At 66.8% G+C, this 94,290-nt stretch carries 87 protein-coding genes (1 of these 87 cut by a window edge); 26 read left to right on the top strand and 61 right to left on the bottom strand.

Translation table 11 applies throughout. The features are described from left to right. The 3 genes from DBZ45_RS19365 to leuS all read right to left on the bottom strand — a co-directional run. On the bottom strand, nt 1-465 hold a 465-nt coding region (locus DBZ45_RS19365), incomplete at its 3' end, for a DUF222 domain-containing protein (RefSeq protein WP_146617541.1). A 95-nt stretch (nt 466-560) separates the two neighbouring features. Next, entirely contained in the window at nt 561-1,604 is a 1,044-nt protein-coding gene (locus DBZ45_RS19360) for a DegV family protein (protein WP_111905451.1), read from the bottom strand. Nucleotides 1,605-1,687: 83 nt separating this feature from the next. Continuing rightward, complete coding sequence (gene leuS, locus DBZ45_RS19355) at nt 1,688-4,213, bottom strand: leucine--tRNA ligase (RefSeq protein WP_111905468.1); 2,526 nt, start codon at nt 4,211-4,213, stop codon at nt 1,688-1,690. A 554-nt stretch (nt 4,214-4,767) separates the two neighbouring features. Here leuS and DBZ45_RS19350 point away from each other — a divergent pair. Continuing rightward, nucleotides 4,768-5,682: a hypothetical protein gene (locus tag DBZ45_RS19350; RefSeq protein WP_111905450.1), complete on the top strand. Its 915-nt coding sequence runs from the start codon at nt 4,768-4,770 to the stop codon at nt 5,680-5,682. 136 nt (nt 5,683-5,818) lie between these two features. Here DBZ45_RS19350 and glpK read toward each other — a convergent pair whose 3' ends face one another. From glpK to DBZ45_RS19335, 3 genes are all read right to left on the bottom strand, one after another. Further along, nucleotides 5,819-7,333, bottom strand: coding sequence for a glycerol kinase GlpK (glpK, locus tag DBZ45_RS19345; protein ID WP_111905449.1), 1,515 nt, complete (start codon nt 7,331-7,333; stop codon nt 5,819-5,821). A 91-nt stretch (nt 7,334-7,424) separates the two neighbouring features. Next, complete coding sequence (locus DBZ45_RS19340; RefSeq protein WP_111905448.1) at nt 7,425-8,171, bottom strand: MIP/aquaporin family protein; 747 nt, start codon at nt 8,169-8,171, stop codon at nt 7,425-7,427. Between the two features lie 58 nt (nt 8,172-8,229). Further along, on the bottom strand, nt 8,230-10,002 hold the full coding sequence (locus DBZ45_RS19335) for a glycerol-3-phosphate dehydrogenase/oxidase (protein WP_111905447.1): 1,773 nt from the start codon (nt 10,000-10,002) through the stop codon (nt 8,230-8,232). Between the two features lie 139 nt (nt 10,003-10,141). Here DBZ45_RS19335 and DBZ45_RS19330 point away from each other — a divergent pair, with 139 nt between their 5' ends. From DBZ45_RS19330 to DBZ45_RS19310, 5 genes are all read left to right on the top strand, one after another. Further along, nucleotides 10,142-11,104, top strand: a complete 963-nt coding sequence (locus DBZ45_RS19330) for a sugar-binding transcriptional regulator (protein ID WP_111905446.1) — start codon at nt 10,142-10,144, stop codon at nt 11,102-11,104. Nucleotides 11,105-11,188: 84 nt separating this feature from the next. Then, nucleotides 11,189-11,551, top strand: coding sequence for a VOC family protein (locus DBZ45_RS19325; protein ID WP_111905445.1), 363 nt, complete (start codon nt 11,189-11,191; stop codon nt 11,549-11,551). A gap of 88 nt (nt 11,552-11,639) precedes the next feature. Further along, nucleotides 11,640-12,506, top strand: a complete 867-nt coding sequence (locus DBZ45_RS19320) for an aldo/keto reductase (RefSeq protein WP_111905444.1) — start codon at nt 11,640-11,642, stop codon at nt 12,504-12,506. Nucleotides 12,507-12,519: 13 nt separating this feature from the next. After that, on the top strand, nt 12,520-13,449 hold the full coding sequence (locus tag DBZ45_RS19315; protein WP_111905443.1) for an alpha/beta fold hydrolase: 930 nt from the start codon (nt 12,520-12,522) through the stop codon (nt 13,447-13,449). Then, the gene (locus DBZ45_RS19310; RefSeq protein WP_111905442.1) at nt 13,446-14,522 is read left to right on the top strand and encodes a glycosyltransferase family 4 protein; all 1,077 of its coding nucleotides are present in this window, start codon (nt 13,446-13,448) and stop codon (nt 14,520-14,522) included. Before DBZ45_RS19315 ends, DBZ45_RS19310 begins: the two co-directional genes overlap by 4 nt. A gap of 63 nt (nt 14,523-14,585) precedes the next feature. Here the strand turns inward: DBZ45_RS19310 and DBZ45_RS19305 are convergent, their stop codons facing one another. From DBZ45_RS19305 to pyrR, 13 genes are all read right to left on the bottom strand, one after another. Continuing rightward, nucleotides 14,586-16,721: a primosomal protein N' gene (locus DBZ45_RS19305; protein WP_111905441.1), complete on the bottom strand. Its 2,136-nt coding sequence runs from the start codon at nt 16,719-16,721 to the stop codon at nt 14,586-14,588. An 83-nt stretch (nt 16,722-16,804) separates the two neighbouring features. Further along, nucleotides 16,805-18,040: a methionine adenosyltransferase gene (metK, locus tag DBZ45_RS19300; RefSeq protein ID WP_111905440.1), complete on the bottom strand. Its 1,236-nt coding sequence runs from the start codon at nt 18,038-18,040 to the stop codon at nt 16,805-16,807. Nucleotides 18,041-18,116: 76 nt separating this feature from the next. Beyond that, nucleotides 18,117-19,415, bottom strand: coding sequence for a bifunctional phosphopantothenoylcysteine decarboxylase/phosphopantothenate synthase (locus tag DBZ45_RS19295; RefSeq protein WP_111905439.1), 1,299 nt, complete (start codon nt 19,413-19,415; stop codon nt 18,117-18,119). Between the two features lie 40 nt (nt 19,416-19,455). Next, nucleotides 19,456-19,716: a DNA-directed RNA polymerase subunit omega gene (rpoZ, locus tag DBZ45_RS19290; protein WP_003800778.1), complete on the bottom strand. Its 261-nt coding sequence runs from the start codon at nt 19,714-19,716 to the stop codon at nt 19,456-19,458. 15 nt (nt 19,717-19,731) lie between these two features. Beyond that, complete coding sequence (gene gmk / locus DBZ45_RS19285; RefSeq protein ID WP_111905438.1) at nt 19,732-20,328, bottom strand: guanylate kinase; 597 nt, start codon at nt 20,326-20,328, stop codon at nt 19,732-19,734. Nucleotides 20,329-20,371: 43 nt separating this feature from the next. Further along, nucleotides 20,372-20,683 carry an integration host factor, actinobacterial type gene (mihF, locus tag DBZ45_RS19280; protein WP_003800769.1) on the bottom strand — a complete coding sequence of 104 codons (312 nt, stop codon included), beginning with the start codon at nt 20,681-20,683 and terminating at the stop codon, nt 20,372-20,374. A gap of 110 nt (nt 20,684-20,793) precedes the next feature. Continuing rightward, nucleotides 20,794-21,654, bottom strand: coding sequence for an orotidine-5'-phosphate decarboxylase (gene pyrF, locus DBZ45_RS19275; RefSeq protein WP_111905437.1), 861 nt, complete (start codon nt 21,652-21,654; stop codon nt 20,794-20,796). Then, nucleotides 21,647-24,991: a carbamoyl-phosphate synthase large subunit gene (gene carB, locus DBZ45_RS19270; RefSeq protein ID WP_111905436.1), complete on the bottom strand. Its 3,345-nt coding sequence runs from the start codon at nt 24,989-24,991 to the stop codon at nt 21,647-21,649. The genes pyrF and carB overlap by 8 nt, the downstream gene beginning before the upstream one ends. Beyond that, nucleotides 24,991-26,283 carry a glutamine-hydrolyzing carbamoyl-phosphate synthase small subunit gene (gene carA, locus DBZ45_RS19265; RefSeq protein WP_111905435.1) on the bottom strand — a complete coding sequence of 431 codons (1,293 nt, stop codon included), beginning with the start codon at nt 26,281-26,283 and terminating at the stop codon, nt 24,991-24,993. Before carA ends, carB begins: the two co-directional genes overlap by 1 nt. Nucleotides 26,284-26,297: 14 nt before the next feature. After that, on the bottom strand, nt 26,298-26,807 hold the full coding sequence (locus DBZ45_RS19260) for a PH-like domain-containing protein (protein WP_111905434.1): 510 nt from the start codon (nt 26,805-26,807) through the stop codon (nt 26,298-26,300). Then, entirely contained in the window at nt 26,807-28,180 is a 1,374-nt protein-coding gene (locus tag DBZ45_RS19255; RefSeq protein ID WP_111905433.1) for a dihydroorotase, read from the bottom strand. Before DBZ45_RS19255 ends, DBZ45_RS19260 begins: the two co-directional genes overlap by 1 nt. Further along, complete coding sequence (locus DBZ45_RS19250) at nt 28,180-29,175, bottom strand: aspartate carbamoyltransferase catalytic subunit (RefSeq protein WP_111905432.1); 996 nt, start codon at nt 29,173-29,175, stop codon at nt 28,180-28,182. The genes DBZ45_RS19255 and DBZ45_RS19250 overlap by 1 nt, the downstream gene beginning before the upstream one ends. Further along, nucleotides 29,172-29,756: a bifunctional pyr operon transcriptional regulator/uracil phosphoribosyltransferase PyrR gene (gene pyrR / locus DBZ45_RS19245; RefSeq protein ID WP_111905431.1), complete on the bottom strand. Its 585-nt coding sequence runs from the start codon at nt 29,754-29,756 to the stop codon at nt 29,172-29,174. The genes DBZ45_RS19250 and pyrR overlap by 4 nt, the downstream gene beginning before the upstream one ends. Nucleotides 29,757-29,891: 135 nt before the next feature. Here pyrR and DBZ45_RS19240 point away from each other — a divergent pair, with 135 nt between their 5' ends. Continuing rightward, nucleotides 29,892-31,136 (top strand): PrsW family intramembrane metalloprotease, encoded by a 1,245-nt coding sequence (locus DBZ45_RS19240; RefSeq protein ID WP_223257172.1) that lies wholly within the window; start codon nt 29,892-29,894, stop codon nt 31,134-31,136. A 116-nt stretch (nt 31,137-31,252) separates the two neighbouring features. Here DBZ45_RS19240 and nusB read toward each other — a convergent pair whose 3' ends face one another. From nusB to DBZ45_RS19170, 14 genes are all read right to left on the bottom strand, one after another. Beyond that, the gene (gene nusB / locus DBZ45_RS19235) at nt 31,253-31,663 is read right to left on the bottom strand and encodes a transcription antitermination factor NusB (protein ID WP_003800750.1); all 411 of its coding nucleotides are present in this window, start codon (nt 31,661-31,663) and stop codon (nt 31,253-31,255) included. Next, nucleotides 31,663-32,226, bottom strand: coding sequence for an elongation factor P (gene efp / locus DBZ45_RS19230; protein WP_102972375.1), 564 nt, complete (start codon nt 32,224-32,226; stop codon nt 31,663-31,665). Before efp ends, nusB begins: the two co-directional genes overlap by 1 nt. A 188-nt stretch (nt 32,227-32,414) precedes the next feature. After that, complete coding sequence (locus DBZ45_RS19225; protein WP_111905430.1) at nt 32,415-32,933, bottom strand: tetratricopeptide repeat protein; 519 nt, start codon at nt 32,931-32,933, stop codon at nt 32,415-32,417. Further along, entirely contained in the window at nt 32,933-34,021 is a 1,089-nt protein-coding gene (aroB, locus tag DBZ45_RS19220; protein ID WP_111905429.1) for a 3-dehydroquinate synthase, read from the bottom strand. The genes DBZ45_RS19225 and aroB overlap by 1 nt, the downstream gene beginning before the upstream one ends. Beyond that, nucleotides 34,018-34,659, bottom strand: coding sequence for a shikimate kinase (locus tag DBZ45_RS19215; RefSeq protein WP_111905428.1), 642 nt, complete (start codon nt 34,657-34,659; stop codon nt 34,018-34,020). Before DBZ45_RS19215 ends, aroB begins: the two co-directional genes overlap by 4 nt. Further along, nucleotides 34,659-35,858, bottom strand: coding sequence for a chorismate synthase (gene aroC, locus DBZ45_RS19210; protein WP_111905427.1), 1,200 nt, complete (start codon nt 35,856-35,858; stop codon nt 34,659-34,661). Before aroC ends, DBZ45_RS19215 begins: the two co-directional genes overlap by 1 nt. A 26-nt stretch (nt 35,859-35,884) precedes the next feature. Continuing rightward, on the bottom strand, nt 35,885-36,745 hold the full coding sequence (locus tag DBZ45_RS19205) for a shikimate dehydrogenase (RefSeq protein ID WP_111905426.1): 861 nt from the start codon (nt 36,743-36,745) through the stop codon (nt 35,885-35,887). Next, nucleotides 36,742-38,364, bottom strand: a complete 1,623-nt coding sequence (gene mltG / locus DBZ45_RS19200) for an endolytic transglycosylase MltG (RefSeq protein ID WP_111905425.1) — start codon at nt 38,362-38,364, stop codon at nt 36,742-36,744. Before mltG ends, DBZ45_RS19205 begins: the two co-directional genes overlap by 4 nt. Then, nucleotides 38,361-38,960 (bottom strand): Holliday junction resolvase RuvX, encoded by a 600-nt coding sequence (gene ruvX / locus DBZ45_RS19195; protein WP_111905424.1) that lies wholly within the window; start codon nt 38,958-38,960, stop codon nt 38,361-38,363. The genes mltG and ruvX overlap by 4 nt, the downstream gene beginning before the upstream one ends. A gap of 6 nt (nt 38,961-38,966) precedes the next feature. Continuing rightward, the gene (alaS, locus tag DBZ45_RS19190) at nt 38,967-41,645 is read right to left on the bottom strand and encodes an alanine--tRNA ligase (protein ID WP_111905423.1); all 2,679 of its coding nucleotides are present in this window, start codon (nt 41,643-41,645) and stop codon (nt 38,967-38,969) included. 106 nt (nt 41,646-41,751) lie between these two features. Continuing rightward, nucleotides 41,752-41,982, bottom strand: a complete 231-nt coding sequence (locus DBZ45_RS19185; protein ID WP_190243200.1) for a DUF6167 family protein — start codon at nt 41,980-41,982, stop codon at nt 41,752-41,754. A gap of 19 nt (nt 41,983-42,001) precedes the next feature. Then, entirely contained in the window at nt 42,002-42,376 is a 375-nt protein-coding gene (locus DBZ45_RS19180; RefSeq protein ID WP_111905421.1) for a DUF948 domain-containing protein, read from the bottom strand. Nucleotides 42,377-42,521: 145 nt separating this feature from the next. Beyond that, nucleotides 42,522-43,148 (bottom strand): 30S ribosomal protein S4, encoded by a 627-nt coding sequence (rpsD, locus tag DBZ45_RS19175; protein WP_111905420.1) that lies wholly within the window; start codon nt 43,146-43,148, stop codon nt 42,522-42,524. 170 nt (nt 43,149-43,318) lie between these two features. Continuing rightward, nucleotides 43,319-44,812, bottom strand: a complete 1,494-nt coding sequence (locus tag DBZ45_RS19170; protein WP_111905419.1) for a replication-associated recombination protein A — start codon at nt 44,810-44,812, stop codon at nt 43,319-43,321. 61 nt (nt 44,813-44,873) lie between these two features. Between DBZ45_RS19170 and DBZ45_RS19165 the strand changes: the two genes are divergently transcribed. Then, nucleotides 44,874-45,563, top strand: a complete 690-nt coding sequence (locus tag DBZ45_RS19165) for an acVLRF1 family peptidyl-tRNA hydrolase (protein ID WP_111905418.1) — start codon at nt 44,874-44,876, stop codon at nt 45,561-45,563. 99 nt (nt 45,564-45,662) lie between these two features. Here DBZ45_RS19165 and DBZ45_RS19160 read toward each other — a convergent pair whose 3' ends face one another. The 5 genes from DBZ45_RS19160 to DBZ45_RS19140 all read right to left on the bottom strand — a co-directional run bounded on the left by DBZ45_RS19160 (nt 45,663) and on the right by DBZ45_RS19140 (nt 51,263). After that, entirely contained in the window at nt 45,663-46,001 is a 339-nt protein-coding gene (locus DBZ45_RS19160) for a 2Fe-2S iron-sulfur cluster-binding protein (protein ID WP_223257168.1), read from the bottom strand. 10 nt (nt 46,002-46,011) lie between these two features. Then, a complete protein-coding gene (locus DBZ45_RS19155) occupies nt 46,012-47,316 on the bottom strand; it encodes an NAD(P)/FAD-dependent oxidoreductase (protein ID WP_190243199.1) in 1,305 nt (434 codons plus the stop codon). Continuing rightward, a complete protein-coding gene (locus DBZ45_RS19150; protein WP_223257167.1) occupies nt 47,309-48,565 on the bottom strand; it encodes a cytochrome P450 in 1,257 nt (418 codons plus the stop codon). The genes DBZ45_RS19155 and DBZ45_RS19150 overlap by 8 nt, the downstream gene beginning before the upstream one ends. 164 nt (nt 48,566-48,729) lie before the next feature. Further along, the gene (locus DBZ45_RS19145) at nt 48,730-49,482 is read right to left on the bottom strand and encodes an IclR family transcriptional regulator (protein WP_111905415.1); all 753 of its coding nucleotides are present in this window, start codon (nt 49,480-49,482) and stop codon (nt 48,730-48,732) included. A 20-nt stretch (nt 49,483-49,502) separates the two neighbouring features. Beyond that, nucleotides 49,503-51,263 carry an FAD-dependent oxidoreductase gene (locus DBZ45_RS19140; RefSeq protein WP_111905414.1) on the bottom strand — a complete coding sequence of 587 codons (1,761 nt, stop codon included), beginning with the start codon at nt 51,261-51,263 and terminating at the stop codon, nt 49,503-49,505. A 133-nt stretch (nt 51,264-51,396) separates the two neighbouring features. Here DBZ45_RS19140 and DBZ45_RS19135 point away from each other — a divergent pair, with 133 nt between their 5' ends. The 6 genes from DBZ45_RS19135 (at nt 51,397) to DBZ45_RS23035 (ending at nt 56,744) form a co-directional block, all read left to right on the top strand. Next, nucleotides 51,397-52,182, top strand: coding sequence for an IclR family transcriptional regulator (locus tag DBZ45_RS19135; RefSeq protein WP_111905413.1), 786 nt, complete (start codon nt 51,397-51,399; stop codon nt 52,180-52,182). 119 nt (nt 52,183-52,301) lie between these two features. Continuing rightward, nucleotides 52,302-53,063, top strand: coding sequence for an SDR family NAD(P)-dependent oxidoreductase (locus DBZ45_RS19130; protein ID WP_223257166.1), 762 nt, complete (start codon nt 52,302-52,304; stop codon nt 53,061-53,063). Between the two features lie 69 nt (nt 53,064-53,132). Beyond that, a complete protein-coding gene (locus tag DBZ45_RS19125) occupies nt 53,133-54,839 on the top strand; it encodes an FAD-dependent oxidoreductase (protein ID WP_111905412.1) in 1,707 nt (568 codons plus the stop codon). Nucleotide 54,840: 1 nt separating this feature from the next. Then, a complete protein-coding gene (locus DBZ45_RS19120; RefSeq protein WP_111905411.1) occupies nt 54,841-55,170 on the top strand; it encodes a Dabb family protein in 330 nt (109 codons plus the stop codon). A gap of 10 nt (nt 55,171-55,180) precedes the next feature. Continuing rightward, complete coding sequence (locus DBZ45_RS19115; protein WP_223257165.1) at nt 55,181-56,596, top strand: MFS transporter; 1,416 nt, start codon at nt 55,181-55,183, stop codon at nt 56,594-56,596. 10 nt (nt 56,597-56,606) lie between these two features. After that, nucleotides 56,607-56,744 carry a hypothetical protein gene (locus DBZ45_RS23035; RefSeq protein WP_190243198.1) on the top strand — a complete coding sequence of 46 codons (138 nt, stop codon included), beginning with the start codon at nt 56,607-56,609 and terminating at the stop codon, nt 56,742-56,744. Between the two features lie 35 nt (nt 56,745-56,779). Here DBZ45_RS23035 and DBZ45_RS19110 read toward each other — a convergent pair whose 3' ends face one another. Both DBZ45_RS19110 and aspS read right to left on the bottom strand, forming a co-directional pair. After that, nucleotides 56,780-57,544 (bottom strand): GNAT family N-acetyltransferase, encoded by a 765-nt coding sequence (locus DBZ45_RS19110; protein WP_440130538.1) that lies wholly within the window; start codon nt 57,542-57,544, stop codon nt 56,780-56,782. 146 nt (nt 57,545-57,690) lie between these two features. Continuing rightward, entirely contained in the window at nt 57,691-59,478 is a 1,788-nt protein-coding gene (gene aspS, locus DBZ45_RS19105; RefSeq protein ID WP_111905410.1) for an aspartate--tRNA ligase, read from the bottom strand. A gap of 99 nt (nt 59,479-59,577) precedes the next feature. Between aspS and DBZ45_RS19100 the strand changes: the two genes are divergently transcribed. Then, a complete protein-coding gene (locus DBZ45_RS19100) occupies nt 59,578-60,846 on the top strand; it encodes an APC family permease (RefSeq protein ID WP_111905409.1) in 1,269 nt (422 codons plus the stop codon). Here the strand turns inward: DBZ45_RS19100 and hisS are convergent, their stop codons facing one another. Beyond that, nucleotides 60,847-62,202, bottom strand: a complete 1,356-nt coding sequence (gene hisS / locus DBZ45_RS19095; RefSeq protein WP_111905408.1) for a histidine--tRNA ligase — start codon at nt 62,200-62,202, stop codon at nt 60,847-60,849. It lies immediately after the preceding gene. 261 nt (nt 62,203-62,463) lie between these two features. On the opposite strand from hisS, the gene DBZ45_RS19090 reads away from it, so the two are divergent. The 3 genes from DBZ45_RS19090 (at nt 62,464) to DBZ45_RS23430 (ending at nt 65,856) form a co-directional block, all read left to right on the top strand. Continuing rightward, a complete protein-coding gene (locus DBZ45_RS19090; protein ID WP_111905407.1) occupies nt 62,464-63,282 on the top strand; it encodes a peptidylprolyl isomerase in 819 nt (272 codons plus the stop codon). Between the two features lie 72 nt (nt 63,283-63,354). After that, entirely contained in the window at nt 63,355-65,019 is a 1,665-nt protein-coding gene (locus DBZ45_RS19085; protein WP_111905406.1) for a DUF349 domain-containing protein, read from the top strand. Nucleotides 65,020-65,118: 99 nt separating this feature from the next. Beyond that, nucleotides 65,119-65,856, top strand: a complete 738-nt coding sequence (locus tag DBZ45_RS23430) for a type IV toxin-antitoxin system AbiEi family antitoxin (RefSeq protein ID WP_262982875.1) — start codon at nt 65,119-65,121, stop codon at nt 65,854-65,856. On the opposite strand, the gene DBZ45_RS19075 is transcribed toward DBZ45_RS23430, so the two are convergent. The 9 genes from DBZ45_RS19075 to pdxT form a co-directional block, all read right to left on the bottom strand. Next, a complete protein-coding gene (locus DBZ45_RS19075) occupies nt 65,737-68,130 on the bottom strand; it encodes a RelA/SpoT family protein (RefSeq protein ID WP_111905405.1) in 2,394 nt (797 codons plus the stop codon). The genes DBZ45_RS23430 and DBZ45_RS19075 overlap by 120 nt on opposite strands. 222 nt (nt 68,131-68,352) lie before the next feature. Beyond that, entirely contained in the window at nt 68,353-69,369 is a 1,017-nt protein-coding gene (secF, locus tag DBZ45_RS19070; RefSeq protein ID WP_111905404.1) for a protein translocase subunit SecF, read from the bottom strand. Next, entirely contained in the window at nt 69,369-71,126 is a 1,758-nt protein-coding gene (secD, locus tag DBZ45_RS19065) for a protein translocase subunit SecD (protein ID WP_111905403.1), read from the bottom strand. The genes secF and secD overlap by 1 nt, the downstream gene beginning before the upstream one ends. A 100-nt stretch (nt 71,127-71,226) precedes the next feature. Next, nucleotides 71,227-71,622 carry a preprotein translocase subunit YajC gene (gene yajC, locus DBZ45_RS19060; protein ID WP_111905461.1) on the bottom strand — a complete coding sequence of 132 codons (396 nt, stop codon included), beginning with the start codon at nt 71,620-71,622 and terminating at the stop codon, nt 71,227-71,229. A 233-nt stretch (nt 71,623-71,855) separates the two neighbouring features. Continuing rightward, on the bottom strand, nt 71,856-72,944 hold the full coding sequence (gene ruvB, locus DBZ45_RS19055) for a Holliday junction branch migration DNA helicase RuvB (protein WP_111905402.1): 1,089 nt from the start codon (nt 72,942-72,944) through the stop codon (nt 71,856-71,858). Beyond that, nucleotides 72,937-73,584 carry a Holliday junction branch migration protein RuvA gene (ruvA, locus tag DBZ45_RS19050; RefSeq protein WP_111905401.1) on the bottom strand — a complete coding sequence of 216 codons (648 nt, stop codon included), beginning with the start codon at nt 73,582-73,584 and terminating at the stop codon, nt 72,937-72,939. Before ruvA ends, ruvB begins: the two co-directional genes overlap by 8 nt. An 82-nt stretch (nt 73,585-73,666) precedes the next feature. After that, the gene (gene ruvC / locus DBZ45_RS19045) at nt 73,667-74,245 is read right to left on the bottom strand and encodes a crossover junction endodeoxyribonuclease RuvC (RefSeq protein ID WP_003800677.1); all 579 of its coding nucleotides are present in this window, start codon (nt 74,243-74,245) and stop codon (nt 73,667-73,669) included. A 31-nt stretch (nt 74,246-74,276) separates the two neighbouring features. Further along, nucleotides 74,277-75,032: a YebC/PmpR family DNA-binding transcriptional regulator gene (locus tag DBZ45_RS19040; protein WP_111905400.1), complete on the bottom strand. Its 756-nt coding sequence runs from the start codon at nt 75,030-75,032 to the stop codon at nt 74,277-74,279. Nucleotides 75,033-75,035: 3 nt separating this feature from the next. Next, on the bottom strand, nt 75,036-75,767 hold the full coding sequence (gene pdxT / locus DBZ45_RS19035) for a pyridoxal 5'-phosphate synthase glutaminase subunit PdxT (protein ID WP_111905399.1): 732 nt from the start codon (nt 75,765-75,767) through the stop codon (nt 75,036-75,038). A 91-nt stretch (nt 75,768-75,858) separates the two neighbouring features. Here pdxT and DBZ45_RS19030 point away from each other — a divergent pair, with 91 nt between their 5' ends. Both DBZ45_RS19030 and DBZ45_RS19025 read left to right on the top strand, forming a co-directional pair. Continuing rightward, on the top strand, nt 75,859-77,148 hold the full coding sequence (locus DBZ45_RS19030) for a Mur ligase family protein (protein WP_111905398.1): 1,290 nt from the start codon (nt 75,859-75,861) through the stop codon (nt 77,146-77,148). Then, nucleotides 77,145-77,897 (top strand): type 1 glutamine amidotransferase, encoded by a 753-nt coding sequence (locus DBZ45_RS19025; RefSeq protein WP_111905397.1) that lies wholly within the window; start codon nt 77,145-77,147, stop codon nt 77,895-77,897. Before DBZ45_RS19030 ends, DBZ45_RS19025 begins: the two co-directional genes overlap by 4 nt. 42 nt (nt 77,898-77,939) lie before the next feature. Here the strand turns inward: DBZ45_RS19025 and DBZ45_RS19020 are convergent, their stop codons facing one another. Continuing rightward, a complete protein-coding gene (locus DBZ45_RS19020; RefSeq protein ID WP_111905396.1) occupies nt 77,940-79,256 on the bottom strand; it encodes a CapA family protein in 1,317 nt (438 codons plus the stop codon). Between the two features lie 100 nt (nt 79,257-79,356). On the opposite strand from DBZ45_RS19020, the gene DBZ45_RS19015 reads away from it, so the two are divergent. Beyond that, nucleotides 79,357-81,369, top strand: coding sequence for a M3 family metallopeptidase (locus tag DBZ45_RS19015; RefSeq protein ID WP_111905395.1), 2,013 nt, complete (start codon nt 79,357-79,359; stop codon nt 81,367-81,369). Nucleotides 81,370-81,430: 61 nt separating this feature from the next. Here DBZ45_RS19015 and pdxS read toward each other — a convergent pair whose 3' ends face one another. The 6 genes from pdxS to DBZ45_RS18985 all read right to left on the bottom strand — a co-directional run bounded on the left by pdxS (nt 81,431) and on the right by DBZ45_RS18985 (nt 89,859). Next, nucleotides 81,431-82,357 (bottom strand): pyridoxal 5'-phosphate synthase lyase subunit PdxS, encoded by a 927-nt coding sequence (gene pdxS, locus DBZ45_RS19010; RefSeq protein WP_111905394.1) that lies wholly within the window; start codon nt 82,355-82,357, stop codon nt 81,431-81,433. 141 nt (nt 82,358-82,498) lie between these two features. Beyond that, the gene (gene pgsA / locus DBZ45_RS19005) at nt 82,499-83,119 is read right to left on the bottom strand and encodes a phosphatidylinositol phosphate synthase (RefSeq protein WP_111905393.1); all 621 of its coding nucleotides are present in this window, start codon (nt 83,117-83,119) and stop codon (nt 82,499-82,501) included. Further along, nucleotides 83,109-83,696: an HIT family protein gene (locus DBZ45_RS19000; protein WP_111905392.1), complete on the bottom strand. Its 588-nt coding sequence runs from the start codon at nt 83,694-83,696 to the stop codon at nt 83,109-83,111. The genes pgsA and DBZ45_RS19000 overlap by 11 nt, the downstream gene beginning before the upstream one ends. Nucleotides 83,697-83,716: 20 nt before the next feature. Beyond that, complete coding sequence (thrS, locus tag DBZ45_RS18995; protein WP_440130537.1) at nt 83,717-85,681, bottom strand: threonine--tRNA ligase; 1,965 nt, start codon at nt 85,679-85,681, stop codon at nt 83,717-83,719. A 204-nt stretch (nt 85,682-85,885) separates the two neighbouring features. Then, nucleotides 85,886-89,497: a DNA polymerase III subunit alpha gene (locus tag DBZ45_RS18990; protein WP_111905390.1), complete on the bottom strand. Its 3,612-nt coding sequence runs from the start codon at nt 89,495-89,497 to the stop codon at nt 85,886-85,888. Then, on the bottom strand, nt 89,494-89,859 hold the full coding sequence (locus DBZ45_RS18985) for a DUF6504 family protein (RefSeq protein ID WP_111905389.1): 366 nt from the start codon (nt 89,857-89,859) through the stop codon (nt 89,494-89,496). The genes DBZ45_RS18990 and DBZ45_RS18985 overlap by 4 nt, the downstream gene beginning before the upstream one ends. A gap of 167 nt (nt 89,860-90,026) precedes the next feature. On the opposite strand from DBZ45_RS18985, the gene DBZ45_RS18980 reads away from it, so the two are divergent. Continuing rightward, nucleotides 90,027-90,413, top strand: a complete 387-nt coding sequence (locus tag DBZ45_RS18980) for a hypothetical protein (RefSeq protein WP_111905388.1) — start codon at nt 90,027-90,029, stop codon at nt 90,411-90,413. A 110-nt stretch (nt 90,414-90,523) separates the two neighbouring features. Here DBZ45_RS18980 and DBZ45_RS18975 read toward each other — a convergent pair whose 3' ends face one another. Continuing rightward, the gene (locus DBZ45_RS18975) at nt 90,524-90,850 is read right to left on the bottom strand and encodes a chorismate mutase (RefSeq protein WP_111905387.1); all 327 of its coding nucleotides are present in this window, start codon (nt 90,848-90,850) and stop codon (nt 90,524-90,526) included. Between the two features lie 14 nt (nt 90,851-90,864). Between DBZ45_RS18975 and DBZ45_RS18970 the strand changes: the two genes are divergently transcribed. Next, nucleotides 90,865-91,287: a VOC family protein gene (locus DBZ45_RS18970; RefSeq protein ID WP_111905386.1), complete on the top strand. Its 423-nt coding sequence runs from the start codon at nt 90,865-90,867 to the stop codon at nt 91,285-91,287. A 60-nt stretch (nt 91,288-91,347) separates the two neighbouring features. Here DBZ45_RS18970 and DBZ45_RS18965 read toward each other — a convergent pair whose 3' ends face one another. Next, complete coding sequence (locus DBZ45_RS18965; protein ID WP_111905385.1) at nt 91,348-92,097, bottom strand: SOS response-associated peptidase; 750 nt, start codon at nt 92,095-92,097, stop codon at nt 91,348-91,350. A 102-nt stretch (nt 92,098-92,199) separates the two neighbouring features. On the opposite strand from DBZ45_RS18965, the gene DBZ45_RS18960 reads away from it, so the two are divergent. Next, the gene (locus tag DBZ45_RS18960; protein ID WP_078028863.1) at nt 92,200-92,457 is read left to right on the top strand and encodes a mycoredoxin; all 258 of its coding nucleotides are present in this window, start codon (nt 92,200-92,202) and stop codon (nt 92,455-92,457) included. Between the two features lie 64 nt (nt 92,458-92,521). Here DBZ45_RS18960 and DBZ45_RS18955 read toward each other — a convergent pair whose 3' ends face one another. Further along, a complete protein-coding gene (locus DBZ45_RS18955) occupies nt 92,522-92,770 on the bottom strand; it encodes a hypothetical protein (protein WP_146617540.1) in 249 nt (82 codons plus the stop codon). Nucleotides 92,771-92,928: 158 nt separating this feature from the next. Here DBZ45_RS18955 and DBZ45_RS18950 point away from each other — a divergent pair, with 158 nt between their 5' ends. Next, nucleotides 92,929-93,291, top strand: coding sequence for a VOC family protein (locus DBZ45_RS18950; protein WP_111905383.1), 363 nt, complete (start codon nt 92,929-92,931; stop codon nt 93,289-93,291). Nucleotides 93,292-93,315: 24 nt separating this feature from the next. On the opposite strand, the gene DBZ45_RS18945 is transcribed toward DBZ45_RS18950, so the two are convergent. Further along, nucleotides 93,316-94,065: a lipoate--protein ligase family protein gene (locus tag DBZ45_RS18945; RefSeq protein ID WP_111905382.1), complete on the bottom strand. Its 750-nt coding sequence runs from the start codon at nt 94,063-94,065 to the stop codon at nt 93,316-93,318. A 16-nt stretch (nt 94,066-94,081) separates the two neighbouring features. On the opposite strand from DBZ45_RS18945, the gene DBZ45_RS18940 reads away from it, so the two are divergent. Continuing rightward, nucleotides 94,082-94,290, top strand: the 5' portion of a protein-coding gene (locus DBZ45_RS18940; protein WP_111905381.1) for a DUF2177 family protein. The gene runs 175 nt beyond the window's last position; only the first 209 of its 384 coding nucleotides appear in the window; it begins with the start codon at nt 94,082-94,084; its stop codon lies off the right edge, out of view.

Here is a 94,290-nt window from a genome sequence, read left to right as displayed (position 1 = left end):
GCGCACGTGCTGCCACGAGATTGTTCCCGCCCCGAGCGCGGCCAGCGTCAACGGCAGATCCCCGCTCAGCCTCGCCGATTCCTCCAGAAACCGTGCCGCCGACCCCTCACTCACAGTCAGCGCACCAGCAACCTCCGCCGTCACCGACATCTGCAACACGTCCCGCTCCGACCGGGACGCATCAGGAGCAGCCAAAGCCGCCTCAGCAGCAGCGAAACCGGCGGCCAGGTTCACCTTCACCGCCGCCAGCCGCGCCTCCATCCTGGCCACCCCAGCCAGACCGTCCAGGCACGCATCCGCCAGATCCCCCAGCGGATCGGCCTCATCCTGCAGCGATTCCAAGTTATAAGGCAGCACGTCCGCGCCGGCCCGGCCCGGATCAGCCACCCGGCGGAGCTCAGCAGCCAGCGAAAGAGCGGAGGCACCGATGGCCTCCAACGTCTCCGCAACTACTGCGCTATCCATACCCACAGCATGACAGGGGGCTCCGACAAAAACGCCGTGGCAAGGAAACACGGCATAGAGCCGAGCAGGCTCGCATCAAGTGCCGCCTGCGAGGCCTAGGTGGCGGGCTCACCACCGCTGGTGCCGGCTGCCTTGGATGGGGCGGCGAGGCAGCCGGCCACGGACGAGCTGCTCTCCCCCACGATCACGGCGAGGACGCCCAGCCCGGCGTGGGCCGCCAGGACTGCGGGCAGTGAGCTGATCTGCGCCGGCGGGCAGGCGGGGAGCTTCGCTGCCAGCCGGGCCGCAAGCAACTCGGCCTCGGGCCGGTTGCCGAAGTGGTGGATGGCCAGCCGGGCCTCCCCCGATGGCCGCCCCGCAGCGTCCGCCACCACGATCTCCTCAAGCCGGGCTACGGCTCTCACCGCTGAGCGGACCTTTTCCAGCGGAACGATCTTGCCGCCGTCGACCGCGAGAATCGGCTTGATGGACAGCATGGCTCCGACCAGCGAAGCTGCGGCGCCGATGCGTCCGCCGCGCCGCAACTGCTCCAGGCTGGGCACGTAAAAATACACCTTGGTCCTTTCCGCGCGTTCCTCGGCGAGCCGGCGCACGTCGCCGGCACCACGGCCGTCCGCCGCCGCCACCACGGCACTCTGCACGGCCAGTCCCTGCGCCATTCCGACGGTGCGGGTGTCCAGCACCTCCACAGGGATCCTGACCCGGCCGGCCGCGAGGCGGGCGGCGTCAGCGGTGCCGGAAAGGCCACCGGAGATATGGATGGATACGACGGACTCGAAGCCCTGCCGTTCGGCGGCGAGATAAGCCTGCTCAAACTGTCCCGGCGACGGGCGGGAGGTCTTAACCGGCGTCGCGGCGGCCATGGCCACGGCGATGGTCCCGGTGATGTCGTCCTCGCCCTCGCCGTAGATCTCCTCGCCCACCATGACGGGCATTGGAATGACGGCCAGCCGGCCGTTGATGGAGAAGGCCCGCACCCAGTCGGCCGGCAGAGCGGCAGCGGAATCCGTCACCACTGCGGTACGGACGACGACGGCGGGCTCGCCCGTGGGCGGGACCTGGCCCGGCCTGGTGGCCTGGCGGAGACGGACCAGATGCTCTTTTAACCACAGCCAGGCTGCCGGCTCGCGGTCTATCACGGCACACCTCCTGCAGTTGTTTCCGGCCGCCGGCAATGCCGGCGGCCGGAGCCCGGTCAGTCGCCCCCGCTATTCAAAATGCGCTAGGCCGGGACGATGTTCACCAGTTTAGGTGCGCGCACGATCACGGTCCGGATGCCCCGGCCATCGAGCGCACGCTGGACATTCTCGGAGGCCAACGCAAGCTCGCGCAGTTCGTCCTCGGAGATGGCCGGTGAAACCTCGAGCCGGTCCCTGACCTTGCCCTGGACCTGGACCACCGCCGTGATGGTCTCCTGCACCAGAAGGGACTCGTCGTGCGAAGGCCAACCCGCGTTGGCCACCGACGCCGGGTGTCCCAGGACGTTCCACAGGTCTTCCGCCGTGTAGGGCGCAAAGAGGCTCAGGATGACGGCCACTGCCTCGGCGGCTTCACGCACTGCCGGATCCGCGCCGCCGGCACCGGAGTCGATGGTTTTGCGGGTAGCGTTGACCAGCTCCATCAGCTTGGCCACCACCACGTTGAACTTGTTGTTGTCCAGCAGCTCCGCAGCGTCCGCGATGGTCCGGTGCGTGACCGAGCGCAGCGCCCGGTCACCGCTGCTGAAGTCAACCCCCGGGGCGCTCGAGACGTCCTGGCCGAGGCGCCAGGCGCGCGCCAGGAACTTCGCGGAGCCCGACGGCGAAACGTCCGCCCAGTCGACGTCGTCCTCGGGCGGGGAAGCGAAGATCATGGTGAGCCGGACGGCGTCGACGCCATACTTATCCAACTGCTCGCCCAGGTCCACGCCGTTACCCAGCGACTTGCTCATGGCCTTGCCGCCGTTCAGGACCTGGCCCTGGTTGAGCAGGGCGCTGAAGGGCTCATCCGCAGCCAACAGACCCATGTCGTGAATGACTTTGGTAAAGAAGCGGGCGTACAGCAGGTGCAGGATGGCGTGCTCCACGCCGCCCACGTACTGTCCCACCGGCATCCATTCGTTGATCTTCGCCGGATCGAACGGACCCTCTGTGTACTGCGGGGAGACGAAACGCAGGAAGTACCAGGACGAGTCCACGAAGGTATCCATGGTGTCCGTGTCCCGCTGGGCGGCACGTCCGCAGTTCGGGCACTCGACATTGACCCACTCGGCGGCTGCGGCCAGGGGAGACGTGCCCCTCGGGGACAGCGCCTCACCACGCAGGTTCTCGGGCAGCGTCACCGGCAGCTGCTCGTCGGGTACCGGTACTTCACCGCACTCGGCACAGTGAATGATGGGAATCGGGGTGCCCCAGAAGCGCTGGCGGCTCAGGAGCCAGTCACGCAGCCGGAAGTTCACGAACTTCTCCCCGGTGCCCTGCTTGCCGAGGATTTCGATGGCCGCCGGAATGGCCTCTGCCTTGGGTAGGCCGTTGAGCGCACCGGAGTTGATCAGTGTGCCCTCGCCCGCTGTTGCCTTACCCGAGACGGCGGGATCCTCCTCACCGGTGTCCAGCACCGCGCGCACAGGCAAGCCGAACTCCTTGGCGAAGTCGAGGTCACGCTGGTCGTGCGCCGGGACGGCCATGATGGCGCCCGTACCGTAGTCGGCCAGGACGTAGTCCGCTGCCCAGACGGGCAGCTTTTCACCGTTGAGGGGATTGATGGCGTAGCGGCCGGTGAACACACCGGTCTTTTCCCGCTCGGTGGACTGGCGTTCGATGTCCGAAAGGGCCTTGACCTTTTCACGGTAGGCCATGAGAGCGTCGTGGTGTTCAGGCGTGACCAGGTCCAGGGCCAGGTGCGCGTCCGCGGCCACCACGAAGAACGTGGCCCCGTACAGGGTGTCCGGACGGGTGGTGAAGACTGTGACTTCGCGCTCGGCACGTCCGTCAGATGCCTCGATCACGAACCGGACATGCGCCCCTTCCGAGCGGCCAATCCAGTTTCGCTGCATCGCCAGTACCCGCTCGGGCCAATGCCCCTGCAGCTCGGTCATGTCGTCCAGCAACCGGTCGGCATAGTCGGTGATCTTGAAGTACCACTGGTTCAGCGACTTCTTGGTCACGGCCGTGCCGCAGCGTTCGCAGGCGCCGTTGACAACCTGCTCGTTGGCCAGCACGGTCAGGTCCTTGGGACACCAGTTGACCGGTGAGTCCTTGCGGTAAGCGAGGCCGCGTTCGTAGAAGCGCTTGAACAGCCACTGAGTCCAGCGGTAGTACTCCGGGTCGGAAGTGTGCAGCCGGCGCGACCAGTCGGCGGAGATGGCGTAACGCTTGAAGGAGGCGGCCTGGGTATCGATGTTGGCGTAAGTCCACTCGCTCGGGTGGGCGTTGCGCTTGATGGCCGCGTTTTCCGCGGGAAGCCCGAAGGAGTCCCAGCCGATCGGGTGCAGCACGTCGTATCCCTGCTGGCGCAGGTACCGCGCCACCACGTCGCCCATGGCGAACGCTTCGGCGTGGCCCATGTGAAGGTCGCCGGACGGGTAGGGGAACATGTCCAGGACGTAGCGGCGCTCCCGGGAACCGTCGTCGGCGGGGGTAAAGACCTTCAGGTCTTCCCACACCTGCGGCCACCGGGCCTCCATCGCCGCGAAGCTGTACGCGCCCTCTTCGGGCGTCTCGGCTCCACCTGCTGCTGTTCCGGTTTCGGTTTCCGGCTGAACGCTCACTGCTGCCCTCTTCTGTTCTGTCATGACCTCTGTCCTGTCATAACGGTCTGATCCCCGCCGCCCGCCGGGAAGGTCTCCCCGGACACACAAAAGCCCCTCGACATGGAGGGGCGGCCGCTCGGTAATCCGTATTTGTTCAGGATACCAAGCGGCTAGCTAAGCAGAAGGACCGCACGCATACACCTACTTTAGCGTCTCTGCTGGTCCATGCTGAAACAGGCATCGCTCCGGCCCACCGAGAAGGGCGGAGAACGGAGGTAGAAGGCGCGGCGGCTTCGCAGGAATTCACCATTGCCAAACCCTGGGAGCAGGTCCACCATTTACCCAAGCGCATGGGATCGAGCCCAGGCGCTTGGGGGCAGGGCGGCGGTCTCGGCTTGAGGAGCCTGCAGTGGACCAGCTACCTGCCCAGGACGCCATGTCCCCGGGCAAGTCAGGCCCAACGCCAGGTCCCACATCAAAAGCGTGTGCAGCGCATCAAGCCTGCATCGCCTGGCCACGCGCTGCTCTGAGTGCGGCATCAGCCGAACACACGTCAGAGAAAGGCAACAAAAATGCTCATTTACAAGAAACACCTGACGGCGCTGGGTTCGGTGCTCATGCTGTGCCTGGCTACGTTCACATCGACGTCCGGGGCAGCCGCGGCGTCCAGGGCGCCCCAGGACCTGTGCGGGCCAGGCTCTGCCACGACGTTCCACAGGGCCGACTTCCCAAAGAAGCCGAAGGTCACCAACATGTGGTTCCCCCTGAAGCCGGGCATGCAATATACGACCACCGGCACTGCCAAGACAGCCTCGGAAACCACCAAGCGGACCGTGGTCCACACCATAACGGGACTGACCAAAGTAATCGACGGCGTGAGAACCCTGGTGATGTGGGACAGGGACTACAACGACGGCGAGCTGGTTGAGTCCGAGCTTGCCTTCTTCGCCCAAACCAGAACGGGTGACGTCTGGCTGCTTGGGGAGTACCCGGAAGAGTTTGAGAACGGAAAGTTCGCGGGCGCCCCCAGCACCTTCATCAGCGGGCTGGACAAGGCGAAGGCGGGCATAGCCATGAAGGCCAAGCCCCGGATCAGCGGCCCTCACTACATCCAGGCTCATGCCCCGAAAGTCGATTTCCTGGATTGCGGGGACGTCATCAAAAGGGACCAGCAGGTGCGGGTGCCCACCGGCAATTACAAGGACGTGCTGGTTGTCGATGAATACAATCCACTGGAACCGGCCAGCGCGGGCCATCAGCGGAAGTTCTATTCACCGGGCACGGGGCTGGTGAAAGTGACGGCCGTGGGCGGGGCTGAACAGGAAACCATGGACCTCGTCAAGATCAAGAAACTCAGCACAGACCAGCTTCGGGCAATCAACCGGCAGGCCCTCATGATCGACAAACATGCGTACTCGGTCAGCAAGTCCGTCTACGCCAAGACTCCGCGCGCCGAAGTTGCCACACCGGGCGGCGACGACGACTAAGGTCGCCCGCACAGGCAACGGCCCGGAACCCGTGGCGTTCACGGTGTCCGGGCCGTCCTGTTTTCCGAACTGTCCGGAAGTTCAGGTGCCGGCAGAGAGTTCCCGGGACAGCAGGCAAGGATCGCTGAACACGCCGTTACCGCACGTCCTCGTCGACCCAGTCCATGGACTTGGTGACGGCCTTCTTCCAGAGCCGCAGTTGCCTCTCCCGCTCCTCGGTATCCAGGTTCGGCTCCCAGCGCTTGTCCTCAGACCAGTTGGCGGACAGCTCGCCAAGGTCCTTCCAGAAACCGACGGCAAGGCCCGCCGCGTACGCTGCGCCCAGAGCGGTGGTTTCCACGACCTTGGGGCGGATAACCGGGACGCCGAGGATGTCCGCCTGGAACTGCATGAGGGCATCGTTGGCCACCATGCCGCCGTCGACCTTCAGTTCCGTGAGCGGAACGCCTGAGTCGGCGTTAACCGCATCCAGAACCTCGCGGGTCTGGAAGGCAGTGGCCTCAAGCGCGGCCCTGGCAATGTGGCTCTTGTTGACGAACCGGGTCAGGCCCACGATGGCACCGCGTGCGTCCGAGCGCCAGTAGGGCGCGAAGAGTCCCGAGAACGCGGGCACGATGTACACGCCACCGTTGTCCTTCACGGAAGCGGCGAGGGACTCGACCTCGGGGGCGCTGCCGATCATGTTGAGGTTGTCGCGCAGCCATTGGATAAGCGAACCGGTGACGGCGATCGACCCTTCCAGCGCATAGTGCGGGGCCGCGTCGCCCAGCTTATAACCGACAGTGGTCAGCAGCCCGTTCTTCGAGTGGACGATTTCCTCGCCCGTGTTGAAGATCAGGAAGCACCCGGTGCCGTAGGTGTTCTTGGCTTCGCCTGTCTCGAAGGCCGCCTGGCCGAAGGTGGCCGCCTGCTGGTCTCCGAGGATTCCCGCCACCGGAACCTCCCGCAGCAGCTGCGAGGTGTGGACCGTGCCGTAGACCTCCGAGGAGGACTTGATGGCCGGCATCATGGACGCCGGAACACCGAAAACGCCCAGGATCTCCTCGTCCCACTGCAGCGTGTCGAGGTCCATGAACATGGTCCGCGAGGCGTTGGTGACATCGGTGACGTGGACTCCGCCGTCCACGCCGCCGGTGAGGTTCCACAGCACCCAGCAGTCGGTGTTGCCGAACACCAGGTCCCCAGCCTCGGCCTTCTCCCTTGCGCCGTCGACGTTGTCCAGGATCCACTTGATCTTGGTCCCGGAGAAGTACGTGGCCAGCGGCAGCCCCACCTTCTGCTTGAACCGGTCCGCTCCCCCGTCCCGCGCCAGTTCATCCACGATGGGCTGGGTCCGGGTGTCCTGCCACACGATCGCGTTGTAGATCGGCTTGCCGGTGGTCTTGTCCCAGACCACCGCTGTTTCGCGCTGGTTGGTGATGCCGACGGCGGCAATGTCGTGCCGGGTCAGGTTCGCCTTGGACAGCGCGGAACCGATGACCTCGCGGGTGTTGTCCCAGATTTCCGTGGGATTGTGCTCCACCCAGCCGGCCTGCGGGAAGATCTGCGCGTGTTCCATCTGGCCGGAGGACACGATGTTGCCGCTCTGGTCGAAGACGATGGCGCGGGTGCTGGTGGTGCCCTGGTCGACGGCGATTACGTATTGGCTCATGATGACGTCCTTGTCGTTGTGCTTGTGCGTTAACAGATGTGGTTATGGATTTGGTTTTGAAAGGTGCTCTTCGAACGCAGACGCCGGGGGCTCAGGTGGCTGCTGTGAACACGATGGGAAGCAGCCCCACAAGGCCGGCCAGCGTGCCGCCGATGAGCGGGCCGACCACCGGAATCCAGGAGTAGCTCCAGTCGCTGGATCCCTTGCCCTTGATGGGCAGGACGGCGTGCGCGATGCGGGGTCCGAGATCCCGCGCGGGGTTGATGGCGTAGCCGGTGGGACCGCCCAGAGACACGCCGATGCCGACGACCAGAAGCGCCACTGCCAGCGGGCCAAGCCCCGACGGCGTCCCGCCGAAGGTGAGGATGACGAAGACAAGAACAAACGTGCCGATGATTTCCGTGATCAGGTTCCAGGGCGTGGAGCGGATCGCCGGGCCGGTGGAGAAGACGCCGAGTTTGTTCGCGGGCTCGGGTTCGGCGTCGAAATGCTGCTTGTGCGCCAGCCAGGCGACCACGGCTCCAAGGAATGCGCCGGTAAGCTCTCCGCCGAAGTAAGTGAGCGTGGAGGCAAAGTCCACTGGAACGCCCGCCGCGTACTCCGGTTTGCCGTTCACGAGAAGGCCCAGCGTGACGGCCGGGTTCAGGTGCGATCCCGACCGGGCAGCGACATAGACGCCGGCGAAGACGGCGATCCCCCACCCCCACGTAACCATCAGGAATCCTCCGTTGTTGCCCTTCGTGCCTTTGAGCGCAACGTTGGCCACCACACCACAACCCAGCAGGGTCAGCATGGCGGTTCCGAAAACTTCGGAAAGAAAAACCAATCCAAGAGACATCTTTGACTCCTCTATTTTCTGTTGTAAGTCCTTCGCTTGTTTGAAGGACGGTTTCCCGCTAAGCGACGAGGCTGTGGACCTCGACGCCGTGGTATCGCTTCAGCACCTCCTGTGCGTGGTGGATCTCGGCGGCAACCGTTGCCGCATCCCAGCCGAGCGGGTCGGCCAAGGCCTCGGCCACCTCGTTCAGGAGCTCTCCAGTAACCAGGCCGCGGAACGCCAGCGACGTGCGGCGGATCAGCACGTCCACGAGGTGCCCGACCTGTTCGTGCGCGGCCATGAACTGCAGTTCCCTGACGCTCAACTCCCGGGTGGAGCGCAGCAGGCGGTCGTGGGCGGCGTCGAGATAGCTGATGACTTCCCCGGCGCGGGTGCCGTACCTGGTGAGGAGACCCGCTGTCCGGCCGGCGTCGCGCGTGGAGGTCATGTGCGCCTTGATCCACTTCTGGATCCCGGCGTCGCTGTCCGGGAACCCGGCGCCGCCGCCGATGGCGAGCTTCGCCGTCGAAATCTTCCGTTCCATTCCCAGTTCGGCGAGGACGTCGTCGGTGAGGTGTTCGGCCAAGGCACGGAAGGTGGTCCACTTGCCGCCCACCAGGCTAAGCACGACGGCGCCGCCTTCCCGCGTGCCGGCGTCCGGGCCGCGCCGTTCGATGCGGTAGTCCCGCGACACGAACCCGGGCTGGGTGGCGTCGTGCCGCGGCAGCGGACGCACGCCCGAGAATGTGTAGACGATCTGGCCGCGGTCCACCGCGATGTCAGGAAAGACGTGGCCAATGAGGTCGAAGAAGTAGTCGATCTCACCGTCGGTGCAGACGGCGTCTTCCGACATGTCGGCGTCGACGTCGGTGGTTCCCACCAGCACGCGGTCGCCCATGGGATAGATCAGCACTATCCGGCCGTCGGTGTGTTCGAAGAAGATCTCGCGCCCCTTGCAAGCAGCCAGCAGGCCGGGGTGGTCAAGGACGATGTGTGAGCCCTTCGTCCCGCCCATGAACGTGGTGGGCGCACCCATGGCCTGGTTGGTGAGGTCCACCCACGCGCCGGTGGTGTTGACGATGACGTCCGCAGTGAAGCTGAACTCCTCACCGGTCACCTCGTCACGGAGACCTGCGGTGCTGGATCCGTCTGCGTTGGAGCTGACGGACACCAGGGACAGGTAGTTGCTGGCCCGGCCGCCCGCCTTCTCGCCGTCCTGCAGGACGTCCAGGGTGAGCCGCTCCGGGTTGTGCACCGACGCGTCGAAGTACGTGGCGGTGTATCTGACCCCAGGGTGCAGCATCGGGAGTTCGGCCAGCGCCTTTTGCCGGGTGCGGAATTGGTGGCGCGGGACGCTGCCGCCATCGCGGGAGAAGGAGTCGTAGAGGCTCAGTCCCAGCTTGATCAGGAACGCACCGCGCTCCTTGGGCTTGCCCTGCTGCTTATGGGTCAGGAACCTCAGGGGCGCGGCCAGCACACCAGAGAATGTGCTGAAGATCGGAATGGTGGTCTGCAGCGGCTTGACGTAGTGGGGTGCGATCCGCAGGAGCCTGTTGCGCTCAACAACGGATTCCCGGACCAGGCGGAACTCGCCGTTTTCCAGGTAACGGATGCCGCCGTGAATCATGTGCGACGAGGCGCCGCTGGCGCCTTGGCAGTAATCGCCGCGCTCCACGAGTGCCACGTCGACGCCCTGCAGGGCGAGGTCCCGGAATGTTCCGACGCCGTTGATGCCGCCGCCGATGACCAGGACCCGCGCGTTGGGCCGCCGGTGCAACCGGGAGACGGACTCGCGCTCCGCACCGGGTGCAGCAGCGCTGTTGGTATGGCCGGATGGATCCTTGAGTCCCAAATCTGCTCCTTTGGGTTTGGTTCGAAATGGCTTGTTGCAGGCCGCGCACCGGATGGTGCGGGACCGTTCACCACTATTGTTTGAATTATTGGAAAATAACGTCAAGCACTATGCACAAACGTGCAGAACGGAACGATGCATGCCCGGTCCCCGACATTCCGAAGCACTGCGCGCCGCCCAGCTGTACTACATGCAGGACCTCACCATGGACGCCATCGCCCGCGAATTACGGACCTCCCGGTCCACGGTTTCCCGGCTGCTCTCCGCGGCGAGGGAGACCGGCCTGGTCCAGATCCAGATCCGCAGCCCCCTGGACACAGGGCCGGAACTGGAGCGGCTGATCCGCGCTCAATACAAGGTGGATGTGCACGTAGTACCGGTCCTGGACACCCTGAATGAGGCGGAGACGCTGGACCGCGTGGCCATGCAGGCCGCGCGCACCATCGGACCGCTCGTGGACTCCAACGCCATCATCGGCGTGGCGTGGGGCTCCACCCTCAGCGCGGTGAGCCGGCATCTGACGCGGAAGATCACCCACGACAGCGTGGTGGTGCAGCTCAACGGCGCGGGCAACATGCAGACCACCGGCATCACCTACGCCAGCGACATCATGAGGCGCTTCGGCAGTGCCTACGGGGCCCGGGTTGAACAGTTTCCCGTGCCGGCCTTCTTCGACCACGCCGCCACGAAGACCGCGATGTGGAATGAGCGGAGCGTTCAGCGCATCCTCGATCTGCAGTCCCGCATGAGTATTGCGATCTTTGGCGTGGGTTCGGTGGATGCCGACTACCCCAGCCACGTGTACGCCGGCGGCTACCTCGACGAGGACGACCTGGTCACTCTGGCGAAGTCCGACGTCGTCGGCGACGTGGCCACGGTCTTCTTCCGCGGCGACGGCTCCTCTGACGGCATCACGCTGAATGAACGCTCCACGGGACCTTCGCTGGACCAGCTCCGCCAGGTGCGCCGGCGGATCTGTGTGGTGTCCGGCGCGTCCAAGATCAATGGGCTCCGGGGGGCGCTGGTGGCCGGACTGGCTACGGATCTGATCCTTGATGAGGCCTCCGCCCGGCGGCTGGTCAGCTTGAAAAATGGGAACTGAGCGACGCCTTGCCAGCCGGGACCACCCGCAAAAAACTGGTGTGAAACTCTCGGAATGTCAGTACGGCCGTGCAAGGATGACCGCATGAAAATCACCAGAGAGATCGTTGTGTTCGACGCCGCCGACCTTCCTGCCGAGAGCGCCTTCTGGGCCGGCCTCCTGGGCGGCACCGTGGACGCAGAGGACGACTGGCACACCGTCAGTGTCGACGGGAAACCGCGCCTCGGCTTTCAGCTCGCACCCAACCACGTGTCGCCGGAATGGCCCGATGGGAACCCACAGCAGATCCACCTCGACCTGTATGTTGAGGACGTCGCATCTGCCCACGACGAGGCCCTGTCCCTCGGTGCACGCCTGCTGAAGCCCGCCGAGGACATCACTTCCGCCGAGGGCTTCCAGGTCTACGCGGACCCCGCCGGCCACCCCTTCTGCCTCTGCTGGGGCTGACGAACCTCTTCGGGCCGGGCCCGCGCCGGACTGAAACTGCGCCTGCCGGTCACACGCGGCGCGCCGCAGTGTCGGTAGAGTCGTAGCCATGATGACCTCACCCCGGCTCAGCCTGAACAACGGCGTGCTGATTGACCAGTTGGGTTTCGGGCTTTACAAGGTTCCGGCGAAAGACACCGCCAATCTGGTGGCCACAGCCCTGGAAGCCGGGTACCGCCATTTCGATACAGCGGCCATGTACGGGAATGAATCCGGGGTGGCGCGCGGCCTGGTCGGGGTGTTCGCCGCGGAAGCCACCACCGGCGGTTCCGGCGAGGCCGCCGGCACCTCGCGCGAGGACCTCTTCATTACCACCAAGGTGTGGAACGACGACCACGGCTATGACGCGACGCTCCGGGCCTTCGACAGGTCCATGATCAACCTCGGGCTGGAATATGTGGACATGTACCTGATCCACTGGCCGTGCGCGAAGCGGGGACTTTTCCAGGAAACGTACCGGGCCATGGAGACGCTGTACCGCGAGGGCAAAGTCCGGGCCATCGGCGTGTCCAACTTCCAGCCCCAGCACCTGGACCAGCTGCTGGAAACAGCCGAGGTGGTGCCCGCCGTGAACCAGATCGAGCTGCATCCGTGGCTGCAGCAGGCCGAGCTCCGGGAGAAGCACCGCGGGCTGGGGATCCTCACCGAGGCGTGGAGCCCGCTGGGCCGCGGCCAGGTACTGGAGGATCCCGTCATCGGCGCCCTCGCGGCCGAGCACAAGGTGAGCGCCGCGCAGATTATCCTGCGCTGGCAACTGCAGTTGGGCAACGTCACCATCCCGAAGGCAAGCACCGCCGCCAGGATCCGCGAGAACCTCGACGTCTTCGGCTTCGAGCTCTCAGCCCTGGACATGGCCGACATCGAAGCCCTGGAGCGCGGCCACCGCACAGGCTCCCACCCCGACAACGTCAACTAGGACTCCCCAGCACATGAGAACAGCCGACTCCGAGCCCGCCACAGCACCATCCTTCGTCAGCAGCGGACTTGCCGCCCGCACCCGTGCATCCACCTTGCAGCTGGCGGGCAGCAACGTCGCCTACTGGGTCTACGAACCGGAAAAGACCACGGCTGAAACCCGGACCATCCTGGTCATCCACGGCTTCCGCGGCGACCATCACGGTCTGCTGCGGGTGGCCGACCTGCTGCCCGAGATGCGCCTGATCATGCCGGACCTCCCCGGGTTTGGCAGCTCCGGCGCCTTCACCGACGGCGCCCACAGTGTGGAGCGCTACGGAAGGTTCATCAGCGACTTCATGGAGTCGCTCGGACTCGGGCCGGACACCGTCCTGCTGGGACACTCCTTCGGCTCCATCGTGGCCGCCCATTTCGCCGCGGCCCATCCGGACGCGGTCCGCCCGCTGATCCTGGTCAACCCCATCGCGGCGCCCGCGCTCGAAGGCCCGAAAGGCCTCATGACCCGGCTGGCCGTGCTGTACTACCGCCTCTCCGCGCGCCTCCCCCGCGCCCTTGGCCTGGCACTGCTACGCAGCCCGCTCATTGTGCGGGTGATGAGCATGGCCATGGCCAAAACGAAGGACAAGGACCTGCTGCGGTTCATCCACGGGCAGCACCACGCGTACTTCAGTGCGTTCGCCAGCCGGGACAGCCTGCTGGAATCGTTCACGGCGTCCGTCAGCAGCAACGTGGCCGAAGTCGCGCCCAGGCTCACCCTGCCCGTGCTGCTCATCGCCGGCGAAAAGGATGAAATCGCCCTGCTGCGGGACCAGCACCGCCTGGCCGGGCTGCTCCCGAACGCAAGGCTCGACGTCATCCCGGGCGTCGGCCACCTGATCCACTACGAAACGCCCGAGCCTGCCGCAGGATTCATCCGCCGCTTCCTTAAGGACCACCCCGCGTGAAGATAGTCATCGATGCCCGCTTCACCCGGACGGACCACCATGACGGAATCAGCCGCTACGGCTCCAGCCTTATTGCCGCCGTCTCAAAGATCGCGGATGTGTCCATGCTGATCAGTGATCTCCGGCAGCTGGCCCTGCTTCCCGACGTTCCGTACACGCTGATCAGCAGCCCGCTCTCCCCCGCCGAGCTTTTCGTGGCCCGGAAGGTCAACCGGCTCGGCGCGGACGTGGTGGTCTGCCCGATGCAGACGATGGGCACGTGGGGACGCAAGTACGGCCTGGTGCTCACCCTGCACGACCTCATCTACTACGAACACCCGGCACCTCCGGGCTTCCTGCCGGCCCCGGTCCGGATCCTGTGGCGCCTGTACCACAAGGCGTTCTGGCCCCAGCGCCTGCTGCTGAACCGGGCCGACGTCGTCGCCACCATCAGCAGGACCACGGAGGCGCTGATGGCCAAGTACCGCCTGACCAGCCGTCCGGTGCGCATCGTCAGCAATGCTCCGCAGCCGGCCCAGCAGCCCCGCGACCCGGCGGCGGCGCCGGAGAAGACGCTGCTCTACATGGGTTCGTTCATGCCCTACAAGAACGTCGAAACCATGCTCGCCGGGATGGCCGAACTCCCTGGCTACACGCTGCACCTGCTCAGCCGGGTCACCCCGCACCGCCGCGCCGAGCTTGAAGCGCAGATCCCCTCCGGAGCCAGCGTGGTGTTCCATAACGGCGTCACCGACGACGAATACACCGCGCTCCTGAACCGCACCACCGCACTCGTCACCCTGTCCAAGGCCGAGGGCTACGGCCTGCCCCTGGTGGAGGCGATGGCGCTGGGCACACCGGTGATCGCCAGCGACATTCCGATCTTCCGCGAGGTGGGGGCGGACACCGCCACCTACGTCAATCCGGAGTCGGCGACGGAGTTCGCCGCCGCCGTCCGCAGCCTGGGCGACGGGCGGCACTGGCAGGACGTCTCGCGGCGGTCCGTGAGGCGGGCAGAGCAGTTCAGCTGGGACGAATCCGCCCGCCAGCTGGTGGACGTGGCGGCAGAGGTCATGGCACTCCGCCGGCGGTAACCCGGGCAGCCCCGGACCGGGCAGCCCCAAACCGGCCGGCGCTGACCTGGTGGCCCCCAACTGTCAGAGCACGTCCACGCCGTCGAGCCGCAGCTGCACCGGATCCTCGGTTCGCTTTGCCGCGCCTGCGGCTTTCGCAGCCCGAAGCACCCTGGTCACGGTGGCGGCCTGCGCGTACGGGATGAACAGCAGCGTGCGAACGTCCACACTGTCCGGGCCCGGTGCCTGAACGCCCGGAGTCTGGGTGCCCGGGGTCTGGATGCTTGCGGTCTGGAGCACCGGCGCCGGGCCCGCAATGCGCAGCTCCACGCCCTCGGCGGCCAGTAACTTTGTGGCCGAGGCCGTGAAATGGCCGACGGCGGTGCTGCCGCCGGTGACGGCGGCGACCCGCACCGCCGGGGGCAGCTGCAGCTCAGTACGCAGGCCCAGCTCCCGCTGGGCATATCCCGAAGGGTCCCACCGCAGCAGTGCTCCGACGGCGGCGGTGTCGTCCGCGGTGATGACGACCATCCCGCCCTCGGTGGCTGGCCGGACCAGGGCAGCGGCATTGAACCAGCGCCGCACGGCGTCTTCGCCCGCGCGGAGGTTCTCCCGGCGCAGGAGTGAATCGCCGTCGAGCAGCAGCGCCGCGGCATACCCGCCGGGCGCCACAGGCTCGGCACCCACCGTGGCCACCACCAGCGCGCCGGCATCCGGCACCGTGGCTTTGACGTTCTGGCCGGAGGAGGTGACCACGGGTTTACCGGGAAACGCCCTGCCCAATTCCTCCGCCGTGCGGAGAACACCGGCCGCGCCGCGGCGCAGCCGGGTGCCCTGGCAGTGCGCGCAGCGCCAGGTAGGTGCCGGCGTCGAACACCAGCGGCATTGGGGCACAGCTGCGCTGCCTGCGATGGCGAGCGGCCCCTGGCAGGACGGGCAGCGCGCAGGTTCCCGGCAGGTTTCGCACGCCAGCGACGGCGCATAGCCGGCACGGGCAACCTGCACCAGCACCGGGCCGCGTTCGAGGGCCTCCTTGGCCGTGCGCCACGCCGCCCCCGGCAGCCTCGCGAGCCGGGCAAGCGGGTCGCGCTCCTGTTCAAAGCTGTCCGCAGTATTGAGGACCCGCGGAACCGTGCGGCGGAGCACCGTACGTTCGGCTTCCACGGGCATCGCCCAGCCGGCGTCCACCAGCCGCTGCACCTCCGTGCTGCGCGCGTGCCCGGCCAGCAGGCAGGCAGCCCCCTCCTGTTCGGCACGCAGCAGCAGCACCTCCCGGGTGTGGGCGTACGGGGAACGCTGCTCCACATGCAGGTCGTCGCCGTCATCCCAGCACACCACGAGACCCAGGTTCCGCACGGGGGCATAGGCCGCCGAGCGGGTGCCCACGGCGACGCCCGCGGCGCCCTTGAGGATCCTAAGATAGTTGCGGTACCGGGGTGTTTGGCCGTCGTCGGCCGTCAGCCGGGCAACATCATCGGCGGGCAGGATGTCCTCGAGGGCAGCCTGGACCCGGTCGAGGTCGCGGTAATCGGGAACGACGACGACGGCGCCACGTCCCGATTGCCGGACCGCCGCCACAGCGTCCGCAATGAGCCGCGGCCAGGCGTCCGGGCCGAACCCCTGCAGGGCACTGAGGGCAGCCCGGGGCGAACCTCCCGATGCGAGATGACGGAGGAAGGCGGCGCCGTTCCGGTACCTGGTCCACGCGGAGCCGGACAGGTCATGGGCCGCCCCGGGCTGTGTTGCCGGTCCAGGAGAAGCGGCCGGCTCGGCGCCGGCAAGTTCCTTCTCCACCTTGACCACCCGCGGCGGGATGGCCACGCGGAGCACGTCGCTGACGGTGCCCGCGTAACGTGCGGCCACGCGCCCGGTGAGTTCCTGCATGGCAGGGGTCAGCACGGCGACCGGCGAGACGACCTTGTGCAGCGGTACTAGGGGCTGACCGGCGTCGGACTCCTCAACCCGGTCCAGGATGTAGCCGCCGAGCTCCTGGCCACTGAACTTGACCCGGACGCGGACGCCCGGCTGGGCGTCATCATCCAGGTCGACGGGCACGCTGTAGTCGAACGGCCGGTCCAGGTGTGGCAGCGGGGACTCGATGAGCACGCGCGCCACCGGGCGGACGGCAGCGAGCGGGGGGCCGCCAGCTGTCCTGGCCGTGGCCGGGAACCCCTGCAGCAGTGACAGCTGCAGCGGCTCCGGCGCGGGGTGCGAAGACATGGCGCCTCACCTCCGTCCTGGGTTAAATGTCAGCCAACCACACGGGTCTGACATTCCTCCCGCACGGGTGCGGACGGGCCGAATCAGGCGTTGAAGTACGCCTTCAGGTCGTCCACGCGGTCCAGGCGCTCCCAGGTGAAGTCCGGATCATCGCGGCCGAAGTGGCCGTGAGCTGCGGTCTTGGCGTAGATGGGACGCTTGAGGTCCAGGGCGTCGATGATGGCGCGGGGGCGCAGATCGAAAATCTCCGCAATCGCGGCGCTGATCTTTGCCGGGTCCACGGTCTCGGTCCCGAACGTTTCCACGTAGGTTCCCACCGGGCGGGCCTGGCCGATCGCGTAAGCGATCTGGATCTCGGCGCGCTTGGCGAGTCCCGCGGCCACCACGTTCTTGGCAACCCAGCGCATGGCGTACGCCGCGGAGCGGTCCACCTTGGACGGGTCCTTGCCGGAGAAGGCGCCGCCGCCGTGCCGGGCCATGCCGCCGTAGGTGTCCACGATGATCTTGCGGCCGGTGAGTCCGGCGTCGCCCACCGGGCCGCCGATGACGAAGGCGCCGGCGGGGTTCAGGATGTTGTTGGTGCGCGAAATGTCGAGGTCCGCGAGGGCGAGGACGGGGTCGATGACGTGCGTCGCGAGGTCGGCCCGCAGCTGGTCGAGGCTGAAGCCGTCGGCGTGCTGGCTGGAGATCACGACGGTTTCCACGGAAACCGGCCGGTCGCCGTCGTACCCGATGGTGGCCTGAGTCTTGCCGTCCGGGCGGAGGTAGGCGAGTTCGCCGTTCTTGCGGACCTCGGTGAGGCGCTCCGAGAGGCGGTGCGCGATCCAGATCGGCGTGGGCATGTAGGACGGGGTCTCATCGCTGGCGTAGCCGAACATGAGGCCCTGGTCGCCGGCGCCCTGCAGGTCGTAATCGTCCTCCTGGCGGCCTTCGCGGGCCTCCAGGGAATTGAAGACGCCGCCGGCGATGTCGTTGGACTGCTGCCCGATGGACACGGAAACGCCGCAGCGTGCGCCGTCGAAGCCGTTGGCAGAGGAGTCGTAGCCGATGCCCAGGATGGTCTCGCGGACGATCTGCGGGATTTCGACATAGGCGTCCGTGGTCACTTCGCCGGCCACGTGGACCAGGCCGGTGGTGGCCATGGTCTCGACGGCGACGCGGGACTCAGGGTCCTTGTCCAGCAGTGCGTCCAGGATCGCATCACTGATCTGGTCACAGATCTTGTCCGGGTGCCCTTCAGTGACCGACTCCGAGGTGAAGAGCCGAAGCGCGGCGGGTGCGGACCCGTGGGATTCTGGAATGTGCAGCGGTAAAGTCACTCAACTACCTTACTGGTTGGCAAACGGCGGGGCGGCGGCGTGTGTCCCCATGCTAAGGAGACGTTGCTTACGCCCATCAGGTTCGCGGAAAGACCCGGCTTAGTTCGGAGCCGACGCGGTCAATGACAATGGCGGCGACGTCTTGCTTGGAGCCGGACGCCGACTGGGGTTCGGAACCGGCCCGCGAGAGGATAACCACGGAGTTGTTGTCCTGGCCGAACACCTTGTCAGCGCCCACGTGGTTCACTACCAGCAGGTCGCAGCCCTTGCGCTTCAGCTTCGCCTCGGCGTAGGACAGCACATCGCCCTGCTCATCGCCGGTCTCGGCGGCAAAGCCCACCACGAGCTGGCTGCTGCCCGCGGCGTCACGGACTTCCACGAGCTCGTGCAGGATGTCGGGGTTGCGGACCAGCGTGATGACGGGGTCGGCGGTGTCGTCCCGCTTCTTGATTTTGCTTCCGGACACCTCCGCCGGCCGGAAGTCGGCCACCGCCGCCGCCATGATGACGACGTCGGACCCGGCTGCCGCTGTCAGCATGACTTCGCGGAGCTGCAAGGCCGTTTCGACGGCGATCAGTTCGACACCCTCCGGGGCGGGCACCTCCATGTGGGCGGCCACGAGCCGCACGGTGGCTCCGGCGTCGCGGGCGGCGGCGGCCAGTGCCACGCCCTGCTTGCCCGAGGAGCGGTTGCCCAGGAACCGGACGGGATCCAGGGGCTCCCGGGTGCCGCCCGCGCTGATGGTCACGGTGCGGCCGGCCAGCGGGAAGAGCCGCGCGCCGCTGGTTCCGGCAGCGATTCCGCCTGCGGTTACGGTTGCCGCCGGGGACAGCGGGGCCTCCGCCTGAAGGCCGTGGGCCAATGCCATGGCCGCTTCGAAGATGGCTTCAGGCTCGGGCAGGCGTCCTGGGCCGGAGTCGCTGCCGGTCAGCCGCCCGCTAGCGGGTTCCAGGACCGTCACGCCGCGGCTGCGCAGTGTTTCGACGTTGGCCTGGGTGGCCGCATGCTGCCACATTTCGGTGTGCATGGCGGGGGCGAACAGCACCGGGCCGCTCGCCATGAGCAGTGTGTTGGTGAGCAGGTCGTTGGCCTGTCCGGTGGCGGCACGGGCCAGGAGGTCGGCGGTGGCCGGTGCAACCACGATCAGGTCTGCCTCGTGGCCCAGCCGGACGTGCTTCACCTGGTCGACGTCGTCGAAGACGCTGTTGGTCACCGGGTTTCCGGACAACGCCTCCCAGGTGGCCACGCCGACAAAGCGCGTGGCCGCCTCCGTGGGGATGACGGTGACGTCATGACGGGCTTCAGTAAAAAGCCGGAGGAGCGATGCCACCTTGTAGGCGGCGATCCCTCCCCCGACTCCGAGGACTATGCGCACGTGAACTCCGTCAGCAGGCAGTCTGTTTACTCTGCGGAAGTTACTCTGCAGCTTCGATCGGCGTGGAAACCAGCTTGCCCTCGTTGATCTCGCGCAGGGCGATGGACAGCGACTTCTCGTTCAGCTTGGTGTCGACCAGCGGGCCAACATACTCGAACAGGCCCTCGTGCAGCTGGGCGTAGTACGCGTTGATCTGGCGTGCACGCTTGGCACCGAAGATCACCAGGCCGTACTTGGAATCAGCCGCCTCGAGCAGCGAATCGATCGGCGGGTTGATGATGCCTTCAAGGTTCGTGGACACGAATTCTCCAAATTTCTAACGGGCTGACGGCGTCTGCGTCTGGCGCGGGTGCGGGGTCAGCCCCATGAGTGAAACAAGCTCGTCCGCTGCCCGGCGGACGTCGTCATTGATGACGGTGTGGTCGAACTCCGGTTCAGCAGCAAGTTCTACTTTACCGGTTTCCAGCCGGCGCTGCTGTTCCTCGGCCGATTCGGTGCCCCGGCCGACCAGCCGGCGCACCAGTTCTTCCCAGCTGGGCGGTGCCAGGAACACGAACTGGGCATCCGGAACGGCCTGCTTGACCTGGCGTGCGCCCTGCAGGTCGATCTCCAGCAGCACCGACCGGCCTTCGGCGATGGCCTCGTTGACGGTGCTCTTCAGGGTCCCATAGGTGTTCTGTCCGTGCACCACTGCCCATTCAAGGAATTCGCCGGCGGCCACGAGGGACTCGAACTCTTCCTTGGACTTGAAGTAGTAGTGCACGCCGTCGATCTCACCGGGCCGCGGGGCCCGGGTGGTGGCCGAGACGGACAGCCAGACCTCGGGGTAAGTGTCGCGGATATAGGTGGACACGGTGCCTTTGCCAACAGCCGTAGGACCAGCGAGGACTGTCAGTCCGGGTTTGTTGCTCACGTATTCCTTTGGACGGTCTACAGATAACTCTGTTCGGATAAAGCTATTTCTCGTTCATAAAATCTACCAGCGCCCGGCGCTGGTGAATGCCCAGGCCCCGGACCCTGCGTGACGCGGCGATGCCGAGGCTGTCCATGATGGCCGCGGCCCGGACCTTCCCGATCCCCGGCAGGGCCTCGAGGAGTTCCGAAACGCGCATCCGCGCGATGGCCTCCTCGGTGCCGCCGGAGTCCAGGATCTGGGCCACGGTCAGCTCTCCGGATTTGAGCCGCTCCTTGGCCGAGGCCCTGGCAGCCCTTGCCGCCGCGGCCTTCCTGAGTGCATCGGAACGTTCCTGCGGAGACAAGGGTCGCAAGCTCACGGTCAATTCCCCTGGGGTCAGCCAACGGATCCGCAGCCGGCGGCGTTGGAGCAGCCACGGATTTGTCCTGAACCTACTCCCTGCCGGCCGGAGAAATCAATGGACTATTCCGAGCGGAGTCCGGCGAGGGCGCGCGCCGCCGCCTCGGTCAGCTCCCGGACGCCCGGGCCGGCCTTGAGGATGTCCCTGCTGGACGTTCCCAAAACCTGGGGATAGGCGGCACCGAACGTCTTCCGCAGGTCTGCGGGTGTCGCCCCCTGCGCGCCCAGGCCCGGGGCCAGGATCGGCCCGCGGACGGTACCCAGGTCAAGCTGCAGGTCCGCCAGAGCCGTGCCCACGGTGGCCCCCACCACGAGGCCCACCGAGCCCATGGCGCCGGAGTAGCGTTCGTTCTCCCCCGCGGCGGCCTGGACAATCCGGCGTGCCACGGAATCGCTTCCGCCCACGTGCTGCACCGAAGCTCCCTCCGGGTTGGAGGTCAGCGCCAGGACAAACACGCCCCGGCCGTGTTCGGCAGCGAGATCCAGTGCCGGCCGGAGCGACTCGAAACCCAGGTACGGGCTCAGCGTCACGGAATCCGCGGCGAGGGCAGAGCCGTCCCGGAGCCAGGCATCCGCATATGCGGCCATGGTGGACCCGATGTCGCCGCGCTTCGCGTCGGCGATTGTCAGCACGCCCTCGTCCCGGGCGGTGGCGAGAACCTCTTCGAGGACTGCCATTCCGGCCGACCCGTGCCGTTCGTACAGCGCCACCTGCGGCTTGACCGCGGCAGCGAGCGAAGCCACGGCCTCCAGGGCGGTGAGCGAAAAGCGCCTCAGGCCGGCGACGTCGTCGTTCAGGCCCCAGCTGGCCAGAAGCGCAGGGTGGGGATCAATCCCGACGCACAGTGGACCGCGGTCCACCATGGCGCGGCCCAGCCGGGAGCCGAACGACTCCCGGCCGGTACCTGGGGTTGCCTCAGGCATTCTGCGCTGCCGGGCTCTGCGCTGCTGCCTTCTGCAGGGCGGCCTCCTGCGACGCAACAAGGGCTGCGGCGTGCTCCTGCAGGCTGGTCACGGACCAGGCGTAGGTGCGCAGGGCCTCGATGGCCTGGACGGCTGCGTTGAACTCGGCCACCGTGGTGATGCAGGGGATGCCGATGGACGTGGCGGCCGCACGGAGTTCGTACCCGTCGCTGCGGGCCTCGCCGCCGGACGGGGTGTTGAACACCATGTCGATTTCGCCGGCGACCACAAGGTCGGCGATGGTGCCTTCACCCTCGGCGCTGCTGCCCTCGGCCACCTTGCGCACCGGAGTGGCCTGGATGCCGTTGCGGCGCAGGACATCGGCGGTGCCGCCGGTGGAGACGATCTCAAAGCCGAGGTCGGAGAGGCGCTTGACGCCCATGATCACCGAGCGCTTGTCCCGGTTGGCCACGGACACGAAGATCTTGCCTTCGGTGGGGAGGGCGTTATTGGCGGCGGCCTGGCTCTTGGCGAAGGCGGTGTCGAAGTGCTTGTCGATGCCCATGACCTCGCCGGTGGAACGCATTTCCGGGCCGAGCAGTGAGTCCACTACCTTGCCTTCGAGCGTGCGGAAGCGGCTGAACGGCAGGACGGCTTCCTTGACTGAGACAGGAGCGTCCAGCGGCAGCGTGGAGCCGTCACCGGTCTCGGGCAGCATCTTGTAGGCGCTGCGCAACTGGTTGATGGTCACGCCGGTGCCGATGAGGGCGGCGGCCTTGGCCATCTGCACGCCTGTGGCCTTGGACACGAACGGCACGGTCCGGGAAGCGCGCGGGTTGGCCTCCAGGACGTACAGGACGTCGGAGGCCAGCGCGAACTGGATATTGATGAGGCCGCGGACACCCACGCCCTCGGCGATGGCACGGGTGGCGGTGCGGACGCGTTCCAGCACGTTGTTACCCAAGGTGATGGGCGGCAGGACGCACGCGGAGTCGCCGGAGTGGATGCCGGCTTCCTCGATGTGTTCCATGATGCCGCCCAGGTACATGTCCGTGCCGTCGAAGAGTGCGTCAACGTCGATTTCGACGGCGTCCTCGAGGAACCGGTCGATCAGGACCGGGTGCTCGGCGGTGATTTCGGTGGCGTTGGCGATGTAGCGGGAAAGGTTCGGCTCGTCGTAGACGATTTCCATGCCACGGCCGCCCAGGACGTAGGACGGGCGGACCAGGACCGGGTAGCCGATCTCGTCGGCAATCTTCTTGGCGTCCTCGAAGGAGACGGCGGTGCCGTTCTTCGGGGACACCAGGCCGGCTTCGTCCAGCACCCGGGCGAAGGCGCCGCGGTGCTCGGCGAGGTCGATCGCCTCGGGGGAGGTGCCAAGGATGGGCACGCCGGCGTCGGCCAGCTGCTGGGCCAGCTTCAGCGGGGTCTGCCCGCCGAGCTGCACGAAGACGCCCATCACGCCTCCGGTGCGTTCCTCGGCCGCGATGACCTCGAGGACGTCCTCGAGGGTCAGCGGCTCGAAGTACAGCCGGGTGGAGATGTCGTAGTCCGTGGAGACGGTTTCGGGGTTGCAGTTGACCATGACGGTCTCGTAGCCGGCCTTGCGCAGCGCCATGGAGGCGTGGACGCAGGAGTAGTCGAACTCGATGCCCTGGCCGATGCGGTTGGGCCCGGAGCCGAGGATGAGGATTGACGGCTTGGAGTGCAGCGCAACCTCGTCCTCCTCGTCGTAGGCCGAGTAGTGGTACGGCGTGTACGCGGCGAACTCGGCGGCGCAGGTGTCCACGGTCTTGTAGACCGGGCGGATGCCCAGTGCCTGGCGGACGCCGCGGACGACAGCCTCGGAGTTGTGGGTCAGCGCACCGATCTGTTCGTCGGAGAAGCCGTGACGCTTGGCGTTGCGGAGCATGTCCTGGGTGAGGGCGCCCGAGCGGCGGATCTCCTGGGAGATCTCGTTGAGCAGCTGCAGCTGGTCAAGGAACCAAGGGTCGATCTTGGTGGCCTCGAAGAGGTCCTCCACGCTGGCGCCGCCGAGCAGGGCACGCTGCACCTGGTGCAGGCGTTCCGTCGTGGGGCGCTTGGCCTTCTCGATGAGCTCCGGGACTTCCCATTCGGGGACGGAGCTGAAGTCCAGCTGCGAGCCCTTCTGCTCGAGGGAGCGCAGGGCCTTCTGCAGGGCCTCGGTGAAGTTGCGGCCCATGGCCATGGCCTCGCCCACCGACTTCATGGTGGTGGTGAGGGTGTTGTCGGCAGCGGGGAACTTCTCGAACGCGAACCGCGGGACCTTGACCACCACGTAGTCGAGCGTGGGCTCGAAGGAGGCGGGGGTCTTCTGCGTGATGTCGTTCGGGATCTCGTCCAGGGTGTAGCCGAGCGAGAGCTTGGTGGCGATCTTGGCGATGGCGAAGCCCGTGGCCTTGGACGCCAGCGCCGAGGAGCGGGACACGCGCGGGTTCATTTCGATGACCACCACGCGGCCGGTGGCGGGATCGATGGCGAACTGGATGTTGCAGCCGCCGGTGTCCACGCCGACTTCACGGATGACGGCGATAGAGATGTCGCGGAGCCGCTGGTACTCGCGGTCCGTGAGGGTCAGTGCGGGGGCCACGGTGATGGAGTCGCCGGTGTGCACGCCCACGGGATCGAAGTTCTCGATGGAACAGACGACAACCACGTTATCGTTCTTGTCCCGCATCATTTCGAGCTCGTATTCCTTCCAGCCCAGGATGCTCTCTTCGAGCAGCACCTCGCTGGTGGGGCTGTACTGCAGGCCCTGGCCGACGATGCGGCGGAGGTCCTCTTCGTTGTACGCCAGGCCGGAACCGAGGCCGCCCATGGTGAAGGAGGGGCGGACTACCATCGGGTAGCCGAGGTCGTCGGCTGCCTTCAGTGCCTCGTCCATAGTGTGGATGATGTGGCTGCGGGCGGACTCCGCGCCGCAGCGCTCCACGACGCCCTTGAACTTTTCGCGGTCCTCGCCGAGTTCGATCGCGGCAATGTTCGCGCCGATCAGTTCCACGTTGTACTTCTCCAGCACACCGTTCTTGTCCAGCGCGATGGCGGTGTTCAGCGCCGTCTGGCCGCCCAGCGTGGGCAGCACGGCGTCCGGGCGCTCCTTGGCGATGATCTTCTCCACCACCTCGGGGGTGATGGGCTCGATGTAGGTGGCGTCGGCGAACTCCGGGTCGGTCATGATGGTGGCCGGATTGGAGTTGACGAGGATGACCCGCAGGCCTTCCTCCTTGAGGACGCGAAGGGCCTGCGTGCCGGAGTAGTCGAATTCAGCGGCCTGGCCGATGACGATCGGGCCGGAACCGATGACCAGGACGCTCTTAAGGTCAGTTCTCTTGGGCATTACTTCTTGTCCTCAGTCTTGTTGTCAGTCGTGTTCTGCGGGGCCTCTGCGGGGTGCTGGGCGTCCACGGGTTCCTTGGACAGGTTGGCGGTGCGGCCGTCCCGGGTTCCTTCCATCAGCTCGATGAAGCGATCAAAGAGGTAGGCGGCGTCGTGCGGGCCGGCGGCAGCTTCCGGGTGGTACTGGACGGAGAACGCAGGGATGTCCAGGCAGGCCAGGCCTTCCACGACCTCGTCGTTCAGGCTGACGTGGCTGACCTCGACCCGTCCGTAGCGCTCTTCGGGGGCGTTGGTGGGGCCGTCCAGCGGGGCGTCGACGGCGAAGCCGTGGTTCTGCGAGGTGATCTCCACCTTGCCCGTGCGGCGGTCCATGACCGGCTGGTTGATGCCGCGGTGGCCGTACCGCAGCTTGTAGGTGCCGAAGCCGAGTGCGCGGCCCAGGATCTGGTTGCCGAAGCAGATGCCGAAGTAGGGCAGCTTCTCGTCCAGGACGGTGCGGAGCAGCTTGACCTGGTTGTCGGCGGTGGCGGGGTCGCCGGGGCCGTTGGACATGAAGAAGCCGTCGGGGCTGACGGCCTTGACGTCGTCGATGGTGGCCGTGGCGGGCAGCACGTGCACGCGGACGCCGCGCTCGGCGAAGCGCACCGGCGTCATGGCCTTGATGCCGAGGTCGATCGCCGCGATGCTGAAGCGCGCGTCACCGTCCCAGCCGTGGTCCTTCGGCTCCACGACATAGGCTTCGTCGATGCTGACTTCCTCGGCAAGCCGGGCGCCTTCCATCGGCTCGCTGGCGAGCACGGCGTCGACGAGTTCCTTGTCCGTGGCCTTGGCCGCCTCGCCGGAGAAGATACCCGCGCGCATGGTCTTGTGCTCGCGCAGGTGGCGGGTGATGGCCCGGGTGTCCACGCCCTGGATGCCGACGATGCCCTGCTCGACGAGCTCGGAGTCGAGAGATCGCTCCGAGCGCCAGTTCGACGGGCGGCGGGCGGCGTCACGGACGATGTAGCCGGCCACCCAGATGCGGCGGGATTCCGCGTCCTCGCTGTTTACACCGGTGTTGCCGATGTGCGGGGCGGTCTGCACCACCAGCTGGCGTGCGTAGGACGGGTCGGTAATGGTCTCCTGGTAGCCGGTCATGCCGGTGGCGAAGACCGCTTCCCCGAGGGCGGTGCCCTGCGCGCCGTAGCTGCGGCCGCGGAAGATGCGGCCGTCCTCGAGCACCAGGACGGCGGGGGCGGATGCTGCGGCCTGCGGCGCAGTTCCTGCGTTTACTGTCACTTCGGTTTCCGTCACTTTATTACTTTCCACTATTGGGCACCCGCCTGGGGGCCTGGGGAGATCATTTCCTGAAGTTGTTGGAGGACGGCCGGCTTGTCCGCGGCGCGGCGGGTGCGGAAGCCGGTGTCCAGGGCGTGGGTTCCGAGCGACCAGCTAAGGATCAGCAGGCCGTCCTTTTCCACGAATTTACCGGCCATGCCGCTGTCCTGCCGAACACCGGCCAGCGAGGACGCCGGGATGAACAGCGGCCGCGCACCCGAGCGGTCCAGAAGCACGCCCTCCGGGTGGATGGCGATCTGCGCGTTGGTGCGGATGCCGAGGCCATGCACGGCAATCCTGTCCAGCCAGTCCCCCGCCGTGGTGGAGGCCACGTACTGGCCCTCCGCCGAAACCAGCGGCTCGCCCAGCCCGGCAGGTACCGCCGGCAGCTGTTCGATGTCGGACTGCCGCCGGAGCCGGCTGCGCCAGCCGATCCAGATCAGGACAAAAACGACGGCGACCACCGCCAGCATCGCCAGCCCGGGAAGGACTTTTTCCATCAGTTCGCACCCGCGGCGCCGGCAACCGGCGCTTCCGAGGGGTAGCGGTAGGGCGTGTTCAGCTTGCCGTCCAGGACCGTGGGGTGGCCCTTGAAGAATGTGGCCACCACCTTGCCCGGGAGTTCCATGCCGCGGAACGGCGAGTTGCGTCCCATGGTGGCCATCACGGAAGGGTCCACGGTCCAGCGTGCGGCCGGGTCCACGAGGACAATGTTGGCGGGTTCGCCCTTTTCGAGCGGCCGACCCTGGTCTGCCAGGCGTCCGATGCCGGCCGGGGCGGTGGAGGTGGCCCGGGCAAAGTCGGCCCAGGTCATCAGGCCGGTCTCGATCATGGCGTGCTGGACCACGGACAGCGCGGTTTCCAGCCCCGTCATGCCCATGGCCGCCTGCGCCCACTCGCATTCCTTGTGCTCGCTGGGGTGCGGGGCGTGGTCGGTGCCGACGACGTCGATGGTGCCGTCTGCGAGGGCCGCGCGCAGGGCCTGGACGTCGTCGTTGGTGCGCAGCGGCGGGTTGACCTTGTAGACGGGGTCGTAGCTGCGGACGAGGTCATCGGTGAGCAGCAGGTGGTGCGGGGTCACTTCGGCAGTGACGTTGATGCCGCGGCTCTTGGCCCAGCGGATGATCTCGACCGAGCCTGCGGTGGACACGTGGCAGACGTGCAGCCGGGAACCCACGTGCTGGGCCAGCAGGACGTCGCGGGCGATGATGCTTTCCTCGGCCACTGCCGGCCAGCCGGTCAGGCCGAGGACAGCGGACACTTCGCCTTCGTTCATCTGGGCCCCGGCGGTGAGGCGCGGCTCCTGCGCATGCTGGGCCACCACGCCGTCGAACGCTTTGACGTACTCGAGGGCGCGGCGCATCAGGACGGGATCGTGGACGCAGATGCCGTCGTCGGAGAACATCCGGACCTGGGCACGGGAGTCGGCCATCGCGCCGAGCTCCGCGAGCTGCTCGCCGGCAAGACCCACGGTGACGGCGCCCACCGGGCGGACGTCCACCCAGCCGGCGGCACGGCCCAGGCTGTAGACCTGTTCCACGACGCCGGCGGTGTCCGCCACCGGGGTGCTGTTGGCCATGGCGTGCACGGCCGTGAAGCCGCCGAGGGCTGCGGCGCGGGTGCCGGTTTCCACCGTTTCGGCGTCTTCGCGGCCCGGTTCGCGGAGGTGGGTGTGGACGTCAACCATGCCCGGCAGCGCGACGAGTCCGTCGGCGGCGATCACGATGGCACGGGCTGCCATGTCTGCGGCCGCGTCTGTCTGCGACAGGTCGGCTCCGCGGGCCGCGATGACGCCGTCGCGGATGAGCAGATCCTCGGCGTCGCCGCCAAGGATTGCAGCGCCGCGGATAAGGTACGTGGTTTCTTCAGCCATCAGTTGCTCTCCTTCAGGGTGGCGGCTGGTTCACGGGTATCCCCGGAGAGCAGCAAATACAGGGCGGCCATGCGGATCGACACGCCGTTCTTCACCTGCGCGAGCACGGTGGAACGGGGCGAATCGGCGGCGGCCGCGGAAATTTCCAGGCCCCGGTTCATGGGACCGGGGTGCATGATGATGGTGTCCTTCAGGCCCAGGCTGTCCAGCGCACGGAGCCTGTTGTCATCGAAACCCCAGCGCCGGGAGTACTCCCGGGTGGACGGGAAGAACGAGGCGTTCATGCGTTCGCCCTGGACGCGGAGCATCATCACCGCGTCGACGCCCTTTTCCAGGGTTTCGTCCATGTCGTAGCTGATGCTGCAGGGCCAGCGTTCGACGCCGATAGGCAGCAGGGTGGGTGGCGCCACCAGGGTCACGTCGGCTCCGAGCGTGCGCAGCAGCCAGACGTTGGAACGGGCCACGCGGGAGTGCAGGACGTCGCCGGCGATGGCGACGCGCATGCCGCGCAGGTCCGCCCCTGCGGAGGGCAGGCCGGAGAGCTTGGTCCAGTGCCGGCGCATGGTGAAGGCGTCCAGCAGCGCCTGGGTGGGGTGTTCGTGGGTGCCGTCGCCGGCGTTGATGACTGCGGCGTCGATCCAGTCCGTGGCTGCCAGCCGGTGCGGTGCACCGGAGGCCCAGTGGCGGATCACGACGGCGTCAGCACCCATGGCGGACAGCGTCTGGGCGGTGTCCTTGAGTGACTCGCCCTTGGAGACCGACGATCCCTTGGCGGCGAAGTTGATGACGTCGGCGGAGAGCCGCTTGGCGGCGGCTTCGAAGGAAATGCGGGTCCTGGTCGAATCCTCGAAGAAGAGGTTCACCACGGTCCGTCCGCGCAGGGCGGGGAGTTTCTTGACCTCGCGCTCCCCCACGCTCGACATTTCTTCGGCGGTGTCGAGGATGCGGACGGCGTTGGCCAGGCTAAGGTCTTCGGTGGAGAGCAGGTGCTTCATGCGCCGCCCTCGATTACCACTTCGTTGACAGTCTGGCCGTCGACGGCGTCGGTCTCCTCGAGCCGGACCCGGACCTTTTCGGCGGAGGACGTGGGCAGGTTCTTGCCCACGTGGTCGGCGCGGATGGGAAGCTCGCGGTGGCCCCGGTCAATCAGGACGGCGAGGCGCACAATGCGCGGCCGGCCGAGGTCCACGAGCGCGTCCAGGGCGGCGCGGATGGTCCGGCCCGAGTACAGGACGTCGTCGATCAGCACGACCACCTTGTTGTCGATGCCCGTCAGCGGCAGCTGTGTACGGTGCGGCGGCCGTGTGGGCTGGTGGGAAAGGTCGTCCCGGAACATGGTGACGTCCAGCTGGCCGACGATGGCGGCGGCGTCCACGGCGGGATCGGCGGCGGCGATTTTATGGGCGAGCCGGACTGCAAGGGGGTAGCCGCGGCGGGGAATGCCGAGCAGCACCAGATCCTGGGAGCCCTTGTTGGCCTCGAGGATTTCATGGGCGATCCGAGTGAGGGCACGGTCAATGTCCGCCTGGTTGAGTACAACCCTGGCCGGAACCGGTGCCTGCGTGACAGAAGTCATCGCTCGTCTCCCCTTTCCCCGCCTCACGGGACGGAATTAAAAAAGGAACATTTGCCTTCCAAAATTACCACACGGGCGTCAGCCCCCGGCCCCCGCAGAGGGCGTCGTCCGTCACACCAGACTAGGCTCGTGTCTATGTCGATGAACCCGCAGCAGAGGCAGTTCCCCGGACCAGAGTTCAACGGGCAGCCCGCGAATCCAAGCTGGATGGGCCACGTCCAGCCGCAGAACTACCGGCCGGCGCCCGGGCACCGCGGCGGTGCCGTGCACCAGGTCATCCCGGAGGCCGCGTCCACGGTGGCCGCCCGCCCGGGGGCAGGGACGCTGGGGCTCGTGGTGGGCGGCGGGATCCTTGCCTTCGTCAGCCTTTTCCTCGTGGTGCCGTTCCTCCTGTCCAGCACCGGCGTCACCGGCTTCGTCATCGGTTTTGTTGCCTCCCTCATCCCGCTGGCGGTGGTGCTGTTCGCCGTCGCCGTCATTGACCGCTGGGAACCCGAGCCAAAGCGCCTGCTGCTGTTTGCCTTCACCTGGGGAGCGGCTGTGTCCATTGCCGTGACACTGCTCATTCAGCCGGTCTTTGCCCTCGCGGCCCCGGCCACCGATGAGGCGTCCTTCCGCGATTTCATGACCACCGTGCAAGCGCCGGTGGTGGAGGAATTCGCGAAGTCCCTGGGCCTGCTGCTGCTTCTCCTCTTCGCCCGCCGCAACTTTGACGGCCCCGTGGACGGGGTGGTGTTTGCCTTCACCATCGCGGGCGGCTTCGCCTTCACCGAGAACATCCTGTACTTCGGCCGGGCGATCGCCGAGTCCAGCACGCCCGGCAGCGACCTGGTCCAGATCTTCTTCCTGCGCGGGGTGATGTCGCCGTTTGCGCACGCCATCTTCACCGGGACCACGGGCCTGATCATGGGCCTGGCCGCCCGGCGCTGGCATTCCGGCGTCTCCGTGCTCGCCTTCGTCGTGGGCCTGGTTCCCGCCATGATCCTGCACAACAGGTGGAACAGCATGGGACAGGATTTCCTTGCCCAGTACGTGCTGGTGCAGGTCCCCATCTTCCTGCTCGCCGTGGCCTGCATCGTGGTACTGAGGGTGGCGGAAACGCGCCTCACGCGGCAGCGCCTCCAGGAGTACGCCGCAGCGGGATGGTTCGCGCCGGCCGAGGTGGAGCTGCTGTCCACTCCCGGAGGCCGCCGGCAGGCTGTGCGCTGGGCGGCGTCCTACAACCGGGCCGATCAGATGAAGGAGTTCGTTAAGGCGGCGACGCGCCTGGCATTCACCCGGCAGCGGATCCTCAGCGGCAGGGATGTGCGGTCCCACCAGCAGGACGAGGTGCAGCAGCTGCGCCACCTGACCGAGCTTCGGGCCGCAGTGCAGCAGTAGGGAACAGTCCAGCAGTAGGGAACAGTCCAGCAGTAAGGTCCGGTCCAACAGCATCAGAGACGCAGGAAGCCCCTGCCGGGAACCCGGCAGGGGCTTTCTGCGTAGTGGTACTCAGCTCAGGCGAGCAGGGACGGCTTCAGCTGCTGAAGGCGTCCCAGGAGGCCGTTGATGAACGACGGCGACTCGTCGGTGGAGAGCGTCTTGGCGAGAGCGACAGCCTCGCTGACGGCGACGCCGTCGGGAACGTCGTCATTGTAGAGCAGCTCCCAGGTGCCGATCCGCAGGATGATGCGGTCCACGGACGGCATCCGCTCAAGGGTCCAGCCCTGCGAGTAGGTCTCCAGGAATTCGTCGATGGTGGCCTGCATCGACACCACGCCTTCAACAATCTCGAGGGTGTACGGATTGACGATCTGGTCGGTCCTCTCGCGGCGCGCACGCAGCACGTCGAAGGCCGAGACAGAGCGCTGCTCGGCTTCGAAGAGGACCTCAAGAGCCCTGTTGCGGGCTTTACCGCGGGCGCTCACTAGTCGTTGACCCGGCCCAGGTAGCTGCCGTCGCGGGTGTCGACCTTGACCTTGGTGTTGTTCTCGACGAACAGGGGCACCTGGATCTCGTAGCCCGTCTCCAGGGTGGCGGGCTTGGTGCCGGCGGAGGAGCGGTCGCCCTGCAGGCCCGGCTCGGTGTAGGTGATTTCAAGGACAACGCTCGGCGGCAGCTCGATGTACAGCGGGTTGCCTTCGTGGATGGCGATGTTGACCATCTGGTTTTCCAGCATGAAGTTGGTGGCATCGCCCACCGTGGCACCGGAAACGGTGATCTGGTCGTAGTCCGAGGTGTCCATGAAGACGAAGTCGGCGCCGTCCTGGTACAGGTACTGGTAGTCGCGGCGGTCCACGGTGGCGGTCTCGATCTTGAGGCCGGCGTTGAAGGTCTTGTCGACGACCTTGCCGGACATGACGTTGCGCATCTTGGTGCGCACGAACGCGCCACCCTTGCCCGGCTTGACGTGCTGGAACTCGATGACGTTCCAGAGCTGGCCCTCAAGCTTCAGGACAGTTCCGTTCTTGATGTCGTTTGTGGTTGCCACTGGTTTCCTCTGGTTGTGTCTGACTGGTTCTGGCTGCCAGCTGTTATTTCAAGCAGGCATGCCGAACGGCGCGCCAGCGTGTAGTTATCAAAAATCCAGAAACTATTCTAGCGGATAAGGCAGGCACAGTTTTCGGGGCCGCCCGGCGGCGCGGCCGGAGGACCGCTCCGGCCGCGCCGGAAGACCTGTCAGGAAGCCAGTTCGAGGACGTCACGCGCCCGCTGCAGGGCCACCGTGGAGGAATAGATGAGCGCCGCATCGGCGGACTGCGCTACGCGCAGGTCGAGCGCCCGGGCGAAGGATTCCACTGCGGCACCGATGTTCCCCGCGACGAAGTACATCCTTCCGAGGTACTGGTGGGCGAGGTCCTCGTTGGCCGTGCCGTGCGCCTCTCCGAGGAGTTGCCGGAAGAGCTCAATGGCGCGGTCGTAGCGGTGGGCCACCCGCAGGACGTCAGCCTCGTAGGCCCGGAGCCGGAAAGATTCGGGGTCCCTGTAGCGGGCCTCGGCCAGCAGTTCGGCCGCGTCGGCGGCGTGCCCCTCTACCAGCAGCACCAGGACCCGGTCGGCGGGGTCGGTGGACGCCTCGAGAGCGGCGGCGCACGCGTCCTCACTGGTGATTTCAGGGAGCAGGGTTTGAGGGTTGATCCGGATTCCCGGGAACCCGCCGTCGGGCCATTCGGTCGTTCCGCCCTGGTCGTCGCGCATTAGGAGGCAATCTCCTGGTAGGCGGCGAAGAGCAGGGAGGTGTCAGGCACATCCAGGATTCCCGGCTTGGCGATCCCGTCCAGGACCACGAAGCGGAGCAGGTCGCCGCGGGACTTCTTGTCGCGGCGCATGCCGTCCAGGAGCCCCTGCCAGCGGTCGCGCCGGTACGTGACGGGCAGCCCCAGGGATTCGAGGATGCTGCGGTGCCGGTCGGCGTCGGCGTCGCTGAGCCGGCCAACGCTGCGGGACAGCTCGGCCGCGAACATCATGCCCACCGAGACGGCAGCACCGTGCCGCCAGGAGTAGCGTTCCACGAGTTCGATGGCGTGGCCCAGGGTGTGGCCGTAGTTCAGGATTTCCCGGAGACCGGATTCCTTGAGGTCTTCCGAGACGACGCGGGCCTTGACGGCGATGGCACGTTCGATAAGCTCACGAAGGGCGTCGGAGCCGGGGTCCGTGACGGCCTCGGGATCCTTCTCCACGAGGTCGAGGATGGCGGGATCGGCGATGAAGCCGCATTTGATGACCTCGGCCATGCCGGAGATGATCTCGTTCCGGGGCAGGGTCTTGAGCGTGTCGAGGTCGGTGAGGACGGCTGCGGGCGGGTGGAAGGAACCCACGAGGTTCTTGCCTTCTGCCGTGTTGATCCCGGTCTTGCCGCCCACGGCCGCATCGACCATGCCGAGGAGGCTGGTGGGCATGTGGATGACCTTGACGCCGCGCAGCCAGGTGGCGGCCACGAAGCCGGCGAGGTCGGTGACGGCGCCGCCGCCGACGGAGACCACGGCATCGGAGCGGGTGAAGTCGTTCTGTCCCAGCACCTGCCAGCAGAAGGCAGCCACCTGGATGTGCTTGCCTTCCTCTGCGTCAGGGATTTCCGCAGTGACGGCGGTGAAGCCGGCAGCGGCCAGTTCGTCCCGGACCGTGTCACCGGTGAGCCGGAGGGCCCGCGGGTGGATGACCAGGACGCGGCGGACGCGCTCGCCCAGCAGTCCCGGCAGCGTGCCGAGCAGGCCGCGGCCAACTACAACGTCGTAGTTGTCCCCGGCCGACTGGCCGGTGACCTTGATGACGGTTGATTCGCTCACTTTTCAACTTCCTGTTTCGCGGCGGCACTTCCGTTGGCGGCCGTCGTCGCGGTTTTGTTGATCTCGCGGGTGGTGGATCCGGGTGACTTGCCGGCGGCGAAGTCGCACAGCGCCGCCTCCAGCTTCAGGCCCAGTTGCGGCACGGTTCCCTGCCGGACATCCAGCACGATGTCCGCGAGGCGTTCATAGACCGGCTTGCGGGTGGCGAACAGCGCCTTCCAGCGCCGGATGCCGTCACCGGCCAGCAGCGGCCGCCCGGAATTCTTGGCGATCCGTGCGGCGACGGTATCGGCATCGCACTCGAGGTAGACCACCGTGCACCGATCCAGCAGCTGCTGGGTGCCGGAGTCCAGGACCGAGCCGCCGCCGAGGGAAACCACCGTGGGGGTGCCGGCAGCCGCTTCGATGATGCGGGCAACGGTCCGGGCTTCAATCTCCCGGAAGGCACGCTCGCCGCGGCTGGCGAAGATATCCGCAATGGAACCGTGGCCCTCCACAATGACCGCGTCGGTGTCCACGAACGGGGCGTCCAGCTGTTGCGCCAACTGCTGCCCGATCGCCGATTTTCCGACCGCCATGGGCCCAATGAGCACAATGGGCCGGTCCCCTGCGGCGCAGGGTGTCTTGCTCCGGGGCACTAGAGTCCGATCGTATCCAGCGACGCCGGAATGCTCTCGAGGTAGCCCCTGATGTTGCGGGCGGTTTCGGCCACGGAATCGCCGCCGAACTTTTCGGTCACGGCCTCAGCCAGGACCAGGGCAACCATGGCCTCCGCCACCACGCCGGCGGCCGGAACCGCACAGACGTCCGAGCGCTGGTGGTGGGCCTTGGCCGCCTCGCCGGTGCTGATGTCGATGGTCTTCAGGGCGCGCGGCACGGTGGCGATGGGCTTCATGGCGGCGCGGACGCGCAGGACGTCGCCAATGCTCATGCCCCCTTCGATGCCGCCGGCGCGGTTGCTGGTGCGGATGATCCTGCCGCCGGCTTCCTTGACGATCTCGTCGTGGGCGGCAGACCCGCGGCGTGCGGCGGTGAGGAAACCGTCGCCCACCTCAACGCCCTTGATGGCCTGAATGCCCATCAGGGCGGCGGCCAGGCGGGAATCGAGGCGGCGGTCCCAGTGGACGTAGCTGCCGAGTCCCGGGGGCAGGCCGTAGGCAAGCACCTCCACCACGCCGCCGAGGGTTTCGCCTTCCTTGTGGGCGGCGTCCACCTCCGCAACCATGGCGTCGGACGTTTCCCGGTCGAAACAGCGCAGCGGATCGGCGTCGAGCGCGATCACGTTGTCCGGCATCGGCAGCGGCCGGCCCTCGGGAACGGTCACGCTGGCGATGGAGACCGTGTGGCTCACTAGCTCAATGCCCAGGTGCTTCAGGAACTGTGCGGCAACGGTGCCCATGGCAACACGCGTGGCGGTTTCCCGGGCGCTGGCGCGCTCAAGCACGGGACGAGCCTCGTCGAAGCCGTACTTCTGCATGCCGGTAAAGTCGGCGTGTCCCGGGCGCGGCCGGGTCAGCGGGGCGTTGCGGGCCTGTCCCTCGAGTTCCTCAGGGGCCACGGGATCGGCTGACATGATCTGTTCCCACTTGGGCCATTCGGTGTTGCCCACCTGGATGGCGACGGGGCCGCCCTGGGTGATGCCGTGGCGAACACCGCCGAGGATCGTGACGACGTCCTGCTCAAACTTCATCCGTGCCCCGCGGCCGTAACCGAGCCGCCGGCGGGCAAGGGCATCGGCGATCTGCCCGCTGGTGAGTTCAACACCTGCGGGGACGCCTTCAATAATTCCGACCAGTGCCGGGCCATGGGACTCACCGGCGGTCAACCAACGCAACATAAAAACCATCCTGCCATGTCTGGCGGTCAGGACACCCGCCGGGGTGCCCCGACTGCGTCGCACATCACATCTATGACGTCGGCACTGCCGGCCTCTGCCAGGCCGGTGAAATGCCGGACCTGCTCCACCGCCTGGTAGAGCAGCATCTCAAGGCCGGGGACCACTGTTCCGCCGCCGGCGTGCCAGGCGGCGGCTATCCGGCTGGGCCAGGGATCGTAGGCGACGTCCAGCAGGACGCCGTCAGTGCGCCGCCCCAGCGCCTCCAGCTCTGTTGCCATGCCGTCGGCCGCCCGGGGCGGCAGCGTGGAGATTACGACGCCGGCACCGGCCATCCGTTCGACGGCACCGTCGAGGGCGTGGACGGTGATGTCCATGCCGAGCCCGCTGGCTGCGGCCTTGGCTTCTTCAGCCCGGGCGGTGTTCCGGACGTACAGGTCCACGGACACGGCGCCAAGCTCCTGCAGGGCAGCCACTGCCGCGGCGGCGGTTCCGCCGCCGCCAAGGATGACGCCCGAGGGGGCGTCGCCGGCCCCGGCGTTGCGGAGGGCGTTGACGATCCCCGCGACGTCGGTGTTGTAGCCGACCCGCCGGGTGGCCTCCCCGGCACCTTCGAAGACCACGGTGTTGATGACGCCCAGGACCCGGGCCACGCCGCGGACCTCGTCCACCTCGGAGACCATGGCCTTCTTCAGCGGCATGGTGACGGACAGTCCCCGCCAGCCGGCTTCGGCGCGGACGGAGTCCATGAACGCCGGCAGTGACTCTTCAGTCACATCGATGGCGCTGTAGCCGATGTCCGCACCGAGCCGCGCGTAGGCGGCAAGGTGGAGCGCCGGTGACTTCGAATGGCCGATGGGGTGCCCCAGGACGGCCGCCCGCAGGCTCATACGCAGCGGCCCGGGTTGGCCTCGCACCAGGCGTTGTACTGCTCGACGTAGCCGTTGTGCTCGGCAAGCGTCTTGGAGAACTTCGTCTCCTTGGTGTCGAGGTTGATGGTCACCCAGTACAGGTAATCGTTGTCGTTCGGCTTGGCTGCCGCGTCGATGGCATTCTTGCCCGGCGATCCGATGGGCCCGGCGGGCAGGCCCTGGATGGCGTAGGTGTTGTACGGGTTGGACTTGTCGGCCTTCTCGGCCTCGTCGATGTGGAAGGTCTTCTTGCCCAGGCCGTACGTGACTGTGGCGTCCGACTGGATCAGGCCATTGGTCTCGGTGTTGGTGGGCTTCAGCCGGTTGTAGATGGCGCCCGCCACGTCCTTGTACTCGGCCTGGCCGCCCTCTGCCTGCACGATGCTCGCAACGGTGACAACGTCGTACTGTTTGGCGGCGTCCGTGACGCCCTGAGCCTTCAGTTCGTCCTGGGTGGTCTTCACCAGCTTAGTAAGGATCTCCCTGGCGGTGGTTCCCAGCGGGAAACGGTACTCCCCCGGCGCCAGGAACCCTTCCAGGTTCTTCGCCTTCGCCGTCAGTCCGAACTGCTTGGGCGCGTCGCTGAGTGCCTTCAGCTGCGCCAGCGAAAGACCGGAGCCCTCCGAGATCGCCTGCAGGGATTCATCGATGCGCAGGCCTGCGTTGAGGGCGAAGTACATGACCTTCGCCTGTCCCTCGTTGAGAAGTACGGAGACGGCGTCGGAGTTCTTCATTTCCTGTTTGAAGTCGTACTCCCCCGGCGACAGGGTGCCGCCCGATGCGGTCAGGGCTGCCATGAAGGTTTCTGCGTTGGCCACCACCTTGGCGTCTTCCAGCTTGGCAGCAACGGACACCGGACCTTCGCCCGGATCGACCGAAACCTTGACCTGGCCGGTGCCGGGCCCGGGGAAGTCGCCAGGCTTGTCGTTCCCCAGCAGCGGCTTCAGGAACTGCGCCCCGACGACGGTGGCGGTGACGAACAGCGCAAGCGTCAGCAGCAGCGCCACAAGGCGGCGGCGGCGCCGGACTTTCTTGGATGGCCGGGCCGCCGGGGCTACGTCTTCGGCGCCGGCCAGGAGCTGGTGCCCCACGGCCTGCTGCTCGTAGGGCGTGTGGTCCTCGTAAGTTTCGTGGTGCTCGTCGTAGTCGTGGCCATCCTCGTAATGGTGGCCGGGCTCAAACTCGGCATGGTGGCCCTGCGCGAATTGGGCGAATTGCGGCGCATCTTCCGACTCGGCGTCGTGGACCTCAGGCCCAGCGTCTGCATCTGCGACGGGGCCGTGGATGGTGGGCGGGACCGGCGGAACGTCGGGAACCTCATCGGGTGCAAGAGGCTCGGCAGCAGGAACCGGCTTCGCCGCCGGAGCAGCCGGCATGGCCGCCGTCCGGGCAGAGTCAGAAGCCGAAGCCCCCGGCTGCTGTGCAGCCCCCTCCTCAACGTGCACCTCTTCGCCGGACTCGTAGGCCTGCTCGGGCACGGCATCGCCGGACTCGGAGGTGACGGCCTTCTCGCGGGCGCGGATCTCCTTGCGTGTCAGGGGCAGTCCGGCGTCCGTGAAGGGGTCGCCGGAGGAGTCGTCGCTATTGACCGGGCTCACTGTAGCTTTCCATCCTCTGAAGATCGTGTTTCCTTTTCCGGGTCAGGCCGTTCGGCAGTATCTGCGGCGGCTTGTCCGGGCAGCCCCGTAAGGGGAAGCGCGCGCACACGGCTCCCCACATCCGTTCCCCTGGCTTTTTGCATGTCGATGGCGTGCTGCAAGATTCCCGCAGCCGCAACCTGATCCACCACTTTACGGTGATTTTTGCTGCTCATGCCAGCTTCGTGAAGGTTGCGGTGGGCCGTGACGGTGCTGAGCCGTTCGTCGACCAGGTGTACCGGGACGTCCGAACCGGCCCGCTCCAGCGCGTCAGCCAGCAGCTGTGCGTATTCCGTGGCCATCCGGGCTGAGGCGTGTTCCTCGCCTTTCATGGTCCGCGGCAGGCCCACGAAAATCTGCACCGCTCCCCGGTCCGCGGCCAGGGCGGCAATGATTCGGACATCCAAATTCTTCTTGGGGTTGCGGTCCAGCGTCTTCAGCGGTGTGGCCAGGATCTCGTCCCGGTCGCAGATGGCGACGCCAACGCGGACGGTCCCCACGTCCACCCCCAGTTTGATGCCCCGGGGGTGGACGTGCGGCTCAGCGGAAGAAGTCACGGCTTGTTAGCGCCTGGTGATTGAATCGACGACGGCGGACAGTGCGGCGCCGACCTTGGAGGCGTCGGTGCCGCCGCCCTGGGCCACGTCGTCCTTGCCGCCACCGCCGCCGCCGAGGATCCCGGCAGCGAGCCGGACCAGCGCGCCGGCCTTGACTCCGGCTGCACGGGCGGCTTCGTTGGTGGCCACCAGGATGACGGGGCGGTCGTTGCTGACGCCGGCCACGGCAACCGTGGAGGCTTCGGAGCCGAGCCGGTTGCGCAGGTCCAGGGCCAGGCCGCGGATGTCGTCGGCACCGCTGACCTGGCCGGCGTCGTGCGCAATGACCCGGACGCCGGCGGCGTCCACGGCGGTTCCGGCGAGCTGGGCCGCGGCGGCCGCGAGCTGTTCCTTGCGGAGCCGCTCGAGTTCCTTTTCCGTGGCCTTCAGCTTGGTTAGGGTCGCGGAGATGCGGTCCGCCAGCTGTCCGGAGGGCACCTTCAGCATCTCGGTCAGTTCGGTCACGAGGGCGCGTTCAGCGGCCAGGTGCCGGAAGGCGTCCATGCCGACGAAGGCCTCGACGCGGCGGTTTCCGGATCCGACGGACTGCTCGCCGAGCAGGGACAGGCTGCCGATCAGGGAGGTGTTGGACACATGGGTGCCGCCGCACAGCTCGCGGGACCACGCGCCGTCGATCTCCACAACCCGGACCTCGCTGCCGTAGTTTTCGCCGAACAGCGCCATGGCGCCGAGGGCCTTCGCCTCGGCGAGTCCCATGACCTTCGTGTCCACCTGGAAGTTGTTGCGGATGGCCAGGTTGGAGACTTCCTCGACCTCGGACTTGGTGGCGGCGCTCAGCCCTTCACCCCAGGCGAAGTCAAACCGGAGGTACCCGGCCTTGTTGAACGAACCGCGCTGGGTGGCCTGCGGGCCGAGGATCTGGTGAAGCGCAGCGTGCACGATGTGCGTTCCGGTGTGCGCCTGCTGTGCAGCGTGGCGCCGTTCGCGGTCCACCGCGGCGCGGACCAGTGCGTCAGAGGCGATCTCACCTTCGCGGACGATGGCCTTGTGCACGCTCAGGCCCTTGATCGGACGCTGGACGTCCAGGACCTCGACGACGAATCCGTCACCGGTGATGAGGCCGGTGTCGGCTGCCTGGCCGCCGGCCTCGGCGTAGAACGGGGTCTCGGCGAGCACCAGTTCGATCTCGTCGCCGGTGGCTGCCTGGGACACCTTGCTGCCGGCGCTGAGGATTCCTCGGACCCGGGATTCGCCCTCGAGGTCGGTGTAGCCAGTGAAGACGGTTTCGCCTTCTGCCAGGAGTTCCTGGAAGGCGGACAGGTCGGCGTGGCCGCCCTTCTTGCCCTTGGCGTCGGCCTGGGCGCGCTGGCGCTGCTCGAGCATGAGCTTGCGGAACCCGGGCTCGTCCACCTTGAGGCCGGCTTCCTCGGCCATTTCGAGCGTCAGGTCGATGGGGAAGCCGTAGGTGTCGTGCAGCGCGAACGCGTCAGCGCCGGAGAGGGCACGCCCGGCAGCCTTCGATTCGTTGACGGCATCCTCAAGACGGGCCGTGCCGGAGGCGATGGTGCGCAGGAACGCCTTTTCTTCGGCGTAGGCGATCCGGCTGATGCGGTCGAAGTCCGTGTCCACGATGGGGTACACGCCCTTCATGGCGTCGCGCGAGGCGGGCAGCAGGTCCGGCAGGCAGGCCTGTTCCACGCCCAGCAGGCGCATGGAGCGGACCGCCCGGCGGATGAGGCGTCGCAGCACGTAGCCGCGGCCCTCGTTGGAGGGCGTGACGCCGTCGGCGATGAGCATCAGGGAGGACCGGATGTGGTCGGCAACGACGCGCATGCGGACGTCGTCGGTGTGGTGCGGATCGTCTTCGGTCTCCGCGGAGGTGTATTCCCTGCCGGAGAGCTTGGCGGCCATGTCGATGACCGGGCGCACCTGGTCGGTCTCGTACATGTTCTCGACGTCCTGCAGGATCATGGCGAGGCGTTCCATGCCCAGGCCGGTGTCGATGTTCTTCTTGGGCAGTTCGCCCACGATGTCGAACTCGACCTTCGAGCGGACGTTGTCGATCTGGTACTGCATGAACACGAGGTTCCAGATCTCCACGTACCGGTTCTCGTCGGCGACGGGCCCGCCCTCGGCGCCGTAGGCCGGGCCGCGGTCGTAGTAGATCTCCGAGCAGGGGCCGGCCGGGCCGGGCTGGCCGGTGGACCAGTAGTTGTCCGACTTGCCCATGCGCTGGATGCGCTCGGCGGGGACTCCGGTGTTCTTGAGCCAGAGTTCCTCGGCTTCGTCGTCCTCTTCGTAGACCGTCACCCACAGCAGCTCAGGCGGAAGTCCGTACCCGCCGTCGGCAACGCTCGTGGTGAGCAGCTCCCAGGCGAACTTGATGGCGTCTTCCTTGAAGTAGTCCCCGAAGGAGAAGTTCCCGCACATCTGGAAGAAGGTGCCGTGGCGGGCGGTCTTGCCCACTTCCTCAATGTCACCGGTGCGGATGCACTTCTGGACGCTGGTGGCCCGGGAGTAGGGCGGTTCCTCGCGCGCGGTCAGGTAAGGGATGAACGGAACCATGCCGGCAACCGTGAACAGCAGGGAGGGGTCGCTGGAGACCAGCGATGCGGAGGGAACCGCTGTGTGGCCTTTGCTGACGAAAAAATCGACCCAGCGCTTTGTGATCTCCTGCGACTTCATGAGCTGATTACTTACCCTTCTTGGTTCACGCATGCTGGCGCGTGACAGTTTGATTCAAAGGCAGTCCCGGTGTTGGACGGCACTGCAGGTTTTAATTCTCGCGCGTTTAGCGGCGGGCGAGGTCCTGGGATTCAACGCCCAGCGCGGAGCGAAGGTCCGTTTCCCGTTCGCGCATGCCGGCGCGGACGGCGTCGGCGAAGTCGTAGACGCCGTCGGCGAGGCGGCCCACGGCCCGGTTCAGGCCTTCGGGACCAAGCGCGGACTGCGCCTCGGTGACCTTGCGGAACGCGATGACCCCGATGGCCACGCCGATTCCCATCCAGACAAGTCGTTTCATTTCAGTTCTCCGGGTGGGCTTAGCGGCTGCGGCGGCCGGTGGCGGGCTTCTTGCGGGCGGCGAACGCGGAACGGACGCCGTAGCTGAACGCGGCCACCTTGATCAGCGGCGAACCGACGGTCGCGGCCACGAGGGAGGACAGCGCGGAGATGTTGGCCGAGGCATCCGAAACGTTGGAGGCAATGCCATCCACCTTCTTCAGCTGCTGGTTGGTGGTGGAGACCGTTGCGGTGACCTCGTCCATGAGCGGGGTGGCGCCGTCGCTGATGGAGCGGATGGATGTCCGCACTTCGTCAAACACCCGCCCCAACTTGAGGATGGGCACAGCAAGCAACAGGACCAGGAGCGCAAATACCCCGGCCGCGATCAGGCCGGCAATATCGCCACCAGACATAGACGTTCATCTCCTTGAAACTCCGTGGAACCGTACCGGGAGCGCGGCGGCCAAAGTACTGCAGCCGCAAATGTCCCCCAAGTACCTTACATACAAAGAAGCCCGCGGCGCTTGCCACGGGCTTCTTTGGATACGCTGCCGGAATTTAGCGTGCGTAGAATTCGACGACGAGCTGCTCTTCGCAGGTCACGGGGACCTCGGAGCGCTTCGGGCGGCGAACCAGGCGGGCCTGCAGGGCGTCAAGCTTGACGTCCAGGTAGGCCGGAACCTGGGGCAGGACGTCGCGGTGTGCGCCGGCTGCTGCAACCTGGAGCGGGACCATGGTCTCGCTGCGGCTGTGCACGTGAACGAGCTGGCCTTCGCCGACGCGGAACGACGGGCGGTCAACGCGGATGCCGTCAACCAGGATGTGGCGGTGCACAACCAGCTGGCGGGCCTGTGCGATGGTGCGGGCGAAGCCTGCACGCAGCACGAGGGCGTCGAGACGCATTTCGAGCAGTTCGATCAGGTTTTCACCGGTCAGGCCCTTGGTGCGGCGTGCTTCTTCGAAGGCACGGGTCATCTGGGCTTCGCGGATGCCGTACTGGGCGCGCAGACGCTGCTTTTCGCGCAGACGTACGGCGTAGTCGGAGTCCTGCTTCTTGCGGGCACGGCCATGCTCGCCGGGGCCGTACGGACGGCGCTCCATGTACTTGGCGGCCTTGGGGGTCAGAGCGATGCCGAGTGCACGCGAGAGGCGTGCGGTACGGCGAGCACGAGTGTTGTTAGCCACTTGTGTCCTTCCAATATCTGCGGTGTGTCAGTGTTACTGGCCTCCAAGATGGAGAGCATCGGCCAACCGCTGCCTTTTGCTACTGGGCACAGGCATAACCTCATCAAATAAGAAATTCGGTGGATTGTGCGTCCGCGCCTTGCCAGACAACGATCAAGCTTACCAGAACCTCACTGGCCCCGGATGATCTTCCGGAGGCGCTCAAGCCGGACGGCGATGTCCCGCTCCGCGCCGTTGGCCGTGGGCTCGTAGTAGTCGCGGCCCACCAGGTCGTCCGGCGGATACTGCTGGGCGGCCACCGAATGGGGCGCATCGTGGGCGTACTTGTAGCCAACCCCGTGGCCGAGCTGCTTGGACCCGGGATAGTGCGCGTCGCGCAGGTGCGCCGGGATCCCGTTGCCCAGTCCCGCCCGCACGTCCGCGATGGCCTTGTTGATGCCCATGTAGGCCGCGTTGGACTTTGGCGCCGTGGCCAGGTGGACCACCGCCTCGGCCAGGACGATGCGGCCCTCGGGCATTCCGATGAGCTGCACGGCCTGCGCCGCGGCCACCGCGGTCTGCAGGGCCGTCGGATCCGCCATGCCCACATCCTCCGCGGCCGAGATCACGATCCGCCGGGCCACGAAGCGCGGGTCCTCCCCCGCCTCCAGCATCCGCGCGAGGTAGTGCAGTGCCGCGTCCACGTCGGACCCGCGGATGGACTTGATGAACGCGCTGGCCACATCGTAGTGCTGGTCCCCGGCGCGGTCGTAGCGGACGGCGGCGGCGTCCAGGGCACGCTCGGTGTGCCGCAGTTCTACGGTGACCGGCTGGCCTGGCCCATCTGCAGCAGTGTCACCTTCCAACGCAACTGAACTATCGACGTCGTCCGCGTCACCGAACGCAACGCCCGCGGCGGCTTCCAGTGCGGTCAGCGCCCGGCGGGCGTCGCCGCCGGAAAGCCGGACGAGGTGTTCCAGTGCCTCGTCGCTGAGCCGGACGTCGTTGTTCAACCCGCGGGGATCCTCGACGGCACGCACCAGCAGGCCCTCGATGTCCGCGTCAGTGAGTGGCTTGAGTGTCAGGAGCAGGGAGCGGGACAGCAGCGGCGACACCACCGAAAACGACGGGTTCTCCGTGGTTGCCGCCACCAGCACCACCCAGCCCTTTTCGACGCCGGGCAGCAGCGCATCCTGCTGTGCCTTGTTGAAGCGGTGGATCTCGTCGAGGAACAGGACTGTGGTGGTCTTGTACAGGTCACGGGCGGTCAGGGCATCGTCCATGACGCGGCGGACATCCTTGACGCCGGCGGTGATGGCGGACAGTTCCACGAACTTGCGCCCGGGACCCCGCGCGATTACGTGGGCGAGCGTGGTTTTCCCGGTACCCGGCGGCCCCCAAAGGATCAGCGAGCTGGGGCCGGCCGGACCGGCGGCCTCAGCACCGGCTGCCAGCTGCCGCAACGGGGAACCCTGGCCCAGCAGATGCTGCTGGCCCACCACCTCGTCCACTGTGCGGGGACGCATCCTGACCGCCAGCGGGCCGCGCGGCTGGGCGGACCGGGACTGCGCGGAACGGGACTGCGCGGAACGGGACTGGGGGGTCCGGGACTGGTCCGATTCGGCGGCGTCGTCGTTGTCGCCGTCGTCGCTGTCCTGTGCCGCCGAACCAAAGAGATCATCCACATAGATAGGCTACTTCTAGATTCAGCAGGATAAATCCGGCCACGAAAGCAGGGAATCGGGAATGCCAGGCAGCCGTCCGGAACAGGGACATGCAGCGCAGGGACGTGTGGGGTCCACCAGGACCGCGTTCATCCCCGGCCCGCGGTTGGCCGGCTGGGTTGAACGGTTCGCCGCCAGCCACGGTGACCTGGGGTATGAGGACCACGACGACGGCGTACGGCTGGCCGCCGCGGACGGCGCCACCGCGCTGCTGGTGGCGCCGTGGCCCGACGACGGGCGGCCGGGGCGCGGATCCGGCCTCGTGGAACGGCTGGCTTCCCTGGCTTCCCAGCCGCGCACGGTCGGCCTGCTCCTGGTCCGCCGCGGAGGATACGGAGTGGCCGTCGCCAGTGAAGGGGTCATCCTCGCCGCCAAGACCGGTTCCAAGTATGTGCAGTCCCGGACCGCGGCCGGCGGCCAGTCGCAGCAGCGGTTCGCCCGGCGCCGCGCCAACCAGGCGGACGCCATGGTGGAGGCGGTGGCGGAGCAGGCGCGGCTGGTCTTCGGTGGCCAGGTCTTCGGGTACATCCTCCCGGGCGGCGACCGCGGCCTGGCTGACGAAGTTTTGGCGCACCCTGCTCTGAAGCCCTGGGCAGGCCTGCCGCGCCTGGCCTACCTCGATGTTCCCGACCCCCGGGCCGCCGTCCTGAAGAAGGCCGCGGCGGACGCCTGCGCGGTGCGGGTAACGGTGACGGACCCGCCTCCCTGGTAGCCCTGCCGCCGGAGCCACCGCCATTTCGACGGTTCCCCGCCCGTTAGACGCTTCGCAACGACGTGTGGGCAGGGAACCGTCGAAACGGAGCGCAGCAGTCTACCCCTCTGGTGCCAGCGTCACGGTGACACCGTTGAGGTCGCGGCTGAAGGCCACTTGGCAGGAGAGCCGCGAGCCGCATTCCCGGTACCCCTCGGCCTCCACGAGGAGCTCGAGTTCGTCCTCGCTGCGTTCTTCCAGGGTGTCGAAGACTTCCTGCTCCACGAACACGTGGCAGGTGGCGCAGGAGGCGGTGCCGCCGCACGATGCCAGCACGGGCAGGTCGTTGTCCCGGAGGGCTTCCATCATGCTCTGGTCCGGTTCCCATTCAAGGTCGTGGGTGGCGCCATCGCGGTCGACGACGGTCAGTGTATTGCTGCTCATGCTGGTGTTGCTCATGTCGGTTTCCTTAGGATCGCGCTGCTGCAAGGTCAGCGTCGGAGTGGTTGGGTGTGCTGGAAGTGGCTTCGGCGAGGGGGATGCCGGGGTCCGCGGCCAACACCGGGTCGATCCGGGCTCCCTGGGCGATCAGCCGTTTGGCCGTGCGGAAGTCGGCCAGGTTCGCGATGGTGTCGACGGCGGCGAGGCGGCCGTCGCGGAGGTAGACCACCGAGAATTTGCCGCCGGAGGGTTCTCCGCGGACGATCGCCTCGTCCTCCGGCTGGCGGACGCCCGCGGTTTGCAGCCGTACACCGTGCTGGACGGTCCAGAACCAGGGGATTTCCGGTTCAGCGGCGGCCTGGCCGGTGATGTGCGCTGCCACCCGGTCTGCCTGTGCCTGCGCGTTCTGGATGCACTCGAGCCGCTGGCTGGCGCCGTCGACGGGACTGGTGAAGCGCGTGACGTCCCCGCTGGCATAGACGGCGGAATCGGACGTCCTGCCATCCCCGTCAACGAGGATGCCGTCCCGGCACTCCAGGCCGGCGTCCGCGGCCAGCTCCTGGTTGGGCAGGACGCCGATCCCGGCGAGGACGACGTCGGCAGGAAAGACGGTGCCGTCGGCGACGGTCACGCGCTCGGCCCGTTGTCCGCCGTCGATCGACGTTACGGCGGCGCCGAAGACGAACCGGACCCCGTGGCGCCCGTGCAGCTGCTCGAAATAGCGCGAGACGGGGGCTGACGTTACCCGGCTCATCACGCGGTCCTGGAATTCGAGCACCGTGACGTCACAGCCCCTCGCCGCCGCCGCTGCGGCCACCTCCAGCCCGATGTACCCGGCGCCGATGATGGCCACGCGGGCCCCCGCGACCAGCAGCCGCTTGAGTTCGAGGGCGTCATCCCGGGTCCGCAAGCATCTGACGCCGGGAAGACCGGCGCCTGGCAAGGTGAGGGGCCGTGCCCGCGAGCCTGTGGCGATGACCAGCCGGTGGTAGGCCTGCCCCGTCCCGTCGGACAGCAATACAGTCCGGCTGTTCCTGTCGATGGATTCCGCGGTTATCCCGGCGAGGCGGCCGATGCCCTTGTCCGCATAGAACCTCTCCTTGCGGAGCACGGCGGACTCGTCGGGGGCGCCGTCCTTCAGGAGTTCCTTGGAGAGCGGCGGCCGTTCATAGGGCACTTCGTTCTCCGCGTCGATCAGCATGACGCCGCCTTCCCAGCCGCGGGAGCGGAGCCCCGCGGCGACAGCGACGCCGGAGTGTCCCGCGCCGACGATGACCACCGGCGCTGCGGTTCCGTTCCCGGTTTCGTGGCGTGTGGTTTCAGGGCTATGCATTGGTCTGCCCTGCATTGATCTGTCCGAGCATCACGTGCAGGTGCTCCGGGCCCGAGTTTGTTAGGTTGTTGCCGCGCACATACTCGATGGGCTTGTCCGGATCCAGCGTGAGTGACGTCAGCTTTTCGGCAAGGAGCTTGACGGTCACCAGGACCTCAAGCCTGGCGAGGGGCGCACCGAGGCAGCTGTGGACTCCGTGCCCGAAGCCCAGGTGGCCGTCGGTGTCGCGGTCGATGTCGAAGCGCTCGCCGTCGGGATATTTGCTGCTGTCCCGGTTCGCTGCGGCGGGCAGCAGGCGCACGATGGCGCCGGCCGGAATGGTCACACCGGAAACCTCCACCTCCTCTGTGGTGATCCGGCTGGCACGCTGGACGGTGCCGCGGTAGCGGGCCAACTCCTCGACGAAGAGGTTCGCGTCGTTGGGGTTCCGTCGGATCCTGTCCAGCAGGTCCGGCTGTTCGCTGAACATCCGGAATGCGTTGGCCAAAAGAATGGTGGTGGTGTCATGGCCTGCGACGAAGACAAAGGCGCAGAGTTCCTTGGCCTCCTTCTCGCTGAGCAGGCCTTCCTTCCACATCCGGGCGATGTGTCCGCCGACGGAGTCGCTCTCCTCGCGGTACAGGCGCTCCATCGTGTCCTTCAGGTAGGCGAAGAACTCGAAGGTGCTCTGCTCGTCGGTGCCTGTGCCCTGGGCGTTGCGGGCCAGCCGGCCGAAGTAGCTGAAGGTCTCGTCCGACCAGAACTTCATCTTCTCGAAGTCCTCGGCAGGAACGTCGAGCAGGGCGCTGATGGTGGACATGCTCAGGGGGATGGCGTAGTCGTCCACGGCGTCACCGCCGCCGGCGGCGAGCATCGGCGCTAAGTACTTATCCGCGTTCTCCCGCACCCGGTCCTCGAAGCGGGCAATGGCCTTGGGAATGAAGGCCTGCGCCACGACCTGGCGCAGACGGGTGTGGTTGGGTGCGTCGAACAGCGTCAGGAAGGTCAGCGGAACCGGGTCCACGACCTGCGACGAGAAGACTTTCGGTGCCCGCATGGCCCGGCGTACGTCGTCGTACCGGGAGATGAACCAGACATCCGATACGGGTGAATGGGCACGGAGCACCGGGGCGTTCTCTCGCATCCACTGATAGTGCCGGTAAGGATCGCCCTGGGTCCCGTCGTCCACCACCTTGAAGGGCGCCATACCCTCGGGCCAGTCGAGTTCATGCGAGTACGGGGGCAGGATTTCCGTCTGTAGAGCAGACATCATCGTCCTTCTTTCCGGTGGGCTGCGGCGAATTCGGATGTGATCCGCCTCTCAGTCCACCTTGCGGGATGTGCTGCGGCCGCCCCCACAGGTCTTCCGTTCATCGGTTGCGAAAGTTTGCCGGCTCGCCGGGCCAGGCGGATTCGGCGGGTCCGGCCTGGGGACTAAGCGGATTTCAGGGCGCGGGAGATTCCGTGGGCTGCGGTCAGCAGGGCGGGGACGATCAACGGAACCGCGGCGTCCTGCCGCGGCACAATGGCGTTGAGCGCTGCAGCAATCGTGTTGCCGGGCCCAAAGACAGGCACGGCAACGCCCGTCCACTCTGTGACTCCGATGCCGGGCAGCGCCACGTAGCCGCGCTGCCTGATCTCGGCCAGATGCTTACGGATGAGGGCTGAATCGGTGATGGTTTCAGGGGTCGCCGCCTTCAGGGGCTTCGCCAGCACCTCGGCCTGGACAACGGGCGGCGAGAACGCCAGCAGCACCAGGCCCGACGAGGCTGCGTGGATGGGCATCCGCTGGGCAATATGGGCGGCGTCAAGGCTGGAGTGCGGAGAGGAGAGCCGCTCCACATACAGCACAGTGCCGTGGTCCAGCACGGCCAGGGTGGTGTGCTGGTGGACGGCGGCCTGGACATCCTCCATGAAGGGCAGCGCCAGCTCGCGCAGGTTCAGCGCGCGCGAGCCCCGGGCAGCGAGCTCCCACATGCGCATCCCGGAGCAGAGGTTCCCGTCCGGTAGCCGCTCAATCAGACCGTGGAGGACCAGGTCATCCACGAGCCGGTGCGCGGTGGTCAGCGGGAGGCCGGCGCGGCGGGCAAGGCCGGAGAGCGTCATGGCCGGCAGGTCCCGGTCGAAGGCGCTCATGAGCCGCACCACGCGGCTGATCACCGATTCCCCCGATGTCGAGTTGGCCATGGCTGTCTCCGGCCCGGCGCCTAGTTGCCCGCCACGTTGGCCGGACGCGCCCCTGTCTGGTCCGCGTTCCTCTTAGCGGCAAGCCTGGCGATGTCCCGGCCCGCGCGGTAGCCAAACACCAGGGCCGGCCCGATGTGGGAGCCATAGCCGGGGTAACCGCCGCCGAAGACGCTCACCGCGGCCGCACCCACGGCCAGCAGGCCGGGCACCACCGAGCCCTCCGCCGTGACCACCTCGGAGTGCTCGTTGACGCCGAGGCCGGCGAAGGTGCCCAGATCGCCCATTTGGATCTTCGCCGCGTAGTACGGGCCCTTGCCCACCGGCGCGAGGTTCGGGTTCGGCTTGTGCTCGAGATCGCCCCGGAAGTGGTTGTACTGGGTGGAACCGCGGCCGAACGCCGGGTCCTCGCCGCGTTCAGCCGCCGGGTTGAATCCGGCGACGGTGGCCTCCAGGCCCGCTGCATCGATGCCGAGCTTTCCGGCGAGCTCAGCAAGGGTGTTCCCTTTGACCAGGTAGCCGGTCCTGTAGAAGTAGCCGCGGGGCATCGGCCAGGGCTTGGCATAGCCGATGCCGTATTTGTGCATCGTTTTCGCGTCGCCGATCACGTAGCCGAAGGTTCCGACCTCGTCCTTGTTGTGCTCAATCATGGCCCAGCCGAAGTCGTGGTAGCTCAGGGCCTCGTTACCGAAGCGCCTGCCGTGGCGGTCGACGGCGATCAGTCCGGGCAGGCCGATGGCCCGCAGATGCGGAAAGAGCCGCTGTTCACCGCTGAGATATTTGAACACGGTCACCGGGGCCCAGGAGCCAACGCTGAACACGGAATCGTCGATGTAGCCTCCGGCTGCGATCGCCAGTGTGGCGGCGTCGCCGCCGTGGCCCACGGTGGGGGTGAAGTGGTCGTCGCCGCCGGCGTCGTGAGGGAAATACCGCTGCCGTAGTTCCCGGTTTCCGGAGAATCCGCCCGCGGCGAGGATGACGCCCGCCCGCGCAGTGACGGTGATGGCGTGCTCTCCCCCGATGACCGCACCGGTGACGGTCCCGGCGTCGTCCCTGGTGAGGGACAGCGCCGGTGAGCATTTCCACAGCCGGATGCCCAGGTCGTCGGCGCTTTTGACCATACGGGTCATGAGGGCGTTGCCGTTGGAGCGCAGGACCGGACGCTTGTAGCGGGCGGCATCGGCCCAGGTGCGCAGCAGCTTCCTGGCCACGTAGATGAAGGACTTAAGCGACTGGTTCACGTGGAAGAACTCGTTGATGTCCGGCCCCACCTGCGGCATGTAGCCGAAGACGGTGTAGGAACTCATGTACGGCTGCATCAGGAGCCGCTTGTCCCCGAGCACCCGTGCATCCACGTCCTGCGGCAGGATGGCCCGGCCGGACAGCCTCGCGCCAGGCAGGTCCATCTGGTAGTCCGGGGCCTTCTCCGGGTAGGTGAACTTCACCTCGGTTTCGTTTTCGAAGAAGGAGATCGCTTCAGGCACGGTGTCCAGGAAGTTCCGAACTCCTGCCTCGTTGTACGTCTCCGGCGCCAGGTTCTTCAGGTAGCTCTCGGCGTCCCCGCGGGTATCGCCCTGCGCCACGCCGTGCTTGTTGCCGGGGACCCATGCCCAGCCCGCGGAAATGGCGGTGGTTCCGCCGAAGTGCTGCTCCTTTTCCGCGACGATCACGCTCAGTCCCTGCGATGCGGCCTTCAATGCTGCGGCCATCCCGGCCACACCCGATCCGATGACGAGGACGTCACAGACCGCCGTCTTTGCGGTTTCTGCCAAAGTTTCTGTCATGGTTCCTGCTCCGTTCTGCCTGCGGGCCACTCCTTTGCGGCGGCAGGCGTTTGCTGACAAACCCCCAGTAGAGCCGGGAGCACGGCCGCCCGGGAGGAGGATTACCATTGAGCGGGAATCGACAGGAGGAACAGTGGCCAACTCCGCATCCGGCGAGTCGATCATCGGCCGCTTCGTGAAAATCGTGAGCGCCTTCGATGACCGGCACCCTGCCATGAGCGTCGCCGAGCTGGGGCGACGCACCGGCCTGCCGGTGACCACCACCTACCGACTGGTCAACGACCTGCTGCTCGAGCGTCTGCTGGAACGCGACCCCGACGGGGACATCCACGTCGGCACGCGGATGTGGGAACTGGCCTCCCGCGGTTCCAAGATGCTGGGCCTGCGGGAAGCCGCGCTGCCATTCATGGAGGATATCCAGGCCGTGGTGCAGCACTCCACCACACTGGGCATCCTCGATTCGGACGAGGTCCTGTACATCGAGCGGCTCGGCTCGGACAAAACGATCGTGGACATCACCAAGATCGCCGGCAGGCTGCCGGTCCACGCCACATCCTCGGGACTGGTACTGCTGGCACACTCCCCCGCCGCGTACCAGGACGCCTTCCTGGCCCGGCCGCTGACGAAGTTCACCGAGACCACCCTGACCGAGCCGGCCGCGCTCCGGCGCCACCTGGCCGAGATCCGGCAGCGTGGCTTCGCTGCCATGCCGGGAGTGATCGTTCCCGAGTCCAGCGGCATCGCCGTGCCGGTGTTTGGCTCCGACAACACCGTCCGCGCCGCGCTCAGCGTCGTGGTGCCGCGCAACGAGGAGAACGCCCCGGCCCGGGTGCCCGTGCTGATGGCCGCGGCGCGCGGGATCTCCCGGGCGCTGGGCTGGCGGGGCGAGCTGAAGGGCACTCTTCGCCAGAGTCACTGAGCAAGGCCACTGAAATCCGGTTTTGCCGTTCATCGGCAATTGTGTGGTTCGCCTCACAGGTCCCCTGCCACGCTGGCTGGGAAGCAGCGATGAGGCTGCAGGATCACGAGGAGCAACACATGAATCCCATCCAGAACCGCGTGGCCGGAAAGACCGCCATTGTCACCGGAGGCCGCGGAGACCTGGGCAGTGCCACCGCCGCCCTCCTTGCCGAGCACGGCGCGAAGGTTGCCAGCCTGGACGTTGCCGGCATCCCGGCCGCCGCTGCCCACCAAAACATCAGTGAGTACGACGTCGATGTCACCAGCGAGGCCAGCGTAGCCGACGCCATTCGCCGGGTCCGGGACGAACTGGGCACACCGGACATCCTGGTCAACGCCGCTGGCATCATCGGCCCGGCAGGAGCCTCGCACACGGCCTCGACGGCCGACTTCGACACGATTTTCAGCGTCAACGTCAAGGGCGTCTGGCTGATGACCAAGCACGTGGTCCCCGGCATGATCGAAAAAGGCACCGGCAGCATCGTCAATTTTTCCTCCATCCACGGCCTCACCGGCGGCCGGAATGTCCCGCTCTACCACGCCACCAAGGGCGCTGTGCGGCTTCTGAGCAAGTCGGACGCGGCGGCCTACGGCGGTTACGGCATCCGGGTCAACTCCATCCACCCCGGATCCATGAACACCAGGATGAGCCGCCGCTCCGCGGAGCAGTCGGACATCGGTGCCGAGGCCTACTACAAGCAACTGGTGGGCTCCAACCCGCTGCCCCGCCAGGGCGAACCGGACGAGATCGCGTACGGCGTGCTCTACCTGGCCTCTGACGAGTCGCGCTTCACCACCGGTTCAGAGCTGGTCATCGACGGCGGCTACACAGCCGTCTGACGCCGGACCACCCCAGCAGCTCCCACCTGCGGCAGCACCCATCATTTTCCTTTTGAAAGGCAACACCCCATGAAATTCGTCAACGGCACCCCCGCGGACACTTACGACGTCGTCGTCGTCGGTTCCGGTGCGGGAGCACTCACCGCGGCGGCCACCGCCGCCCATGCCGGCAAGTCCGTCGTCGTCCTCGAAAAGAGTGACCTGCTGGGCGGGACCTCGGCCGTGTCTGGCGGCATGCTCTGGGTGGCGGACAACCATCACGCACGGAAGGCCGGGATCACCGATTCCAAGGCAGCAGCAGCGGCGTACGTGCGCGCCGTCGCCCGCGGCAGGGGCCGTGAGGATCTGCTGGACGCCGCCCTGAACTACGGCGACCAGATGCTGCGCTTCGTCGAGGAGGAGTGCGGCGTCCGCTTCATCTTCCTCGACAACTTCCCCGACTACCGGCAGGATCTCCCGGGTGCAGTGGCGGGCGGCCGCACGATTGAGCCGGAGCTGTTCAACAGCACCGAAGCGCTGGGCGCCCTCCGGGTGCACGTGCGCAGTGACGGCCGCGCCCCGTTCACCATGCAGGAATACGAAGAGTGGGGCGCCTTCACCAAGTTTCCGTGGGAGGACTTGGCCAGCCGCCAGGAGAAGGGCCTCGTTGCCAAGGGGCAGGCGCTCGTTTCCATGCTGCTCGCCAGCCTGGTCCGCGACGGAGCCACACTCGTCACCGGGGCCCGCGGGCACCGCCTGCTCACCGATGGTCCGCTCACCGACGGCGGCCGGGTGACCGGCGTCGAACTGGAAACCGGTGAGGCGTTCCATGCCCGCGAGGGCGTGGTGCTCGCGACAGGCGGCTTCGAATGGGACAAGGCCCTGGCCGACTCGATGCTCGCGTCCCGGCTCCACACCATGTGCTCGCCACCCTCGAACACCGGTGACGGGCTGCGGATGTCGCAGCGCATCGGCGGCCAGACCCGCGGCACGCGCGAGGCCTGGTGGGCGCCGATGTCCGTCACCGGCGACACCCGCGACGGCCAGCCGGTTGGCACCCTGCTGCGGTTCGAGCGGCAGGGCCCGGGCTCCATCATGGTGAACCGCCACGGGCGCCGCTTCGCCAACGAGTCGCAGAACTACAATGACCTCGCCCGCAGCCTGCAGTCCTGGGACTCCGCCGCGAACCGCACGCTGAACACCCCGGCGCACGTGATCGTGGACCACGGCTACCTGGAGCGCTACGGCATCCTTGCCCACCGCGCAGGCCAGCCGACGCCGGGTTACCTGATCGAGGCGCCCACGCTGGCTGAACTCGCCGCGAAGATCAGCATTCCCGCGGAGAACCTGGAAGCCACAGTGGTCCGGTTCAACGAGTTCGCGGCGCGGGGCGAGGACCCCGACTTCGGCCGCGGCGAAAGCGCCTACGACAAATACTGGGGCGACGCCGACTGCCCGTGGCCGAACCCGTCCCTGGGTCCGCTCGAATCCGGGCCCTTCTACGCGCTGGAGGTGGTGAACGGCGCCTTTGGCACCAACGGCGGCGTGGCTACCGACGGGTCAGCCCGTGTGCTCGACGTCGACAACAGCCCCATCCCGGGCCTGTTCGCCGCCGGCAACACCACGGAAAACGCCTACGCGGCAGGCTACCCCGGCGCCGGCGCCACCCTCGGACCCATCATGACCATGGGCTACCTCGCTGGCCGCACCCTTGCCGGCCAGTCCCCGGATTACCGGTCCCCAGAGGACCAAGCAGCCCTGTCACCGGTGGCCGGGCTTGTCGAGGCGGGCGTCTGAAATGATCCGCCACACCGTGCTCTTCCAGTTCAAGCCCGGCTTCCCGCCGGCCGACCGGCAGGCCTGGATTGACGGGCTCAACACCATGGCCGGAAAGATCCCCGGCATGCTCAGCCTCAGCCACGGCCCTGACGTCCTCAACACCGAACGCTCCTTCGACTACGCCATCGTGGCCGACTTTGAAAGCGTCGAGGACATCGCTGTCTACAACACGCACCCCCTCCACGAGCCGCTAAAGGCGTACTCGTTCCCCAACAGCCGGCAGATCCTCGCGGTGGACTTCCACCTTCCGGACCCTACGCCGGCACCCATTGAGACAACGCAGTCTTAAGGAGATTCCCGTGACCACTACCCCATCACCGCAGGTTCCGCTGCAGGCTTCCCAGCCGCCCCCGCGGAAGACGCCCCGAAAGGCAGCCCTGGCCTCCTTCCTCGGCAGCACGCTGGAGTACTACGACTTCTTCATCTACGGCACCGCCGCCGCACTTGTGTTCCCCCACCTGTTCTTCCCCTCCGCGGACCCGGCCATCGGTCTGATCGGCGCCTTCGCCACCTTCGGCGTCGCGTACGTGGCCAGGCCTGTTGGCGGACTGGTGATGGGACATTTCGGCGACAAACTGGGCCGCAAGAAGATCCTGCTGCTGACGCTCGGCATCATGGGCCTGGCGTCCCTCGGCATCGGATTCCTGCCCACCTACGAACAGCTCGGCGTCTGGGCCCCCATCCTTCTGGTGGCGGGCCGGCTGGCCCAGGGCTTCTCCGCCGGCGCGGAATCGGCGGGCGCCTCCACCCTGACGCTGGAACACTCGCCCGAAGGCAGGCGCGGGTTCTTCACCAGCTTCGTGATGACGGGTTACGCGTCCGGCATGGTGCTGGCCACCCTGGTCTTCATCCCAGTTACGGCACTGCCCCGGGAGGCCATGATGAGCTGGGGCTGGCGCATCCCGTTCTGGCTCTCCATCGTGGTGCTGGCCATCGCTTACTGGGTCCGCACGCATCTGGACGAAACACCGGTCTTCGAGGAGGCCCAGGAACGCCGCCAGGTGGCCCCCATGCCCGTCAAGGAAGTGCTCCGCTTCCAAGCTCCAGACGTGTTACGGGTGGCGGGAATGTCCATTATGTCCGTGATGCAGACCATCTTCACGGTCTTTGGACTCGCCTACGCCACCTCGGGCGCGGGATTTGACCGGGCGGCCATCCTGACCGTGAACGCAGTGGCCATCGGCCTGTCCATGTTCGCCATGCCGCTGGCGGCCAGGCTGTCCGACCGGGTCGGCCGCCGCCCTCTCCTGCTGACGGCCGCGATCGGCTGCTCCGTCACGATCTTCCTCTACTTCCTGGCGCTGTCCTCCGGAAACATCGTGCTGGTCTTCCTTGCAGCCTTCGTGAACATGACGGTGCTGTACTCGGGCTTCAACGGCATCTGGCCGGCATTTTTCGCCGAACAGTTCGCGGCGCCCGTCCGGTACTCCGGAATGGCGCTGGGGAACCAGTTCGGCCTGGTCCTCGCCGGCTTTGGCCCGATGATCGCCGGGATGCTGCTTGCTCCCGGAGTCTGGGGCTGGGTGCCGGTGGCCGTCTTCGGCACCGTCTGCATGCTCATTGCGGCAGGATGCGCGTTCTGGTCAAGGGAGACTGCCGCCACGCCCATTGCGGAGCTCGGAGGACCATACCTGGAAGGCACCGCACGACGGCGGCAGGCCGAAGCAGCAGGGCAGCAAACACCGTCGCGGCAGCCGTCCGTCGATGTGCGCTAACCTGCACGCCATGAACGCCCACGACAACGAAGCCGCCGAGGCGTCCGCCTCCGAGCCGGCGCTTGCGGCACCCTCACAAGCGGTGGAGCCCGGCGAGCTCACCACCGCCCCGTGGCTGGGCCTGCACTACTTGCCCGAAGGCAGGTAACACCCCGCAGCTTCCGCGCCGGGATGGAAGCACAGTCAGCAGCCGGTCAGGGCCCGCCGCGGCCGCTCCTGCCGGTAGCAATAGCGGGACACCTCAGAGAAGCCTGCCCGGGAGTAGAGCTCTCGGGCAGCGGTGTTCGACGCCATCGCCAGCAGCCAGTAGCCGGCCAGTCCCCGCTCCGCACCCGCACGGACCAGGGCCTGCTGGATCCGGGTGGCGTAGCCGCGGCGCCGGGAGTCGGGTCTGGTGGCCATGCAGTACAGCCCGCCCCAGCTGGCAGCCCCGCCGGGATCAGCGGTCCAGCCGTTAACAACAGCAAGGCGTCCGACGGCGGCCGGCCCGCCGTCGTCGTCCCTCACCAGGGCGTACAGCGCCGGGCAACCGGTGAGGATGGCACGGGCGGTCTCCAGCTCGGCGGCGCCGCCGCGGCCGTCCACGGACCACCACAGTTCCAGCCATTCCGCTGAAGGATGCTCCGAGATTTCGACGCCGGCACTTGCCGGAAGACCGTCCTGCGGCTCCGCACGCCGGGACATGACCAGCGTTTCGGACTGCCTGGTGTAACCCAGGCTGTCCAGCACGGCATTCAGCGGGGCGGCGCCGGCATGGTCGAAGATCTGGTAGATCACCGGCAGCCGCCGAAGCCGGTACCAGGACGCGGCGTCCCGGACGGCCGCGGCGTCGTCTGCGGCAGGCACCCGAGGCCAGACGGAGTTCGCCCGCTGCGTTACACCACCGGCCGCGCGGAGCACCCACTCGCCGGTGTCGTGACGTTCGGGCGCGGGCCAGGCGGCATCCATCAAGGCTTCCAGACCGGACAACACTTCCACGCGGGTATCCTCCATCCGCCGCAGCTGTGCAGTAAAGGGCAGCTGTCCTGTAAAGAGCAAGAGCTCCCCGTTTCCGGGGAGCTCTTGCTGCGTTCAGCCAACCAGCTTTGTTGAAGCTAGTCGGCCTTCTTCTCTTCGGGCTTCTTGGCCTCGGGCTTGAAGTCGACGCCGGCCTCTTTGCGCTGCTGCGGCGTGATCGGCGCGGGAGCCTGGGTCAGCGGGTCGTAGCCGTTGCCGGTCTTCGGGAAGGCGATAACGTCGCGGATGGACTCCACGCCTGCCAGGAGGGCCACCACCCGGTCCCAGCCGAAGGCGATGCCGCCGTGCGGCGGGGCGCCGTACTTGAAGCCTTCCAGCAGGAAGCCAAACTTGGTCTGCGCGTCTGCCCGGTCCAGGCCCATCAGCTCGAAGACCCGTTCCTGGACATCGCGCTCGTGGATGCGGATGGAACCGCCGCCGATTTCGTTGCCGTTGCAGACGATGTCGTACGCGTAGGACAGGGCCGACTCCGGGTCCTTGTCGAACGTGTCGAGGAACTCGGGCTTGGGCGAGGTGAAGGCGTGGTGGACGGCCGTCCACTTGCCGGCACCCACGGCCACGTCGCCAGAGGCCACGGCTGCAGCGGCCGGCTCGAACATCGGCGCGTCCACCACCCAGCAGAAGGCCCAGGCGCTGGGGTCGATCAGGCCGGTGCGGTGGCCGATCTCGACGCGGGCGGCACCGAGCAGTGCGCGGGCTGCAGACTTCTCGCCGGCGGCGAAGAAGATGCAGTCGCCGGGCTCGGCGCCTACGGCACCGGCCAGGCCTTCACGCTCAGTGTCCGTCAGGTTCTTGGCCACCGGACCGGCCAGCTCGCCGTCTTCCTTGAACAGGACATAGGCCAGTCCCTTGTGACCGCGCTGCTTGGCGAATTCCTGCCAGCCGTCCAGCGTACGGCGCGGCTGGGATGCCCCGCCGGGCATGACCACGGCGCCGACGTACGGGGCCTTGAAGACGCCGAAGTTGGTGTCCTTGAAGAACTCAGTCAGCTCGGTCAGCTCCACGCCAAAGCGGAGGTCCGGCTTGTCCGAGCCGAACCGCGCCATGGCGTCGGCGTACGTGATGCGCTGGATAGGGGTGGGGATCTCGACGTCGATCAGCTTCCACAGCGCCTTGACGATGTTTTCGCCCAGCGAAATGATGTCGTCCTGGTCCACAAAGCTGGCCTCGATATCCAGCTGGGTGAACTCAGGCTGGCGGTCCGCGCGGAAGTCCTCGTCGCGGTAGCAGCGGGCGATCTGGTAGTACTTTTCGAAACCACCCACCTGCAGCAGCTGTTTGAACAGCTGCGGGGACTGCGGCAGTGCGTACCAGGACCCCGGTGCAAGACGGGCCGGAACAACGAAGTCGCGGGCGCCTTCCGGCGTCGAACGCGTCAGCGTCGGGGTCTCGATCTCCACATAGCCGTCCTGGTGGAGGAGTTCGCGGGCCACGCGGTTGGCCTCAGAGCGCAGGCGCAGGTTGCGGGCGGGGCCGGGACGGCGCAGGTCCAGGTACCGGTGCTTGAGCCGTGCCTCCTCCCCCACTTCCACGTGCTCGTCGATCTGGAAGGGCAGCGCGTCGGCGGTGTTGAGGATGACCACCTTGTCCGCCATGACCTCCACCTCGCCCGTGGCGAGGGCAGCGTTCTCGTTGCCTTCCGGGCGCTTGGAGACCGTGCCCGTCACCTGGAGCACGTATTCGTTGCGCAGCCCGTGGAAGACCTCTTCCTCACGGACCACCACCTGCGCCACGCCCGAGGCGTCACGCAGATCGACGAATGCGACACCACCGTGATCACGACGGCGGCCGACCCAGCCTGCCAGGGTTACGGTTTGTCCAATGTGCTCGGAGCGAAGGGATCCGAGGTCATGTGTGCGCAGCACAGCATTCCTTTCAGAAGGAAGACAGAATGAAGTATAAAGACGATCGTTGCGGAAACGATCCCGTCCGAGTTTACCCGTTTGAAAGGTTCCCGCCCCGCCATGACCAAGCACCAGCAGCTGCAACGAAGGCTGGGTGTGGCCGACGCAACAGCGATCGGGCTCGGATCCATGCTCGGCGCCGGCGTTTTTGTCGTCTTCGCACCGGCAGCCCGGCTGGCCGGAGGGCTGCTCCTCGCGGCCATAGCCCTGGCCGGCGCCGTGGCGTACTGCAATGCCGTCGCCTCCGCCCAGCTCGCGGCAAAGTATCCGCAGAGCGGCGGCACCTACGTCTACGGCCGGAAGCAGCTTGGCGAATGGCCCGGTTTCCTCGCCGGCTGGGGTTTCGTAACGGGCAAGTCAGCCTCCTGTGCGGCCATGGCCCTGACCTTCGGCCAGTACGTTGCGCCGGGATTCGCCACCCCCGTGGCCGTAGCCGCGGTCGCCACACTGACCGGCGTGAACCTGCTGGGCATTACGCGGACCGCCTTCCTGACGCGCATCCTGCTGGCCGTGGTCCTGGCCACCCTGGTGTTCGTGGCTGCGGCGAGCATTGTGGGGCCGCATGCAGCCGACGGCGGGACAGCTTCCGGACCGGTCGCCGGACAGGCCGGCAGCGGCTGGGGCATTTTGCCCGCCGCGGGGCTGATGTTCTTCGCTTTTGCCGGGTACGCGCGCATTGCCACGCTCGGCGAGGAGGTGAAGGATCCGGCGCGGGTCATTCCGCGCGCGGTCCTCGGAGCCCTGGCCGGCGCCCTGGTCATCTACCTGCTGCTGGGGGCGCTGCTCCTGGCGCATCTTCCGGTTAATGTGCTTGCCGCCTCCACGGCGCCGCTGCTCGACGCCGTGGAACAGTCCCGTCTGGCCGCCGGAGCGCCCGTGGTCCAGGCGGGTGCCGCCGCAGCCTCGCTCGGCGCTCTGCTGGCCCTCATCACCGGGGTGGGGCGCACGGCCATGGCGATGGCGCGCGAACGTGACCTCCCCGGTCCCCTGGCCCGGCTGGGCGGGCGCCATCCGGTGCCGGTAACCGCGGAACTGGCGGTGGCCGCCGTCGTCGTCCTGCTGTTGCTGACCACCGACGTGCTGACGGTGGTGGGCTTTTCCAGCTTCGGCGTCCTGCTGTATTACGCCGTGACGAATGCCGCCGCCTTCACGCTCCGGGACCGGCCCCGGCACGCGCCCAAATGGCTCAACGCCGCCGGGCTTGCCGGGTGCCTGGTCCTGGCTTTCACCCTGCCGGCCGCCTCGGTACTAGGCATGGCGGCCGTCATGGCCGCCGGACTCGCCGGGCGCGCCGTCGTGCTTGCGTGCAGGAAGCCGGCGCGGCGGTGATCAGCTCGCCGGCGCGGCGTTGACCTGGACGCGGATGTCCTCGTCCGACGGCGTCCACGTCGCGGGATCAGCGTCGACCTGCTCGCCGGAGCGGATGTCCTTCACCTGGTGCTTGCCGTCCTCGTCCGTGAACCAGACGAAGGGGATGCCGCGCCGGTCCGCGAACTTGATCTGCTTGCCGAACTTCTCGGCCTTGGCGGCCACCTCGGCGGGGATGCCGCGGCTGCGCAGCTCCGTGGCCACGTCCTGTGCTTCGCCCCAGCTCTCGTCGGAGGTGAGCGCCACGAACACTGCCGTGGGCACGGAGCGGGAGGCCTTGGCCAGGTCCTGGCTGAGGATGCGCGAGACGAGCCGGGTCACGCCAATGGACAGCCCGACGCCGGGGAACTTCCGGTTTCCCTTGCTCGCCAGGGCGTCGTAGCGGCCGCCGGAGCAGATCGATCCGAGCTGCTCGTGGCCCACCAGGACGGTCTCCACGACGGTTCCGGTGTAGTAGTCCAGGCCGCGCGCGATGCTCAGGTCCGCGACCACCTTGCCCGGAACCCGCTTCACGGCAGCCTCGATCACCTGTTCGAGTTCGTTCAGGCCTTCCTCCAGGAGGTCGTTGCTGACCCCGAGCGAGCGGACCTGCGCCACGAAGGACGTGTCCTCGGTCTTGATCCCGGCAAGCTTCAGCGCCGCCTGCGCCTGCTCGTCGGTGGCGCCTAGCTCGGCCTTGAGCAGCTCGGCTACCTTCGCCGGGCCGATCTTCTCGAGCTTGTCGATGCTGCGCAGCACACCGGCGGTGTCGGTCAGACCGATGCCGCGGTAGAAGCCCTCGGCGAGCTTCCTGTTATTGATGCGCAGCCGGAACTCCGGGATCGGAAGCGCGCCAAGCGCCTCCGCGATGACGAGGGCGATCTCGACGTCGTAGCGGAAGGGGAGCTCGCCGTCGCCCACCACGTCAATGTCAGCCTGCGTGAACTCGCGGGCGCGGCCTTCCTGCGGGCGTTCCCCGCGCCAGACCTTCTGGATCTGGTAACGGCGGAACGGGAAGGCCAGGTAGCCGGCGTTTTCCACGACGTACCGGGCGAACGGCACCGTGAGGTCAAAGTGCAGCGCCAGGGCATGCGGATCGTGCTTGCCCTTCCCGGCTTCCTCCCCCTCGTCGTCCTGGAGCCGGCTCAGCCCGTACACCTCTTTGTCGATCTCACCCTTGCGGAGCAGCTGGCCAACGGTTTCGACGGCGCGGGTCTCGATGGATGAGAAGCCGTGCAGTTCGAAGGTGCGGCGCAGCGAGTCCAGGACATGCTGCTCCACCAGCCGCTCCTCGGGAAGCCACTCGGGGAATCCGGACAGGGAGGCGGTGCGTGCCATGGTGGAGTTTCTCCTCAGGTAAACGAAGGCCGGGGCCGCTGCGCCTTGTTCCGCGTCGACATGTGAACCAAACGGCGGCGGCAGCGGCGAGAGTCCAGCCTGTTCTGCATAAACTTATGTGCGGCAGTCAGTTTATGCTTTCGGCGCCTGCATCTCTAACACGGAGGCCGGGCGCTGGCGGGCTGCCGCAGCGCAATCTGCAGCCGGGGATGCCTTCAGGGGCTAGCCCGGTCCGGCGGTGACGATCAATGAGGAGGACCCGTGGCGGCCAGTCCACGCGAAACACGCGAAGCCAAGAGGCGCATCCAGCAGATGGAGGCCAAACGCGAGCTTCGCCGTGACCAGGAGAAGCGCCGCAAGCGGGACAACCTGGTAGCGGGAGGTGCGGGAGCCGCAGCGGTGATACTCGCCGTCGTACTTCAACTGACGGTGTTTGCCGGGAACCCGACCGAAGCCGAATTCGCCGCCGCCGAGGCGGACCTGGCGACGCCGTCCGCACCGGCATCCCCCGACGCGACTCCGTCAGCGTCCCAGACAAATGCTGCAAACATCCCCAAGCCGGCGACGGCGGCCGGCAAGACGTTCACCGGCGAACTGAAGCTGAACAGGGGAACCCTCGGCGTGCAGCTGGACGGCACCAAGGCCCCACAGGCCGCCGCGGTGTTCAAGTCCCTGGCGGACCAGGGCTACTACAAGGGCGTCAGCTGCCACCGCCTCACCACTGGCGAGAACTTCGGCGTCCTGCAGTGCGGCTCCAAGACCGGCGATGGCCAGGGCGACCCCAACTACACCTGGGGGCCGCTGGAGAACACGCCGGCAGACAACAAATATCCCGCCGGTACCATCGCGGTGGCCCGTACGGGCAACAACGCCTACGGCAACGGCACGCAGTTCTTCATCGTCTACAAGGACACCGCCATTCCGGCCGACTCCGCCGGCGGCTACACCATCGTGGGCAAGGTGACCTCTGGCCTGGACACCGTAACCAAGATTGCGGCGGCAGGTCTTAAGACGGGCGAAAACGGCACGGACGGCGCACCTGCGGAACCAGTCACGATAGACTCATTTTCTCTGAAGTAGGAACCTTGTGGCGCCAGCGGCCACCGGCGACTTGCCAATGAGTATTTTCCTCCAAGCGAAAGACTTTTAGCGGTGACAGACAGTCAGAAATCCGACGAAACAGCAGCCGAAGTGACCGAGGTCCAGGCTTCCCCGGAATCAGTGGAAGCGGCACAGGCCGTGGATGGCGCACAGTCCGTGGAAGCGGCCGAGCCCGTGCAGGCGACGCAGCCCGACGAGGCGGTACAGTCCGACGAGGCAGTAGAGCCTGGGGATGCGGCTCAGCCCGACGAGGCAGCAGAGCCCAGGGATGCGGCACAGCCCGACGCCACGCAGGAAAGCGCCCAGCCGGAGGCTGAGCAGGAAAAGCCGGAAGCCAGCCCCGCACCGTCACCGCGTCCGACGCCGGCACCCCGGCCCGCGCCGACGCCGGCCGCCTTTGCCGCCCGGCCCAAGGCAGGTCCGGCCGCCACAGCGGTTCCGGTGCAGGCACCGCCATCCACCTCGCTGGCTGAAGCCGCGCGCTGGGGCCGCGTTGAGGGCGACGGCCACGTCTTCCTGACCATCGACGGCGAAGAGCACCCGGTCGGTCAGTACCCGGACGTCAGCAACGACGAGGCACTTGCCTACTTCGCGCGGAAGTATGACGACATCGTCGCCCAGATTGTCCTGCTGGAACAGCGCGTGGCCTCGAAGGCCCCCACCACTGACATGCAGAAGACCGTGACGCACCTGCGCGAGCAGCTCGCTGAACGGAACATGGTGGGCGACATCCGCTCTGCGGAGAGCCGGCTGGACACCCTGTCCACCCAGATCACCGAGCTCGAGAAGGCGGAAAAGGCGCAGCACGACGCCGTTCGTGCCGCCGAGCTGGCCGCCCGTGAGGCCATCGTGGCCGAGGCCGAGGCCATTTCCGGAACCGATCCGGCCCAGGTTCAGTGGAAGACGTCCAGCGCCCGCATGAACGAGCTGTTCGAAAGCTGGAAAACCGCGCAGAAGAGCGGGGTTCGGCTGGGCCGCAGCAACGAGGATGCGCTGTGGAAGCGCTTCCGGGCCGCCCGGACCGTCTTCGACCGGCACCGCCGCGCCTACTTCTCCCAGCTGGACAGCAACAACTCGGCGGCGAAGTCGGCCAAGGAGAAGCTGATTGCAGAGGCCGAGGCGCTGTCGACGTCCACCGACTGGGGCTTCGCTGCCGGGGAATACCGCCGGCTGATGGACGAGTGGAAGGCATCACCGCGTGCCAGCCGCAAGGATGACGATGCACTGTGGGCCCGGTTCCGCGCCGCGCAGGACGTCTTCTTCAGCTCCCGCCAGGCAGCCAACGACGAGATCGACCAGGAATACGCTGCGAACCTGGTGGTCAAGGAGGCTCTCCTCGAGGAGGCATCCGGCATCGTTCCGGTCAAGGACATCGCCGCCGCCAAGAAGGCCCTGCAGTCCATCCACGACCGCTGGGAAGAGGCAGGCAAGGTTCCGCGTGCGGACATGGGCCGGATCGAAGCCGGTCTGCGCCGGATCGAGGATGCCGTGCGCCAGGCCGAGGACGAGAAGTGGCAGCGCTCCAACCCGGAGACCAAGGCCCGCACCAACAGCGCCCTGAGCCAGCTCGAATCCGCCATCGCCGGCCTGAAGGATGACCTGGCCGAGGCAGAGAAGAAGGGCGACCAGCGCAAGATCAAGGCCGCCCGGGAAGCCCTGGAAGCCCGCCAGGCATGGCTGGACCAGATCCAGCGTTCGGCGAGCGAGCTCTCCTAGGCAACATTTACTCTTCTGAGCAGGAAGGCCCCGTTCTGGTTATCCACATAACCGGGGCGGGGCCTTACCCGTCAAGGCCGCATCCGGAAGGATGACGGAATGGCACCGTTCTCCCAGCCCCCTGTTTTTTCGCAGACGCGGGGGGATTCCCCGCCCGCGGACTCCCCTGTACAGCCGCTGGAGCTCTATTCGCCGGGGCTGCCCTTCACCTGGCCGGAACTGCAGTCCATGGCGGCCGACGGCGTGCTCACGCAGCTCTATCAGCACGGCTACACCGTTCCCGGGACTGCGGCCTCCCCGCAGCTGCGGGCACGTGCCGCTGCCCACGGGGTGCCGGCGCCGGTGCGGCGACGCGTGGTGGCGGGGCGGATGACGGCGGCCTGGATTTACGGGTGCGCCCGGGAGCCGGACCGGTTGGCCCTCCTGGTGGACGCCAAACGCCGCATCTCCAGCCTCCGCTCCACCCGCGGCTGCACGCTCCACGAAGTCCGGCTCGGACCGTTCGACGTCGTCAGCCTGGGCGGCCTGATGGTCTCCAGTCCGCTCCGCACGGCACTGGACATCGCCTTGCATGTGGAGGCCGAAAGGGCAGTTCCTGCCCTGCGGCTGCTCCTGGAGAAGCCCGAACTCGATGTCAGGCTCCGGCTCCTGGTCCTGGCGGTCGAGGCGATGCCACGGCTGCCGCACAAGAACGCGGCACTGGAGAAGCTATCGCTGTTAGCTCCTCCGGTGGTTCCCCGTGGTCCGGTAGACGTCGAACACCCCGTCGATCCTCCGCACGGCACTGAGCACGTGGCTGAGGTACTTGGGGTCGCCCATCTCGAAGGCAAACTTTGAGATGGCCACGCGGTCCGTGGACGTGTGGACACTCGCCGCCAGGATGTTCACGTGGTTTTCCGAAAGTATGCGCGTGACGTCGGAGAGGAGCGACTTCCGGTCCAGCGCCTCCACCTGGATCTCCACCAGGAAGACGCTTGACTGCGTCGGAGCCCAGTCCACGTCCACGATCCGGTCAGGCTGGTCCTTGAGGCCCGCAACGTTGGTGCAGTCGGTGCGGTGCACCGATACGCCCGAGCCGCGCGTGACGAAACCCAGGATCGGGTCCGGCGGCACGGGGGTGCAGCAGCGGGCCAGTTTCACCCAGACGTCGCCCACGCCGCGGACCACCACGCCCGAATCCGAGAACCGGGCTTTGCTGACCTGGGTGGGGATGCTGACTTCGGTGAGATCGTCATCGGGTGTTTCGTTCCCGCCGAGCATCTCGACGAGCTTCTCCATGACGTGCTGCGCCGAGGTGTGGCCGTCGCCCACGCCAGCGTAGAGCCCGGAGATGTCGACGTACTTGAATTCCTCCGCCACGGCAGCCAGGGCGTCGTGGGTCATGAGGCGCTGCAGCGGCAGGTTCTGCTTCCGCATGGCCCGGGTCAGCAGCTCCTTGCCGCGGTCAATGGCCTCTTCGCGGCGTTCCTTGCTGAACCACTGCCGGATCTTGTTGCGCGCCCGGGCGCTCTTGACGAAGTGCTGCCAGTCCTGGCTGGGGCCGGCGCCCTCGGCCTTCGAGGTGAAGATCTCCACCCAGTCGCCATGGTTCAGCTCGCTGTTGAGCGGCACGAGCTTGCCGTTGACCCGGGCTCCGATGGTGCGGTGGCCCACCTCGGTGTGCACGGCATAGGCGAAGTCCACCGGCGTGGACCCGGCAGGCAGCGCCATGACCTCACCCTTGGGCGTGAAGACGAAAACTTCGCGGGCGTTGATCTCGAACCGCAGCGAGTCGAGGAATTCGCCGGGGTCGGAGGTTTCCTGCTGCCAGTCCACGAGGGATCGCAGCCAGCCCATGTCGCCGTCTCGGGGGCTGCCGGGTCCGGTGGCAGTCCGGTTTGGCTGGTCCTTGTACTTCCAGTGCGCTGCGACGCCGTACTCGGCGCGGCGGTGCATCTCGTGCGTCCGGATCTGGATTTCAACCGGCTTGCCACCAGGGCCGATTACCGTGGTGTGGAGGGACTGGTACATGTTGAACTTCGGCATCGCGATATAGTCCTTGAACCGGCCAGGCAGCGGGTTCCAGCGCGAATGCAGGGTGCCCAGGGCGGCGTAACAGTCTCGCACCGAGTCCACCAGGACCCGGACACCCATGAGGTCGTTGATGTCGTCGAAGTCCTTGTCCCGGACGATCATCTTCTGGTAGATCGAGTAATAGTGCTTGGGCCGGCCGGTGATCGTGGCCTTGATCCTGGCGGTGCGCAGATCGTCGGCGATCTGGTTCCGGATCACGCTGAGGCTCTTTTCGCGCTCCGGCGTTCGGTCGCCCACCATGCGGACGATTTCCTCGTACACCTTGGGATACAGCGCCGCGAAGGACAGGTCCTCAAGCTCCCACTTGATCGTGTTCATGCCGAGCCGGTGAGCCAGCGGCGCAAAGATTTCCAGGGTTTCCCGGGCTTTGCGCGCCGAGGACTCGGCGGAAACGAACCGCCAGGTGCGGGCGTTGTGCAGCCTGTCCGCAAGTTTGATCATCAGGACGCGGATGTCCTTGGCCATGGCCACGACCATCTTGCGGACGGTCTCGGACTGGGCTGCCTCGCCGAAGCTGACCTTGTCCAGCTTGGTGACGCCGTCAACCAGCATGGCGACTTCGGGACCGAAGTCGGCCCGGAGATCCTCAAGGGTGTAGGGGGTGTCCTCGACGGTGTCGTGCAGCAGCGCAGCCGCCAGGGTGGTACCGCTCAGCCCCAGCTCGGCGAGGATCGTCGCGACGGCAACGGGATGGGTGATGTAGGGGTCACCGCTCTTGCGTTTCTGCCCGCGGTGGCTTTGCTCCGCCACCACGAACGCCCGCTGAATGAGGTCGAAGTCTTCCTTGGGGTTGTTCGCCCTAACGGTCCGCAGCAGCGGCTCCAGGATGGGTGAGTAAGTCGCCGTGCTCCGGCCCGTAAGCCGTGCCAGGCGGGACCTCGTGCGCTCACGCCGGCCCGGGAATGTGGGCCGGACGCCAGAGTTGTCCACGGGCACGGCCGGCGCCGGGCGCCCGGCAGCCACCAGACCAGTCTGCTGTCCCTGGCCCTGACCGTTGCCTCCGGCAGCCGCTGGCGCCGACGTCGAACCCTCTTCCAATGAAGTACCCCTCACGACCCGTTTAATTATCCCAGTGTATTCCCGCTCCGGGCCCGACCGATAACCGCGTCCGTCACCAACGGCCCAGGCCCGTACGCAGCGGAGCACGCGGACGGCCCGGCGGAAGGCACACAGGCGCTTAACCGGAGGCGCACAAGCGCTTAACGCAAAGGCCGGATGCCGTCACGGGGACGGCATCCGGCCTAAGGGCAGGTACGGGGACTAGGCTTTAGCAGGCTCGGCGGCTGCAGCCTTGGCTGCGGCGTCCGCGCGGCGCTGCTTGACGCGCTGGGCCTGCTTGACCAGCGGCGCCTCGCCTTGGCGCAGCCAGGCGTACATCGGCGCGGCGATGAAGATCGTCGCGGCGGTGCCGATCAGGATGCCGACGAACAGAGCCAGTGAAAGATCGCGCAGGGTTCCGGCGCCCAGCAGGCCGGCCCCGATGAACAGGATCGCCCCGACCGGAAGGATGGCAACCATCATGGTGTTGATGGAGCGGACCAGGGTCTGGTTGACGGCCAGGTTGACCTCCTCGCCGAAGGTCCGGCGAGTGGAAGAGTCAATGTCGGCCGTGTTTTCACGGATCTTGTCGAACACCACCACGGTGTCATAGAGCGAATAGCTGAGCACCGTCAGGAACCCGATGATCGCCGACGGCGTGACCTCGAAGTCGCTGAGGGCGTACACACCGGCCGTAATGAACATCGTGACGACCATGCCCGCGATCGCCGAGAGGGACATCTTCCAGGTCCGGAAGTAGAGGGCCATCAGGACCGTCGCGAGGGCAACGAAGACCACCAGGCCAATCAGGGCCTGTTTGGTGACGTCGGCGCCCCAGGTGGGGCCGACGAAGGTGGACGTCACCTCGTTGTCAGTCACGCCGTAGGCCTTGGTGAGGCCCTCCTTGATCTTGAGGGTCTCGTCGTCGGAGAGCTTGTCCGTCTGGATCCGCATGGTGGTTCCGGCAACGTTGGCGACGCGCGGCACACTGCCGGGAACGACGTCGTGGACGGCCTTCTCGCCCAAGGACGCCTCGGTGGTCTTGACGTTGGATACCGTGAACTCGGAACCGCCGCGGAACTCGATGCCCAGGTTGAAGCCGCCCTTGACCACCGGGATGAGGATGGACAGCGCGACCGCCACGGCGGCCACGATGAACCAGATCTTCTTGGACCCGACAAAGTCATAGGAACGCTTGCCCGTGTAGAGCTCGTTGCCGAATTTCGCGAAACTGGACATTACTTGCCCTCCTTGGCCGGGCCCTTGGAGGAACCGGCGAGCTGCTCCTGCTGCTCCGCGCGGCGGCGTTCAGCGATGGTCATCCGGCGCTCAGCCTCGGCCGCGGCACCGGTGTTCTTGGCGCGCACCACTGACGGCCTGTCCTCGGGGCTGCGGAGCCTGCCGGCGCCGCGGTAGAGCGGCACCGCACCGAGGCGCTCGGGGTCAAGACCGGAGAACTTGTGGCCCTCGCCAAAGAACCGGGTCCTGGCCAGCAGCTGCAGCGTCGGGTGAGTGAACATGAACACGACGATGAGGTCGGCGATGGCGGTCAGGCCGAGGGTGAAGGCAAAGCCCCGGACGTTGCCGACGGCCACGAAGTACAGCACCAGTGCGGCCAGGAGGTTGACCGCCTTCGATGCCAGGACGGTCCGCTTGGCCCGCTTCCAGCCGTTCTCCACGGCCGACACCAGGCCGCGGCCTTCGCGGAGCTCATCGCGGATACGTTCGAAGTAGACGATGAACGAGTCCGCGGTCTGGCCGATTGACACGATGATGCCGGCCACGCCGGCGAGGGATAGCCGGTAGTTTTCGGTCCAGCCAAGGACGGCAATGGCAAGGTACGTGAGCGCACCCGCCACCACCAGCGACGCAATGGTGACGAAGCCCAGCGCACGGTACTGGAACAGGGAGTAGACGACCACCAGCAGCAGACCGATCAGGCCGGCGAGGAGGCCCATCCGGAGCTGCTCACCGCCGAGGGTGGCGGAGATCTGCTGCTCGCTCTGGATGTCGAAGCTAATGGGCAGGGCACCGAACCGGAGCTGGTCGGACAGCGCCTTGGCGGACTGCTCCGTGAAGCCGCCGGTGATCTGCGGGCGTCCATCGGTGATCACTGCCTGGGAACGCGGTGCCGATATGACCTGGTCATCCAGGACGATGGCGAACTGCGACTTCGGATCGCTGCCGGTCTCGCCGCCCGCGGCAACGTAGAACTGGTTGAGGCGTTCGGTGACCGTCTTGAACTTGGCCGTACCCTCGGCGTTGAACTGGATGTTCACAGCCCATTCGTTGGTGACTGCACCCTGGGCGCCCTGCTGGAGCTGGAACGTCGAGCCCTGGATCTCCACGCCCTTGACCTCGACCGGACCCAGGATGTACTTGATCGCAGGTGTCTGGTCCGTGGCGGGCTCACAGGTGACCAGCGGCTTGGCCGGGTCTGAGCGTTCCTGCTTGTCCTGGGCCGGGTTGTCACAGTCGAGGGCTTCGAACTGCTTCTGGATGTCCGCGGTGATCCAGTTTGAATCGCTGGCGTTCGTCGGCTTGGCCGTCGGTTTCGGCAGCTGCGCGGCAGGCGTCCGTTGGTCGGCCGGAACCACGGCCCCCGGGCCCGTGACGAGGACGGGGCGGAAGTTCATGTCCGCTGAGGCCTGGATGAGCGCGCGGGTCTGCGAGGACGGAGTGCCGGGCAGGCTCACCACCACGTTGCGGCCGGACTGCGTGCTGATCTCGGCCTCGGCAACACCGGAGCCGTCCACACGCTGACGGATGATGGCCACCGCCTGGTTGAGCTGCTCCTCGTTGATGTCCGAGCCTCCCTCAACCTTGGGTGCCAGGATCATCTGGGTGCCGCCCTCCAGGTCCAGGGCAAGCTTCGGGCTCCAGCTGGCAACCCCGGACATCGTGCCGCCCGCAAGGACGGCCGTCATGGCAGCCAGGATTACGCCAAGCCAGACCAGCACCCGAAGGGATGGTTTATTGCGGCCAGTTCGTGCCATTGCCTATCTTTCTATTAATTGCGGATGGCCGCCGGGGCGAGCCGTCTCGCACCCGGCGGCTCCGCAGCCGTAGACAGCTGTGCTGCCCGGAAGCGGCGGACTAGATGTCCTTTTTGCCCTCGTCGTTGAGGCGCTTGAGGGTTTCGTCCGGGGTCTCATCGGCCGTGCCGGTCTTGGCTTCGGGGGTCAGCGAGTCCTCGGCCGTCAGGGCGGACGCGTCATCGGGAACGGTGTGCGTTTCGGCGGCGGGTTCCACGATCTTGGTCACGGCCTGGCGGTGGACAGTGGCCAGGTTGCCCGGCGACAGTTCCAGGACAACCTTGTTCTCCACATCGTCAATCGACACGATGCGGCCGAACAGTCCGAAGCTGGTCATCACCTCTATGCCGGGGGCGAACTCCGACTGCAGCTTGGCCTGCTGCTGCTGTGTCTTCTTGTTGCGGCGGAACATCATAAAGATGAAAACGCCGAGCATGACGAACAGCAGAATGGTCATGATGTCGATGCCGCCGCCGGCCTGCGGCTGGGCCTGGGCACTGATTTGTGCGAACAAATGAAGTTCCGTTCTGTACTTGCGTAGCTGGTTGACAGCAACGTCCGCTTTGCACCGGGCTGCCCGCCCGGACACGGGAAACCGGCGCGGGCGGCCCGCCGAAGCGGGACACGGAAACAAAGCCCGGACGTGCCGAGCGTCTTTCCAGTCTAGAGGGAAAAGCTGGGAGGGCGCTGCTATTGGGTGCTGGAAACCCATTCAGATGACGATTCTTCATCGCCCGGGCCGGACTCGAAAAGGTCCAGCGTTTCCTGCCCGAAGACCCCCGCCGGTACTGCCAGGCCGAGGTGGGTCCAGGCCGAAGCCATGGCAATGCGGCCCCTCGGCGTCCTGCCGAGCAGCCCTTCCCTGACCAAGTACGGCTCGGCAACCGTCTCCACGGTCTCCGGCTCCTCCCCCACGGCGATGGCCAGGGTTGACAGGCCCACCGGGCCGCCGCCGAATTTGGTGATCAGCGCTTCCAGCACTGACCGGTCCAGCCGGTCCAGCCCGCGCTTATCCACTTCGTACATGTCCAGTGCGGCGGAGGCGGAACGGGAGTCAATCTGTTCGATCCCGTGGACCAGCGCCCAGTCCCGGACCCTCCTCAGCAGCCGGTTGGCAATGCGGGGAGTGCCGCGCGACCGTCCGGCGATCTCAGTGAATCCGGCCGAGTTCACCTTCAGGTCGAGGAGGCCGGCGGACCTGCGCAGCACCAGCTCCAGCTCCTCCACCGAATAAAACTCCAGGTGGCCCGTGAAACCGAACCGGTCGCGGAGCGGACCCGGAAGAAGCCCGGCACGCGTGGTGGCACCCACCAGCGTGAAGGGCGGCAACTCCAGCGGAATGGCTGTGGCACCGGCCCCCTTGCCCACCACGATGTCCACCCGGAAGTCTTCCATGGCCATATAGAGCATTTCCTCGGCCGGACGGGACATCCGGTGGATTTCGTCGAGGAAGAGGACCTCGCCCTCCGACAGCGAGGAAAGGATGGCGGCGAGGTCGCCTGCGTGCTGGATGGCCGGGCCGCTGCTGATGCGGAGCGGGGCGTTCATTTCGGAGGCGACGATCATGGCGAGTGTGGTCTTGCCGAGGCCGGGAGGACCGGAAAAAAGCACATGGTCCGCGCTGCGCCCGCGCATCCGGGATGCCTGCAACACGAGGGAAAGCTGTTTGCGGACCCTGTGCTGGCCCACGAAGTCGTCGAGGTTCTTGGGCCGGAGCGCCGCCTCGATGGCCCGCTCCTCCGGCTCTTCTCCCCCGGCGACCAGGGAAGGCTCAGCCACGGCTGCCTACCCTGTTGCCCGCGCGGGCTCCGTCCTGGCCGAGCCAGCGCAGCGTGGTGCGCAGGATCTCGGCCACGTTGCCTTCGCCGGCGAGTTCCGGCGCGTCTGCGAGGGCCTTGTCGATGCTGCCCGTGGCGTCCTTTTCGGACCAGCCCAGACTGGTCATCGCGGCCACGACCTGCGGCTTCCAGACGCCTTCCGATGACGCGGCCGGCGCTCCCGCAGGCGCAGACGTGCCGTGCGGAACCAGTTTCCCGGCGAGTTCAAGAACGATGCGCCCGCCAACCTTCGGGCCGATGCCCGGGACCTTGGTGAACGTCTTGCTGTCCCCGGTGTGCGCCGCCACGCGAATGGCCTCGGGATCGTGCACGGCGAGGACCGCGAGGGCCAGCCGCGGACCCACTCCGCTGACACTGAGCAGAACGTCGAAAACTTCCCGTTCGTCGTCGCTCGCGAAGCCGAACAGGGTCAGGGAATCCTCCCGGACGATCAGGGACGTGAAAAGCTTCCCCTCCTCGCCGGTCCGCAGCCTGCTGAGCGTCTGCGGCGTCGCGTTAACGCTCATGCCGGCGCCGTTGAGGTCAATGACGGCGGTGGACAGTCCGACGTGCGCCACGGTTCCGCGGAGAAAACTAATCAAGGCCGGGGCTCCTGAACTTGCGCCGGCAACAAACCGACTATCCGAACATATCTACGAATACCCTAGCAAGCGCCGGCGACATTCAGCGTGCACGGCGCGCCTTGGCCTCCGCCTCGGCCCAGGCCCGCTGGGCGGGCGTCAGAGACTGGCTGCCGGGGCCAGTGGTGGCTACGCTTGCGCCGCTGCCCGCCCGCCATGCGTGCGTGATGGCGAGGGCCAGGGCGTCGGCCGCGTCCGCGGGACGCGGCGGAGCGTCGAGCCGGAGAATCTTGGTCACCAGCTTGGTCACGGCCTCCTTGTTCGAGGAGCCGCTCCCGGTCACCGCCGCCTTGACCTCCGACGGAGTGTGCAGAGCCACGGGGATCCCGCGCCGGGCCGCGGCCGCGATGACGACGCCGGAGGCCTGGGCCACGCCCATGACCGTGCTGACGTTGAGCTGCGAGAAAACACGTTCCACCGCCAGCACGTGTGGCTCGTAACGGTCGAGCCAATCGTCAATGGCCAAGGCGATCACCAAGAGCCGCTGGTCGAGCGTTTCCTCGGGGGACGTCCCCACCACACCAACGGCCACCATGGTGGCCCGGCGGTTCTTTTCGACGTCCACCACGCCGATGCCGCAGCGGGTCAGGCCAGGGTCGATGCCCAGTACGCGCAGCGTCACGTGCAACCGCCCCGGTCAGCCACGCCGAAAATCACTCGGCTTCCAGCGCAGCCTGAACTTCGTCGCTGAGGTCAGCGTTGCTGTAGACGTTCTGGACGTCGTCGAGGTCCTCGAGGGCGTCAACGAGCTTCATGAACTTCTTGGCGGCGTCAAGGTCCAGCGGCACCTCCATGGAGGGCACGAACTCGGCCTCGTCGGTGTCGTAGTCGATGCCGGCTTCCTTGAGCGCGTCGCGGACAGCCTGCAGGTCCTTCGGGTCCGAATGGATTTCGAAGCTGTCCCCGTTGTCCTTGACTTCCTCGGCGCCGGCGTCCAGCACGGCCATGAGAACGTCGTCCTCGGTGAGGCCGTTCTTGGGCAGGGTGACCACGCCCTTGCGGGTAAACAGGTAACTGACCGAGCCGGGGTCGGCGATGGTGCCGCCGTTGCGGGAGATGGCCAGACGGACCTCGGATGCCGCGCGGTTCTTGTTGTCGGTAAGGCACTCGATCAACAGCGCGGAGCCCTGCGGGCCGCGGCATTCGTACATGATCTCGGTGTAGTCCACGACCTCGCCGGTGAGCCCGGCGCCGCGCTTGATGGCGCGGTCGATGTTGTCGTTCGGAACGGACGTCTTCTTGGCCTTGGTGACGGCCAGTTCGAGTCCGGGGTTGCCCGCGAGGTCCGGGCCGCCCATGCGGGCCGCTACTTCGATGTTCTTGATCAGCTTGGCGAACGACTTTGCCCGGCGGCTATCAATGATGGCCTTCTTGTGCTTGGTCGTTGCCCATTTGGAGTGGCCTGACATGCTTTACGCTTCTCCTCTGATCATGCGAATAAAAAGTTCATGCACGCGCTTCTCCCCTGTCACTTCCGGATGGAAGGAGGTAGCCAGCAGCTGGCCTGAACGCACTGCAACAATTCTAGCCGTCCCCTGCAGATCGGCCGCGTGGGAGGCGTGCTCCTGGTCGGCCGGCTCCACCTGCGCCAGGACCTCGACGCCGGGGCCCACGCGCTCCACCCAGGGTCCGCGGATGAACACCGCATGAACCGGAGCCACGCCCTGCTCGGTGGCGCTGAACTCCAGGCCCTTGAAGTCGAGGTCGGTCTCGAAGGACTCGCGCTGCCGGCCGAAGGCGTTGCGCCGCACCGTGATGTCCAGGCCGCCGAACGTCTGCTGGGGGTTGCCGGCGAGGTCCGCGGCGGGGTCGGCGATGTCGTGAGCGAGCAGGATCATGCCCGCACAGGATCCGTAGACCGGGAGGCCATCGGCGATCCGCTGCCGCAGCGGCTCGGCGAGGTCGAAGGCGCGGGCCAGCTTGTCGATGGCCGTGGACTCGCCGCCGGGAATGATGAGCCCGTCGAGTCCCTCGAGCTCGGCGGGACGGCGGACACCGACGCCGGTGGCGCCTGCGGTCTCGACCGCCCGGAGGTGCTCACGAAAGTCGCCCTGGAGTGCCAGAACGCCGATGCGCAGGCCGGACCCGGGCTTTTCGGGCACGCCGGCCGGGCGCGGAAGGGCGCTGGAAAGGGAATTGGTCATCTAAACAGCATAGTGTCCCGGCGGCGGCCAGCCGGTCCCGCCGTCGGCCGCCCGCCACATCGCATGCCGCCGCTGGGATATATTACAGAGCATGTTTTCCCTCAGCGTTCCGCTCGGCAAATTCGTTCGCCGGGTCTCCCGGCTCAGGGGCGGAGGCTCTGCATTCCCCGGCCTGGTGGTCGAGAAAATCGATCCCGGTTTCATGCAGCGGGCCCTGTCCACCCTTCCCCACGGCGTGGCCGTGGTCAGCGGCACCAACGGCAAGACCACCACCACCAAGATGGTGGTGGAGCTGCTGGAAAGCCAGGGCCTGAAGGTGTTCACCAACCGCACGGGAAGCAACTTCACCCGGGGCGTGGCGGCGGCCCTTATCGGCGATGTCGACTGGCGCGGACGGCTCGACGCCGACATCGCCGTGCTAGAGCTGGACGAGGCCCACGCCGTGCATTTCGTCAACCGCGTCCCGCCGCGCTACAGCCTCCTGCTGAACGTACTCCGCGACCAGCTGGACCGCTTCGGTGAGATCGACAAGACAGCCCAGCTCCTCCAGCACATCGCCTCCAAGACAACGGGGGCTGTGGTGCTGAACCGCGAGGACCCGCGGGTGGCCCGGATCGCCGGAACGCTGCAGGGTCCCGAGGTCCTCTACTTCGGCCTGGACGACTCCCTGCTGGGAACTTTCCCCAGCGACGATGAACTCCGCGCCGGCCCGGGCAGCCCCGTGCCTTCGGTACCGCAAAGGCCCGAGGCCGACGTCGTTCTCCGCCGGGTGGGTGCCGATGACGCAGACTTTGAGTACGACGGCGTCACCGTCACCACCGGGATGAAGCTCCGCGGCGTCTACAACATCTTCAACGCCGCGGCCGCGCTGGCCCTGGCCCGCAGCATCTGCGGCGGCGGCGCTGCCACGGCGGACCACGGCACGCTGCTGAAGGCTCTGTCCGAGGTGGCCCCGGCATTTGGGCGCGGCGAAAGCCTCACGGTGGACGGGCTCCCGCTGGACCTGGTCCTGGTCAAGAACCCGAGCGGCTTTCGCCTGGGCCTGAAGTCATTCCCGTCGGGCGGCTACGCCACCATGATCGCCATCAACGACAATTACGCTGACGGCCGCGACATGTCCTGGCTGTGGGACGTCGATTTCGACTCCCTGCGCGCTGACGGCGTGGACCAGGTCAGCGGCTCCCGGGCGTACGACATGGCCCTGCGCCTGCAGTACGACGAAGTGCAGATCGGGTCGGTGGACACCGACATTCCGGCCGCCCTCGCCGACTTCATCCGCACGGGGAAAGGCAAGCCGAAGCGCGTCTTCTGCACCTACACCGCAATGCTCGCGATCCGCCGTGAGCTGTCCAAAATCACCACAGTGGAGGTGGTCTCTTGACCCCCGAATCGACTGCCGGCACTACCGCGTCAAAGGGAACCATCCGCGTCCTGCAGCTGTACCCGCGGGAAATGAATATCTACGGCGACTGGGGCAATGCCCTGGTGCTGCAGCAGCGCCTGAAGTGGCACGGATACACGCCGGAGCTGCTCGAGTACAACGTGGGCGACGAGTTCCCGGAGGGCGTCGACATCATCCTTGGCGGCGGCGGTCAGGACAGCGGCCAGCTTGTGATCCAGGACGACCTTCAGTCACGCGCCGGCCTCCTTAAGGGGATGGCCGAGGACGGCACGCCTATGCTGCTCATCTGCGGGCTCTACCAGCTGTTCGGCCGCTTCTTCAAGACCCGCTCAGGCCCGGTCATTCCCGGCATCGGCGTTCTGGATATAGAGACCCACGGCACGGATGAGCGGCTGATCGGCAACGTCAAGGTCACCACCCCGGAGTTCGGCGAGGTCCTGGGCTACGAAAACCACAGCGGCCAGACCACCCTGGGTCCCGGTGTCGCACCGCTGGGGACGGTCGCGAAGGGCACCGGCAACAACAGCAGCGACGGCCAGGAGGGAGCCCGGTACCGCAACATCGTGGCCAGCTACCTGCACGGTTCCCTGCTGCCCAAGAACCCGGCCATCGCCGACTTCCTGATCCGGACCGCCGTCGAACGCAAGTACGGGACCTTCACACCCGGCGAAGCGGATGACCGCTACGCCGTTCTGGCCCGCGAGCACGCGGCCCGCCGGCCGCGCTAGGAATAACCTGAACGGGACACACTCCCGTTCAGCGCACGGCTGTCAGCGTTCCTTGGTGACCAGCAGCTCGCGGGCTCCGGCCTGCGCCGCGCCCATGGACTCCACCACCTGTTTGGTCCGCAGCCGGGTGTCGGCGTCCGCCGCGGGACTGGCGCAGACGCCCTGCGGGGCGTCAGCGGCCACAGAGCACCAGCGGTAGGGGCTGCTGACGATGACCGACGGCGCCCAGGCGACGTCGGATGCGGTCCATTTGCCGGCACTGTCCTGGCTGAACTGTGCCCGGAGCAGGAGGCCCTCGTTGTTAACGACGTACGTCGGGGACAGTTCTGTCACGCCGTTGCCTAAGCCGTAGGCGATCCATGTTCCCTTGTACTTTTCGACGGGGAGCACTGAGTGGGTGTGGTGCCCGTAGATCATGGTGAACTGGCCGCTGTCCGCCAGCGCGTGCGCCACCTCCAGCTGCTGGGCGTTCGGGGCACTGGCGTACTCGTCCCCCGCGTGCATGGCGCCGAGGACGATGTCCGCGCCCAGCTTCCTCGCCTCCTTGGCCTTGGCGATCATGGTGGGGGCGTCGAGCATGTCCACCTGCCACGGCTGTTCCGGGACCTGCCCGTTGAGTCCGTAGGTGCCCTCGATAACGGCAATGCGGGCGGCGTCGGTCTGCATGATGAGGATGCCCTGGGACTCGGCCTGCGTCCGGTAGGAGCCGGTGTGCTCCAGCCCTGCTGTGTCCAGCACATCCAGCGTTCTGGTGAGACCCTCTGTGCCTTGGTCGATGGTGTGGTTGCTGGCCGTGGTGCAGGCACGGTAGCCGACCGATTTGGCGGCAGCGGCGATCTGGGGCGGGACGTTGAAGGAAGGGTACGCGGAGAAGGGTCCTCCGGGCAGCGCCACCGGCGTTTCCTGGTGGCAGATGGCGAGGTCGCTCTGTTCGATGTAGCGCCGCTGCCCTTCCAGCAGCGGACCGAAGTCCAGTCCTCTGACTCCGCCGGCCACGGCATCTTCGTGGGCCTGTTGCCACAGCTGGGTGTGCACCAGCATGTCACCGGTCACCAGGACAGACGTGCAGCGGACCGAGGCGCACGCGGGACCTGCACCCGGGGTTGGGGTGGGTGCGGCGCTCGAGGTGGGGTCCGCCGTCGGCGTTGCAGCGGCAGTGCTGCCGGCGCTGGACTGCGCGGCCGGGCCCGAAGGCTGGCGGGCCGCAGTGGCAGGCTGGCTGCCGGATTCACTGCCGGTCTGGTTACCCGTCTGCGGCCCGGCCTGCTCGGCGGCCACGCCGCAGGACGCCAGCCCCGCCATCAGCAGTGCAGCGGCGGCCGCTTGGAATGCACGGCCGGATACGTTGTTGTTCCCCATGACCCCAGCGTAAGTCCGCCGGCGCGCCGGCGCCGGGCAACCCGCCCGTAGAAGCCGCCAAATCATTGTGCACCGCAGAGCTGCATGAAAGGGTTGCTTCATGACCAATCCCCTCCTCTCCCCCAGTGCCCTGCCCTTCGGACTGCCGCCGTTTGCCGACATCGGCGACGACCACTACGCCGAGGCGGTTGACGCCGGGCTCGCCGAGCACTTGGCAGAGATCCAGGCCATCGTGGACAACCCCGGGCCCGCCACCTTCGACAACACGGCGCTGGCCATGGAGAAGTCCGGCCGGCTGCTGGACCGCGCCGCGGCTTCCTTCTTTACCCTGGTTTCGGCCGACGCCTCCGAGGCCATCAGGAAGCTGGAGACCGAACTGTCGCCCCGCTTCGCCGCGCATCAGGATGCCGTGTATCTGAACCGGGCACTCTACGAGCGGTTCGCCGCCGTGGATACCGCGGGTTTGGACGCCGAATCGGCCAGGCTTGTGGAGGAGTACCTCAAGGAGTTCCGCCAGTCCGGGATTCAGCTGGACGACGCCGGCCAGGACCGGCTCCGTTCGCTGAACGCCGAGCTGTCGCGGCTGGGCACGGAATTCGGGCAGCGCGTCAAGGAGGGGATGAAGTCTGCCGCACTGCTGCTGGACAGTGCCGACGACTTGGCCGGCCTTCCCGCGGATGAGATCGCCAGCGCCGCGGAAGCAGCCCGGGTTGCCGGGCATGACGGCAAGTTCCTCCTGACGCTGATCCAGCCAAGCAACCAGCCCGCCCTCGCCGCACTGGACAACCGGGACGTGCGCCGGCGGCTCTTCGAGGCGTCAGTGGCCCGCGGCAGCACCGGCGGTGACCTCGACGTACTCGACCTTGTGAACTCCCTGGTCCGGCTCCGCGCCGAAAAGGCCGCGCTGCTGGGCTTCGCCAACTATGCCGAACTGGTGGTGGACCGGCAGACGGCGCCGGACTTCGGCGCTGTCCGGTCCATGCTGAACCGGCTGGCACCAGCTGCCGTCCGGAACGCCGACGCCGAGGCCGCGGCCCTGGCCGAGAGCGCAGGCCACCCGCTGGAGGCCTGGGACTGGGCCTACTACTCCGCGAAGGTGCGTCGGGAACGGTACACGGTGGACGAGCAGGCCCTCAGGCCGTACTTCGAGCTGGACCGGGTGCTGACGGATGGAGTGTTCTTCGCCGCGACCTCACTCTTCGGCATCACTTTCCATGAGCGCACGGACCTCGCCGGCTACCACGAGGATGTCCGGGTCTGGGAGGTCCGGGAGGCGGACGGAACGGAGCTGGGGCTGTTTCTCGGCGACTACTACACCCGCGAAAGCAAACGAGGCGGGGCGTGGATGAATTCGCTGGTGGACCAGTCGGCGCTTCTTGGCACCAAGCCGGTGGTCATCAACAACCTGAACATCTCCAAACCGCCCGCGGGTGAGCCCACGCTGCTCACGCTCGATGAGGTGCGCACGGCGTTTCACGAGTTCGGCCACGCCCTGCACGGGCTGTTCTCCGACGTCACCTACCCCCGTTTCTCCGGCACGTCGGTGCCGCGGGACTTTGTGGAGTACCCGTCCCAGGTCAACGAAATGTGGATCATGTGGCCGGAGGTGCTGTCCAACTACGCCCGCCACCACGCCACCGGGGAGCCGCTGGCCCAGGACGTCGTCGACCGGCTCAACGAGTCCCGCCTGTGGGGCGAGGGCTTCGCCACCACGGAGTACCTCGGTGCTGCGCTGCTGGATCTGGCGTGGCACGTCCTGGATGCCGACGGCGTTCCGCAGGATGCCCTGGAATTCGAGGCGAAGGCACTGGCCGCGGCAGGGGTTGCCCATCCGCTGATTCCGCCGCGCTACCGGACGGGCTATTTCCAGCACATCTTTGCGGGCGACGGCTACTCCGCGGGCTACTACTCCTACATCTGGAGCGAGGTGCTGGACGCCGAGACCGTGGACTGGTTCACCGAAAACGGCGGCCTCAGCAGGGCCAACGGCGACCGGTTCCGCGCCGAGCTGCTCTCCCGCGGCAACAGCAGGGATCCGCTCGAGTCGTTCCGCACCCTCCGCGGCCGCGACGCCGCCCTCGTGCCCCTGCTCAAGCGCCGCGGCCTCGAATAAAGAACGACGACGGCCGGTCACCTCGGAAGGTGACCGGCCGTCGTCGTCGCTATTAGTCCTTTTACCAGCCGCGCTCGGCGAGGCGGTGCGGCTGCGGGATTTCGTCGACGTTGATGCCGACCATGGCTTCGCCCAGGCCGCGGGAGGCCTTGGCGATGACGTCCGGGTCATCGAAGAAGGTGGTGGCCTTCACGACGGCGGCGGCACGCTGGGCCGGGTTGCCGGACTTGAAGATGCCCGAGCCGACGAACACGCCGTCTGCGCCGAGCTGCATCATCATCGCGGCGTCGGCCGGGGTGGCGATGCCGCCGGCGGTGAACAGCACCACGGGGAGCTTGCCGGTGGCGGCGACTTCCTTGACCAGTTCGTACGGGGCCTGCAGTTCCTTGGCCGCGACGTAGAGCTCGTCCTCGGGCAGGGCTGCGAGCTTGGCGATCTCGGCGCGGATCTGGCGCATGTGCCCGGTGGCGTTGGAGACGTCGCCGGTGCCGGCTTCGCCCTTGGAGCGGATCATGGCCGCGCCCTCGTTGATGCGGCGCAGCGCCTCACCGAGGTTGGTGGAACCGCAGACGAAGGGAACCTTGAAGTTCCACTTGTCGATGTGGTTGACGTAGTCGGCCGGGGTCAGCACCTCGGACTCGTCGATGTAGTCAACGCCGAGGGACTGCAGGACCTGGGCCTCGACGAAGTGGCCGATCCGGGCCTTTGCCATGACCGGGATGGAAACGGCATCGATGATCTGGTCGATCATGTCCGGATCGGACATGCGGGACACGCCGCCCTGGGCGCGGATGTCGGCCGGGACGCGCTCGAGCGCCATGACGGCAACGGCACCGGCGTCTTCGGCGATGCGGGCCTGTTCGACGTTGACGACGTCCATGATGACGCCGCCCTTGAGCATCTCTGCCATGCCGCGCTTGACGCGGTTGCTGCCCGTCACGTTGTTGGCGGACGAGCCGGCTTCGTTGCTTACATCAGGTGTAGACACAAAAACCCCTATGGGTAGCTAGATGACCTTCGCCGGGAGTGCAGGCACGGCACAGACATGCCGTTTTTCGCACACACCGGATTACCGGATCCATTGACCGGGCAGTTCTAATACTAGTCCCACGGCGGCAGCGCGGCTTAATCAGGTTTGTTCGGAGTCTTCCAGCGCCTGGATGCGCACGGCCAGGACGCGCTGGACCACCGTGACGAGGCTCGCCGCCGCCAGCAGCACGAGGGTCGCCAGCAGCACAACGGGCGGCAGTCCGACGCCGGTAAGACCGGTGATCACCAGGACGGAGACCAGCCGTTCAGCACGTTCGGCAATGCCCACGTTCGCCTGGAAGCCGAGGGATTCGGCCTTCGCCCGGACATAGGAGACCACCATGCCAAGGACAAGGCAGACGACGGCGGCAATGGCTATGGGGGCATCCGCGCCGCCGGTGAAAAACCAGATGGCCAGGCCGGCAAAGAGGGCGCCGTCGGCCAGCCGGTCCAGGCTGGAGTCGAGGAAGTTGCCCCAGCGCCCGCCGAGGTTCTGCATCCGGGCCATGATGCCGTCGATGACGTCGGAGAAGATGAACAGGGTGATAAAGAGCGTTCCCCACCAAAGCTGGCCCAGCGGGTAGAACACCAGGGCCCCGACCACCACGCCGGCCGTTCCCACTATGGTGATCGCGTCCGGCGAGACGCCAATTTTCAGTAGCCAGCGTGCAAGCGGGGTAAACAGCGCGGTGAAGAACCCGCGGGCATGCCTATTCAGCATGCGTCTCCCCGGGCCAGGCGTCGGCAACCTGCTGGCGGACCTCGTCGAGCGTCTGGGTGATCGCCTTGGTCTGGGCAATGATCGGGAAGAAGTTTCCGTCACCGCCCCAGCGCGGAACGATGTGCTGGTGCAGGTGCCCCGCGATGCCGGCCCCGCCCACAACCCCCTGGTTCATGCCCAGGTTGAAGCCGCCGGGATTCGCCACCTTCCGCAGCACCCGCATCGCGGTCTGCGTCAGGTCGGCGAATTCGGCCGTCTCCTCCACCGTCAGGTCCGTGTAGTCAGGGACGTGACGGTAGGGGCACACCAGCAGGTGGCCGGGGTTGTAGGGGAACAGGTTCAGCACCACGTAGCTCGTGCGTCCGCGATACACGATGAGCGACTCCTCATCGGTGCGCGCGGGCGCGATGCAGAACGGGCAGTCATCCTCGTTCTTGAACTGGTGCTGCCCGCCCTTGATGTAGGCCATGCGGTGCGGAGTCCACAGCCGCTGGAAGGCATCCGGAACGCCGGCGAGGCCGAAATCGTCCGTCACCTCCGCGTCGCCTGGATAGCCCGACCCTGTGTTCTCCTGCACGTGTGCCCCCTCCGCCGCGGCTAGCTGGTCCGGTTGCGGACAGCGTCCACAATCCGCTGGACAGCCTCGGCCACGGGTACGCCGTTGTCCTGGCTGCCGTCCCGGAACCGGAAGGAGACGGCGCCCGCCTCGGCGTCCTCTCCGCCGGCGATCAGCACGAACGGGATCTTGTCCTTGCTCGCCGTGCGGATCTTCTTCGGGAAACGGTCCGAGGAGATGTCCACCTCGGCGCGGATGCCGGCAGCCTTGAGCTTGTCGACGACGTCGAACATGTAGTCGTTGAAGGCCTCCGCCACCGGGATGCCCACCACCTGCACGGGAGCGAGCCACGCCGGGAAGGCGCCTGCATAGTGCTCGGTGAGGACGCCCATGAATCGCTCCACCGATCCGAACAGGGCACGGTGGATCATGACGGGGCGCTGGCGGGTGCCGTCGGCGGCCTGGAACTCGAGTTCAAAGCGCTCAGGCAGGTTGAAGTCGAGCTGGATGGTGGACATCTGCCAGGTGCGGCCCAGGGCATCCTTCGCCTGGACCGAAATCTTGGGCCCGTAGAACGCGGCTCCGCCCGGGTCCGGAACGAGCTCCAGCCCGGACGCCTCGGCCACTTCGGCCAGGGTGCGGGTGGCTTCCTCCCAGGTGGCGTCGTCGCCGACGAACTTGTCCTCGTTCTTGGTGGACAGCTCGAGGTAAAAGTCGTCCAGGCCGTAGTCCTTGAGCAGGCCGAGGACGAAGTTCAGTGTGGTGGTGAGCTCGTCCTTCATCTGCTCGCGGGTGCAGTAGATGTGGGCGTCGTCCTGTGTCATGCCGCGCACGCGGGTCAGCCCGTGGACCACGCCGGACTTCTCGTAGCGGTAGACGGAGCCGAATTCGAAGAGCCGCAGCGGCAGTTCGCGGTAGGACCGGCCGCGCGAGCGGAAGATCAGGTTGTGCATGGGGCAGTTCATCGGCTTGAGGTAGTAGTCCTGGCCGGGCTTGCGGACGGTGCCGTCCTCGTTGTGCTCCGCGTCGATGTGCATCGCGGGGAACATGCCGTCGCGGTACCAGTCCAGGTGACCGGAGACCTCGTACAGGTGGCCCTTGGTGATGTGCGGGGTGTAGACGAACTCATAGCCGGCGTCCACGTGGCGCTGCCGGGAGTAGTCCTCCATGGCCTTGCGGATGATGCCGCCCTTGGGGTGGAAGACCGGCAGGCCCGATCCCAGCTCGTCGGGGAAAGAGAACAGGTCCAGCTCGGCGCCAAGCTTCCGGTGGTCGCGGCGTTCGGCCTCGGCGATGCGTTCCTGGTACGCCTTCAGGGCGTCCTTGGTGGGCCACGCGGTGCCGTAGATGCGCTGCAGCTGCTGGTTGTTCTGGTTGCCCAGCCAGTACGCCGCCGAGGACCGGGTCAAGGCGAAGGCGTTGGAGATGAGCTTGGTGTTGGGCAGGTGGGGGCCGCGGCACAGGTCGCACCAGACGCTGTCCCCGCTCTTGCGGTCGACGTTGTCGTAGATGGTGATGTCGCCGGCGCCCACTTCGACGTTGACGCCTTCGCCGGCATCGGCGGCGTCGTTCTTCTTGCCCAGCAGTTCGAGCTTGTATGGCTCGTTCTTCATGGCTTCGCGGGCCTCGTCCTCGGAGACGACGCGGCGGACGAACTTCTGGTTCTGGTTGACGATTTTGAGCATCATCTTTTCCAGCTGGCGCAGGTCCTCCGGGGTGAAGGGCTCCTCGACGTCGAAGTCGAAGTAGAACCCGTCAGTGATGTAGGGACCGATGCCCAGCTTGGCGTCCGGGCGCAGCTGCTGCACGGCCTGGGCCATCACGTGGGCGGTGGAGTGGCGCAGCACGTTGAGCCCGTCGGGGGAATCGATGGTGATGCCTTCAACCTGGGCACCCTCGGGAAGGGACTGGTCCAGGTCCTTGAGCTCGCCGTCGACCCGGGCCACTACGACGTCGCGGCGCTCAAAGAAGAGTTCCGCGCCGGTGGTCCCGGTAGTCACCTTCATTTCTTCGCCATCGACGATGAGGGTGATCTGCTGGGCATCTGACACGGGTGTCTCCTATTCAAAGTTCAGGCTTCGTAGCTTGTGGCGTACGGGGACCACAGCCAGCCTCGTCAATGCTATCTGTTGCGGAAGTGGCGAGCCAAAGCGCCACGGTGGCGGCCGAGTGGAACATGGTGGCGGAAAAGCGGAAATGGGAGGGGCCGGTCAGCTTCCCAGGCCGGTGATGGCCAGATTTCTGCTGATGCCCTCCAGGGGTCCCGGCTGCAAGAAGTCCTGTTCAGAGTGATCTGGTCCGGCGTCCCCTGGCTCACGTTGTCCAGGGTCAGCGCTCCCCCTTTCACCGTTTTCCGGTTCGGGGAACGGCAGGGTGTCCACCTGGCTGAGGTCCCAGGCCATGCTGGCGCTGAGGCTGATGCCGCGCGGACCGGTCCGTCGGGTGGTTCCCCGGATCAGCAGCAGCCGGGTCCCGAACAGCAGCGGTCCAGCATGCTCCTGGGCCTCATGGAAGAACACGGAATCCACGCACCCGGTGCCGTCGTCGATGCTGATGAAGACCACGCGCCTGCCGCCGCGCATGGGTGGGGTCTGGGTGGCGATCCTCACGCCGGCCACCAGTACCTCCGTGCCGTTGCGCAGCCCCAGAAGCTTATCCGCGGTGGTTACGCCAAGCTTGTCCAGGAGGGGCCGGTGGCTGGACATCAGGTGTTCGCTGACGTCAACCGCCATCAGGTCGAGTTCCGCCCGGACGTTCTCCACTGTGGTGGGCTCAGGCAGCCCGGGCTTGACGTTCCGCAGCTCGACATCCCCCAGGGGCAGCGCCAGTTGTCCCTCAATGACTTCGGCGCCTTTCTTTGCCGGCTTGCTCTGCAGGCTTTGCAGGTGGTGGACAAGGTCTGCCCGGTTGGCTGTTCCGCCGGATTCCCGGTGCAGCGTGTCAAAGGCACCGAGCTGGGCGAGCCGCTTGATGCTGGGTTTGCTCAGCCTGGAGCGTGCCCGCAGGTCCGCCAGTGAGTCATAGGGCTGGCCTGCAACGATCCTTTTCAGTTCAGTACCGGACAGCCCAAAGATGCCGTTGAGGCTCAGCCGGATGCCCAGCTTTCCCCGGCCAGGGCCCTCCGCGACACGCTCCACCCGGTATTCCGCCCCGCTGCGGTTAATGTCCAGCGGAAGGATGGGGATGCCCATGCGCCGCGCCTCTGCCACAAGGAGTCGCTTGGGGTACATGCCGGGATCGTGCTCCCACAGGCCCGCGAGGAAGGCCTCCGGATGGTGGGCCTTCAGCCAGGCGGACTGGTAAGTGGGCACCGCAAAGGCTGCGCCGTGGGCTTTGCAGAACCCGAAGCTGGCAAACGATTTCAGGGTGCCCCAGACCTTGTCCACCACCTCCGGCGAATACTCCCTGGCCTTTGCCTCGCGGCGGAACAACTCCTCAACCTGGCCCTCCCTGACCTCGTTGCTCAGCGCCCGGCGGAACTCGTCGGCTTTCGCCAGCCCGCAGCCGGTCATCACATCAAAGGTCCTCAGGATCTGCTCATGGAAGACCGTCACCCCGTGGGTTTCCTGCAGCACCGGCTTCAGGTCAGGGTGCGGGTAGGTCTCCGGTGCGAAGCCGTGCCTGTGTTCAAGGAAGGGCCGGACCATGTCGGATTTCATGGGGCCGGGACGGAACAGTGAGATGTCGATGATGAGGTCGTTGAACTCACGCGGGGCCATCTTGCCCACCAGTTCCCGCTGGCCCGGCGATTCGATCTGAAAGCATCCCAGCGTGTGGGTGCTTCTGATCAGCTCATACGTCGGCTCATCATCCAGGGGCACCGCATTGAGGTCGATCAGGCCGTCCTCGGCGATGTAATCCGGCCCGTTGCCCCCAGGTCCAGCGGGATGGGCTCCGGCTGCCACCACTTCAGCCTTGGAGGGGTGGATCCGGATGATCTCCCGCACGGCAAAGGCCATGGCACTTTGCATCCTGACACCCAGGACGTCCAGCTTCAGCATGCCCATCGGGTCCATGTCGTGTTTGTCGAACTGGCTCATGGGCAGGCCAAGCCCGCTGGGCTGGACCGGGGTCCGGTCCAGCAGGGTGGCATCGCCGAGGATCACCCCGCAGGGGTGCATGGAGATGTGGCGGGGAAGGCGGTCCAGCCGTTCGGTGAGGTCCACCAGGAGGTCCAGCTGCTGGTTCTCAGAAAAGTTCCGCTGTTCCACCCGTCCGGCGAACTCGCGAAGTTCCGGTTTTTCCTCCAGGGCCTCCCGGAATTTCCGTGCCGAAAAGCGCCACAGCTGTTTGGCAATCTCGCCGACATCGCCGTCGTCCATCCCCAAAGCCATGCCGGCGTCCCGCACCGCACCGCGAGCGCGGTAGCCGTTCTGCATGCTCATCAGCGTGACGCGCTGGGAGCCGAACCGGTCAAAGATTTTCCGGTAGACGTTGTGCCGCTCCGCGCTTTCCACATCGATGTCGATATCAGGCAGCGTGGACCGGTCCCCGGAGAGGAACCGTTCGAAGATCAGGTCATGCTGGAGGGGGTTTACCTGGCTGATGTCGATCAGGTAGTTGACCAGGCTGGAAGCACCCGATCCCCGGGCTGCCGCCCTCACATTCATGTCCAGGATCATCCGGGAAACTTCGGCCACGGTGAGGAAGTAGGAGGCAAAGCCGAGGCGGGCGATGATCTTCAGCTCATGCTGCAGCCGGGCGCGCATGTCTGCCTCCGCCTTCCCCGAGATGCCGGGGAATCGCCGGGCAATTCCGGCCTCGCAGCGCTGGGCAAGTTCGGCAAGCGGGTCCCCCTCAATGCCGATGACGGCGGCCTCGGGCACCACCGGCTGCTTCCAGCCCATGTCGGACACGGGATCCATGCGGCACCGGTCCGCGAGCGCCTCAGTCTGTGCGAGCAGCACCTGGAGATCGGCGGCACCGTAGCCGGCGGCATGGATGATTTCCTTGCCCAGCTCCACCATTTGATCCGGGGTTTTCAGCCAGCCCTGCCCGTTGGGCTGGAGCAGCGGCTCGGCGGAGAGTTCGGGAAGCGACTTGAGCGTGCGGGCCGAATCCAGGACGTCGGCGGTGGCAGCCCCGTCCTCCTCGCAGTAACGGACGGCGTTGGTGAGCACGGCGGGCACGCCGTACTCCTGTGCCAGCTTGAGCATGCGGACCGCATGGGCCGTGCTCAAGGGTTCACCCGGTGCGCTGAGGTGCGTGACGATCTCTGCCGCGACGCTTCCGGCGGGCAGGGCGTCAAGCCAGCTTTTAAAAAGGGTGCGGGGCCGGAGGTACCGCCGCCCGCCCAAGGCCAGACCGACGTCGGAATCGGGGCCCAGCAGCACGGTGAGCACCGGCTTCAGGGTTTCCGGGTCCAGGACGCGTGAGGCGAGTTCAGCCCTGGTGATGGCAACGGGCACCGTTCCCCCCGCCTTGCCCGTGGTGCGGGCGTGGGCGTCGGAAATCAGCCGGCACAGTGCCTTGTACCCCGCACCGTTGTTATGGCCGTGCGCCACCACTACGACCCGCCCGGTGACTCGGTCCGCCGAATACCGGGTTTTGGAAAACCGTGCGCCCACTATCTGCGCACCCGGCACCCTGCCCTCATGGTCCACCTCGTCGTCGAACACTGACAGATCCACGCCGACCACGGGGTCAATACCCGCAGCCATGCATGCCTTGAGGTGTTTTACGGTGCCATAGAGGCCGTCCCGGTCAGTGCACCCAAGGGCGGTTGCTCCCTGGGCCGCTGCCGACTGGGCAAGTTCATCCGGCCAGGAGACACCGTAGTGGGCGCTGAAGGCGGTGGAAACGTGGAGGTGAGTGAAGCTCATGCTGATTTGTGCTGGAGTGCGTCTTTTGGCCGGAGTGCGTCGTGGATGCGGAGCAGCCGCCAGCGTCCGCTCCCGGTATGCCGCACCAGGTCAAGCGTTAGTGGTTCAGGGGGTTCTGCAGCCGGTATTTCCTGCGGGCTGCTTCTGCCGGCAGGCAGGACCTGCACCCGCCAGATCTCATGGTCAACAAGCCCGGGGCCGCTACCCAGCGGGGCACGCCGTTCTTCGGCCCACCACTGGCGGCGTTCGTACCAGCGCAACGGTTCGGCGCAGACCCGGTACTCCCTGCCGCCCCAGCGAAGCTCCGCCGGCTCACCGGTAGGTGCGCAAACGACGTCAACAGACTCGCTGAACGTTCCCATGGGTGCCTCCGGATACCAGTCTTCCTGCAGAAAATACGCAGTCATTTACAGCAGTCATTCAAAGCAGTCATTCGAATATGTATTCGAATAGTTCCAGTCTACGCCGGGCCGGGGACAAAACCTAGATGGGTGTGGACGGACGGCGGCTCACAGGGCAGGATGGTCCCATGAGTTCCAATGACGCGCTCCTGAAGCAGGTAAGCATCGCCGCCAAAGAAAGCACATTGGTGGCCAGATTCGATATCGACGGCAACATTCCAGCATCGGGCGCCTTTGTTGTGGGGCTCGTGGCAGCCACTCCGGATTATTCTCATCAACGGAGGCTGGGAATCGAGTTCATGAACGGCGAGGCGGTCTCGATCTACTCCTTCAGCCATGACGGCACGGAGGAGAACTTCGATCTCAGCAGCGTTCAGCACTCGGGCAACACCATCACGGGCAACTTCCCCATGAGCACGGTACTGGGGCTGGACAAGAGCCACCTCATGTCCGCGTTCAGCGAGGCCGACGGGCGGGAATTCCAGTCCGGCGTGCCTGTCGAGGAGAAGCTCTAGAGGGTCAGCGCCACTGCGAGCGGCACCGGGCGGCAGCCCGGATCAGCCGGCCCCGCGCCCCGGCGCGCCTATCAGCAGACGCAACTTTGTCCGCAGGCAGAAGCAACAGCTCAGCTGTTGTCGTTGTGGATTTTCATCTCCAGCTCGATAAACTTCGAGATCATGGCCCGGTACGTGGTTTCCACGATGTCCGGGTCTATTTCTTTTTTCTCGGCGGCCAAGCGCACATGCTCAATGACCCGCTCCACGCGTCCCGGCGCGCGTACTTCGGCGTCGTCACCCTTCAGGGTTCCCGCGATACGGATCAGGCGCTCGCGGCGCGCGATCAGCGTGACGATCTGCTCGTCCACCTCGTCCACCGCAACCCGCACGGCGGCGAGCTGTTCCCGGTCAGCCTGGGCGTTTTTCTCGTCTCCGTGATTTGTGGGCATGATCATGACAGTATCGAACCATGCAGCCCAGAGTCGATTTTATTTCATTGGGAGTGCGCAGCGTGGCCGCCTCCCGGCGCTTCTATGTGGAGGGCCTGGGCTGGCCGGTACACCGCGAGGTTCCCGACGAAGTGGTCTTTATCCAGGCCAACCACGGCCTGATTCTTTCCCTGTGGGACGCCGGGCAGATGCGGGCCGAGGCCTCCGTTGATGCTCCCGCGGCAGTCCCCTGCATTACGCTCAGCCACAACGTCGGCAGCGCCGAGCAGGTAAACCAGGTAATCGCTCAGGCAGAGGCGGCCGGCGCGTCCGTCGTGGCCCCTCCCAAGACCCAACCATGGGGCGGTTACACCGCATACTTCGCCGATCCGGACGGCTTCCGCTGGGAAATTGCCTTCAACCCCACGTGGACAGTGGACGACGGCGGCCAGGTCACCGTCTGATTGCGCGCTTGGAACTGATGCCGGTCAGGTCCGCCAGCCCGGGAACCTCAGAAGCCAGCCTCAGAAGAGTGCCTCCACGGGCTCGATGAGCTCCGGGGAGTTGTTGCGGACGTTGCCCACAGCCTTGCCCACCGAGTCCACCCGCCAGCCTGCGGCAACGTCCTTCACGCCGGACCGGACGAGGTCCACCAGGCCGGCAGCGTCGTCAACCTGCGGGTCAAGCCAGGCCGCCATGGTGTCGCGGCTCATGGGCAGCGGGACGCGGTCGTGGAGCGATGTCAGTTCGGCGAACACGGTGCCTTCAGTTCCCGCCGGCGGTGAGTCCGCCGTCATGATGGACATCGAGAGCATCCACTGGGCGGGTTCCCCCGGCGGCACGGACGGGTCCTTCCACCACTCGTACAGTCCGGCGAAGGCCATAGCCGAGTCGTCACGGGGGTGGACGTAGTAGGGCTGCTTGCTGCGGCCCTCGCCCTGCTTCCATTCGTAGTAGCCGTCCGCCGGGACTGCGCAGCGCCTCGACTGCACCGCCTTGCGGAAGGCCGGCTTCTCGAGGACCGACTCGCTCCGGGCGTTGATCATCTTCGCGCCGATGCCCGGGCTTTTCGCCCAGGACGGCACCAGGCCCCAGCGGGCGACGTGCAGCTGGCGGACCGTGCCGCCGTCGATAAGCCGTTCCAGGACGATGGGCGCGCCGTCCGTGGGCGCAACGTTCCACGACGGCGGGATTTCGGTTTCGTTTTCAAGTTCGGCGTCGAATTCGGCCAGCAGATCCCCGACTGCCCGGGCCATGACGTAACGTCCACACATGGCACCAGCATGCCATTGCAACAGAGGCCGGGGAATACCGGTGCCCGGGTTACGGTTGTGGGGAAGGAAACCGACAGGACCATATCAATCCGAGGAGAGCCCGTGGACTTTACCCCCGAAGACGGCACCATCACCATGTTCTCGACTACCTGGTGCGGCTACTGCAACCGGCTGAAGAAGCAGTTGGACGCCCAGGGCATCGGCTACACCGAGATCAACATCGAAGAGGTCGACGGCACGGCCGAGCTCGTGGAGCAGATCAACGGCGGCAACCGCACCGTCCCCACCGTCCTCTTCCCGGACGGCACCGCTGCCACGAACCCGTCCGCAGCCGAGGTCAAGAGCAGGCTCGCCGCGTAGGGCGGACGCCACAATCAAGATTCACCAGCAAAGGCACCGGATTCCGGTGCCTTTGCTGGTTTGTTCAGACCTTTTCCTCGATCCGGTTGTTCACCGGCCTCCGAGCGTGGGCTTCCCCGCGGCGGGGCTCCTTGCGGCGGGCCAGGAAGGCCCACAGCCTGGTGCTGTCCGCGTGGGTCCGGGGTTCCGGACGGTCCACAGGCTCCCCGGGAGCAGCTTCCGGCGGCACCGGCTCCCGGTGCACCTCAGGCTTCCGGAGGGCATCCTTCCGGGTGTCCCAGCCGAAATCCGCCCGCGATGAATAACACATCACCGACCTCCTTTTTCAGCGGCTGTCCCTTAATCGTCCTCTCCTGCGCGTTTGAAATCGACAGGTCCGGGTACGAAAAATCCCGGCGGGCCCCGCTCCCGGCGACGGCCAGTCCAGCGCGTTACAGTTCGAGTTCCTTCCCGCGTTCCAAAGGATTTGCTGTGAGTCCAGTTTCCCCGCAGATCGGCACCGTCTTTGTCCCCGTCAGCGATATCGAGGAAGCCCGCGACTGGTATTGCGGCATGCTGGGCGTGCCCGCCGGTGACAAGGTCCTGCTGGACCATCTGTACATACTCCCCATGGAGGGGGCCGGCCTCGTCCTGGACAGCGAGATCTACTCCCCCGGCGCCGTTTTCCAGGTTCCTGCGTTCCACTTCAACACCGCGGACATCCATGCGGCCCATGCCTTCATGAAAACCCGGGGCGTGGAACTCACCGAAGTCAACGATGACCAGTGGTTCAACTTCCGGGACCCGGACGGAAACGTCCTCATGATCTGCCAGATCCCGCCGGCCACCGAGTAGACCGGCCGACGGCGGGGTGCAGCGCTAGGCGCGAAGACTGCTGAAGTCCGCCTGCCCCAGCATGGCGTACTCCGCGTAGGTGCGGACCACCGCGTCCTCGATGGCCTGGACGTCAAGGCCGGGCACAAGGTCGTTGGCCGCGCCGGCGGTCGCGGGATCCCAGTCCAGCCCCAGGGCCTCGTAGCTGGCCGTCAGCACCTCGCGGATGGGCGCCGAATCCTCCACCACCACGACGGAGCTGAACAGCCAGGCGCCGGACACCACGCGCTGGGCTGTGCCGACGAGCTTGATCCGGTGGTCAGGGGCCCCGGGCGCGAAGCCGTGGACGCTGTATTCGCCCGGACAGTACTCCCCCGGAATCTCGCCGACGGCGGCGTGCACGCCAACACTCTGGAGTGCTCCCGCCAGCATTTCGCCGAAAAATGCGAAACGGCCTTTGGCTCCGGCGATCGCATCGCTGTGCGGCTCCACGTGGTCAATGATCAGAGTGCCCTCATGGTACGCAGCCGCGCGGCCTCCCGCCTTGCGGATCAGCGGCTCGAACCCCAGTTCGCGGCAGGCCTGGGCGGCGGCGCCAAAGCCGGGCAGGCGGGTGTCGCGCTGGCCGAAGGCAACAGTCGGTGCGGGCCGGTACAGCCGAAGCGTGGATCCGATGTCCCCGGCCCTGGCCTTGCCGAGCAGTTCGATCCCGAAATCAAGGTCACGGACTGCGCCGAGGGACTGCTCCTGCCGGACGAGGGTCAGAGTGCGTGAATCAGCCCCGGCCTGCTGCATGTTGCTAAGCTCCCTTATGGTCGTGTTGCACTTTCTGGTCGTCGCCGCTGCTTTCGCCGTGATCGACGCCGTGTGGCTCAAGCTCATGAACCCGTTCTACCGCAGCCACGTCGGTGAATTGCTGGCCAGCCGGCCCCATCTAGGGTACGCCGTGGCGTTCTATTTGATTTACATCGCGGGCATCGTTTTCTTTGCCCTGCGGCCGGCACTCGACGGCGGCACCTG

Origin of the sequence: Arthrobacter globiformis (assembly GCF_003261175.1) — a bacterium.
In the GTDB taxonomy this organism is placed as follows: domain Bacteria; phylum Actinomycetota; class Actinomycetes; order Actinomycetales; family Micrococcaceae; genus Arthrobacter; species Arthrobacter globiformis_A.
Note: the sequence above shows the minus strand (reverse complement) of the source record. Positions and strands in the feature narration are given on the sequence as shown.

Bases quoted from the DNA above. Each gene is read 5' to 3' on its own strand.
- DBZ45_RS19350 (WP_111905450.1), top strand. From the start codon at position 4,768: ATGCTCATTTACAAGAAACACCTGACGGCGCTGGGTTCGGTGCTCATG.
- glpK (WP_111905449.1), bottom strand. From the start codon at position 7,333: ATGAGCCAATACGTAATCGCCGTCGACCAGGGCACCACCAGCACCCGC.
- DBZ45_RS19340 (WP_111905448.1), bottom strand. From the start codon at position 8,171: ATGTCTCTTGGATTGGTTTTTCTTTCCGAAGTTTTCGGAACCGCCATG.
- DBZ45_RS19330 (WP_111905446.1), top strand. From the start codon at position 10,142: ATGCCCGGTCCCCGACATTCCGAAGCACTGCGCGCCGCCCAGCTGTAC.
- DBZ45_RS19325 (WP_111905445.1), top strand. From the start codon at position 11,189: ATGAAAATCACCAGAGAGATCGTTGTGTTCGACGCCGCCGACCTTCCT.
- DBZ45_RS19320 (WP_111905444.1), top strand. From the start codon at position 11,640: ATGATGACCTCACCCCGGCTCAGCCTGAACAACGGCGTGCTGATTGAC.
- DBZ45_RS19315 (WP_111905443.1), top strand. From the start codon at position 12,520: ATGAGAACAGCCGACTCCGAGCCCGCCACAGCACCATCCTTCGTCAGC.
- DBZ45_RS19305 (WP_111905441.1), bottom strand. From the start codon at position 16,721: ATGTCTTCGCACCCCGCGCCGGAGCCGCTGCAGCTGTCACTGCTGCAG.
- pyrF (WP_111905437.1), bottom strand. From the start codon at position 21,654: ATGCCTGAGGCAACCCCAGGTACCGGCCGGGAGTCGTTCGGCTCCCGG.
- carB (WP_111905436.1), bottom strand. From the start codon at position 24,991: ATGCCCAAGAGAACTGACCTTAAGAGCGTCCTGGTCATCGGTTCCGGC.
- DBZ45_RS19260 (WP_111905434.1), bottom strand. From the start codon at position 26,807: ATGGAAAAAGTCCTTCCCGGGCTGGCGATGCTGGCGGTGGTCGCCGTC.
- DBZ45_RS19255 (WP_111905433.1), bottom strand. From the start codon at position 28,180: ATGGCTGAAGAAACCACGTACCTTATCCGCGGCGCTGCAATCCTTGGC.
- DBZ45_RS19250 (WP_111905432.1), bottom strand. From the start codon at position 29,175: ATGAAGCACCTGCTCTCCACCGAAGACCTTAGCCTGGCCAACGCCGTC.
- pyrR (WP_111905431.1), bottom strand. From the start codon at position 29,756: ATGACTTCTGTCACGCAGGCACCGGTTCCGGCCAGGGTTGTACTCAAC.
- DBZ45_RS19240 (WP_223257172.1), top strand. From the start codon at position 29,892: ATGTCGATGAACCCGCAGCAGAGGCAGTTCCCCGGACCAGAGTTCAAC.
- DBZ45_RS19225 (WP_111905430.1), bottom strand. From the start codon at position 32,933: ATGCGCGACGACCAGGGCGGAACGACCGAATGGCCCGACGGCGGGTTC.
- aroC (WP_111905427.1), bottom strand. From the start codon at position 35,858: ATGTTGCGTTGGTTGACCGCCGGTGAGTCCCATGGCCCGGCACTGGTC.
- DBZ45_RS19205 (WP_111905426.1), bottom strand. From the start codon at position 36,745: ATGAGCCTGCGGGCGGCCGTCCTGGGGCACCCCATCGGCCATTCGAAG.
- alaS (WP_111905423.1), bottom strand. From the start codon at position 41,645: ATGAAGTCGCAGGAGATCACAAAGCGCTGGGTCGATTTTTTCGTCAGC.
- DBZ45_RS19185 (WP_190243200.1), bottom strand. From the start codon at position 41,982: ATGAAACGACTTGTCTGGATGGGAATCGGCGTGGCCATCGGGGTCATC.
- DBZ45_RS19180 (WP_111905421.1), bottom strand. From the start codon at position 42,376: ATGTCTGGTGGCGATATTGCCGGCCTGATCGCGGCCGGGGTATTTGCG.
- DBZ45_RS19165 (WP_111905418.1), top strand. From the start codon at position 44,874: ATGCCAGGCAGCCGTCCGGAACAGGGACATGCAGCGCAGGGACGTGTG.
- DBZ45_RS19160 (WP_223257168.1), bottom strand. From the start codon at position 46,001: ATGAGCAACACCAGCATGAGCAGCAATACACTGACCGTCGTCGACCGC.
- DBZ45_RS19155 (WP_190243199.1), bottom strand. From the start codon at position 47,316: ATGCATAGCCCTGAAACCACACGCCACGAAACCGGGAACGGAACCGCA.
- DBZ45_RS19150 (WP_223257167.1), bottom strand. From the start codon at position 48,565: ATGTCTGCTCTACAGACGGAAATCCTGCCCCCGTACTCGCATGAACTC.
- DBZ45_RS19145 (WP_111905415.1), bottom strand. From the start codon at position 49,482: ATGGCCAACTCGACATCGGGGGAATCGGTGATCAGCCGCGTGGTGCGG.
- DBZ45_RS19140 (WP_111905414.1), bottom strand. From the start codon at position 51,263: ATGACAGAAACTTTGGCAGAAACCGCAAAGACGGCGGTCTGTGACGTC.
- DBZ45_RS19130 (WP_223257166.1), top strand. From the start codon at position 52,302: ATGAATCCCATCCAGAACCGCGTGGCCGGAAAGACCGCCATTGTCACC.
- DBZ45_RS19125 (WP_111905412.1), top strand. From the start codon at position 53,133: ATGAAATTCGTCAACGGCACCCCCGCGGACACTTACGACGTCGTCGTC.
- DBZ45_RS19120 (WP_111905411.1), top strand. From the start codon at position 54,841: ATGATCCGCCACACCGTGCTCTTCCAGTTCAAGCCCGGCTTCCCGCCG.
- DBZ45_RS23035 (WP_190243198.1), top strand. From the start codon at position 56,607: ATGAACGCCCACGACAACGAAGCCGCCGAGGCGTCCGCCTCCGAGCCG.
- DBZ45_RS19110 (WP_440130538.1), bottom strand. From the start codon at position 57,544: ATGGATGCCGCCTGGCCCGCGCCCGAACGTCACGACACCGGCGAGTGG.
- DBZ45_RS19100 (WP_111905409.1), top strand. From the start codon at position 59,578: ATGACCAAGCACCAGCAGCTGCAACGAAGGCTGGGTGTGGCCGACGCA.
- hisS (WP_111905408.1), bottom strand. From the start codon at position 62,202: ATGGCACGCACCGCCTCCCTGTCCGGATTCCCCGAGTGGCTTCCCGAG.
- DBZ45_RS23430 (WP_262982875.1), top strand. From the start codon at position 65,119: ATGGCACCGTTCTCCCAGCCCCCTGTTTTTTCGCAGACGCGGGGGGAT.
- secF (WP_111905404.1), bottom strand. From the start codon at position 69,369: ATGTCCAGTTTCGCGAAATTCGGCAACGAGCTCTACACGGGCAAGCGT.
- secD (WP_111905403.1), bottom strand. From the start codon at position 71,126: ATGGCACGAACTGGCCGCAATAAACCATCCCTTCGGGTGCTGGTCTGG.
- yajC (WP_111905461.1), bottom strand. From the start codon at position 71,622: ATGACCATTCTGCTGTTCGTCATGCTCGGCGTTTTCATCTTTATGATG.
- DBZ45_RS19040 (WP_111905400.1), bottom strand. From the start codon at position 75,032: ATGTCAGGCCACTCCAAATGGGCAACGACCAAGCACAAGAAGGCCATC.
- pdxT (WP_111905399.1), bottom strand. From the start codon at position 75,767: ATGACCAATTCCCTTTCCAGCGCCCTTCCGCGCCCGGCCGGCGTGCCC.
- DBZ45_RS19030 (WP_111905398.1), top strand. From the start codon at position 75,859: ATGTTTTCCCTCAGCGTTCCGCTCGGCAAATTCGTTCGCCGGGTCTCC.
- DBZ45_RS19020 (WP_111905396.1), bottom strand. From the start codon at position 79,256: ATGGGGAACAACAACGTATCCGGCCGTGCATTCCAAGCGGCCGCCGCT.
- DBZ45_RS19015 (WP_111905395.1), top strand. From the start codon at position 79,357: ATGACCAATCCCCTCCTCTCCCCCAGTGCCCTGCCCTTCGGACTGCCG.
- pgsA (WP_111905393.1), bottom strand. From the start codon at position 83,119: ATGCTGAATAGGCATGCCCGCGGGTTCTTCACCGCGCTGTTTACCCCG.
- thrS (WP_440130537.1), bottom strand. From the start codon at position 85,681: ATGAAGGTGACTACCGGGACCACCGGCGCGGAACTCTTCTTTGAGCGC.
- DBZ45_RS18990 (WP_111905390.1), bottom strand. From the start codon at position 89,497: ATGAGCTTCACTCACCTCCACGTTTCCACCGCCTTCAGCGCCCACTAC.
- DBZ45_RS18985 (WP_111905389.1), bottom strand. From the start codon at position 89,859: ATGGGAACGTTCAGCGAGTCTGTTGACGTCGTTTGCGCACCTACCGGT.
- DBZ45_RS18980 (WP_111905388.1), top strand. From the start codon at position 90,027: ATGAGTTCCAATGACGCGCTCCTGAAGCAGGTAAGCATCGCCGCCAAA.
- DBZ45_RS18975 (WP_111905387.1), bottom strand. From the start codon at position 90,850: ATGATCATGCCCACAAATCACGGAGACGAGAAAAACGCCCAGGCTGAC.
- DBZ45_RS18970 (WP_111905386.1), top strand. From the start codon at position 90,865: ATGCAGCCCAGAGTCGATTTTATTTCATTGGGAGTGCGCAGCGTGGCC.
- DBZ45_RS18965 (WP_111905385.1), bottom strand. From the start codon at position 92,097: ATGTGTGGACGTTACGTCATGGCCCGGGCAGTCGGGGATCTGCTGGCC.
- DBZ45_RS18945 (WP_111905382.1), bottom strand. From the start codon at position 94,065: ATGCAGCAGGCCGGGGCTGATTCACGCACTCTGACCCTCGTCCGGCAG.